A 115,343-nucleotide genomic window follows, 5' to 3' on the forward strand; every position below is an offset into this window, starting at 1 on the left:
TGTCGTCAGTTCGAGCCTGACAACCGGAGTTTTTAATGGAGAGTTGTCCGAGTGGCCGAAGGAGCATGGTTGGAAACCATGTATACGGGTATTCCCTGTATCAAGGGTTCGAATCCCTTACTCTCCGTTTAAAAGTTGAATGGCCCGTTGGTCAAGTGGTTAAGACACCGCCCTTTCACGGCGGTAACATGGGTTCAAATCCCGTACGGGTCACTTTCGGAGGATTAGCTCAGTTGGGAGAGCGTCTGCCTTACAAGCAGAGGGTCACAGGTTCGAGCCCTGTATCCTCCATCAGTATTTGGTCCTATGGTGTAGGGGTTATCACGCCTGCCTGTCACGCAGGAGATCGCCGGTTCAAATCCGGCTAGGACCGCTCTTAAAACAGTCTAACGACTGTTTTTTTTTGCACAAAAAAACAGGACCAACAGTCCTGTTTCACTAGCCCTGACTTCTGGCGACAATCATGAAAACACTCAAGAGGACAGGCAAGACATTATAGACCCAAGGGGCAAGTGATTTCTTGGGGAAGGCTAACAGGAGAAAGATAATAGCCATTCCGATGATAGCGCCAAGGTTTAAGCGTTGCAGGCCATAACCGAGCGACAAAACTGCCAGTCCTAACAATGCATAACCCCATCGCGGTAATCGCGGTTGCCACAACATGATGAGGGCAGCTAAGTAAATCAACCCGAGGTCAATCAGATTGTAGATTGGCAGGCTGTGGACCAGAGCGAAAAACCAAATTAATTGGGCTAAAAGCATCTGTCCAAAGACCAACGACAGCAGTGTGGGGGTTTGCATCTTCTGTGTGGTCAATAGCCAGGTCAACACCAGCTGGACGAGTAGAAGGGGCAACAGGCGCGGTTGCAGCCCGGCTAAAAGAATGGCAAACAGACTGCTGAGCCCTAACCACCAAAGGCTGTGCCAGTGGGTATAGGTTAATCCTAGGCTAATGGCAAGGCCAATCAGACCAAGCAGCAAGGTTTGATTGTCACGCCACACAGGCCGCAACGTCAGCCAAGGAAACAGGGCGGCTTGTAAGGCGATACCCAAACCGAAGAATAATTGCGTTATTTTTGGCACGACAAGCTCCTTTCAAAGGTTGCTGCACCAATCGTACATAAGTTTAATTGAGGGCGCAAGTGCAATCAGTGACTTGAAAAAGGTTTTTTGGGGGTCAAATCTATGGTATCCTTATTGAGTTGCAAAGAATTCCCGATAGGGTTCGCCACGGCGAAGATGCCTTGTAACCGAGATATTAAAGGGGGAAACACAAGAAAATGCAAGAGAGACATTTATTTACATCTGAATCTGTTTCAGAAGGCCATCCAGATAAAATTGCTGATCAAATTAGCGATGCCATCTTGGATGCCATTTTAACCCAAGACCCCGATGCACGGGTAGCGTGTGAAACCACCGTCACAACAGGGCTGGTTCTGGTTGTTGGCGAAATCACAACCACTGCCTATGTCGACATCCAGTCTGTGGTTCGCGAAACAATTCGGACAATTGGTTATACGAAAGATTCAGGCTTTGACCCTGATAGTGTTGGGGTGATGGTCGCGCTCGATGAACAGTCACCAGATATTGCCCTAGGGGTCGATGATTCAATTGAGGCCAGGGATGATAGTATTGATCCCCTGGACCGGATTGGGGCTGGGGACCAAGGGATGATGTTTGGCTTTGCGACCGACGAAACCCCAACCTTCATGCCTTTAGCCGAAGCATTGGCCCACGCCTTGATGCGCAAGACGGCTGAGATTCGCAAGTCAGAAGAACTGACCTATTTGCGACCAGATGCCAAGGCACAAGTCACAGTTGAATATGATGACGATGATCAACCATTACGCGTGGATACCGTCGTGATTTCAACCCAACATAATCCAGATGTTTCACTTAGCCAAATTCGGGCTGATATTGAAGCTAAGGTCATTCGGACAGTGATTCCAGCGGAATTGCTTGATGACGATACGAAGATCTATGTGAACCCAACGGGCCGTTTCGTGCTGGGTGGCCCACATGCCGATTCCGGGCTGACGGGACGTAAAATCATTGTCGATACTTATGGTGGCTATGCCCGCCATGGTGGTGGGGCTTTCTCTGGTAAGGATGCCACCAAAGTTGACCGTTCAGCCAGTTACGCGGCGCGCTACATTGCTAAGAACATTGTCGCAGCTGGGCTGGCTAAGCAGCTTGAAGTCCAATTAGCATACGCCATTGGGGTGGCCCAACCAGTTTCCATCTCTGTGAATGCCTTTGGAACCAACCAAATCGCTGAAAATGAAATTGTACAAGCTATTCGTGATAATTTCGACCTGCGCCCTGCAGGTATCATTCAAATGTTAGATCTAAAGCGGCCTATCTACAAAAAGACAGCCGCTTATGGACACTTCGGACGTACAGATGTTGACCTACCTTGGGAACACCTCGATAAAGTTGAGGCCTTAACCAAGTATCTGGGTTAAACGAGTTAAGAGGCGGCCTTTGTTGGAGTTTATCCAACAGAGGCCGTTTTATTTTGAAAGGAAGTCAGTATGGCAAAGAAAAAAACAAATGTAGCGGTGGTGACGGTCGCTATTTTCATCGCAACCTTCATGACCGCAATCGAAGGGACCATTGTGTCCACGGCTATGCCAACTATTGTCGGCACCCTACACGGCGTTCACCTGATGAATTGGATTGTCTCAATCTATTTATTGACCAATGCGATGGCTACACCGATTTACGGCAAATTAGCGGACAGAATGGGCCGAAAGCCCGTCTTCATGATGGGCCTGGCAATTTTTATTACTGGTTCATTGCTATCGGGCTTGTCTCAATCAATGGAAATGCTGATTGTCTTCCGGGCCATTCAAGGTGTGGGGGCCGGAGCCATTATGCCCGTCACTTTCACGATCATCGCGGATATTTACCCATTGGAGAAACGGGCTAAGGTTTTAGGTTTTAACGGCTCGGCATGGGGGATTGCTTCCGTGGTGGCGCCGCTACTCGGGGGGTTCATTGTTGATCAATTAAGCTGGCACTGGATTTTTATTATTAATGTTCCAATTGGCTTAATCACCATGGGCTTGGTGTTCTTCTTCTTACATGAAGATTTCCAGAAGAAGGAAGAAGCAATTGATACCAAGGGCACATTATGGCTGCTTATGACTTTGTTATTGGTTATGTATGGCTTCCAATCCTTGGCTGGGGCCAACGGCGTGGTAATTTTTGTGATTACGTTACTCGCTGCCGCAGGGTTTTTCTGGTTATTCGTGCGCCAAGAGAAACGGGCGGCTGACCCAATCATCGACTTGAAGTTGTTTGAGAACCGGACCTTTGTGGTGCATAACTTAATTGCCGCCTTGGTCGCCGGATTTGTGATTGGCTTTGAAGTCTACATGCCAATGTGGATGCAAGGTGTCTTAGGACTTGAAGCATCGATGGGGGGATTTGTGATTACCCCAAGTAGTTTAATGTGGATTGTTGGTTCCTTCGTCTCAGGGGTGTTGATTGCTCGAATGCGACCACAGCGCGTTCTATGGGTAGCACTGGGCTTCTTATTAGTCGGCAGTCTTATTCTCTCTGTCGTCCCTGAAACAACACCTTATTGGTTCTTCTTAGTGGTTGCGGCTGTCTTGGGTTTTGGCTTTGGGATTACGATTACAACGACGACGGTGGCCGCTCAAGCTGTTGTGGCCAAGGATCAAGTCGGTGTGGCCACGAGCTTTAATACATTGAGCCGAACCCTGGGGCAAACGCTAATGGTTAGCATCTATGGGATTGTACTGAACATTAGCATGGCTAATGGTGTCCAAGCACATCCTGCAACCAACTTGAACATGATGAATAAATTGATTAATCCTCAGACAGCGACAGAGTTGCCAGCCCATTTGCTGCCAACCCTGCGGGAAATTCTCTACACGGGGCTCCATCATATTTACTTCTTCTCTGTGGTTATCATTATTTTAGCGATGGTGGTGAATATGTTTGATCACCAGCAACTCAATCAAGACTAAAAAACACGTGCGGCCATTGGCCGCACGTGTTTTTTTATTGTTGCGCAATTAGGCGTTCTTGTTGCCGCTTTAAGTAGCGATCAAAGAACCACCAGCTCCACATCAAACCGGTAAAGGCCATGGTGTAGCCGCCCAGCACATCAGTTGGATAGTGCACTTGAACGTAAATGCGGGAATAACCGGTCAGTAGAATCATTAAAATGCTTAAGCCAATAATCGTTCGGCGCCATCCTTTTGATTTAAGATGCAAGCTCGCTAAAATAATCACGGTGCCGTACAGCAGCATGGTGCCGGATGAATGACCACTGGGAAAACTGAAGCCACCGGCATGAGCCAACGGAACAATGCTTGGATCGGCGATGAAAGGCCGTGGTCGTCGGACGATTTGCTTGATGATGGTGTTGACGGCGCTAAATAAGAGGACATTGACGCCCATCAACACTGCTTCAGGATAAGCACGCCGCATGAGCAAGGCAATCAATAAAATGATGGCGATGATAGTGACACTCAAGGGTTCACCCAAAGTGGTCACACCAATGAGAAAATCGGTGAGGCCTTGGGGACGGAAACTTATCACCCGGGTGATAATGGCTTGGTCAAAGTATGGTACCCAAGCAACTCGCTGTGTGATGCTAATGAAGAGGCAGATGAAGACCAGCAGGCTGCCGGCACTCCATGCCAATTTATGTTGTCGAATCATGACAATCTCCTTTTGAACGTTAGGACTAGTTTAGCATTTTGGGTTGTCGTTAGCAGGATATTTTGCTATGCTTAACGCAATATCAAACGAACAAAGAAATATTAGGGTCTACCTGGGATCAGAAACAAGACGGTGCTGCGAGTCTTGCGAAGGGAGATGCCGAACTCGTCTTTGCGTTGTGGCTGTGAACAAAAGTAGCAGCGACCGGACTGGCCGTTATCCAGTAGAGGGCTGTGTAAACAGAACTTAGGTGGTACCGCGGCAATGAGTCGTCCTAATTTATAGGAGGGCTCTTTTTGTTTGTTTGAACACACAAGGAGGCTATTATGGCATACAATCATCGCGATGTAGAACGCAAGTGGCAGAAATATTGGCACGAACACAACGAATTCAACACCACTACAGATCCAAATAAGCAGAATTATTATGCATTAGACATGTTTCCTTATCCCTCAGGGCAAGGCTTGCACGTGGGGCACCCAGAAGGTTACACCGCGACAGATATTACGTCTCGAATGAAACGGATGCAGGGCTTTAATGTGTTACATCCAATGGGTTGGGATGCTTTTGGTTTGCCGGCGGAACAGTATGCGCTTGATACTGGCCACGCACCAGACGAGTTCACCAAGAAGAACATCGAAAACTTCAAACGCCAAATTAACTCACTCGGTTTCTCCTATGATTGGAATCGAGAAATTAATACCACCGATCCGAATTATTACAAGTGGACCCAATGGATTTTTGAACAAATGTACAAGCATGGCTTAGCCTATGAAGCTGAAGTGGCCGTCAACTGGAGTCCTGATTTGGGGACCGTGGTGGCCAATGAAGAAGTGATTGACGGCAAAACCGAACGCGGCGGCTATCCTGTTATTCGCAAGCCAATGCGGCAGTGGGTTCTCCGGATTACCGCTTATGCGGAACGACTGTTGAATGACTTGGATGATGTGGACTGGCCAGAAAGCATCAAGCAAATGCAACGTAACTGGATTGGCAAATCAACGGGGGCAGAAATCACCTTCAACGTGGCTGACCACGACCAGAGTTTTGAGGTCTTCACAACGCGCCCTGATACAATTTTTGGGGCCACATACGTTGTCATGGCGCCCGAACATGAGTTGGTTGCCCAAATCACCTCCCCAGAACAAAAAGCGGCTGTGGATGCTTACATTGACGAAGCAGCACACAAGAGTGATTTGGACCGGACTGATTTGAACAAGGACAAGACTGGCGTTTGGACGGGGGCCTATGCAACCAACCCCGTGACTGGCGAACAATTGCCAATTTGGATTTCTGATTATGTTCTCGTGTCTTACGGGACCGGTGCGATTATGGCCGTCCCTGCTCACGACGATCGCGACTTTGCTTTCGCCAAGCAATTTAATCTGCCGATTAAGCAAGTGATTGCCGGGGATTCAGTGGCTGACGCTGCTTATACGGGTGATGGCTTGCACATCAATTCTGATTTCTTGGATGGCTTGGATAAGCAACGGGCTATTGATGCGATGATTGACTGGCTGACAGCCCACAATGTTGGGGAAGCTAAAGTGAATTACAAACTGCGTGACTGGGTCTTCTCGCGGCAACGCTACTGGGGCGAACCCATTCCTGTGATTCATTGGGAAGACGGCGAAACAACTTTGGTCCCTGAAGATCAGTTGCCGTTAACCTTGCCAGCAGAAGTCGATATTAAACCGAGTGGGACTGGGGAGTCACCATTAGCGAACTTAACAGATTGGGTGAACGTGGTTGATGAAAATGGTCGCCATGGCCGCCGTGAAACTAATACCATGCCGCAATGGGCAGGGAGTTCATGGTACTATCTGCGCTTCATCGATCCTCACAACAAAGAACGAATTGCTGATCCTGACAAGTTGAAAGATTGGTTGCCAGTTGATTTGTACATTGGTGGCGCGGAACACGCGGTCTTACACCTGCTGTATGCGCGTTTCTGGCACAAGTTCTTGTACGACATCGGTGTTGTCCCAACCAAGGAACCATTCCAAAAGTTGTATAACCAAGGGATGATTTTGGGCGATAACCATGAAAAGATGAGTAAGTCCAAGGGCAATGTGGTTAATCCTGATGATGTGGTTAATGAATATGGTGCCGATACTTTGCGGCTGTATGAAATGTTCATGGGCCCATTGGATGCAGGAATTGCCTGGAGTACCGACGGACTGGCCGGCGCTCGCAAGTTCTTAGACCGCGTTTATCGGACATTTGTCGATGATAATGACAAGGCTCGCGATCGGATTACGACGGTTAATGACGGCAAGCTCACCAAGGTCTACAACCAAACCGTTAAGAAGGTCACGGAAGACTACGAGGCCTTACACTTTAATACCGCGATTTCGCAAATGATGGTCTTCATCAATGACGCCCAGAAGGTTGACGACCTGCCGCTTGAATATGTCGAAGGCTTCGTTAAAATGTTAGCGCCAATCGCACCCCACATGATGGAAGAAATTTGGTCCATTCTGGGGCACAAGGACAGCTTAACGTATGAAGCTTGGCCAACTTTTGACCCGAAGGCGCTCGTTGATTCAGACATGAAGTTGATGTTGCAGGTGAACGGGAAGCTGCGCGGCGAACTCATTGTCCCAGTGGATACAGCTGAAGATGAGATTAAAGCCCAAGCCATGGCTAATGAGAACGTTGAGAAGTTCGTTGAAGGCAAGGACATCGTCAAGGTTATTGTGATTCCTAAGAAAATCGTAAACATTGTTGTAAAATAACCGAAAAGGTAGGACAAAACGTCAGTTTTGTCCTACCTTTTTTGGTGGGCTGGATTGAAAAACGGCTCTGGCCGATGCTGAAAGACGTATCATTTCGAATATTAATCAGGTATGATAGTAGGGATAAAAGGGTGACCGGGCCACCGATCACTGCGAACAGTTTTTAATGAGGTGCAAGTATGGATAAGACGACGGCCACGCCGAAGCGGTCAGCCAAAGAGCAAATGATTCGCGGATCGGTCTGGATGACAGCCGGCAGCGTTTTTTCACGGATATTAGGGGCCATTTATGTCATCCCTTGGTGGGTTTGGATGGGCGGTGCAGCGCTCAGCGCCAATGCATTATTTACGAAGGGTTATCAAATATATGCAGTCTTTTTAATCATCTCCACCGCCGGCGTACCAGGAGCTGTTTCCAAACAAGTCGCTAAGTATAATGCGATGGAAGAGTACCGGACCGGACTACGGCTTTTTTACCACGGGGCCATTATGATGAGCTTGATGGGAGTCGTGGCATTTGGCGCCATGTGGCTACTGGCACCAGTGTTGAGTGCTGGTGATGAACGCATGATCCCTGTCTTTCGCTCCCTGGCATGGCCGCTATTGGTCATTCCAGTTTTGAGCCTGATTCGAGGCTTCTTCCAAGGCTACAATGAAATGGCGCCCAGTGCTATCAGTCAGTTTATTGAACAAGTCGCACGTGTCGCTTATATGCTGGCGGCAACGTTCATGATTATGCGCCTGGGCAGTCATGACTATGTGTCAGCTGTCACTCAGTCTACTTTTGCCGCTTTCATTGGGGCTGTTTTTGGCTTAGGAATTCTAATCGTGTATTTCGTTCGGCAACGGCCACGCTTACATGAACTAGCAGCGAATGGGCGAGACGACTTACATATCTCGACTAATCAAATTTTGATTGACGTTTTGCAACAAGCCTTGCCATTTATTGTGATGGATTCGTCCATTAACTTGTACTACATTATCGACCAATATACGTTCAACCCAATGATGCTCCGTGTCTTTAAGACTTCTAGGGAGCAACTTGACCAAATTTTTGCGCTCTTTGCCGGAAATGCGAATAAGTTAATTATGATTGTGGTGAGTTTGGCCGTGGCGATGGCAGTCACCGCTGTTCCATTGCTGGCTGCGGCCAAAACGCGGGGGGATGCCAAAGAACTGGCAGCTCAGATTACGAACAACCTGCAATTGTTCTTTATTGTGATGATCCCCGCTGCCTTTGGGATGGGTGCGATTGCTCAACCGCTTTACGTCGTGTTTTATGGCTATGATGCCTTGGGGATTTCGATGTTGCATCTCTCGTCATTCTTGGCGATTCTGTTAGGGCTTTTCACGGTCCTGGCGGCCATTTTACAAGGGCTATTTAATAACCGCTTAGCTATTATTGAGATGCTAATTGGCTTTGCAGTCAAAATCGTCTTGCAATGGCCATTTATTGTTTTCTTCAACGTTTATGGCCCTGTCTTAGCGACAATTGTTGGGATGGCCGTCTCATCGGGATTGATGATTTACTCCCTGCGCAAGGATTATCATTTCAACTTGAATCAGACCGTTCGACGCGTTCTGGGGATTGTCCTGTTCTCGGGGATGATGTATGCCGCCGTCCGCGCAATTATCGGCCTCTTTAATCTCGTTGTTAGTCCAGAGAGTCGTTTCTGGGCCGTTGTGATGTTGCTCGTGTCAGTTGGTATTGGTGGGCTGATTTATGCGTACTTAGTCTTAAAAACCCGGCTGGCTGATTACATCTTAGGCTCACGGGTGGCAGGCATTCGGCGTCGGCTCCACATTCGGTAATGCCATGCGACTAGACAAATATTTGAGTCATCTCCAATATGGCTCCCGCAAAGATATTAAGGCCCTAGTTAAGCAAAAACGTGTCCGGGTGAATGGCCAGCTCTCTACCGATGCCGGTTTGGCCGTTAACGAAGCGGATGCAGTGACAGTTGATGATCAGTCGGTTTCAGCTCATTTGGAAGTCGCTTACGTGTTGAATAAACCAGCTGGTGTGGTCACGGCTACTGCAGATACTCGAGATCGCACGGTGCTTGACTTAATTGCGCCTACCGATTTACGTCCCGGGCTGGCGCCAGTAGGGCGTCTGGATAAGGATACAACTGGTTTGTTGGTGCTAACGACTGATGGAACTTTGGCTCACGCGCTCTTGGCCCCCAAGCGACATGTTGATAAAGTCTATCAAGTCACCATTGATCAGCCATTAACTGAAACGGGCATTAAGCGGTTGACTTCAGGGATTGTTTTTAAGGATTTCACCTCGGCACCGGCCGCTGTAGAAGTGATCGCCCCTCAAAAGATTCTTCTAACAATCCACGAGGGCAAATTCCATCAGGTTAAGCGCATGTTGCATGCGGTGGGGAGTGAGGTCATCGCCCTCAAACGCGTCGCGATGGGCGGGCTGTGGCTCGATTCAGCTTTAAATCCTGGCCAATACAGGGCTTTAACGTCAGAAGAAATTCAACAATTAACGCAAAAAACCAGCTAACAGCTGGTTTTTTGGTGCATGTACATTATTTTACAAGACAGGTAAACTTGAATTGGAGGGATGATGATGAAAAAAACACTCTGGATTGGCTGTGGTGTCATTGCAGCATTAGTCGTTGGCTGGATACTTTTTTGGCCGAAATCGACCGCTCCTAAAGCCCTAACGACCAGTTCTCGGCCCACACTTTGGGTGCTTTCAGATCCGCATTTCATTGCACCCAGTCTTCAAGATGAAGGCAAGGCCTATACAGAAATTAAGCAAACGGCTGCTGGTAAAGATATGGATTACCAACCGCAAACAATCCGCGCGTTTGTGCATGCCGCCCGGCAAGCCAGACCAACGGCTGTGGTTATCACAGGAGATCTGACCTTTAATGGGGCCAAGGCGAGCGCAGAAAGTTTAGCCCACCGACTAGCGCCGCTGACACAAGCTGGCATTAAGCTACTCGTCATACCAGGGAATCACGATATCTATGACGGTTGGGCCAGAAAGTACCAGGGGAGCCAGCAAATCAAAGTGGGCCAAATTAGCCCTAACGATTGGCGCCAAATCTGGGCTGAGAGTTATCAGTATGCTGCCAGCACGGATCCAGCTTCATTGAGTTATCGCGTAAATTTGAATCACGATTATCAGCTCCTCTGTTTGGACAGTAATAATTATCCAATTCAACCCAGCAGCCAAGCCCCCAATACTGGTGGGGCCTTATCAGCAGATACGCTGAAATGGCTGGAAACGCAATTGCTCGCCGGCCAAAGAGCACATCGACAGAGCTTAGTCTTTATGCATCATAATCTTTACCAACATAACGCCCAAGTCCATCAGGGCTTTGTGTTGGATAATGCGACTGCGCTAAAACGCTTATTGGATCACTACGGGGTAAAAATTGTTTTTTCGGGACACATTCATGCACAAGATATCAGTCATGATCCTGACGGCAACTCACCCATCACCGAAATCGTCAGTGGCAGTTTTGCTACCAGCCCCAATGGCTTTGGTGAAGTTTCCTTGTCGCCAACCGGGTTGACCTACCACCGACAGGCATTGGATTTATCACCTGTTTTAACTCGCCAGGAACGGCGAAATCCTGATTTAGTCCATCATCAAGCCTACTTGAAGCGATTATTTGAAGAAGATGCCCAACCGATGGCATTTGCAGCTTTGGCCGAATCAAAACTGCCAGAGAAGCGTCTGGTCGCGGCGACTAAATTATTCGGCCAATTAAACTGGCAATATTTCACTGGGACCAATAATCCCAGCGCTCAGGCGTTAGCCAGCCTTCAAGCCAGTCCTGACTATCAAGCGCTCTGGTCTTCGGCAGACCTGCGTGGCTATCTCAAAACGATTGTCGTGGATAAAAATGTTCCGGATAATGTAAACTTTAGTGAGACTTGGTAATAGATACAAAAAAAACACGAATCATCATCGATTCGTGGTAAGTAATGCCGCAAACAGGAGTCGAACCTGCACATGGATAACCATACAGCGACCTGAACACTGCGCGTCTGCCAATTCCGCCATTGCGGCAACAACATCATTGATTTTAGCAAAGAAAGCCCAATCTGACAAGCTTAATTTATCAACTTCACGTTGGCTTCTGCAATAACCACAATCAGCAGGAGAGAAAAGAGGTTATTATGGAAACAATCAACCTGACTACTGTTCAAACGGTGGTGCGGCCGCGGCCGCAACAGTCGCACAAAGGCACATTCGGCCGAGTCCTTGTGGTGGCCGGCAATCAACAATACGGCGGCGCTGCGATTCTATCTACTAGTGCAGCCGTGTACGGTGGCGCCGGCTTAGTGACGGTCGCCACTGATCCCATTAATCATCCCGCCCTGCATGCCCGCTTACCCGAAGCCATGGTGGTGGACTATCAGTCTGACCTGAGCGCACTCATTCAACAACAAGATGTGATTGTGATCGGCCCTGGGTTGGGGACTGATGACTTAGCTAAAAGTGTTTTGCAACGGGTGTTTGCGGCTGTGCTCCCCACACAAACGGTTGTCGTCGATGGGGCGGCAATTACTTTGATCGCCGCTAAGCAGGCTCAGGTACCCAAAGCGCAATTAATTTGGACCCCTCACCAGATGGAGTGGCAACGCCTCAGTGGCATCGTCATTGCTGATCAAACGCCGGAGACGAATGCCAAGGCGGCTGCGACAATCCCGGGGATTGTGGTCGTTAAGAGTCACCGCACACAGATTTTTGGTCAGACGGCCGTTGAAAATCCTGGTGGGAGTGCGGCCATGGCAACGGGCGGCTCTGGTGACACTTTGACGGGCATTATTGCTGCGTTTGTCGGTCAATTTGGTTATCACGACCAGGTGGTGCAGGCAGCGGTTTACACGCACAGTGCCATCGCCGATGAATTAGCGCAGAGTCAATATGTGGCCTTGCCCAGTCAAGTCATTGCAGCCCTGCCCAAATTTTTAAAAACGCTAAGTCAGGCCTAATCCGGTGGAATTTGAAACGCTTCCCCTGAAATTTTGCCTTGAATGACAGAAGTTATTTTTTAGCTTTTATGCTAAAATAATCAACATTGCTTCTAAAATGTAAGGGTGGGATTTATTGTGGATCAAAAAGAAGTGGCGTTAACTAGTGTCTTCAATCCGAAGTGGTATGTGGAACAGATGAAGGGCTGGACTTTCTCCAGTTACATGCTACTGATGTTTGGGATTGGCATTATTATTGGGACGACGATTGTCGCTCCCTTAACACTTTGGACCATTTTACCAATGGTTGCCGGGGTTCTGGGTTTCACGACAACCTTGTCGATTACGAATGTCCGGCCGCTGAACGGCGTGTTTGGCCTGATTAGTGCCATTATTTATATTATTGTCGCGGCCAAAGCAAAGAACTTTGCTGATGTGGTGTTACAGCTGAGCTATATCGTGCTCTTGGATATTCCGGTCCTGGTGATGCCAAGTTGGGCAAAGAATGTGGGCCAACGGGTTCGGAAGTTAAACTTGCGGAACTGGGGACTCGTCGCTATTTTCTTCGTGATTGTCTATGCAGTCTTATATCTCATGGATACTCGGCTTTTCATCAGCCCTCGACCAATGCTGGACGCCTTTGCTGGAACAATTGGGATTACTGGTTCATTACTGGCAACATTGCGGTTCTCTGATCAGTATTACTTCTGGATTTTCCAAGGGGTCATGTCCGTGATTCTCTGGGGTGTGACTGCCATGCAAGGCGATGCGAACTTAACCTTGTTCTTCACTTATATCTTGTACTTGGCTAACGATGGGATTTCTTTGTTAGACAAGGGTGTGGCCTGGTTCCACAAAGATACCTACCTTAAGAATCAACATTCATGATGAACAAGTCTGGACGGCAAACCCGTCCAGACTTTTTTTGCGTAATTTCTTGGTGGAGGTGACAGCATGTTTATTGCCAAGAATTTAGCCGGCATCAGGGTTGAGTTAAGAAGCCACCAGCAAGCCGCAACCCTTTCGGAGGAGTCATTTACCTGCCCAGCTTGTGGCGCGCCAGTCAGAATTAAAAATGGGGTCCAGATGCCTGCACATTTTGCGCATATTGTGGGGACCTGTTCAGCCAGTGAACCCGAAAGTCAGCAGCATCTTTTGGGGAAGCGCTGGTTACAGGAATGGCTGAGTGGCCGCGCAGAAGTGGCGGAACTTGAAGTCTATTATCCAGAGATTCAGCAGCGGGCTGACGTGGTGGTTACTTCGCGACAACCGCCGCTGGTGTTGGAATTCCAATGTAGCCCGATCTCAGTGGGCGATTTAGCCCGGCGGACAGCTGGCTATCATCAACTCAGGTTGAATGTTATTTGGATTATGGGCCGCCGCTACTTCGGCTCACATTTTGGTCCTAAACAATATAAATTCATGGCTGATGATTTGGCGTTGTGGTTTCTGGACAGTTCACGGGGAATTTTGAGTCACCATCAATGGCAAAAACAGGGCTGGCAAACCACTCACTTCACCAAGGCTGCAAGCCGATTCAGGACAAGGCGTTTCTTCGACCAAGCGCAACAGGAGCAACGGCAATTGGAGAGTCGTTTGTATTATCGTGATCACACATTGCTGGCGCTCCAAGCTGTGGCATACAAACAAGGCCATCATTTGGCTGGCGTGCCGTGGGAGGTGCACTGGGCTCAAACACACCTGCCTGGATTGCCGCAGCCAGAATGGTTGATGCGGGCGCATTGGTTGCTTTATTTTGACAATCAGCCAATGACTGCAGCGGCTGATTTGGCCTTTTGGAATCAGTATCTAGCCTTGAACGCGCCGCTACGCCACCAAGCGCCAGTTTTAGAGGCCGTTAGTCATCGATGGCAGCAAGTACTTGTGGCTGGTGGCTATTTATCAGGGGATGGCCAATGGCAACGATCATTGTCATGGTTCCCAGATGGAGTCCATAAACGTCAAGCTTGGGCGCAGGCCCGCTTTCAAGCCAACTAAAAAAATCCGGTGACAGCCTATAGCGGCTGGTACCGGATTTTTTATAAGACGCGCAGAATTGGAGATTTAGGCGCTTCACGATAGAAGAGCTCAGGATTGTCAGCGATTTGCTGACAAACATTTTCGAAGACTTGGTAATCCTTAACGGTATCGAGCATGACTGCTGAATCCGTATCCGGTTGCCGCGTATCAACAAACACAGCGGAAGGCGTGTTTGTGACATCCATTTGTGAGGCGATTTGCTGGTCACTTTGGAAGCCCAAGCGCAATTCATCACGCCCGCGATCCTCCCAGAAGGCAGCGGCATCAATGTGATGCTTCTTCAAGAGGTCGGCGACAATCTCAGGACTGTATTCAAAGTCAGTATTGAAACGGGTTTGCAAATCCATTAGAAGATCACGGGCTTTAATGTTGCCCTGGAATTGCGCGGCTTTGTAGTCCAAAATGATTTCGTAACCAACATTGAACAAATGGTTGCGGTTGTCGAGATTTTTGGGATCCAAGTCTTTAAATTGCATATAATCACTGATGATCGAGAAATTCAACGTCGGGATGAAATGCGTCACGACCTTACGCTCCTGGTGCTGCGCAAAACTCATGAACTTCTTTTCAACCTCAAGGCAGATCTTGCCTAATGGGTTGACGAACAAAAATATTTCTAACACTATTTTTCCCCCATTTTTTTGTTCCGAGTAGCTAACACCTTATTCACTTTAACAGATATTCCAAAAGTTTCAACAAATTAGCCTAGACCTTTGGGGTATGTGCCAATGCTCGCGCCACCTTATTTGGAACAGGCGTAAGGTCTAGACCAAAGCGTTGTTTAAGGGTATCAAAGAACTGTTCTGCATCAGTCTGGTTATGATATTCCAATTCTACATCGTAGTCTACGAAACCATCCGCGTAACTTGTCTGGTCCAATTCCAAATTACCAAGCGGAATGACTGCAATTTGGCGGACTGTTGTGGCGGTTGCAAAGGGAATCAATGCCGAGATCGGTATGTTCAGTTGTTGCAAATAAGCGTCAACGTCGCCGCCGGCCATGATGGTATGTTGGCTAATGAGGCTAGCGCCCTGAGTACTTGTCAGGCGGTCAGTAATCTCTCGCAAATCGTGCGGATGGCCGGTGGGCACCTTGAGGGTTTGCTCCGCGTAATCGCTGAATTGCCGAATACGCAAGCCCATGTCTTTGGCCTTTAGGGCGAAATCAATGGTATCGTAATACGTATTTGTTTGACTAAAAGCCTGGGCAAATGGAAAATTCTGCTGTAGTGGAGCCAGTTGCTCAGCGGTTAAATGCCCTTTTAGTTCTTTTTCGGGTTCGTTTGACATGACGCAACCCTCCTTCACGGGTAGTGTAGCACAGGCTGAAGCCGGCGTGAACAGAACTGCCTATAACTGAAGTTTTCGCTCGATCCGTGGTGGCGCTTGCTGAATATGGTAGAATGAGATGTAATTATTTTTGACGAAGGGAAGTGTTGGGCATGGATCGCGATTGGGATACTTTCCTGATGCCTTACACCCAGGCCGTCGAGGAATTGAAGATTAAGTTTCGCGGGATGCGGAAACAATTTCTCCAGGCCAACGAACACACGCCAATTGAATTTGTCACCGGCCGCGTGAAGCCGATTGACTCGATTAAAGAAAAGCAGGTTCGTCGGTTTATTTCAGACGAACTGCTTGAACAAGATATGCAAGATATTGCAGGGTTGCGCATTCAATGCCAGTTTGTTGAAGATATTTATCAGGTGGTCGACCTGTTGCATCAGCGGACTGATATGAAGGTCGTCGAAGAACGGGATTACGTGACCAACGTAAAGCCATCTGGCTATCGCAGTTATCATGTGGTCATTGATTATCCTGTTCAGTTGGTTCATGGTGAGAAGCGGCTTTTGGCGGAGATTCAGATTCGAACAATGTCCATGAACTTCTGGGCTACGATTGAGCATTCATTGAATTATAAGTATCAAGGCGAATTTCCCGATGAATTGAAGGCCCGGCTCAAACGGGCTGCGGAAGCCAGTTTCCTATTAGATACGGAAATGTCAGAGATTCGGGAAGAAATTCAAGAAGCACAACAACTATTCTCCTATGGCAAAGGGCAAAATATTCCCCAACCACCGCCAGAGGAACCAAAGGAAGATAAAGACTAATGCGGATTTCGGTATTTCATAATTCAGGTCAAAAGTCGATTGATACGGCTTCTCAGTTGGAGAACAAACTGAAGGCGGCGGGGTTTGACATCGACGATAAGTTACCTGAGGTTGTCGTCACCGTGGGTGGTGATGGCACCTTGCTCTCGGCTTTTCACCGCTATGCGAATATGCTTGATCAAGTTCGGTTCATCGGGGTTCATACGGGTCATCTGGGCTTCTATACGGATTGGCGCGATTTTGAATTAGACGAATTAGTGACCGCTTTGGAGAAAGATTCTGGTCAAAGTGTCAGTTATCCTTTGCTTGATGTAGTGGCGACCTTTGCAGATCGGACCACCAGTCATTATTTAGCGCTTAATGAATCAACCTTGAAACGGATTGACGGCACAATGCGGTCGGACGTTTTCATTAAGGAGAATTTCTTTGAAAGCTTCCGGGGGGATGGCCTCTGTATCTCCACCCCAACTGGGTCCACGGCTTATTCGAAATCGGTCGGTGGCGCTGTGATTCATCCGCGGCTAGACGCGTTGCAGATGACCGAGATTGCTTCGATTAATAATCGTGTGTTCCGGACGTTATCAGCGCCGGTCATTATTGCACCAGATGAATGGATTGTGCTGCGGCCGATGGATTCAAAGGATTTCGTCTTGACTGTCGATCAGTTCTCCTTACAAACCCAACCATTAGTGGAATTGCGTTACCGCATTGCCAGCGAACGCATTCGCTTTGCGCGTTATCGGCATATGCATTTCTGGGACCGGGTTGAGGATGCCTTTATTGGAGCTAAGAAATAATGCGGTTTGAGTGGACGTACTTGGATGCGACCCCGCTCAAGTTGCAGAACTTTCTTCGTCAGCAGGGCTTTTCGCGGGCTCAATTGACGAAGTTGAAATTTCATGGTGGTAGCGTGTTTGTCAATTCCAGGCAACGCAATACCGCTTTTGTTTTGCACAAAAACGATCGTATTTTGCTCGAATTAGCGCCTGAGGTCCCGGCAGATGCGGTTGTGCCATTTGATGCCCCGATTGAGATTGCCTTTGAAGATGAGCACTATTTGATTGTGAATAAGCCCGCTGGCGTGGCATCGATTCCAGATGCGGCCAAAGGGGATGACACGATGGCAAACCGGGTCAAGGCCTATTTGATCCAAACTAAGGCGGAAAGTACGGCGATTCATGTTGTGACCCGCTTGGATCGAGATACAAGTGGACTGATGATGTTTGCTAAACACGGCTATGCCCATAGCCTGGTTGATCGCCAACTACATTCAACGCGTTTTATCAAGCGCTATCTGGCATTGATTCCATTGGCTCGGCCAATTCCGCCGCATGGCTGGCTGATGTTACCCATCGGCCCAAGTCGAGATTTCTATATGAAACGAGCAGTTAATCTGGCCGGCAAGGCATCAGTGACTGAGTATCAGCTTGAACGCCAAACTGACGACTTTGGCCTTGTGCGCGTGACATTGCATACAGGGAGAACGCATCAAATTCGTGTCCATTTTGCCGCGATTGGCCATCCGCTCATTGGGGATGACTTGTACGGGGGTGAATTGTTGTTAAACCGCCAAGCGCTCCATTGCGCGGAATTGGCTTTCTATCATCCATTTCGCCACGAGACCATTGCGCTGACGGCGCCGTTACCACCTGACATGCGGGCCTTGGCGCAGCAGTTGTACCTATGAACAATTAAAAAGCCCTTCGACAGTTGTTGTCGGAGGGCTTTTGTATGGCTAAAACAATTGACGCGCAGGCTGTGCCAGCGCATACTCTGGCTAACAAATTGCTTTGGCGTTTTGACTTATCACAGCGGGTTTGTAAAGGACTGATGACCATGATATTTCCCATAAGTCAGATTATTTTTTTCGCCGCGTTGTTTTTAACGCTTCATGAGCGCAAAAGCACCCATCAACATCGCATGTTGTTGACTAGTGGGTACTATTTGATTACCTTGCTTGCCTTTATTGGCTTGGAGGTTTACCCGTGGGCGCTGCCAATGACGGTTAAGTTATGGCTGACATTCGCTCTACTGATTGCAGGCATGCCAATGTGGTATTTTGGCGTTTACAAAAAAATTGGACAATGAGTGACTGCAAGAAAAAGCCCTTCGACATTATGTCGAAGGGCTTTTTGTCTTAGCCTAAAATTTTGGTCCCGTGGGCTTCATTCACGCCAAGTTGGGCACCAATTTCATCCACATTCTCAGCTGTGATGCCACCACCAGGCAAAATCGTAATTTGATCGCCTGCCGCTTCAACGAGCGTTTTCAATTGACCAAGGGTCTCTTGAATGGGCGTGGTCAATGGACCGCCATGGGTGAGAATCCGGCTGACACCATGCTCGGCTAGCCAAGTAATGGCTTCGGCCTGACGGCTTTGCGGAATTGAATCAAAGGCCATATGGAAGACGATATCCATCCCAGCACTGGCACCAATCAGATTCTCCAAGGCTTCTTCGTCCAACCAGTTGTCGGCGGTCAAAGCGCCGAACGCCACGCCGTCGACGCCTTGAGCTTGGGCTTCAAATAAGTCAGCTTCCATCATTTTTAATTCCAAATCGTTATAGACAAAATCGCCGCCGCGGGGGCGAATCATCGCCACCACGCTGACTTGATGTTCATGAGCATAGCGCGTCGCCTCGGCGAGCACACCTTTAGATACCGTGGTCCCACCGACGGCTAAATTATCGTTTAATTCAATCCGCCGAGCGCCAGCATTGATGGCCTTGGGCATGTCGGTAAAATTTTCAATGGCAACTTCTTTTAACATCATAGCCTCCTAAGAAATTAGTGGAAGAACATCACAAGTAAAACGATAATCCCCAGGGCAATTCGGTACCAGCCAAATGGCTTGAAATCGTGCGTTTGAACGAATTTTAACAACCATTTAATGGTGGCCCAGGCAACGATGAAGGAAACAATCATCCCGGCCGCCAGAATCAAGACTTGTTCGCTGCCGAAACTGTTACCTTCACGGAAGAATTTCCAAATCTTTAACAAGGAAACCCCTACCATCGTTGGAATGGCCATAAAGAATGAGAATTCAGTCGCGACAAACCGCGAAGCTCCCAGAATGATAGCTCCGAGGATGGTGGCGCCAGAACGGCTGGTCCCTGGAATAATCGACAGCGCTTGGAAAATCCCAATGAAAAAGGCGAGGCGATAACTGATCTGGCCCAGACCCGTCACCTTAGCGGGCGTATTCTTGAAATGGTTCTCAATAATGATGAATAAAATCCCGTATAAGATCAACATGGATGCAACGACCACCGGGGTGTGCAGGTGTTCGTCCATCCAACTGTTTAGTGGTAAACCAATGACGATTGATGGCAGACAGGCCACCAACACCTTGAACCACAGCACCCAAGTATCGCTGCGTTCTTGTGGTGTTTTCTTGGTGGTGAGCGGGTTCAGCTTATTGAAGTAGAGCAAGATAACGGCAAGAATGGCCCCAAACTGAATGACATATTCAAACATTGCAGTAAAGGCCGCGCTTTGGTTCATCTTGATGACACTATTGACCAAATCAATATGGCCGGTGGAACTGATTGGCAGAAACTCCGTGAGCCCTTCCACAATCCCAATAATAATGGCTTTAAAAATGTCTAACATGGCAGACGTACTCCTCCTTTGTCAATGGTATCAGTATACCGGCAAAAGTAGGGATTACCAAACATGTCAGACATTTTTAAGAAAAATTAGTTAAGCGCGGGTAAGAACAAGACATTCACTGCTTCGGGCGTCGGAATATCTTTGACTAGTTCAGTCAGTAACCCCGAGTCAACATCCCGTGCATAAAGCGTCCCGTTATTGGAGTTTTGGTTGACGGCTAGGAGAGCCGTTTCGGTCAAATCAAGATTGAAGTCGCGGGGGAAGTCACCTTCAGTACTAATCTGTTGAATGTGATTCAGCTTTAAACCGGAATTATCAAGCGCAAAGACGGCCAAGCTATTGTGGCCACGATTGCTGACGTATAAGAAACGGTCATCGTGACTGAGGCGAATGGCTGCAGCACCGTTATGCGCTGTCCAATCGTCCGGAATTGTTGCTACGGGCTGCCCCACTAGCGCAAATGTGCCGTGGTCATATGTCAAGACTTGCACCTGACTGGAGAGTTCACCGAGAAGATAAGCAATATTTTGCTGATGGTTGAAGACTAAGTGCCGTGGGCCAAAGCCGGCCGGAAGTTTAAGAATCTTTGGTTCACCCAACTTACCAGCATCGCTGACTGGATAAGTGAAAATTTCATCTGTGCCTAAGTCAATGACGGCTAACTGTTGATCAGGCGTCAACGCGGCAAAATGAATATGACTGGCTTCTTGTTCAGGTCTAGGCCCAAAGCCATGATTCGTCGCGACGTCCGTTTGGGTGAGACTCTTATCAGTGTTGATCCGGTAAACGTTCACGCGGCCTTCGTGGTAATTGCTGGCAAAAACTAGTTGGCGCGTTTCATCAATACTGATGTGGGCTGGGGATGAGCCGGTTGCCAACACGGTATTGAGCACGGTCGGGGGAGTGGTACTCAAATCAACAGCTGCCACGCCGCCTTGATCGCCATCAGCGTCAACGGTGTATAGGCCGTTCGCTTTAGAGACCGCCAAGTAGGTGGGACTACCAATCGATGTGATAAAAGGGGTTGGGGTGGTCAACTGTTTGCTGTCACTATCGAAACTGGCCCGATAAATTCCCTTGCCGCTCTGGCGCGTATAACCACCGATCAAAACTGTTTCTTGCATAAACGTCGCTCCTTTCAGATATTTCTAGTATAACACGCCAGGTAAGCGGATTCTTTGTGGTAAAATATGGTTAACGACATAAAGACAGGTGGTAAGGTCATGACAGTAACAGCGACAATTTCTGCGATTGGTCCGCAGGCGTTAAGCCCAGATGATCCGATGGTCATTCTTTTTGACGATAGTGCGACTGAAGCATTACGCGCAGTCACTTTAATTCAAGATTTCCAGGCTAGAACGGCCTTGGAGACAATCAATCTCAGCATTGGCGACACGATTGATATCGATAATCAAGAATTTACATTAACGTACGTTGGTCAACTGGCTAATGAGAATCTGCATGCCATCGGCCACGTGGCGCTGGTGTTTGCACCGGTACCCGAACATGATCGCCTTGAAAATGCGCTGTATTTGACCCCAACTCAGGTCCCGGATTTTCACGTCGATACCCGCATCACGTATTAAGGCGGAAGGTGTCGCCGGCATTTGTGCCACACAAAAAACGCCTATCGGCTAACCGATAGGCGTTTTTGAGTGGCTTACCAAGAAGCCTTGCGGACACCAGGAATTTGACCCTTGTGCGCGAGGTCACGGAAATTAAGCCGTGACATCTTGAACTTCCGCATGTAAGCGTGTGGCCGGCCGTCAAGCTCGTCACGATTGTGCACCCGAACAGGGGAAGCATTACGTGGCAAGGTTTGGAGCGCAGCGTAGTTCTTTTCTTTCTTGTACTGAGCACGTAAATCCGCGTACTTATCAACAGTGGCTTGAATCTTCTTTGCTTTTTCGATCTTGGATTTTTTGGCCAAACTTTTCGCTCCTTTATGCGTAAAATATGATATTCGACGACGTGAGTCATCACCAGATTAACAATAACCTCGATTAGAATAGCACAGGCATAAAGGCGTGACAAGGAAAACTTATAAAAAGTAAGTTAAATGGAGTCGCCATTAAAAATCGAATTCTTCACGATGACATAATCAACCTTGGTCAAGGCTTCGACGTCTTTACCACCGGCATAGGAAATGGCCGATTGTAGGTCTTCTTGCATCTCATTTAAGGTGTCAGCCAGCTTGCCTTTAACGGGCATCAGCATCTTCTTGCCTTCGACATTATGATGTTCACCCTTTTGATATTCGGATGCGGAACCAAAGTATTCTTGGTAGAGCTGACCGTCAACTTCGACTTTTTTACCGGGTGTTTCTTCGTGACCGGCAAACAGGGAGCCAATCATGCACATGGTGGCGCCAAAACGAATTGATTTGGCAATGTCGCCGTGAGTGCGAATGCCACCGTCAGCGATAATCGGCTTGCGAGCCGACTTGGCACACCAGCGTAGCGCCGCTAACTGCCAGCCGCCGGTCCCAAAGCCAGTCTTAATTTTGGTAATACAAACTTTACCGGGACCAATGCCAACCTTGGTGGCATCAGCGCCAGCGTTCTCGAGTTCCCGGACGCCTTCAGGTGTGCCGACGTTACCGGCGATCACAAAGGTATCAGGCAAATATTTCTTAATATGATGGATCATGTCGATGACAATCTGCGAATGGCCGTGCGCGATATCAATCGTGATGTAGTCGGGTTGTAGATTGGCAAGTGCCAAGTCTTCAATGAAAGCAAACTCTTCTTCTTTGACCCCAACAGAGATTGAGGCAATCAAGTTACGGCGCTTCATGTCGGCGATGAAGTCCGCCCGCCGTTCGGGATTAAATCGGTGCATGACATAGAAGTAGTCATGTTCAGCTAGCCAAATGGCAAGCGGTTCATCGATAATGGTCTGCATATTAGCGGGCACCACCGGTAACTTGAAGGTGTGCGCGCCGAGACTGACGCTGGTGTCGACCTCTTTGCGGCTGCGGACGATACACTTATTGGGGATGAGTTGAATGTCTTCGTAATCAAAAACTTGCATGAACGCCAGTCCTTTCTAAAAACCGAACATTATACATAACAATCGCGTGCAATTTTCGCACCACCAGGTAATATACGTGTATCTCGTGTAAAAGTCAATCGTTTAGTTAAAAATTATGTTTAATGTTCGTGTTTTTAAAGCGAAAGCGCACATAAAAACCGCCACAACTGAGCGGCGGTTTATTTTTTAGAAGAATTTGCGGCGCCAGAAGAAAATTCCCACGATGAGGGAGATGATGCCGGAAATGGCAATAGTCGTAATCCAACTGAAGCTGTCGCCTGCCAGCGGCAGTTTGACGTTCATCCCATAGAACGAAAAAATAATGGTTGGAATGGTTAACACAATCGAGTACGAAGTCAGGAATTTCATCACACTGTTCATATTGTTGTTAATGACCGACGAATAGGTATCTGTGCTTTCATGAATGATGGAATTACTAATCTGGGCCATTTCGCCCCCTTGTTGGTTTTCAATCATGATGTCATCAAGAAAGTCCTGATCGTCTTCATCAAAGCGGAGCGGGTTGCCGCGTTGGATGTTTTCTAAGACGTTGCGATCTGTCCGCAAGCTCATCATGAAATAAACCAAACTTCGTTGAATATCCATCATGCTATACAGTTCTTCGTTGCGCAGGTTATGTTGCAGATTGCGTTCGATTTGTTGGCGGCGCTTGTTTAATTCCCGGAGATAGGTGAGGTAACTCACCGTCACTTGATACAGGAATTGCAGCAAAGCGCGCTGGCGAAATTGCGGATTGAAATGAGCAATCTTGCCTTCAGCAAACAAGGCCAACATTGACACCGGCCGATTGTGTAACGTGACAATCGCTGTTTTTGTGACCACAATCGCTAAAGGCTCTGTTTCATAGGCGAAAGTGTGATGGGGTTCCGGTGTCACTGTGGGCATATCATAGATGATTAAGTGCGCTTGGGCGTCTTCATCATATTCATAGCGGGCGCTTTCGTCAGCATCCAACCCATAAAGCAAAAATGCTTCTGGCACATGGGCCTTATTCTGCAAGAGATCCATTTCCTCAGTCGTCGGATCAACCACGTTAATCCAAACGTTAGGCTCAAAGCGCGCTTGTTTCTTCACTTGCTTATCGGTATTATCGTACTTATAAATCGCGAGCATTCTTTTTCTCCTTAACTGTTTTCTCTAGTCTACCGGAAAAAAGCATGCTTTCAACTCCGGGAGCAGATTAATGCGTAAAATCGAACAAAAAATTGAATTTGTCCAGGCTAATCCGCATTTGTTTGCGTGTCCGGTCTGTGGACAAGAATTAAGGCCAGATCAGACGAGCTTAGTTTGTGACAATCAGCATCGCTTTGATCTGAATAAAAAGGGAACCGTCAACTTCCTCAATGCGCCAGTGCCCACTGAATATACCGAAACGATGCTGGCTGCCCGCCGGCGTGTGTTAGACGCTGGCTTCTTTAGCCCATTTGTGGATCGGATTGCCGCTGAACTAAGCCCACGTAACCGAGTCTTAGATATTGGCTGTGGTGAAGGCACGCCAACTGCCGCGTTGGCCCAGAGTGGTGCCGCCACCGTGGGTTTTGATATCTCTGCGCCGGCCATTAAATTGGCGGGCGCTTTAGCGAGTGAGGCTTTCTTCTGCGTGGCGGACTTGACTAAGTTGCCATTTCTGGCTGGTAGTTTTGATACCATTGTCGACCTGTTTTCACCTGGAGCGTATGCAGAATTTGCTCGGGTAGCGCCAGGGGGACGGCTTTTTAAGGTTGTTCCTAACGCTGATTACTTGAAAGAATTACGGCAAGGCTTGTACGCCGGTACTGCTAAAGCAACTTATTCGAATGAACGCGTACTCGACCGTTTATTAGCGACTTATTCCAATGCAACCATTACGCCAATTCGATATGCTTTTAAGGCTTCACCAACGTTATTTTCAGACGTTGTCACGATGACACCACTGTCTTGGCAGGCACCCGAAGAGGCGCGGGCCGAATTACTGGCCCAGCCGCCCACGGAAGTCACGGTGGATGTGAGTTTGGTGACGGTCGCCAGCCTTTAAAATGGGCTTGCACTGCGCTAGTAATAATGTTATATTACTCTCAAGCTTTTTTATCACTCACTTTTATCAGACGGCTGCTTTTGTCGGCGGTGATAAAAGTTAGCGCTAGAAAACTTCACTAACGCATTGCTTCGCTGTGGATAACCGAAGCTATGCGTTTTTTTTGTACGTTGGCAAATCCCCGTACGCTAATCAAGTTTATATTTTTGGAGGCTCTTATGGCAAATCATATCGTATTATTTGAACCCTTAATTCCCGCAAATACAGGCAATATTGCTCGGACCGCTGCCGCAACCGATAGCTATCTTCATCTCATTAAACCCCTTGGTTTTGAAGTCGATGACAAGCATTTGAAGCGGGCAGGGCTTGATTACTGGAATTCAGTGAAGATTGTTTATCATGACAGCTTGGACGACTTCTTAGCAACCGTCCCAGACGATCAGTATCTCTATTTAATTAGTAAGTTCGCCGATAAAACCTATTCTGACCAAGATTTGTCTGATACCACTGTGGACCATTATTTCTTATTCGGGAAAGAAACGACGGGCCTGCCTGAACCATTTATGCGGGCCAATCCAGAAAAGGCGCTCCGCATTCCCATGACAGACAAAGTTCGAGCACTCAACCTTTCTAACACTGCTGCCTTAGTAATCTATGAAGCCTTGCGACAACAAGATTTTGCTGGGCTTGAACGTCACCACATGTATGAACACGATAAATTAAAGTAAGGAGACCAAGATGAAATTAGTGCTGGCTGAAAAACCTAGTGTCGGGGCCGAATTGGCCCGCGTTTTGGGCGCAAAGCAAAAACATAATGGCTATTTTGAGGGAAACGGTTATGTCGTGACCTGGTCATTAGGCCATTTGTTGACGCTGAAAATGCCGGAACAATATCACCCCGAATGGGCGGAGTGGACCTTTGATACTCTGCCATTAATCCCCCAGAAGTTGGAAACCACTCCGCTCAAACAAACCCGCAAACAGCTTGCCGTGGTGAAGGCACTCGCCAAACGCGCAGATATTAGTGAGGCCATCATCGCCACGGATGCCGGTCGCGAAGGCGAGTTGGTCGCGCGATATATTTTTAACTACCTTAATTTTAGCAAACCCCTGAAGCGACTGTGGATTTCTTCTCAGACCGATCGGGCGATTCGGGATGGCTTTGACCACCTTGCTTCAGCCAAGCAATACGACAATCTCTATCAAGCGGCATTAGCGCGGGCTGAAGCCGACTGGTTGGTTGGCTTGAATGTCAGCCGGGCCTTGACAATTAAGTACGATGATTCGTTATCAGCTGGCCGCGTGCAGACACCGACCCTGGCCTTTGTGGCTAATCAAGAGCAAAAGCGCAATCAATTTAAGCCGGAAAGCTTTGCAGTTGTTACCGTTCAGACCGCATTGGGCAAAGCAACGTTGAAACAACAATATGCGGCGGATAAAGCCAAACAAGTCGCCGCTAGCTTGAATCAACAGCCACTCAAAGTGACTGCTATAAAGGTCAAGCAACAGCGCGAGCAAGCACCACTGCCGTTTGATTTGAACGAGCTTCAACAAGTGGCGAACCAGAAATTCGGTTATTCACCGAAGCAAACGTTGAACTACTTGCAGAATCTGTATGAACGCGAAAAGGCTGTGACTTATCCGCGGACTGACTCGCGGTATCTGACGACTGATTTGAAAGCGACGATGGCTGATCGACTTCAGGCAATTCGCCGGTATCATGACGAGTCGATTAAAAATCCAACGTTACCTAAATACGTGTATAACGACGCTAAAGTGGGCGATCACTATGGGTTGATTCCCACAGAGCAGGCTGTTGATCCCGCCAAACTTGATCGGGATGAACTTAATATCTATCGCTTGATTGTGGGCCGCTTTATTGATTTATTTAAGCCAGCGTACGAAGCAGAGCAACTGACCTATACTTTGTCCGCTGGTGATTTGACCTTAACGTTGAAAACGGTCAGCGTCATCCAGCCAGGTTTTAAGGCAGTCGAGAAGAATCAGGCGGCTAAGTTATCAATTGGAGAGACAATCACTGGCAATGCCAGCGTCGAAATGAAACAGACTCAGCCACCTGCATTGCTCAATGAAGCTAGTCTGCTGGGTAAGATGGAGCAATTTGGTTTAGGGACCCCTGCAACCCGGGCCGATATCATCGATAAGCTGCAAAACTCGGGCTCAATGGCCAAGCAAGGTCGCGATTTGACTGTGACGCCAAAGGGGAAGCAGTTGCTCAAATTAGTCAATCCCCGACTAGTTTCGCCTGATCTCACCGCAAAGTGGGAAAGTAGCCTTAAAGCTATTGAGGCCGGCAAGCTATCTCGTACGACCTTCATCGACGAAATTAAAACCGAGACTAAAGCATTGGTCCTTGAAGTCAAACAAAGCCAGGCTAAATATGAAGATCATTCCGTCACCGGCAAACTCTGTCCGGACTGTGGCCAGAATTTACGCGAGAAGCAGACTAAACAAGGTGTGCTATTAGTCTGCAATAATTGTGGCTACAAGCGGTATCGGGATCCTAAGGTCACCAATCATCGCTGCAGCCAATGTCATAAGAAGATGGTCATTTTGACGGGATCCAAAGGCGATTACTTCAAATGCTTGAATTGTGGTAATACTGAAGCAATGTCTCAGGCCAAGGGCAACAAAAAAATGAACAAGCGAGAAGAACAACGGTTGCTCAAAAAGTATAGTCAAGACGAAGAACCGGCAGAAAGCCCATTGGCTGCGGCCTTGAAAGCAGCCATGAAGCAAGACTAGTCACGTGGTATAATCAAGGCAGCGCCGAATAACAGGAGGTTATTATGCAAACGAAACGGTTTTCAATCATTGTCCAATCATTTCATTATGATTTAGTCGGCCCCGATGCCGAATTGAAGCAGGATGTCCAGGTTGCCATGCGGCAAGTGGAACCAACCGATCCGGAACGCCAGGCCGAAACTAAGGCCGGGAATTTCTTTGAAATTATGGTACCCTTTGATGTTATTGCGGGAAACACTGGCTTTGAAGTCTCCGGTCAGATTACGCAAATCGTTCAAACTCTGGACTATTTTGGTGAGGCAAAAGACATTGCGCCAGATGATTTACAGAAGCTATCGCGGCCTCTGGTGGAGACCATTGAAACCTTAACCTATCAGGTAACCGCTGTTGCCTTGGATCAAGGTATTTCTTTGAATTTTCAAGCCGCAGACTAACGAATCAAGATACAAGCAAAGCAGAGGCTATGACATCACCCAAGGGATGGCGTCATAGCCTCTTGTTTATGCATTAGCCTTCAGTAAAATCGCTTTAGATTGAATTTTAAATCCAGTTGCACAATTGCCTGCAACTTGCAGAAATGTCCTTGAGATATTTGAGTCGGTTCCGATTACTCGAGCCGTCTGACAGGGCAACGCTTTTCGTGTATAATCTTTTCAGTAAAGGAGGGGTCTTTTTGGCGCAAACACGACGTACCACCAAACGCAAACCCGCAAAGAAAACCGCGTCCAAACGACGCCCACAAAAACATGTTGATAACACCCTCAATTGGATTGGCGTGTTGTTTCTCATTATCGCTGCCTTTGCTGGTTTCAGGTTGGGCATCGTCGGAATTTTCACCGCCAACGTGTTACGTTTGTTTGTCGGGGACTCCTTCCTGATTGCTAGTGGGCTGCTGGCGGGTGTGGGGGCTTGGCTTCTTTTTGCCGGGCGGCTACCATTAATTCCTCGTCGGATTCTATTTGGATTCACTGGACTTTATGTGAGCGTACTCGTCATGCTCAGTGCGCTAACAGCTAATGCACTCGACATTCATGCCCATTATTTTACTGCCACTTGGCATTTACTCCAGAATGATTTCAGTACGATGACGACCGCCTCAGTTGTTGGCGGTGGCTTGATTGGGAGCTCCTTGGACAGTTTATTAGCGCCACTGTTTTCTCAAGTTGGCGCGATTGCCTTGGCTGGCCTCGGGGGAATTGCTAGTATTCTGGCTATTTTCAATGTTAAGCCGCAACAAGTCTTTGCCGTTTGCCAAGGCATTGGTCATACGCTGAAATCGAGTTGGCTGAATCTGACTGACCGCTGGCGTAACCGGGCCCCACGACCAGCAAAACCACAACCACAGCCCAAAGTCGCAGTTGTGGCGCCCGATAATGAACCTGACTTACCACCAGCCCGTGAAACAGCTGAATCTGATGACTTTACGATCAACGCACCTGAGCCAGTGACACCGCCAGTGAACCCAACACCGAAACCGGTCGTCAAGCCGGTCTCTAGTGCACCGGTAACGCCAAGTGCGGGTGACTCTGATATAGCGAGTGATCCGGATTTTGTGGATTACGACTTGCCAAGCTTGGATTTATTGACGGTCACGCAAGCAGCTGATCAAAGCACCGAATATGATGCTATTAAGCGCAATCGCGTAAAATTAAAACAAACGTTGGACAGTTTCGGGGTGGATGTCTCAGTGAAATCCGCAACCCTGGGCCCTGCGATTACGCAGTATGAAATTCAACCTGCAGTTGGCGTTAAAGTCAGCAAAATTGTGAACCTATCTGATGACTTGGCCTTGGCACTGGCTGCAAAGGATATTCGGATTGAAGCGCCCATCCCTGGGAAACCACTGATTGGGATTGAAGTTCCAAACCAACAAGTTGCCATGGTTGGTTATCGCGAAGTGCTCGCGGCAACACCCAAACATCCTGATAAGCCGCTTGTGATTCCGTTAGGGAAAGATGTTAATGGTCAAGTGGTCACGTTTGATCTGACGAAAATGCCGCACTTGCTGATTGCGGGGTCGACCGGGTCGGGTAAGTCGGTCATGATTAACGTAATTATTACCAGTATCTTGATGACCACAAAACCAACCGAAGTCCGCTTGATGCTCATTGATCCTAAACGAGTAGAGTTGTCGATTTATAACGGCGTGCCGCATTTGTTAACGCCCGTTGTCACGGAGGCCAAAAAGGCGCCTAGTGCCCTCAACAAGGTGATTACAGAAATGGATCGCCGGTATGAGGCATTTGCTGCAGCTGGTGTCCGCAATATTGATGAGTTTAATCAGAAAGTTTTGGCCAACGATACACCAATTCAGAAAATGCCTTACATTGTCGTTATTGTCGATGAGTTATCCGACTTAATGATGGTGGCGGGTAATGAAGTTGAAACTGCGATTGTGCGCCTAGCCCAAATGGCCCGAGCAGCCGGAATTCACGTCATCATTGCGACCCAGCGGCCTAGTGTTGATGTTATTACAGGTCTGATCAAGGCCAACGTGCCATCCCGGATTGCGTTTGCGGTATCATCTGGGATCGATTCCCGGACCATTTTGGATGCCAATGGTGCTGAAAAGTTGCTGGGCCGTGGGGATATGCTTTATGAACCTGTCGATGCAAATAAACCAGTGCGGATCCAAGGTGCGTTCATCCCTTCTGCCGATGTTGAGGCAGTGGTAAACGCGATTACCAGCCAAGTCGCACCGGCGTATGATGATAATATGGCACCGAGTGAAACTGATGACACGGCCGGTGGTGCTGATTCAGAAGATGAGTACTATGATGATGCTGTCGATTTTGTTCGTCAGCAAGGCTCAGCATCGACCTCTATGCTGCAGCGACGCTTTCGGATTGGATACAACCGTGCTGCTCGGCTTATTGACGATTTAGAAGCTAATGGCATTGTGGGGCCGAGCGAAGGTAGCAAGCCACGCAAGGTTTTCCCTGCCAGCGGTGAGTAAGCGTCGGTTTCAGCACATTGGCACTTTCTGGTAAGATGACAATAGATAAATGACTGTGACCGTGAAAGGACCCAGCTAATTTGAGAATCGAATTAAAACCAGGTGTTCATTTGAACATCATTGAAACGCAACAATTTAAAACCACCCGTATTTCGATCCAATTCATTGCGCCTTTGGCCAAAGCTACGGTAACTCAGCGCACTTTGCTGACAAGTATGCTGGAGACGAACAGCGCAGATTATCCAACCCAAGCTAAAGTTTCAACGTTCTTAGAAAGTCTTTATGGAGCATCATTTGGCATCGGGGTAGCGCGGGAAGGACAGGTTCACCGAATTTCAGCGACGATGAATTTAGTGGCAGATCAATTTGCCGACAGCTCATTATTACCGGCAGCCTTTGACTTCATTCAGCGTCTGATTTTTCGCCCGAACGTTCAAAATGAGGCTTTTGATCAGGTTACTTTTGACCGCGAGCAGGAGAATCTCATGCAATACTTGGCCAGTCTGGACGATGATCGTCAAACTCAGGCGGCTTTGGCCCTTCAGCGCCTGTACTTCGCCGCTTCACCGGACCAGGCTGTGCCAAGTTTCGGCGAAATTGACGCCTTACGTGAGATCACACCGACAAGTCTGTATCAGTACTATCAAGATGTGTTGGCCCATGACCAAATCGAAATTGTCGTTCTCGGCAATGTTGATGCAGAATTGGTGACGAAATTAACCGAACAATTACCTTTTGGCCCTCGAGCAACCGTTGGCAGTTTGAGTTTTGATCAACCGGTGGGGCCAGAGATTGCAACTCAAACTGAAACCGCCAATGTCAATCAAGCCAAGTTCAACCTAGGCTATCATGTCGAGATTGACGACTTTGGCCCCAAATATTTCGCGATGCTAGTAGCTGAGTCACTATTTGGAGGCTCCCCGCTATCCATGCTATTCACGAATGTCCGTGAAAAAGCTAGCTTGGCGTATTATGCCAGTTCGCAGTTGGATGCCTTGCGCCACTTTATGTCGGTGCAAACAGGGATTGACGCTGACCAACAACCGCGGGTACTCGATTTAATTAGCCAGCAACGCCAACTCATTATTGATGGTGAGTTTGACGAAGCGCGGCTACAAGCTATTAAGGACGGCCTGATTAATGCCCGCGTGTCTGGCGCGGACAGTCCACGATTCTTGAGTAATCAGGCATTATTCCATGCGCTAACACCTGGTGCGCCAACTGACTTGGCTAGTTTCACTGCTAAAGTTCAAGCCGTAACCAAAGCCCAGGTGCAAGCAGCAGCTAAAACGATGCAATTGCAGGCAACGTACTTCTTAACGGGGGCAAATAATGGATAAACAAACTTACGCGGATGCGGATGAGACCCTCTACCGGCAAGTACTCCCGAACGGGTTAACCGTGATTGTGGTCCCTAAAGCTGACTACCATAAAACGTATGCATTGATGACGACTAACTACGGTTCAATTGATACCCGCTTCATCCCGCTTGGCGGCGATCAATTCGTTGACACGCCTGATGGCATTGCGCATTTCCTGGAACATAAGCTCTTTGAAAAAGCCGATCACGATGCTTTCGACTTGTTTGGCGAAACAGGGGCCAACGCCAATGCCTTCACTGGCGCGACTCGGACGAGCTATCTTTTCTCCACCACTGCGGCAGTCGAAACGAATCTTGAAACCTTGCTTGATTTCGTGCAGGATCCATACTTCACCGATCAAACGGTGAATAAAGAAAAAGGGATTATCGGGCAGGAAATCCAGATGTATCAAGATGATCCTGGCTGGCGGTTGTATTTTGGGATGATTGGTAATTTGTACCCAACTCATCCGGTGCACATCGACGTGGCTGGGACGATTGATTCAATCGATAAAATTACCCCTGAAATGCTCTATGACGTTCATCGCACGTTCTATCAGCCAAGCAACATGACACTGACGATTGTCGGCAATGTCGACCCTGACGCTATTGTGGCCCTGGTGGCTAACAATCAAGCCAAAAAGCAGCTGGTGAATGGGCCTTTCACTCGTGGGGTCGAAGTTGATACGGATATTTCGACGATTTTGCCATACCGGGTTCTTGAAATGCCAATCGTTCAACCGAAAAGTATCGTGGGCATCAAAGGCACTCGGGATGTGCAAGATGATTTTGAAGGGTTAAAATATCAGATTGCCGTCCGCTTACTGTTAGAAAGTATCTTTGGGGATTCGTCAGAGTTATATTTGAAGTGGTATGACGATGGCTTGATTGATGATTCTTTTGATTTTGAATACTCCGCTCAGCGCACTTACAACTTTGCCACCATTGGCAGTGACACGAATGACCCTGCTGCCTTCTCGGATGCGGTGATTGATGTCATTAACCGCGGGGTTGATCAACCAGAGCTGAATGAGGCTCGGTTTAAACAGCTCCAACGGGCGGCGCTAGGCAAGTACTATCAATCGCTGAATTCACTTGAAGGGATTGCTAATCAGCTGAGTGCCCAAAGCTTTGGGACTTCAACCCTGTTTGACTTTCCTAAGGCCCTCAACAGTCTAACCTTGGCTGATCTACAACAAGTGGCTACTGAGTTTCTTAATGTTGACGCAGTGTCTGTCTTCCACTTATTATCGGAGGGTGAATGATGCCAGCAGCATTGATTCTGGGGGCTTCTGGTGATATTGGCCAAGCGATCAGTCGGCGGTTGGCCGCTGATGGCTGGTCATTGTATTTGCACTATTTCTCCCATGAGCAAGTGATTGCCGCACTGCAATCCGAGCTGCAAGCCACTTATCCGCAGCAGGATTTCTTAACGCTGCAAGCCGACTTATCCGACCTCAGTCAACTCAATCAGATTACTGAGAACATTTTTAGCCTCGATGCCGTGGTTTTTGCGGCTGGGGTCACGGCTTATGGGCTGCTGGTTGATATACCAGTCGCTCAGATTGAAGCGCTGACTCGAATGCATCTGGTGGCACCGATGGCTCTGTTAACACAGTTGCAGTCCAAATTGGCCCGCAGCGGCAGTGGTCGCGTGGTTTTCATTGGCTCTGTCTATGGTGGCCGCGGTTCGGCGATGGAAGTCCCTTATAGCACGGTCAAAGGCGCACAGTCCGCCTTTGTCCGGGCTTATAGTCAAGAGGTGGCTAGCTTGGGCATGACAGTCAATGTCGTCGCCCCAGGGGCAGTGGCTACCAAGATGAATCAGATGTTTGACGCTGACACAATGGCGGCAGTGCAAGCTGAAATCCCGGCGGCCCGGTTAGCAACGCCACAAGATATTAGCTACTATGTGACCATGCTTTGTCAGCCAGAAGCAGCATATATGACTGGTCAAACGCTCTATGTCACTGGTGGCTGGCGGCAGTAAGAATAAAAATAATTTCTTAATTTATTGCCTTTAGGAAACATGTTATACTGAAAACGAACAAAAAACGCTAGCGGGTGAAGAAAACAAATGGATGAAATCGGTCAAAAATTACAGGCAGCACGAGTTGAAAAGGGCTATACCCTTGACGACCTACAACAAGTCACCAAAATTCAAAAGCGTTATTTAATTGCGATTGAAGAAGGGCGGTTTGATGCGTTGCCAGGGGACTTTTACGTTAGGGCCTTTATTAAGCAATACGCCCAAACTGTTGGTCTCGATGGGGATGCACTTCTCAATGAATTTCAAGAAGATGTTCCAGTGGCTCAACCAACTGTTGAGTCTGATCAAAATGTCGACAGTCGGACCCGCACTAACCGGACACCTTCGGCCTCACCCGCCAACCGGATTCGTCGTTACTTACCACAAATCTTAATTGCTGTGATTGGTTTAGCCATCATCTTGGTAATTTATATCGTGACGATGCGCCAAACGGCGAGTGAACCGAAGCCGGCGATTCCAATCGAATCCTCGGTCAAGGTTTCTGATAAGTCGAGCTCATCAGAGCGTGCCGACAGTAGCAGTAAAACGAGCGAGTCTAGTAAGAAAAAGGCGAGTGAGTCTAGCAGCAAGAAGGCTGATAAGAAGGACCTCAGTGTTGATGTGACACCGGCTGACGGCGCGACCCAAGCGGTTGCAGTCAAGAACCTACCTAAGACGGGGAATAAGATTACTGTCGGGGTTAGTTCAGGTCAGGCCTGGGTTTCTGTAATGATTAATGGGGCGACCACTTGGCAAGGTCTGCTGCAAGCTGGCACCAACCAGGCTGTTGATTTGCCTGATGGTACGACTGCCTTTTCCGTAAAGTCCGGGAATGCGCCTGTCACCACTATCCAGGTTAATGATAGCAAGGTTGACCTTGGTAATGCGGCAAGTATTGTGCGGACCATTAATTTCACAGCGACGACCGCTGAGTAGGAGAGCGACATGAATTTACCAAATCGATTAACCATGATTCGGATCATCTTGATTCCAATTTTCACTTTAATGTTGGCCTTCAATTGGCCGGCAGGCAGCGTGGATGTCTTGGGAACTGAAGTTGGGCTTTCCTGGCTGATTGCGGTGATTATTTTCATCGTGGCTTCCCTCACTGATTTCGCTGACGGCCAAATTGCTCGGCGCAATCACCTGGTGACAAACTTTGGTAAGTTTGCCGATCCACTGGCTGACAAGTTACTTGTTATGACAGCGTTCATCTTCTTAGCTGTTGACGGTCGGATTCCAGCCTGGGGTGTCGCAATCATTTTATGGCGTGAACTAGCTGTGACTGGGTTACGGCTGTTATTGTCAAATGAAGGTGAAGTCTTGGCAGCTGCCTGGCCAGGCAAAATCAAGACAACAACGCAGATGTTTGCGATTATTTTCTTAATGGTTAATAACGCCGGCTTTGCAGCGTTGCACATTCCGATGGCACTGATTCTTTTCTATATTGCTGTTTTCTTCACCATTTACTCTGGTGTTGAATACTTCTACAAGAATCGTGGCGTCTTCAGCGATTCATTCTAATGATTATTTTTCAACCGTCGGCAGCAATGGCCGACGGTTTTTTGTTGGTTTGGAAGATATTTCTTAACGGTGTATCATGAACAGTATTTAAATGCGAAATATAAGGGGTGCAGAGATGGAAGCAGAAATTATTGCGGTAGGCACGGAAATCTTACTAGGTGAAATCGTCAACACTAATGCCAGTTTTGTTGCCAAGCAGTTAGCAACACTGGGAATCACTAGTCATTTCCAACAAGTCGTCGGCGATAACGGCGAACGTTTGGATGATGCGATTAGCTTAGCCCAGAGTCGATCGGATTTGGTCATTCTCATTGGCGGCCTTGGACCAACGCCTGATGATTTAACGAAACAAGTCTTATCAGCTCATATTGGCAAACCATTAGTCGTCAACTTTAAGGCAATTGATAAATTGATTAAGTGGGGGAAACAGCAGCAGCGAGAGTTGACTGATAACAATCGCATTCAGGCGATGTTACCACTGGATGCTACCCCCCTTGATAATGAAATCGGCCTCGCTGTGGGTGCGATGACTGAGGCTTTTGACACGCAATTTGTCCTTTTGCCAGGTCCTCCAAAGGAAATGGAACCGATGGTGATTAATCAATTGGTTCCCCGATTATTGGATCTACAGGCTGACCACCAAATTCTTGTCAGTCGTGTGCTTCGGTTCTATGGCATCGGCGAATCAGCCTTGGTCACTGAGTTAGCTGATGTGATTGATGGGCAGGATAATCCAACGATTGCAAGCTATGTCAAAGACTACGAGGTCACATTGCGGCTGACTGCTCGTGCCGATAGTGACGAGGCGGCTCTGGCGTTGTTAGCGCCAATGGAAGAGACCATTATGGGTCGCGTGGGTGAATACTTCTATGGTTATGGCGATCATAATAGTCTGGCCCAGACTGTGGTCGAGGCGCTTAAAAGCAAGGCAATGACAATCACAGCCGCAGAGAGTTTAACTGCTGGTGCCTTTCAGGCCGCTTTGGGAGATGTTGCCGGTGTCTCAGCGGTCTTTAATGGTGGCTTTGTGACCTATGCAGAAGCAACCAAGGCGAAGTTTCTGGGCATAAACCAGGTTGAACTGGCAGAGCATGGCGTTGTGAGCGAATTTACCGCTAAGGCAATGGCAACTGGCGCACTCAACGCTGCAAACGCGACTCTGGCAATTAGTTTCACCGGAGTAGCTGGCCCAGAAGAATTAGAAGGACAGCCAGCTGGGACGGTGTGGATTGGTGTTGCCCATAGTACCGGTGTCTCAGCGCAAGTATTTCATTTTCCAGGCAGCCGACAAGATGTGCGCTATCGTGCGGTTAAACAGGGCTTGTTCATGGCTTTGCGGGCTATTCAAGCCCACTAAAAGCTATCGAATCGCGATAGGAACATTTGTTCGCTTTTTGCTTGCTATTCTCTGACCTGACCTGTAAAATAGAGATATTGAATGACTCGTAAGGAGGTCACTATGGCTCAAGATGAACGTAAAATGGCACTTGATAATGCCTTAAAGAAAATTGAAAAGAACTTTGGTAAGGGCTCAATTATGCGGATGGGGGACAAGGTTGATACCCGGGTTTCAACCGTCTCTACAGGTTCCTTAGCTCTCGATGATGCACTCGGTGTTGGGGGCTTTCCTCGTGGCCGGATTGTTGAAATTTATGGACCTGAGAGTTCTGGTAAGACCACCATCGCCTTACACGCCGTTGCCGAAGTCCAAAAGGCTGGTGGGACTGCCGCTTACATCGATGCTGAAAATGCGATGGATCCCAAGTATGCCACCGCTTTAGGCGTTAATATTGACGAATTGCTGCTTTCTCAACCGGATACTGGGGAACAAGGGCTTGAAATTGCCGATGCCTTAGTTTCATCAGGGGCCGTTGATATTGTCGTCGTCGATTCAGTCGCAGCCTTAGTGCCACGGGCTGAAATCGAAGGCGAAATGGGTGACGCTCATGTCGGGTTGCAAGCGCGGCTGATGTCACAAGCCCTCCGGAAGCTTTCTGGCTCCATCAATAAGACCAAGACTATTGCCTTGTTCATCAACCAGATTCGTGAAAAAGTCGGCGTGATGTTTGGTAACCCCGAAACAACTCCTGGTGGTCGGGCCTTGAAGTTCTATGCCACCGTGCGGTTAGAAGTCCGGCGGGCAGAACAAATTAAAGACGGTACCAATGTTATGGGGAACCGGACCAAGATCAAAGTGGTCAAGAATAAGGTTGCACCACCATTCCGCGTTGCCGAAGTCGATATTATGTATGGCCATGGGATTTCTCAAACTGGCGAAATCATTGATATGGCTGTTGAGAAGGACATCGTCTCCAAGTCCGGTTCATGGTATGGCTACGGTGAAGATCGCATTGGTCAGGGCCGTGAGAATGCCAAAGCCTATCTTGATGAACATCCAGAAGTGAAGGCCGAAATTCGCGCTAAGGTGCGGGAAGCTTATCACATGGATGGTGTGCCTGAAGCAGAGCCCGAAAAGGCTGAAGATCAGACAGCATCAGATAAGAAGAGCAAGTCAAGCAAGACTAAAGATGTCGAAGAACCAGTTCTTTTTGAAGAAGTGGCCGCAGACGACAAAGCTAAATAGTTTATTAAACGCTACCCTTGCTTGATTGAGGGTGGCGTTTTTGCTTGTTAACGCATTGTTGGAGCCGTTTCCAAACACCACAGCCATGGTCTTGGGCGGTTGACACACCCCGGTCTAACCAGTACAATCGAAAGAGTATGAGAATATAAAATAATGCATCAAAGAATGGTTAATCGCAAAATGATTGAATCGCTTAGATGATGCGGAGGTGAAAAAATGAGCTCAGCAACACTGGTCTCGATAATCCTCGCAGTCATTGGGTTAGCGGTTGGTATATTGATTGGAGTATCGCTTCAGAAACGAAGCCACGATAAGGCAATGCAAGCAGCAGGACAAACTGCTACGGGAATTATTGAGACAGCTAAAAAAGAAGCAGCAACACTCAAAAAAGAGACACTGCTTGAAGCAAAAGATGAAACCCACCAGTATCGTAGCCAAGTTGAAGATGAGTTGAAAGAACGACGTAGCGAGGTTCAAAAGTCTGAACATCGCGTATTGCAGCGGGAAGAGACACTCGATCATCGTGAAGAAACGCTTGACCGTAAGGAACAAAGTCTTTCTGATCGAGAAGTGAATTTAAATCAACGCCAGCAACAACTGGATGAACGTGAACAAGCTATTACCACCGAGATTGATAAGCAACAAGCTGAATTAGAACGGATTGCGGACTTAACGCAAGACGAGGCACGCGAGCAAATTCTTTCAACGACATCAGACGAACTCGCGCATGAACGAGCCGTCATGATTAAGGAAAGTGAACTTGAAGCCAAAGAAACGGCTGATCGCTCAGCCAAGGCATTGATTGCCGATGCCATCCAACGGAGCGCATCTGATATTGTGGCCGAAACAACAGTCACTGTCGTGAACCTACCGAATGATGACATGAAGGGCCGGATTATTGGCCGTGAAGGTCGGAACATCCGAACCTTGGAAACACTGACCGGGATCGATTTGATTATTGATGACACTCCTGAAGCCGTGGTTCTGAGTGGCTTTGATCCAATCCGGCGCGAAATCGCACGGTTGGCATTAGAGAAGTTAATTCAAGATGGTCGGATTCATCCGGCTCGAATTGAAGAAATGGTCGACAAATCCCGTAAAGAAATGGATGGCCGCATTCGCGAAATTGGTGAACAAGCCATCTTTGATACGGGAATCCACAGCATGCATCCTGACCTAATTAAGATTTTAGGCCGGCTCCATTTCCGGACGAGTTATGGTCAGAATGTGCTTGATCACTCAATTCAAGTCGCGAAGTTAGCCGGTGTCATGGCTGCCGAATTAGGCGAAGATGTCACCATGGCTAAACGTGCTGGCTTGATGCACGATATTGGTAAGGCACTTGACCATGAAGTTGATGGTTCCCACGTTGAAATTGGTGTGGAAATCGCCAAGAAATACAAGGAACCTGCAATTGTCGTCAATACGATTGCGTCTCACCATGGTGATGTGGAACCAACAAGTGTCATCGCTGTGCTGGTGGCAGCGGCAGATGCCATTTCTGCTGCTCGTCCTGGCGCCCGGTCTGAATCATTAGAGAACTATCTGCACCGGTTGGAGAAACTGGAAAGCATTGCCAATCGCCATGCTGGTGTTGATCATAGTTTTGCGATTCAAGCTGGTCGTGAGGTTCGCGTCATTGTGACACCGGAAGAAATCAACGATGAACAATCCGTTGTTTTAGCCCGTGACATTCGAAACGAGATTGAACATGAACTTGAATATCCTGGCCACATCAAGGTGACTGTTATCCGTGAGAAGCGGACTGTCGAGTACGCCAAATAGATGAGGTCAAGCAGCGATTCAACTAGTCATAGTTGGGTCGCTGCTTTTTTTGCGTGTTGTGCTTGTATCGCGGGGTTAGTATAATGAAAGAAGTTTACGAAAGCAGGTTATTAACATGCCGATGTTCAGTATTATTGTCAGCTTTGTGGTTACAATGCTGATTTCTGCCGCGATTACGCCGTTTGTCCGAAAGCTCGCCTTTGTTTTAGGTGCCGTGGATAAGCCAAACGCACGTCGGGTGAATACGAAAGCCATGCCGACCATGGGTGGGCTGGCCATATTTTTATCGTTCACCTTTTCGACGTTTGTGATTTTGCGGCCCCAATTTAACACGCACTTATTATTTTCCTTGTTTCTGGCGGAAACGGTCGTCATTATTACAGGGATGATCGATGATATTAAAGAATTAACCCCCCGGCAAAAGATGCTGGGGCTCACGGTTGCAGCGCTGATTGTCTACTTCCTCGCCGGCGTTAAAATGACTGAAGTAAACCTGCCATTTATGCATTTTAACCTTGGCTGGCTGAGTTTACCGGTCACCATTATCTGGATTCTGGCCATCACCAATGCCGTGAACTTAATTGACGGTTTAGATGGTTTGGCCACTGGAGTTTCAATCATTGCTTTGTTCACCATGGGTATCATTGGCTTTTTCTTCTTGTCAGTTGGCGAGGCAGGGACGCCGATTATGATTTTCACATTAGTCGCGGCCCTCGTTGGGTTTCTTCCGCATAACTTTCATCCGGCGAAGATATTTCTCGGTGACACCGGCGCACTCTTCATCGGCTTTATGCTGAGTGTCTTGTCTTTGCAAGGCTTGAAGAATGTCACCTTTGTGGCCTTAGTCATTCCAGTCGTGATTCTCGGGGTTCCAATTACAGATACCCTGTATGCGATTATCCGGCGGAAGCTGAATAACAAACCAATTACCCAAGCAGACAAGCACCATTTACATCACCGTTTAATGCAAATGGGCCTCAGTCATCGTCAAACTGTGCTTGTGATTTACGGGATTGCATTAATTTTCTCATTGATTGCTCTGCTGTATCCGCTCAGTACATTCTGGGGCAACATTCTCCTGACAGTGGCACTGATTTTCGGACTCGAATTGTTCGTTGAATCGATTGGACTTTTGGGACCGAATCGAGCACCTTTGCTTCATGGTATTCGCCGCATCGTCAAAAAGATGGCCCGGGATACCCCAAATTCAACTGAATAGTGGATCAATAACAAGGTCGCTCTCGTCAGGGAGTGGCCTTTTTACATATGGCAGCAGCATGAGAAAACTGATTTTTAAGGCTTAAATAATCTTATCGATTTTTGAAACATCCAATAAATCAGTCATTGTCGCTCACTGGCCCATTCCTTCAAAAGTTTGAACTTTCAGACATTATGCCACTAAAGCCTTTCCAACTTTTCAGGAATTGCACTTCGATTTTTGATTTTTTGAACGATAAACAATCAATAAATTTATTCCATGGTGTTCGCTTCTAATAAACCTATTACATTAATTGAAGCAGAACTAATTTATCAGTAAGATAACCCCTGTAATTAATGTGCACTGTTTGTCATCATCAGAACGATGACACGGATATCTATAGGGGGAACTATCGTGAGTGTAATGAAAATGGGTCGGCTGTGGCGCCAAATAGTGAGCCGGGTGACGATTGTGGCTGCAATGCTGGGCTTAACCGCTAGTGTCGCTGCACCAATCGCAGTGATGGCGAGCGAGGCCTTGAGTGCTCAAGCCAATTTTGTGCTGCCAGATGGCTATAAGCAAATTGATGGGGCTAATGGGTCATGGAAAATCGTGCCGACTAAGAACTATGAAAATCAGGCCAATGCGAAGAGCCTTGATTTGGTGCCAGAATCAGAACTAGCGACGGCAATACCAGAGCGCCTGCAGGGAATGTTTAACCAATATTCGGCCGTTGTCTTCGGGTCGGCTTCAATCAAAAAAGGCGGTGCTAATACGGCTGATCCGCGCCTGGCCGTTGGCGGTGACATCCAATTGAATGCTGATTCATTTCAACCGCTTGCCGCCAGTCAGCCGACCGTTATCGGTGGTGATTTATACGAACAAGGGAACATCAGCAGTGTTCGCTCAGCCTCGTTAGGGACTGGCCCAATTGTGTTTGCCCCCGGTCACGGGATTACGGGTAAGGGGAAGATTTCTTCGAGGCTTCAGGCCCTGCTAAACAATCACCAAGTCTTTATGACGAACCAAATTTCACCTCAGTATTTTGACCATTTGAAGACTGCAGCTAAGACGATGTCGGCTAGTTTTGGCGAGGCTGCCACAAAGGTAGCTGATGCCTCGAGCACCACGGACTCGCATAGTCGGCGTCTGTTTCAAGTGGATGATGCGCATTACAATGCCGGAACCAATGCGTATTATTTTAATGTGGATGCGAGTGAGTTTGAGAAAGCCAATGGGGCACTGGTCTTTTCGGGCCAGACTCATCCAAATGCGAAAGTTATTGTGAATATTCAATCAGAGAACAACGCTAATACAGAGCTTAGTTTGAATGGTTGGCAAATTCTCAAAACAGACGGGTTTAGTGCTGACGCCAAAGACGTCATCTTAAACTTCTCGCAGGCGACGACTTTGGATACTGAGAATACTGGAAACTCGTTACGAGCAGCTGTTACCATCTTTGCACCGAATGCTGCCGTGACTGAAACTGATGTTTTTCCAATCGGGACGTTTCTAGAATCAAACGCGAGTGATGTGAACCCCTTTGAACCTGTCCAGGCCAAGGCTCTGGTTCAATATTTCAATGTTGACACTGGCAAACAAGTTGGGGATTCAATTCCGGTCAGCGGCGAAGTTGGTGCGCCAATCAATCCGAATCATACTTTACAAGAGAATCCGGATGTCAATCGGTATATCGTGAAGAATCCAGGCGTGCTCGATCAAGCCACTTTTACTGGTGGCAATCAGATTATTGTCGTGAACCTTTCTGCGCGGTATGAACAGAAATTGATAGCGTCAAAAGTGATTCGCCATATTTATCAAGACATTGATGGCAAGCGCATATCCCTGACTGACCAAGAGGTCACATTTGATGGGACAGCCCGGATTGATCGAGCAACTAATACTGTCCAAGAAGATTGGAACAAAAGTGAAGACCATTGGGATGAGTATGTTCTACCAGCCAAACCGGGTTATACGCGACACATCAAAACGGCTTCGAGTCAGCTGTTGCATTCCCGCCGTCAAGCTGCGGATGACGTTGCAGTCGTGCCAGCACAAACGGTTTATCCCCATTCGCTAAACGTTAATCTTTTTGCTGAATATTCACCTGTCAAGCCAGATCCTATTACCACTGGCACTGTAAATATTCAGTATCGCGTTGACGGTCAGTTGGTTAAGAACGATGTTGAAAGTGGGAAAGTTGGCGACCGCGTCGCGTATAGTCCTGAGGCGACTATTGCTGACTTTGAACAGCAAGGTCGGCGCCTGATTACCAACACATTTCCTGACAATGCGACCTTTGCAGAGAATGCTCAGACGTTTGTTTTAGAATTTGAGACGGTCAAAGTCCCAGTCCCTCAAACAGGCGTTATCAATGTGACCTATGTAGCTGGCAATCAGATTCTCAGAACTGAGAGTCAGCACGGTCTGGTGGATGCGCTGGACGGTTATACAACGGCCGGCACGATTGCGACATTTGAACAACAGGGTTATCACCTCGAGTCTGACGGATACACCAATCACGGGCGGGTTTTGTTTACGAGCAAACCCCAAACCTTTGTGGTAAAGCTTGAAAAGGCAACGACTCCGGGTGACCCTTCAAAGCCCGTTGAACCTGGAAAACCAACTACGCCTGAGCAGCCTGGAAAACCAGAACAGCCAAGCTTTCCTGCTGTGCCACTGGAACCGAGTCTGCCTGTTGTGGAGGAACCGGGGACTGGGACTAAGCCAGAACAACCAGGTTCCGTTCAGACGCCAGCCCAACATCCAGCGTCTGCAAAGAACATTTCAGACGCGCATCGGCAATTGCCACAAACAGGGAATCAAAAATCAGGCATTCTTGTTAGTCTGGGATTATTAGTTTTGTTAACGGTCAGCGGCTTTGCATTCAGCCGTTGGGTGATCACGCACAAATCATAGAAAAAAGCGAGTCGCTATAGCGACTCGCTTTTTGTGTCTAGCGGGACTTCACGGTAACTATCTTGGCCAATTTCAATGTGAACCTGGCCATTGAGTCGATCAGTGAGCTCAGTTTCAAGAATTGCGACACGATTAGCGTCGATGAATAGCTGGACAGTGACGACATCAGTGTACGTTGTCTCGGCAATTGGCTGATTAGCTTGTTCAAGAAAATTCTGCACGGTGCCTAACTGGGCATAGGTGATATGAAGGCTGACATTTTTTTGCAAACGGCGTTCAACGAGTCCGATGTGATGAGCAGCTTCACTGACGCTATTGGCGTATGCCCGAATGAGCCCCCCCGCGCCGAGTTTAGTGCCACCAAAGTAGCGAGTCGTGACCGCCACGACGTCTTTCAGATGCATTTGTTGAATGACTTGTAACATTGGCACGCCGGCAGTGCCAGTGGGTTCGCCGTCATCAAAAGCTCGCTGAATTTCATCATGCTCGCCGAGTACATACGCGGCGACGTTATGGGTCGCTTTGTATTGCTTCTTCTTAATTTCAGTAATGAAAGTTTGTGCAGCCTCGTCGCTCTTGACGCGGGCCATTTGGCAGATGAACCGCGATTTTTTCTCACTGAACTCGTATTCCCCGTCATGGGCAATCGTAATATACGGTGTCATTGGCGTAATCTCCTTTGAGGTGATCCAAATGGATTTAAATGGGCGGCAATTAAGTGAAGGTGAAGTGGCCCGGTTAATGCTTTCAGAGTCTAGTTTAGCACATGTCCAAAGGGTGCCTGCCATCATCGGCCGGGGGCAAAAGTTACAGTGTCAGCGATGTGGTTCGCAAGTATTGGAAGCTTTACCTAATGGGCAGCATTATTGTGCGAGTTGTGTGAATTTGGGGCGCATCACTGATCAGGATAGCTTGTATCGGTGGCCGGCTCAGCCAATGACACAAAATGGTACTCTTACCTGGACAGGACACTTGACGCCAGAACAAGCGCAGGTGAGTCAAGCTCTCATTGAAAGTGCCATGCAAAGGCATGACCACTTATTGTGGGCTGTCACCGGTGCCGGGAAAACCGAGATGCTTTTTCCAGTCATTGCCCATGCTTTAGCAGCCAATCAGCGCGTGGTCATTGCTTCACCGCGAATTGATGTCATTCTGGAATTAGCGCCCCGCTTGCAGGCAGCCTTCGCGCATCTCCCTATCGCCGTGTATTACGGTGATAGCGGAGAGCAACCTGAAAGCCAGCTTGTTTTGGCAACGACCCATCAACTTCTGCGTTTCTATCAGGCGTTTGATTTGACCATCGTTGATGAGGTGGACGCTTTTCCATTTGCCGCTAATCCCATGTTAGCTTTTGCGGTTAAACAGGCCTCTAAAGGAGCGGTAATCTACCTCACAGCGACGCCCAGCCAGGAGCTAATCAAACGTGTGCAAACAAAGACATTGGCTGTCAGTTATTTGCCGCGGCGATTTCACGGGGCACCCTTACCAGTGCCAAAAATTGCGTTTGGGCGTCATTTTCAACGAGTGCCGGCCAAAGTCAGACGGGTGTTGCTTGAGACCGTTGCTTCCGGTCGCCAGGTGCTGGTGTTCGTTCCCCAGGTTGACTGGTTACCGGTGATTGAACGATTAGTCGCCAAATTAGGCCTATCTGTCGCGTCAGTTCACGCCCAAGACCCAGAACGGGCGACAAAAGTCCAAAATTTTCGCCACCACGTATGGCAATGCTTGGTTACGACCACTATCTTGGAACGCGGCGTGACTATTTACCGCTGTGGGGTGATTGTCCTCCAGGCAGACAGTGCTTTGTTCAGTGCGGCCGCCTTGATACAAATGGCCGGCCGGGCGGGTCGCAGTGCTGATAGTCCAGATGATCCAGTCTGGTTCTTTGCCAGTCACTATACGCGGTCATTAGCCACAGCAACAAGTCAAATTGCGTTAATGAATCGGAGGGGCCAACATGCGCTGTCGACTGTGTAACGCTGCCATGAGTGGCAATCTTCAATTGAGTGACTTGGCTTGGCGGCCCTACCAGCGGCTTCACCTGTGCCAGCGGTGTTTACGAACTTTTGAGATCCTTGTCGATCGACCAACTTGTCCTGGTTGTGGTCGGGCCAATGATGGCGCACTGTGCCAGGATTGTCACCGTTGGGAGCAGCAAGGGGAGACACTATTGCACCATTCCGCCTTGTTCACTTATAACACCGCCATGAAGGCTTTCATTCAACAATATAAGGGCTTAGGTGACTATCGGCTGCATGATGCCTTTGCGGGCATGTGGCCCCACTGGTTGCAACATTGGACTTTGGTGCCAATCGTCAGCGAACCGGGGCATTTGGACCGTCGGGGATTTGATCCCGTGTTGGGCTTATTCGCGGACTTGCCGTTGCGGCAGTTGCTGGCAAAAGCAGCCACAGACAAGCCGCAGGCCCAAAAGACGCGAGCCGAACGGTTACAAACGCCACAGTCATTTGCGGTGGTTCAGCCAGTGTCAGGAATTAAACAAATTCTATTGCTTGATGATTTGTATACCACGGGCCGGACACTGTACCACGCCAAAGACGCTTTAGTGGCTGCTGGTTTTCAAGGAAAAGTCCAATCCTTTTCACTGATTCGCTAAAGAATTCACAGCCTATTAATTGTTTTAGCACAGCGGGTTCGCTATACTATAGGTACAAGGTTGGAAGGGCTTCATAGCCCCGAAAACCGGCGTATGGCATAGTGTCATGCGAACGAAAGGGGAGAAGTTTTATGCTAACATACAACGTTCGTGGCGAAAACATCGAGGTCACCGAAGCAATTCGGAGTTACGTGGAGAAACGTATTAGCAAGTTGAACAAGTTCTTCAACGATTCTGCTGACGCCATTGCCCACGTGAACTTGAAGGTGTATTCCGATAAGACGGCTAAGGTTGAAGTCACAATTCCTCTACCATATCTGACCTTGCGGGCCGAAGAAACAAGTCCTGACCTCTATGCCAGCATCGATTTGGTGACTGACAAGTTGGAACGGCAGATTCGCAAGTTCAAGACCAAGATCAATCGGAAGTCTCGTGAAAAAGGCTTTGATCAATTTGACTTATCAGTGCCTGCAGTTGATGCTGGTGCGGATAGCAATGAGGACGAAAGTGATGGCGACAATTTAGCAGTCGTTCGGACCAAGCGAGTTTCATTGAAACCAATGGACTCCCAAGAAGCCATTTTACAAATGGACATGTTGGGCCATAACTTCTTCATCTTTGAAGATGCCGACACTAATGGAACAAGTATTGTCTACAAGCGTCGCGACGGCCGGTACGGTCTGATTGAAACCGACGAATAATTGTGCGGTGTGGGCGTTTGCTCACCCCTTTATAACCTGCAAATCGGTGTTTTAGATTTGCAGGTTTTTTCTGCCGAAAAGTCGCTTTTATTCCCAGAAAATCACTTGACTTCTCACTCACGAAAATGTTTCAATCTAATCCAATCAATGCTAGAATGTACTAGATACTGTATGGTATATAACTATGGCTGACTGGCCATAAGTGTTGCACGACTTAGACTTACGATGAGAGGGCTTTTTAAAACATGGCGAACATTTTACGCAACTGGGTCGAAAACGACCAGCGCGAAGTTAAGCGCATCGGCAAAATTGCCGACAAAGTTCAAAGCTACGAAGATGAATATGCTGCATTAAGCGATGAAGATTTACAAGCAAAAACTCCGGCCTTTAAAGAACGACTGGCCAATGGTGAAACCCTAGACGACATTTTACCTGAAGCTTTTGCGGTTGCCCGTGAAGGTGCCAAGCGCGTGCTGGGTTTATTCCCATTCCGCGTCCAGATTATCGGTGGGGTTACCTTACATGAAGGTAACATTGCTGAAATGAAGACCGGCGAAGGGAAAACCCTGACCGCGACCATGCCGGTTTATTTGAATGCGCTCGCTGGCAAAGGGGTTCACGTGGTCACAGTTAACGAATATCTCTCCAGTCGTGATGCGACTGAAATGGGTGAGTTGTACAACTGGCTCGGCCTGACTGTCGGCTTAAACTTAAACTCTAAGAGCAGTGACGAAAAACGCGATGCTTATAACGCTGACATTACCTATTCCACCAACAGTGAACTTGGGTTTGATTACCTGCGGGACAACATGGTGGTCTATAAGGAACAGATGGTTCAACGCGAATTGAACTTTGCGATTGTCGATGAAGTTGATTCCATCTTGATTGATGAAGCGCGGACCCCACTGATTATCTCTGGCGGTGCTGAAAAGTCGACCGGGATGTACATCCGGGCTGATCGCTTCGTGAAGCAATTATCTGAAGATGAAGATTATAAGATTGACTGGCCGACTAAGACCATTTCTCTGACTGAAACCGGGATTCGCAAGGCTGAACAAAACTTTGGCCTTGATAACCTCTATGACACCGAGAATACGGCTTTGACTCACCATTTGGATCAATCATTACGGGCGAACTACATTATGCTCAATGATATTGATTATATGGTTCAAGACGGTAAAGTCTTAATCGTTGACCAATTTACTGGTCGGGCCATGGAAGGCCGGCGTTTCTCTGATGGCTTGCACCAAGCGATTGAAGCTAAGGAAGGCGTTGAAATCGAAGACGAAAGTCAAACGATGGCCAACATCACCTACCAAAACTTCTTCCGGATGTACAACAAGCTGTCTGGGATGACTGGGACTGCAAAGACCGAAGAAGAAGAATTCCGCGAAATTTACAACATGAATGTGTTGTCCATTCCCACAAACCGGCCAGTGATTCGGGTCGACAGTCCTGATTTGCTCTACCCAAGCTTGGAATCCAAGTTTAATGCGGTGGCTGATGATATTGCAGAACGGCATGCGGCCGGTCAACCAGTCTTGGTTGGGACAGTGGCGATTGAATCGAGCGAACGTTTGAGTCAAATCCTTGACCAGCGTGGGATTCCACATACTGTCTTGAATGCGAAGAATCACTTTAAAGAAGCTGAAATTGTGATGAATGCCGGCCAAAGAGGCGCGGTCACGATTGCGACCAACATGGCTGGGCGTGGGACTGATATTAAGCTTGGCCCTGGGGTCAAAGAAATTGGTGGCTTAGCTGTCCTAGGGACTGAGCGTCACGAATCCCGGCGGATTGATAATCAGTTACGGGGTCGCTCTGGGCGGCAAGGAGATCCAGGTGCAACTCAGTTCTACCTGAGTCTTGAAGATGACTTGATGAAGCGGTTTGGTTCTGAACGGATTAAAGCGTTCTTGGATCGAATGCAAGTGGCTGACGATGATCAAGTTATCCAAAGTCGGATGGTGTCACGTCAAGTTGAAGGTGCGCAAAAACGGGTTGAAGGGAATAACTATGATACCCGGAAGAACACCTTACAATACGATGACGTGATGCGGGAACAACGTGAAGTCATTTACGATCAACGGCAACAAGTCATCCGGGAAACTGGCGATTTGAAACCAGTTTTGATGGCAATGATTAAGCGGACTATTACTCGAATCGTCCAAACTCATACTCAAGGAGATCAGAAGAACTGGGACTTACAAGCCATCTATGACTATGCCATTACGAATATGGTCAGTGAAGACAAGATTGCCTTGAGCGACCTTGAGGGCAAAACCAGTGATCAAATCATTGACTTCTTGATGGGCTTAGCTGAAACGAACTATGAAACCAAGAAGAATCAACTTGCTGACGAAAGTCAAATGCTTGAATTCGAAAAGGTTGTCATTCTGCGGGTGGTTGACTCCATGTGGACCGATCATATTGATGCCATGGATCAATTGCGGCAGTCAATTGGCTTGCGTGGTTATGGCCAAATGAATCCGTTGGTTGAGTATCAAGAAGAAGGCTTCCGGATGTTTGAAGAAATGATTGCAAACATTGATGAAGACGTGACGCGCCTGTTCATGAAGGCTGAAATTCGTCAAAATATTCGTCGCTAATGAATAAAGGGGCCACTAAAACGTCACGTTTTAGCTGGTCCTTTTCAATTAAAGGAGAATTTAACATGGAAATTGCTCAAATGCGCAACACCTTGGCCGATATGCAGGCCAAAATTAATTCATTTAGGGGGTCACTTTGACCTCGATGCCTTGAACGAGCGCATCGCCGAAAACGAGGGCCGAATGGCCGAACCGGGCTTTTGGGATGACCAAAGCACGGCTCAACAAGTGATTGATGACAACAATGCCCTTAAGGCGAAGCATGACCGATTTATTGCGATGGCAGACGCCTTGGCCGACCTGCAGGTGAGTTTTGAGCTGATTCAAGAAGAACCTGACTCGGAACTGGAATCAGAATTTGTTGGCGATTTAGAAGCCTTAAATGAGCAACTTGATCAGTATCAGATGCAGCTGCTGCTGAATCAACCCTATGACCACAACAATGCGATTCTGGAAATTCATCCGGGTGCTGGTGGGACTGAATCCCAGGACTGGGGCTCGATGTTATTGCGCATGTATGAACGCTGGGCTGATCAAAATGGTTTTTCAGTGGAAGTAGCCGATTATCAAGCCGGTGATGAAGCTGGGATTAAAAGCGTGACGCTGCTGATTACGGGTGAGAACGCGTACGGCTTCTTGCGGAGTGAACGCGGCGTGCATCGACTGGTGCGAATTTCGCCGTTTGACGCGGCTGGCCGCCGTCACACATCATTTGCTTCTGTCGATGTGATGCCAGAACTGGATAATACCATTGACATCGACATTCGCCCTGAGGATGTGAAGATGGATGTTTTCCGTTCAAGTGGGGCTGGTGGACAGCACATTAACAAGACTAGTTCGGCGGTGCGGCTGACCCATATTCCCACGGGGATTGTTGTTTCCAGTCAGGCACAACGCTCTCAATTCCAGAACCGGGATACCGCGATGGCAATGTTAAAGGCAAAGTTGTACCAGCGTGAGCAGGAAGCCAAAGCTCAAGAGGCTGCTGCCATTAAGGGCAGTCAAATGGATGTCGCTTTTGGCTCTCAAATTCGTAGTTACGTGTTCCATCCCTATACGATGGTGAAAGATCACCGCTCCAATTATGAAACTGGGAATGGCCAAGCAGTCATGGACGGCGATCTCAATCCATTCATTGATGCGTACTTGCAGTGGGAGTTGTCCCAGCAGAATCCGCAATAATCGCCGAATTAGCTATAATTTGGTAGAATGAGTGTGGGTTAAAGCTAAAGGAGGCGCAGTATGACCAAAACAAGTCGGACAAAGCGGTGGGTCATTCGAATCATCCTCATGCTCGGTGTGATGGTTGGTCTGGCCCTTGTTTTCAATGAGCAAATCAAAATCTTCGTGATTCAACAATTGTCCTCCCGGACAGTGGAAAAACTAGACGGGAGTGATATTCAACGCAATACCAAACGCAAAGCGAGTTTTGATTTTAAGGCGGTCAAAGCGCTTGATGTCGGGACGGTGGCCCATGCTGCGGTGACAAACAACCCAAATGCGATTGGCCAAATCGCGATTCCTGATGTGGGGATGCGCTTGCCGATTCTTAAGGGGCTAGCCAATGACAACTTGGCGCAAGGGGCGGGCACAATGAAGCCCACCCAAGTTATGGGCCAGGGTAATTACGCGTTGGCTGGTCATTACATGACGAATCAAGGTGTCTTATTCTCCCCGCTCAAAGGGGTTAAAACTGGCGACTTTGTTTATCTGACGGACAAGACCAAGGTTTACACCTATCAGGTCACACTCAAGAAAGTTGTGTATGAGGATCAAGTCCAGTGGATTGACGACGTGTCAGGCAAACAATTGCTGACGCTGGTGACTTGTGCATCGCCAACTGAAGGCGAGACCGATCGGATTATCGTGCGAGCAACGTTGACCAAGGTCGCAAAGGCGACAACTAAGACGTTATCAGTTTTTTAAAAGCTTCTAAAAAGCAGGCATTTCCGCTTCATTGGCGGTAGATGTCTGCTTTTTTTGTGGATATGCGCGGTGAAGATGGTCAATTACGCGTGGACGTTTTATAATTGTTGAGATGACTTTTTGTCACCGCTCATGGCAGCGGGCGGCGTGTTATACTAAATGCAACTATTCTGGGAGGTTGACCTATGTGGTGGCTAGCAAGTATCAGTGTTTCAATTCTCGCACTTGGTGGGTCATGGTTTTGGGCCAATCGTCGAGTGGCCAAGGAACGGCAACAATTTCGCACCGCCATTCATCGCCAGCAACTTGAACTCTGGCCAGGTTTATTGTGGGGGATTGTTGCTAGTGTCATCACTAGTGGTATTGCCGTTAGTCTTGGTGTGATGTTGCCACAAGCCATTGGCTTAGGCTTAATGGGCATCAGTGCGGTCACCTTTCTGCTCGGTGGCCTCACGTTTAGTCCCGCATGGCTAGGGCTTGCAGGCTTGGTTTACTTCTGGCCAGGATTACAACTGGGAATCAATTGGATCCCTGGGTTTGCTAGCTTGATCGGCTTAATTGCTTTGGCCCAAGCAGCTCTGATTCGGTTTGGCCGTGTCCCGGTAGCCTCACCATTTGTCCGAGAAAGTAATCGCGGGCGCCTTGTTGGGGGGTACCGCTTCAGACAATTCTTCTGGTTCCCGTTGGTATTGCCCATTCCTGGGAGCTGGTTTGCCGCCCTCCCATTTTGGAACACCTTACATATCACGGCCCCGCGCTTCAGTTTGATTTGCCTACCAATTATTTTAGGGGCTAGTTTCGCGAGTCGCAAACAGTTGCCCGATGCCGCATGGCGTTTTTGGCCGCGCCAGTTTCTCTTTGGCGCGCTCATGGCGTTTGCCATTAGTGGCTTGGCCTACTTTGATGTCCTTGAAGCCAGTTGGAGCCTGGGATTGTTGGCGGTGGCGGCATTGCTGTTGGGCGTCAGTCTGTGGCGCACGCATTTTAAGGGACAACCCCAGCTGACGCAAACTGAATCGGGTGTCCGCTTATTGGCAGTCGTGCCCAATACACCGGCCGCTAAAATGGGGCTTGTCGCAGGGGATTTAGTGTTAACTGTCAATGGCTTGGCCGTGTCAGATAACGCTAGTCTATATGCAGCAGTCCAGAGTAGTCCCACTTATGCACGCTTGAAAGTGGCGCAACTGGATGGCGAAATTAAATTAACCGAGGCGGCGATTTTTGAAGGTGCCCCACACGAACTCGGCATGATTACATTCCCGGAGGAGACGCATCAATGAAGAAAATTCTTATTGTCGACGATGAACCGGCAATTTTGACTTTGCTGAAATATAATCTCGAAACTGAAAACTATGACGTGACGACGGAAACTGATGGTCAGGCGGCCTTAGATTTAGCGCTGAACAATTCATTCGACTTCATTATTTTGGATTTGATGTTACCAAGCTTGAGTGGAATGGATATTACCCGCCGCTTGCGGCAAGAACGTATTGACACACCGATCATGATTTTGACTGCCAAGGACAATGAAACCGATAAAATCGTCGGTCTCGAGCTGGGTGCTGATGATTATGTGACTAAGCCGTTTTCGCCGCGGGAAATTATTGCGCGAATCAAAGCGATTGAACGGCGCGCTGCCAGCTCGGTGCCGACCAGTCCAACCGATGGCAATCGGATTGTCATTGGCGATTTAGTGGTCGATGAGCAGAATTTCAACGCCACGATTCGGGGCCAACGGCTGCATCTGACCCCAAAAGAATTTGAATTACTGGTTTATTTTGCCAAACGTTTGGGCAAAACGCTCAGTCGAGATGCCCTCCTGAATGGCGTATGGGGGTTTGAATATCCTGCTGCCACCCGCATGGTTGATATTCAAGTGAGCCATCTGCGTGACAAGATCGAAACTGATCCGAAACACCCCGAGTATATTAAGACGGTCCGTGGATTTGGCTACCAAATGGAGGTGCCTAATGCGTAAAACCACTACCAATCATGTCTTTTCTCTCAGTCTGCTTGCTGTAGCAGGCTTTTTTTGCCTGCTGTTGGCGATGAGCCACGTACTAAATGTCTCGCAGACCCAGGCGCTCAAAACGATTTATGCGTTGAGCCAGGATAATCAGTTAGCGGCCAAAGATGGCACTGTTGTGACGCAAATCGGCGCCAAAGCAGCGGGGACCACTCAGAAGGTCCTTCAAGACACGGCCAACCGCGCGCAACATCCCAAAACATTCACGACTTCAGTAACATTAGCCAATCAACGCCAACTGGCCTATTTTGTTCGGACAAACACAGGTTACACAGTTGTGACGCAACCGCAAGCAGGCTTGTGGGCCACGGACGGATTGGCGATGACCCTATGGAGTCTGGGTTATTTCGTCATTGTAGGGGCGCTAATTGTTCGCTATGCCACCCGCCGGCGCCGGTTTGGTGAAGTGCTCGGCCAATTGACCATGAACCTTCAGCGAACGCGACAACATGCTGCGCCAGAGCCCGTCATTGTTAATCCCAATGAACCGCTGGGACCACTGGCAGAAGAGGTCAATCTGCTGAACACAGAAATGGGACACCTCCGGCAAAAAGTCGCACTGCGTCAGGTGAGTTTTGACCGATTGATCAACCATCTCCCCTTGGGGGTCATGTTGATTGATACGGATCGTGAAGTCGTGCTGAGTAATGAAGCGATGGGCTCAATGCTCGGCCATCCGATTGAAGCGCATCGCCATCCGTACGTTGATGACGTCAAAACGTACGCGTTAGCCCGGATGATTGAACATACTTTCCGAAATGAGAAGACGCACCATCAAGAACTTGAGTTGATGATGAGTCAAAAAGCAGTTGATGCTTCAGTGGTCAGTCTGAACCCCGGGACCGACCAGTTTCAAGCCCTGGTGATTCTCTATGATGTCACTTATCTCAGGCGGATTGAGCAAATGCAGATGGATTTTGTTGGCAATGTTTCTCACGAACTTAAAACGCCAGTGACTTCGATTACTGGCTTCGCCGAGACCTTGTTAAACGGGGCGAAAGATAATCCGGAAACCTTGACCCAATTCTTGCAAATTATTTACGACGAAAGCCGCAGACTCACACAATTAATTACAGATATTTTGGCGCTGAGCCGTTCTGAGTCGGGCACCACTCATGTCAGGTCGTTCAATGTGCTTGAGTTGGTCAACCAAACTTTAGGCAGCTTAGATCAAACCGTTCAAGCTAAGAAACTACAAGTGACAGTGACGGTTGATCCAAATCTGACCCTTAAGAGCGATAGTGTGAAGGTGTCGCAAATTGTCCGGAATCTGTTGAATAATGCGGTCTTTTACAATCGAGATGGTGGCCAGGTGACCGTTCACGCCGAGATGCTGGCCGGTCAATTCAGGTTGTCGGTGCAAGATACCGGTATTGGGATTGAAACTGATGAGCAGCAGCGAATCTTTGAGCGGTTCTATCGTGTTGATAAGGCCCGCAGTCGCAACAACGGCGGGACTGGATTGGGACTGGCAATCGTGGCTGAATTAGTTCGTAGTCTGGACGGGTCTGTAAGCGTGTCTAGTCAGCTGGGGGTCGGGACAACCTTTACTGTGACATTGCCATTGAGCGATTAGTAATCATTAGCGCCCGGGGGCTGCCTCCGGGCGCTTTTTTGTCTGAGTGTATCAAACGGCCAAGCAGCGATTTGCGCGGTATAATTAGGTTGTGAATGAGGGAGCTTTTACGTGATATTTACATAGCAACAGCAGAAGCTTTACACAGCATTGGTACACTGGCGATAGTGTAAAAAATGGAGGGCTTTTCGTGAAAAAATGGCTGAATTTGGTACTTATTCTCGCGGCTGGGTTGATGCTCACCGCTTGTGGTGCCCAGAGTCAAGGTGAATCAATTACGGCAGTGGGCTCAAGTGCCTTACAACCGCTCGTTGAAGCGGCTGCCGAACAATATCAAACCGACCATTTAGGGGTTTTTATTAACGTGCAAGGTGGCGGAACTGGGACTGGCTTAAGTCAAGTGCAGTCTGGTGCTGTGGCGATCGGGAATTCTGATTTGTTTGCAGAAGAAAAGCCTGGCATTCAGGCTAGTCAATTAGTCGATCATCAAGTTGCCGTTGTCGGCATTACACCGATTGTGAATAAGGGTGTTGGGGTCGACAATGTGAGCATGGCCGACTTGCGCCGGATTTTTACCGGTGAGGTGACCAATTGGAAACAAATCGGTGGAAAGAATCAACCGATTGTTGTGGTGAATCGGGCTCAAGGTTCTGGCACCCGGGCCACCTTCGAACATTGGGTGCTTAATGGGCGCCAGGCTGTGCCCGCTCAAGAACAAGATTCCACCGGGATGGTGCGGTCAATCGTTGGCAGCACGCCAGGAGCAATTTCTTACGTGGCCTTTTCCTATGTTGATAAAACTGTTCGAGAATTGAAGGTTGATCAAGTCGCACCGACAGACAAGAATGTTACGACCAATACGTGGAAAATCTGGGCCTATGAACATATGTACACGAAGGGCCAACCCAAGGGCTTGACCAAGGCATTCTTAAATTACATTCTCGATGCAAAAACGCAAGATAAGCTCGTTCGGAAGATGGGCTATATTCCAGTCACTGATATGTTGGTTCGCCGCGATGCGACTGGCAAAGTCATTAAGTAAAGGAGGGTGACACATGGATCCAATTCGTGAAGCAATGTTAAAACGCTCTCGCTCAGCCAAATTGGAACGGCGCGGGCGGCTCATCAGTCTTTTTTGTATCGGACTGATCGTGGTCATTGTCGCCGGTATCTTTTACTTTGTCGCTTCCAAGGGTTTAGCGACTTTCTTTAGCGACGGTGTCAATCTCTGGGACTTCTTAACCCATTCAGTTTGGAGCCCAGGGGTTAAAGACGCCCATGGTAGCCCGCAGGTTGGGGCTTTACCGATGATTGTGGGTTCTTTTGGGGTGACGTTCTTGTCTGCCATTATTGCGACGCCGTTTGCGGTGGGCGCAGCAGTCTTCATGACCGAAATTTCCCCTAAAGTTGGCCGTAAAATTCTCCAACCGGTCATTGAATTATTGGTTGGGATTCCTTCTGTTGTTTATGGGTTTATTGGGTTATCTGTTGTGGTGCCTTTCATCCGTAGTATTTTCGGCGGGACTGGTTTCGGGATTCTGGCGGGGACATTTGTCCTCTTCGTCATGATTCTGCCAACCGTGACGTCAATGGCGGTTGACGCATTACGGGCAGTGCCAAGTCATTATCGCTCTGCATCCCTGGCCTTAGGAGCGACCCGCTGGCAAACGACCTGGCGCGTTGTTTTGAGAGCAGCGACGCCTGGTATTTTGACTGGGATTGTCTTTGGGATGGCGCGGGCTTTTGGTGAAGCTTTGGCCGTGCAAATGGTCATTGGGAACGCGGCCTTGCTGCCAAATAACTTAGTCTCACCAGCTTCAACACTGACGTCTGTGTTAACTAGTGGTATTGGGAATACGGTCATGGGCTCACTCGAAAATAATGCGCTTTGGTCACTCGCACTACTGCTGCTTTTGATGTCATTATTCTTTAACATCATGATTCGTTGGATCGGGAAGAAGGGGGAATTGAAATGAATCCGAAACAAGCTGACAAGTTGGCAACTGGCGTGCTCTACACCGTTGCCGGCATTATCATTGTAATTCTCGCCAGTCTGTTGGGCTTTATCCTCTTTCAAGGGTTACCCCATGTCTCCTGGCACTTCCTGACCAGTCCGGCTAGCACGTTTGAAGCCGGTGGTGGGATTGGAATTCAACTTTTTAATTCCTTCTACTTGCTTTTACTCGCGATGGTCATCTCAGTGCCGATTGCGATCGGCGCCGGTATTTACTTGGCTGAATACGCAAAGAAGAATTGGATTACCGATTTAATTCGCACCTCCATTGAAATTCTGAGTTCGCTACCGTCGGTGGTTGTTGGCTTGTTCGGATTCTTAGTCTTTGTGCTGCAGTTCAAAATGGGTTTCTCGATTCTGTCTGGGGCGTTAGCTTTGACCGTGTTCAATCTGCCATTGTTGACGCGCAACGTTGAAGACTCCTTGCGTCAGATTCACTTTACGCAACGAGAAGCCGGGTTAGCCCTGGGCTTGTCCCGGTGGGAGACGGTTGTGCACGTGGTTATCCCAGAAGCGTTACCTGGGATCATTACCGGGATGATTCTCGGTGCGGGGCGGGTCTTTGGTGAAGCGGCCGCCTTGATTTACACCGCCGGACAATCAGCCCCAGCCCTTGATTTTACGAACTGGAATCCACTAAACATTGCGAGTCCGCTGAATATTTTCCGGCCGGCTGAAACATTAGCGGTGCATATTTGGAAGATTAATTCAGAAGGGATTCAACCTGATGCGGCCGCCGTTTCGGCTGGTGCATCTGCTGTTTTAATTTTGGCTGTCCTCTTATTCAACCTGGTTGCGCGCTATGCTGGCAATCGATTGTATAAAAAGATGACCGCAAGCTAGGAGGCCAACATGGACAATTATTCTTTAGATGATATCTTCATCCGCGATTTTGATCGCAAAACGCAAGAAATCGCCGTGGAGACTGAGGACTTGCGGGTCTTTTATGGTGATAATGAAGCCATTCATGGCGTTTCACTGCCGTTTGAGCGCTACAAAATCACCTCTTTAATTGGTGCTTCTGGGTCAGGGAAGTCCACGTTCCTTCGCTCCATCAATCGGATGAATGATAATATTGATGGGACCCGGGTGACGGGTAAAATTATGTATCGCGATGTGGATATTAATAGTGACAACGTGGATATTTATGAAATGCGGAAGCACATTGGAATGGTCTTTCAGCGCCCTAACCCATTTGCAAAATCAATCTATGACAATATCACATTTGCCCCGAAACGCTTCGGGGAGCATGATAAACAGAAACTCGATGAGATGGTTGAGACCAGTCTCAAGCAAGCGGCTCTCTGGGATCAAGTGAAAGATGACCTGCACCAAAGTGGGTTGTCACTGTCCGGTGGGCAGGCCCAACGGCTCTGTATCGCTCGGGCGATTGCCATGCAACCAGACATCTTGTTGTTGGATGAACCGGCTAGTGCGCTGGATCCAATTTCGACCTCAACTGTTGAAGAAACGCTGATGACATTGAAAGATCAGTACACGATTATTATCGTGACGCACAATATGCAACAAGCGGCTCGGATTAGTGATTATACGGCCTTTTTCTATAGCGGTAAGGCGCTGGAATATGATGAGACCCGAAAGATTTTTACCCGGCCAAAGATTAAAGCAACTGAAGATTACGTTTCTGGGCATTTTGGCTAGGAGGAATTTGAATGAGTGAAAAGGCAACTGTGATTACGAGTTCAGACGTGCATCTGTTTTATGGCAAATTTGAAGCCCTCAAAGGCATTAATCTCGACTTCAAGGAACACGAAATCACCGCATTGATCGGACCTTCTGGCTGCGGGAAGTCGACTTACCTCCGGTGCTTGAATCGGATGAATGACTTGATCGATGATGTCACCATTACGGGAAACATTGCCTTGCGGGGTGATAATATTTACGCCCCAACTGAAGATATTGTGCAACTACGTAAGCAAGTCGGGATGGTGTTCCAACAGCCTAATCCGTTCCCATTCTCCATTTATGAGAATGTGGTTTATGGCTTGCGGCTGGCTGGCGTGAAAGATCGGACTGTACTCGATGAAGCTGTTGAGTCAAGTCTCAAGGCGGCTGCCATCTGGGATGAAGTGAAAGATAAACTCAATGAAAGTGCCCTGTCTCTTTCTGGTGGTCAACAACAGCGGGTCTGCATTGCCCGGGTGTTGGCAGTGAAGCCTGATGTGATTCTCCTGGACGAGCCAACCAGTGCACTGGATCCAATTTCTAGTACGCAAATTGAAAATATGCTGTTAGAATTAAGAGATCAATATACAATTATTCTGGTGACCCACAACATGCACCAAGCATCACGGATTTCGGATCGGACGGCTTTCTTCTTACAAGGGAATCTAATTGAGTTCGATGAAACCAAGAAGATTTTCCTGAATCCGAGTCAAAAAGAAACCGAAGACTATATTACCGGTCGCTTCGGATAGGAGGAAATTATGCGGCAATTATTTGAAGATGAACTGAATGAATTACACGTTCGGTTCTCAGAAATGGGGATGATGGTCAATGAGGCCATCTTTAAATCCGTTAAGGCGTTCATTAATCATGATAAAGAATTGGCCCGGGAAGTGATTCGGGAAGATAAGCATATTAATGAACGTGAAGTTGAACTGGAAAAACACAGTTTTGAAATGATTGCCTTACAACAGCCAGTCACCACTGATTTACGGATGATTGTGACAATCATGAAGGCAAGCTCTGACTTGGAACGGATGGGGGACCACGCGGTTTCGATTGCGAAGTCAACCATTCGGGTCAAAGGTGAAACCCGGATCCCAGGCGTTGAAAAAGAAATTGCGGACATGTCGGCGGCCGTCAAGGCAATGGTTGAGCAAGTCCTCGACGCCTACGTCAAAGAAGACGACAAGCGGGCCCGGGCAATTGCCGAAGAGGATCATGGTATCAATGATTTCTCAAACGAAATTTACGAACGCTGTGTGGCCGAAATGCAGCGCGAACCCGATACCGTCGTTGGGGCCATGGATTACATGTTCGTCTCATCATATCTTGAACGGATTGGGGACTATGTCACCAACATCTGTGAGTGGATTGTTTACTTGAAGACCGGCAAGTTATTGGAACTCAACTCGAATGCCACTGAAGATGAATTCTAGTCGATAGTGACGACGAATCCCTTCGATTTTTCAAAAGCGTTGCTGGTTGCCGCCCGCAGCGCTTTTTGTGTGACTGAGCCGCAGAATGGCTTATTCCTGCAGGCGGAAATGAAAATCAACCTTAGGACCTATGCACATTTGCGAGGCAGCGCGCATACTATAACCATAGTCAAATAAGAAAAACCGGAGGGATAAATCCATGAATGAACGTGAACGGATTCTTGATTTAGTGAAGCAGGGTGTCATTTCCAGTGAAGAAGCACTCTTGCTTTTAGAAAATCTTGCCAAAAATACTGACCCCCACGCCCAAACTGAACAATCTGACAACCAACCAACTGATAACGAAGCGCTTGATGAAAATGAGCAAGAATTAAACGCCCTTAATACAGAAATTGCGGATGTATCAGGGAATTTAGCAGCAATCGAGACCCAACTTGCTAGCCTACGCAAGCAAGTGGCTGCTAATGAAGAACAGATTATTGTTTTGGACACGATGGAAGATCTTGATACACTCACGCAAGAGAAGTATCAGGAACGCGGCCAATTGAAACAAGAGAATCTGGCTTTGAACCAAGAAATCACGGAATTGAATCAACAACGCCCAGAACTACAAGCTGAACTGGCCGATTTAGAAGATCAAAAGCGCCAACTGACCAAGAAACGTTTCAGCGATGTCTTGCCTGATGACTGGCAAGATCAAGCGCGCGAACGACTCAACGATTTTGGCTCAACAATGCGCGACGCTTCATCGCAAATTGCTCACCTGGTGAAAGATACCGTTGGTAATGTGATGGATAACGTCGATTGGAAGGATATCACCATTAAGGTTCCTGGCTTGGCGACTGAAAAGTTCAGCCAAACTTTCGACTATCCCGATAGTCAAGCGACCATCCTTGATCTGAAGGTTGCCAATGGGGACGTTGTTTTTGAACCATGGGACAAACCAGGATTCAAAATTGATGCTGACATCAAGCTCTATGGCAAATTCAAGGAAGAAACACCCCTTGAAGCCTTTAATGCCCGGGCCCGGATTGACGTCAATGACGACCATCTAATTTTCCAAGTGCCAAACAAGCGTGTTTCTGCTGACTTGCATGTCTTCTTTCCAAGCCGCGAGTACGACCATGTGACTGTCCGGCTGTTGAATGGCGACGTTCGGTTTAATGAGATCCACGGTAAAGACTTCTATGTTAAGAGTACTAACGGTGACATTCAATTCTTAAAGAGCCAAGTGGTGATGATTGAAGCTCAAGGCGTGAATGGTGATATTAAGGTGAATGAGGGCACGGTGCATGATGTGTTCTTAGAAACGGTCAATGGTGATATTAAGTTAGCCAATTCACCAGAAACAGCCCAGATTACCACGGTCAATGGGACAATTCGCGCTACTTACCAGCAAGCATTCCATACCTTGTCGGCTAGCTCAGTGAACGGCGATGTGAAGTTGGCTTTCCCAACGACCGCCGCCCTCAATGGTCAGGCTAAAGCACGCTTGGGTGAGGTGAAGTCTCGGCTTGACCAAGTCCCGGCCAAGAAGAACAGTAAGTCGGTTGACTTGCAACGCGCTGGCGAAGGTGCCGGTGCCATCACCGTTTCCACGACGAGTGGTAGTATTTTACTCAAAGATTCAGACCAAAAATAATTAAATAAAGGAGGATTGGCTGATGCCTTTTCTACTAATACCATTGGTACTTTTCGGAGTCGGACTGCTGATTGCCGTCCCCTTGATGATCGGATTCTTCCTTTTACGGGTGCTGTTTATTCCGTTGCTAGTGATTGGCATTGTTTGGTGGGCGCTTTCTGGCGGCCGCCGGCAATTTCGGGGTAACGAGTTCGTCTATCATACGCGTCGCCACCACAAGCGCCGTTATGAGTGGGATCAACCAACACAAGCCCAACCCAAATCAAAGCAATCCCGCAAACCTGCGGAGAATGTTTCTGAAAAAGATGACGATAACTGGAGCGATTTTTAATGGGATTTTTTAAACGCACGATTCTCACGACATTAATTTTTGTCGCCTATGCGCAACTGTTTCCCACCCAATTGATGGTCAGCAGTTTTGGGGTAGCCCTTGTGGGTGCCTTGGTCTTAGGAATTCTCAACGGGATTATAAAACCCATCTTGAGTTTCCTCTCGTTTCCACTCACCATCATCACTTTCGGCCTATTCGCCATTGTGATTAATGCCTTGATGCTAAGTATGATGACTTGGTTCGTCCCTGGCATCGTGCTCAGTAGCTTCGGCAGCACATTATTGTTAGCCATCGTGATTTCCCTTGTCAGTGCCATTTTTGGGGATAGCCGCGATAACTAACGGTGTCATAGCTAAAAAACAGTCGTGCCTGACTCGATTTGAGTTAGCACGACTATTTTTTTGGCCAAAAATAGGGGTAGGGCAGGATTGGTGCTAAGGCGGCGTGATTGGAATTCGGTGAATTCTCTGCGGGCGCGGCCAAATCATGGTAAAATCAAACTATCTATTGTGAAAGTCAGGTGGAACCAATGGCAGATAGTGTCACGGTCGGGAAACTTGTAACCGCAACGAATCTTGAGGTTGTGAGTGGCTCAGATTATCTGAATGAACGCCGAATTGAGGTCAGCGACATTTCGCGGCCAGGCTTGGAATTAACCGGCTATTTTAATTATTATCCTCATGAACGAATTCAACTTTTTGGGCGGACTGAAATCTCTTTTGCTCGGAACATGACCAGTGATGAACGCTTGCTGATTTTCAAGCGCATGGCATCAGAAGACACACCTGCATTTCTCGTGTCCCGTGGGTTTGAACCACCGGTTGAAATGCTTGATGCTGCCGGCGCAATGCATATTCCAGTGCTGCGGTCAAAGTTACCTACCACGCGTTTATCCAGTTTAATTACTGAATATCTGGATGGCCAACTGGCTGAACGTCGGAGCATGCATGGTGTTCTTGTGGACATTTATGGCCTTGGGGTGCTGATCACTGGCGACTCTGGCGTTGGTAAATCCGAAACCGCTTTAGAACTGGTTCAACGTGGTCATCGGCTGATTGCGGATGACCGTGTGGATGTTTATCAGCAAGATGAACAGACCGTGGTGGGGGAAGCCCCAGCTATTTTGTCACACTTGTTGGAAATTCGCGGTATTGGGATTATTGATGTCATGAATCTGTTTGGCGCCGGCGCCGTGCGGGAGAACACTTCGATTTCTCTGATTGTCCATTTGGAAAACTGGAGTCCAGATAAGACTTTTGATCGCTTGGGCACCGGTGAGCAGTCACAGCAAATCTTTGATGTGCCTGTTCCTAAGATTACCGTTCCCGTGAAGGTTGGGCGTAACTTGGCAATCATCATTGAAGTAGCAGCGATGAACTTCCGGGCCAAGTCGATGGGCTATGACGCAACCAAGACTTTTGAGAATAACTTGAATAAACTGATTCAGACTAATTCGGGGGACGAAAACGCATGATGGCTGCATTAAATCCGATTGCGTTGCAACTTGGCGGCTTATCAATTCACTGGTATGGGATCATTATCGCCAGTGGGGTCTTGTTGGCTGTTTATCTCTCTAGCCAAGAAGCAAAGCGCCGCAACGTTAATGAAGATCATATTTTGAATTTAATTCTCTGGTCACTGCCGTTTACCTTAATTGGCGCTAGACTGTATTATGTTGCGTTTAAATGGCCATATTACGCGGCCCATCCAAGCGAAATCATTGCGATTTGGCATGGCGGGATTGCGATTTATGGTGGCTTGATTGCGGCAGTTTTAGTATTCATTGTCTACACCAGGGTTCAGTGGTTATCCATTTGGCTGATTCTGGACATTGTTTCGCCCACGGTGATGATTGCGCAGGCAATTGGCCGCTGGGGCAATTTCATGAACCAAGAGGCTTTTGGCGCTGTCACGAGCAAGGCGTTTCTTGAAGGCATTCATTTACCAAGCTTTATCATTCAGCAGATGTTTATCGACGGGGCTTATCGCCAACCGACATTTCTATACGAATCGTTCTGGAACTTAGTGGGCTTCGCGTTGATTATGTCGATTCGCCATCATCAGCACTGGTTTAAACAAGGTGAAATTTTCCTAAGCTATGTCATGTGGTACAGTTTTGGCCGTTTCTTTATCGAAGGCATGCGGACGGACAGTCTGTATGTGATTCCGGGGCTGCGGGCCTCACAACTTTTGTCGGTGATTCTGTTTATCAGTGCGATTGCCATTTGGGTTTATCGGCGCCGGCACAATAATTTGTGGTATCTGGATGGTAACGAACTCAAATACGCGAATTAGTCGCAACAAACATGATGTGCTTGGCACCGGCCTGGGTGAACTGACCCAGGCTTTTCATTTAAGGAGGACAACTTGTGTCAAAAATTGCAGTCTTAGGAGCAGGCTCGTGGGGAACCGTCCTCGCGAACCTTTTAACTGATAATGGGCAGAATGTCTACTTGTGGACACACAGTGCTGATCAGGCTCAGACTTTAACGACAACCCATATGAATGAACATTACTTAGGTGATTTCAAATTAAATCCCGACTTGCAGATTACGGCTAATCTGGAAACAGCGATTGGTGATGCCAGTGTTATTCTGTTCGTGGTCCCGACTAACGCCGTTCGCAGCGTGGCTGAACAGGTCCAACCATTCTTAGCGGCTCAGCCAAGTTGGCGGCCAATCCTGGCCCACGCGGCCAAGGGCTTGGAAAAGGGCACTGAATTACGCGTGTCTCAAGTCATTGATGAAGTGATTAAACCAGAGTTGACCAGCGGCTTAGTGGTGATTTCTGGCCCGAGTCATGCCGAAGATGTGGCGACTCATGACATTACCACGTTAACCGCGGCATCAACGTCATTGGCCGCGGCTAAGTCGATTCAGAAATTATTCATGAATGACTATTTCCGCCTGTACACCAATCAAGATGTGTTAGGCGTTGAAATGGGGGCGGCGTTGAAGAACGTGATTGCCATTGGCGCTGGGGCGTTACACGGTCTGGGCTATGGCGATAACACGAAAGCGGCCTTACTCACGCGGGGCTTGGCTGAAATTACGCGCTTGGGGGTTAAAATGGGCGCGGATCCATTAACCTTTATTGGTTTGTCTGGCGTGGGGGACTTAATTGTTACCGGCACCTCGGTGCATTCACGTAATTGGCGAGCTGGGAATGCGTTAGGTCAGGGTGAAACCCTTGCTAACGTTCTGGCAAATATGGGCATGGTGGTCGAAGGGGTCTCAACAGCCAAAGTTGTCCATGGGCTGGCGGCTGAACTGGGCGTCGAAATGCCGATTAGCGACGCCATCTATCGCGTCTTGTATGAAGATGCTCCACTCAAGCAGGTAATCGCAGACCTGATGAAACGCGACGGTAAACCTGAATTCGATTTTGAAATCGAGACTTTATAGACGACTTTACATTTCATTCAAAAAACAGTATAGTGTGTCAGATAGAAGCTTACCTTTTGTAAGCATTCATGAAGGAGGGCGCTTATGGCAAAACAATATGATGTCATTGTGATTGGTGCTGGCCCTGGTGGGATGACCGCAGCATTGTATGCTTCTCGGTCGAACCTTTCCGTATTAATGCTCGATCGGGGTATTTACGGCGGGCAGATGAACAATACGGCTGAAATCGAAAACTATCCAGGCTTTAAGTCAATTCTAGGCCCAGATCTTGGTCAACAAATGTATGATGGCGCGACCCAATTCGGCGCTGAATATGCCTATGGTAATGTCAGTCAGGTCATTAATGATGGCTTGTGGAAGCGGGTTATTACCGATGAAGAGACGTTTGAAGCCAAGGCAATTGTGATTGCCACTGGTGCTGAACACCGTAAATTAGGTGTTGAGGGTGAAGAAACCTACAGTGGTCGTGGTGTTTCTTACTGTGCGGTCTGCGATGGCGCGTTCTTTAAGAACCGTGAACTCGTTGTCGTTGGTGGCGGGGATTCTGCCATTGAAGAAGGGCTCTATTTGACGCAATTAGCTTCAAAGGTGACCGTTATTCATCGTCGTGACCAATTGCGGGCACAACAAATCATCCAGAAGCGGGCATTTGCCAACGACAAGATGAACTTTGTTTGGGATGCTCAAGTCGAAGATATTCTCGGTGATGACATGAAAGTCACCGGTGTGAAGTATGTCGATAAAGACACTGGTGAGGAACACGTTGTCCCTGCTAGTGGTGCCTTCATTTATGTCGGCATTAAGCCAATGACTGATTCATTCAAGGATTTAGATATCTTGGATGACGCCGGTTGGATTCCAACTGATGATGAAATGGCAACGCGTGTCCCTGGCGTCTTTGCAATCGGCGACGTTCGCGCGAAGAATCTGCGACAAATTACTACGGCTGTTGGTGAAGGTGGTCAAGCGGGCCAGAGTGTCTTCAACTACTTGCAAAGTCTTGAAGATGAAAAAATCAACGCCTAATCTCAGGTTAATTAAAATATAAATGTTTTTTTGAGCAAAAAATGCAACTACACCGATACCCAGTTCTTTGGTTCTGCCAAGGGGCTGGGTATTTTTGTGTCTAGGGTTGTAAGCGATTGCTTAAGTGGGTCCCGACTTCTATACTAATTATGGCGACAAGGGCACCAGGAATTCTTGCAAATGGAATTTTCCACCAAGCGTGGCATTATTCGGTATAATGTCAGTAACGAGACAGGAAAGAGGAGTCGACGATGAGTTTTCAAAGCGAATACGAAAAATGGGTCCAACAACCAAATCTTGATGTGAGTGTGCAGAAGAGCCTCGCAGCAATGAAAGACGACTTAGCCAGCCAAGAAGAAGCCTTCAGCGTGCCGATGTCCTTTGGCACGGCTGGGATGCGCGGCGTGATTGGTGCGGGGATTAACCGGATGAATGTCTATACCGTCCAACAAGCGACGGAGGGGTTAGCCCGATTCATGGACAGCTTGCCAGCCACTCAAAAGCAACAAGGGGTGGCCATCAGCTATGATTCGCGGTATATGAGTCAAGAATTTGCCTATACAGCAGCTGGTGTTTTGGCTGCACACAACATTCCTAGTTTTGTCTTTGATAGTTTACGGCCAACGCCTGAACTCTCATTTGCCGTGCGCTACCTCAAAACCTATGCCGGGATCATGATTACTGCCAGCCACAATCCGAAACAATATAATGGATACAAAATTTATGGTCCGGATGGTGGGCAGATGCCACCTGAGGAATCTGATTTGATCACTAAATATGTGCGTGAAGTCACTGATATTTTCGATATCAAGACTGTCGACGTTGAAACGATGCGTAGCAATAACTTGCTGAATTTGATTGGTGAAGATATTGATGAAGCTTATTACGCCGCGGTAGCGACAGTGACAATTAATCATGACCTCGTTCAGTCGGTCGGCAAGACGATGAAATTGGTGTATACGCCGTTGCATGGGACGGGCAGAATTCCCGCGCAAATGGTGTTGCGGAATGCCGGATTTGAAAACTTCAAATTGGTGGCCAAGCAGAGTATTGCCGATCCAGAATTTGCTACCACACCATTCCCTAACCCTGAATTTCCACAAACCTTTGATATGGCCAAAGTACTGGGGGAACAAGAACAGGCTGACGTGTTGATTGCAACAGACCCTGATGCGGATCGACTCGGGACGGCTGTTCGAGTTGGCGATGGCTATCAGTTGTTGACGGGTAACCAAATTGCTTCATTGCTGCTGCACTATATCCTGGAAGCGCGCAAGCAGGCGGGAACGTTACCGAAGAATGGGGCAGTCGTCAAGTCGATCGTCTCAACTGAATTGGCAACGGCTATCGCCAATGACTATGGGGTCGATATGATCAACGTTGAAACGGGCTTTAAGTTTATTGGTGACCAGATTAAACATTACGAGGCTACTGGTGAACATGAATTCCTCTTTGGTTTTGAAGAAAGCTACGGTTATTTGATTAAGCCATTTGTCCGTGATAAAGATGCTATTCAGTCAACCGTGTTGCTCGCTGAAGTAGCTGCGTATTACCAGGCCCAGAACATGACACTTTGGGACGGGATTCAGGCGTTGTACAAGCAGTACGGCTATTTCGCTGAGAAGACCGTTTCGGTTGATTTCGAGGGGGTTAGTGGTCCTAAAGAGATGGCTGACTTGATGACGAAGTTCCGCGATCATCAGCCAGCGGCCTTTTCTGGGGTTGCTGTCAGTCGAGTTGAAGATTATAAGCTCCAACAAGCGACTGATGATAATGGCGAAATCGCTAAGATTGATATGCCTGTCAGCGATGTGTTGAAATATATTCTGAGTGATGGTTCATGGATTGCCATTCGCCCATCAGGCACCGAACCAAAGGTGAAATTCTACGTGGGCACAAGTGCACCAGACGCACAAACGGCTAATCATAAATTGAATGATTTTGAGCAAGCTTTGACGGCCTTCCGGCAAGCAGAGTAATGCAAAAGCGGCAGGGCCGTAACTCTAAAGTTACGCTCTCTGCCGCTTTTTTGACGGGATGGCTATTGAGGCAGGTGGCAAACTGTGCTAACATTGGAGAAATTTTAACCAAAAAGGAGAGACACACATGGGAATGCACCAATTTATTCAAGGCTTAAACAATTTGGAAAGCTTACGGCGGGCGCCTGGATTCTTCAAGTATGCCGAACACAGTGTGGCGGCGCATTCCTTTAAGGTCGCAGAAATTGCTCAGATGTTGGGTGATATTGAAGAAGAGGCGGGGAATCCCGTCAACTGGCAAATGTTATACGAGAAGGCCTTGAATCATGATTACACCGAACGGTTTATTGGTGATATCAAAACACCAGTTAAATACGCCACACCAACGCTTCGGGAAATGCTTGCAGATGTTGAAGCATCCATGACGGAAAACTTCATTCAAAATGAAATTCCTGCCCCATTTCAAGATCGTTATCGGCGCCGTCTCTCTGAGGGTAAAGATGAAAGCTTGGAAGGTCAGATCCTATCCATTTCAGATAAAGTTGACTTGCTTTACGAATCTTTTGGCGAAATCGAGAAGGGCAATCCTGAACAGGTTTTTCTCGATATTTATACTGAGTCTTTGAGTACGATTCTTGATTTCAAATCACGGCCAAGCGTCCAGTATTTCCTCAAAAATGTCTTGCCAGATATGCTGGAAGAACAGTTCGGCGACCGTGATTTACTTGCACAATTGACTCGTGACACCTTGGCGGCTGCGGACGCTAAAGAGTAGCGAAAGTATGTTCGGTATGCTATAATTGTCGTACGAATAAAACAGGCGCAAAGCATTACAGCAGTTGCATAATCGACGCGTCATCGCCATTGTGCACTGCAGTGGCCTGTGAACAAAACATCATGTTTTGTCACAGGCCCTTTTATTTGCCTGATAGGGAGGTTTTTGGATGATCGAACGTATGAATGACCAGAAGTTTGACCTGGTATCCCCATATCAACCGGCCGGGGACCAGCCGACTGCAATAGACAAATTGGTCAAAGGGTTTGAATCGGGCAAGAAGGAACAAGTCCTCCTTGGCGCCACCGGGACCGGCAAAACGTTCACGATGAGTAACGTGATTGCCCAGGTGAACAAGCCGACATTAATTTTGTCACATAACAAGACATTGGCAGGCCAGCTGTATGGCGAATTCAAGGAATTCTTCCCCAATAATGCGGTTGAATACTTCGTGTCTTACTATGATTATTATCAACCAGAAGCTTATGTCCCTAGTTCAGACACTTATATTGAAAAAGACTCCGCCATTAATGACGAAATCGATAAACTTCGCCATAGTGCCACTAGTGCCTTGCTAGAACGCAATGACGTCATTGTCGTGGCTTCAGTGTCCTCCATCTTCGGGTTAGGGGATCCTCACGAGTATCGTGACCACGTGTTGTCACTGCGGCAAGGGATGGAAATTGATCGCAACACATTGTTGCGTAAATTAGTGGACATTCAATTTGATCGCAATGATATTGATTTTCAACGGGGCCGTTTTCGTGTCCGTGGTGATGTGGTTGAAATTTTTCCTGCTAGTCGTGATGATCATGCGATTCGGGTGGAATTCTTTGGTGACGAAATCGATCGAATTACTGAAGTCGATGCTTTGACGGGTGAAGTGTTGGGCGAGCGCGAACACGTCGCTATTTTCCCAGCGACTCACTTCATGACCAACGATGACCAAATGGAACACGCGATTACCAGCATTTCAGCTGAATTGACGGACCGTTTGGCCGTGTTGCGCGGCCAGAATAAGTTGCTTGAAGCCCAACGGTTGGAGCAGCGGACGAATTACGATATTGAGATGTTACGCGAAATGGGCTTTACCAGCGGCATTGAAAATTATTCCCGCCATATGGATGGCCGCCTGCCTGGCGAACCGCCATACACGCTGCTCGATTTCTTCCCGAAGGACTTCATGATTATGGTCGACGAAAGTCACGTGACCATGCCCCAGATTCGGGGGATGTATAACGGTGACCGGGCGCGCAAGCAAATGCTGATTGATTATGGGTTCCGGTTACCAAGCGCTTTGGACAACCGCCCGCTAAAAATCAACGAATTTGAAGAACACGTCAATCAGATCCTCTATGTCAGTGCGACTCCCGGCCCTTATGAAGAAGACCGGGTGCCAAAGGAAGACTTTGCGGAACAGATTATTCGGCCTACTGGTTTGTTAGACCCACAAATTGAAGTTCGGCCGATTATGGGCCAAATTGACGATTTGGTGTCTGAGATTAATGATCGCGTAGAGAAGAACGAACGCGTCTTCGTCACAACATTGACCAAGAAGATGGCTGAAGATTTAACGGATTACCTTAAAGAAATGGGGATTCGGGTTAAGTACCTGCACAGTGATATTAAGACGCTGGAACGGACGCAAATTATTCGTGATTTGCGACTTGGTAAGTTTGACGTCCTGATTGGGATTAACCTTCTGCGTGAAGGGATTGACGTGCCAGAAGTGTCACTGATTGCGATTCTAGATGCCGATAAGGAAGGATTCCTGCGGGCTGAACGGTCTTTGATTCAAACCATTGGTCGGGCGTCACGGAATTCGCATGGACGCGTCATTATGTACGCCGATAAAATGACGGATTCGATGAATGCTGCCATCAATGAAACGAAGCGTCGCCGTGGTATTCAAGAAGCTTATAACGAAGCGCACAACATTACACCAACGACCATTATCAAACCAATCCGTGACGCAATCAGTAGTCTGGAAAAAGTTGATACAGATGATGACAGTAACAAGACATTTGCCGAAGTTGACTTTGAAGATATGACCAAAGCCGATAAGCAGGCCTTGGTCAAGAACTTGCAAGAACAAATGCAAACTGCCGCAAAGAAGCTGGACTTTGAACAAGCGGCCAGCCTACGGGATACGATCTTAGAACTACAAGCAGATATGTAAGGAGTCGGATGTATGGCAAATGACAAAATTGTGATTCACGGGGCGCGCGCCCACAACTTAAAGAACGTTGATGTGACCCTTCCTAAGAACAAACTGGTGGTCATGACTGGGCTGTCAGGGTCCGGCAAGTCAAGCTTGGCCTTTGATACGCTGTATGCTGAAGGCCAACGCCGCTATGTTGAGAGTCTGTCGGCATATGCGCGCCAATTCTTAGGCCAGATGGACAAGCCAGACGTCGACTCAATTGATGGGTTGTCACCGGCTATTTCGATTGACCAGAAGACGACTTCAAAGAATCCTCGGTCAACCGTGGGGACAGTCACTGAAATCAATGATTATCTGCGGTTGCTCTGGGCGCGGGTGGGGACACCCATTTGTCCCAATGATGGCACAGTGATTTCCAGTCAATCAGTTGAACAGATGGTTGACCGGGTAATGGATTTGCCTGATAAAACGCGGATTCAGATTCTTTCGCCCGTAGTGCGCCAGAAGAAGGGTGCTCACAAGAAAGTTTTTGAAAAGATTTTGCGTGAGGGCTATGTCCGGATGCGGGTCGATGGCGAAGTGATGGACGCCAACAAGGACTACGAACTCGACAAGAATAAGAAACACGACATCGACATTGTCATTGACCGGATTGTAGTCAAAGACGAAGTGCGTAGTCGGTTGTTTGATTCTTTTGAAGCAGCACTGCGTTTGTCTGAAGGCTACGCTAACGTTGATGTCATTGGTGGCGAGCCATTAATCTTCTCTGAACACTATGCCTGCCCAATCTGTGGCTTCACAGTTGGCGAGATGGAACCACGGTTGTTCTCTTTTAATGCGCCCTTTGGTGCGTGCCCAGAATGTGATGGCTTAGGTCAGAAACTGACGGTTGATGTTGACCTGGTTGTCCCTGACCAAGACATGACCTTAGAAGAAGGCGCCATTGCCCCTTGGAATCCAATTAGCTCGCAATACTACCCAGCCATGCTGGAGCAGTTTGCCAAGCAATTCAAGATTCCCATGGACAAGCCGTTCAAGAAGCTGACCGATCGGCAAAAGGACCTCGTACTTAATGGCAGCGCCGGTAAGGACTTCCATTTTTACTATGAAAATGATTTTGGCGGGGTGCGGGATGTCGATGTGCCTTTTGAAGGCGTCCTGCCAAACATTTCCCGGCGTTACGCTGAAACTAATTCTGATTTCACTCGCGGCCAGATGCGGACTTATATGACTGCGTTAACTTGTCCAGTCTGCCATGGCAAGCGGTTGAACCGGCAAGCATTGGCAGTGAAGATTGGTGGCAGTGATATTGCGGATGCCAGCGATTTGCCAATCAAAGATGCCCTGCCATTCTTTGAAGGTGTCGATCTTTCTGAAGCCCAAGCCATGATTGCTCAGCCGATTGTGAAAGAAGTTGTTGATCGGCTGACCTTCCTGATGAATGTTGGTCTGGATTATCTGACTTTGAGTCGGAGTGCTGGGACCTTGTCAGGTGGGGAAGCCCAACGGATTCGGTTGGCTACTCAAATTGGGTCAAACTTATCGGGTGTGTTGTATATTCTAGATGAACCATCGATTGGTTTACACCAGCGAGATAACGCCCGTTTGATTGATTCCTTAAAGAAAATGCGCGACCTCGGGAATACCTTGGTTGTGGTTGAACATGATGAGGATACGATGCTGGCCGCGGATTACTTAGTCGACATCGGACCTGGTGCGGGTGAATATGGCGGCGAAGTGATGGCTGCCGGGACACCCGCGCAAGTCAAACGCGTTAAGAAATCCTTGACCGGTCAATACTTAGCCGGTAAAAAGTTCATTCCAGTTCCTGAAACCCGGCGCAAGGGCAACGGTAAAGCGATTCGCGTTGAAGGGGCAACAGAACATAACTTGAAGGACGTCAACGTTGATTTCCCACTTGGTGAATTCATCGCTGTGACTGGCGTCTCAGGTTCTGGGAAGTCCACTTTGGTGAATTCTGTGCTCAAGCGCGCCTTGGCGCAGAAGTTGTACCGCAACTCCGAAAAGCCAGGGGCTTACAAGAAGATTCTTGGCTATAAGAATATTGAAAAGTTAGTCGACATTGACCAAAGTCCAATTGGTCGGACCCCGCGGAGTAATCCGGCGACCTATACGAGTGTCTTTGACAACATTCGGGACCTCTTTGCGCAAACCAATGAAGCTAAGTTGCGTGGCTATAAGAAGGGACGCTTTAGTTTCAATGTTAAAGGCGGCCGCTGTGAGAATTGTAAGGGCGACGGGATTATCAAGATTGAAATGAATTTCTTGCCTGACGTCTATGTGCCCTGTGAAGTGTGTCATGGTCGGCGCTACAATTCTGAAACGCTTGAAGTGACCTATAAAGGGAAGAATATTGCGGAAGTCCTTGATATGACGATTGATGAAGCGGTTGACTTCTTTGCCCCAATTCCAAAGATTGCGCGTAAGTTGCAGACCATCATTGATGTTGGCTTGGGCTATGTCACCATGGGTCAAAGTGCGACGACCCTTTCTGGTGGGGAAGCCCAACGGATGAAGTTGGCCAGTGAATTGCAAAAGCTTTCCACGGGTAAAAACTTCTACATTCTGGACGAACCGACGACCGGGTTGCACACCGATGACATCAAGCGGCTGCTGGGTGTCTTGCAGCGCTTGGTTGATGAAGGTAATACTGTCTTAGTGATTGAACATAACTTGGATGTGATTAAGACTGCTGACTGGCTGATTGATCTTGGACCAGAAGGCGGCGATGGCGGGGGTCAAATCCTGGCCACTGGCACACCAGAAGCGATTGCTGAAGTGAAGAATAGTTATACGGGCCAATACTTGAAGCCAATCCTGGAACGCGACACAAGGCGGACCCTTGAGGCCAAGCACTAGTCGCGGTTAAAGCGCAAATCACGTTGCTGATTTGCGCTTTTTTAATGCCGATGCTGTTAAAAGAGGACAATCATTGCTCATTGTTGGACTTATCGGTATGATTAAAGCCATAAAGGGGTGAGCATATGTTTCAACAGAGACGTTTTGGTTTTGATTGGACTGAATTCTTAACAGGGATTGCTTTCTTAGTGGCCGCGGTCGTAATGCTGCGGAATCCGGGTGCAACCTTAGTCACATTGACATTTATTTTTGCCGTTGTGGCTATTGTTCGTGGGGTGACGACATTAGCCGCTTACAGCAAGCTGCGCGACGTTATTGGTGGTCGCGCCGGAATTACGCTTGTATCTGGGGTTCTTGATATTATTTTGGGGCTTTTATTCCTCTTCAATATTCCAGCTGGCGCATTGACCATCACTTATCTGTTTGCCTTTTGGTTCATTATGGATAGTGTCGTTGGGATTATCAGTGCCAGCCATTTACGGTCCGCTGGGACTGGTTGGTTTATCTTTGACCTGATCTTCCAAGTCCTAGGTTTGATTGTCGGGATTCTTCTTCTCATGAACCCGGTTGTGTCAGCCGTTGGCCTGGTGACGTTATTGGCGATGGCCTTCATCGTCTTTGGAATTACCGCGCTAGTTGTCGCTTTCGGGCGTCGGGGCGCATAATTGCAGCAAAGCAGCCTGCGGGCTGTTTTTTTTGCTCAAATTCGCAATGACACGCCCGGAATGTTATACTGAGCACAAGATAAAAAAGGAGGCAGTTGCATGACGGAGACATTAGATCTGGTTGTGATTACGGGTATGTCGGGGGCCGGCAAAACCGTCGCGATGCAAAGCTTTGAAGATTTAGGCTATTTCTGTGTGGACAATATGCCACCCGCACTATTGCCAAAGTTTTGGGAGTTGGTCAAAGAATCAGGTAAAGTGACCAAAATCGCGCTCGTGATTGATTTGCGAAGCCACGCGTTTTATGACGAGATTATCGATATGCTTGCCAACATCGAGAATACGGTCTTCGTGACCACTAAAATTGTCTTTCTTGATGCAACTGATGCCGAACTCGTCTCACGGTATAAAGAGACCCGCCGTTCCCACCCACTGGCCATGGACGGCCGCCTCATGGATGGCATCAAGAAAGAACGCGAGCTATTGACTGAATTGCGCAATCGGGCCCAGATGATTGTCGACACGACTGATTTGTCGCCGCGGCAATTACGCGAGAAGCTTTTCGTCGCGTTTAAGTCGAGCAGCCACCCAACTTTTCATATTGAGGTGATGTCGTTTGGGTTCAAATACGGCTTGCCGATTGATGCTGATATTGTCATGGATGTGCGATTCTTACCGAATCCGTACTACATCCCTGAATTTCGAAATGAGACCGGCTTGGATCAAGCTGTGTATGAGTATGTGATGGATCAACCTGCCGCTGAGCAGTTCTATAATCAGTTTTATAAGATGCTGGCCTCTATCATGCCGGCCTACCAAAAAGAAGGCAAGACCAGTGTCACGATTGCGATTGGCTGCACCGGCGGTCAACACCGCAGTGTCGCCTTTGCAGAACGGATTGGTAAGGCCTTTGGGACAGAATATGCGGTCGACATTACACATCGGGATATTAATAAACGGAAAGCGACGGTGAATCGGTCATGAGTGCAGATAATCGAATTATTCGCGTCATCAAGGGGCGGCGACCTAAAGTCGTTGTGATTGGCGGCGGGACAGGATTACCCGTGATTGTCAAAAGTCTCCACGAACAAAACGCGGATGTGACAGCGATCGTGACTGTGGCCGACGATGGCGGTTCATCAGGGATCATTCGGGATTATATCAACGTTGTGCCGCCTGGAGATATTCGGAACGTTTTAGCTGCCTTGTCTGACTTGCCAAGTCTGTATTTGGATATTTTTCAATATCGGTTCAATTCTAAGGACGCCTTTTTTGCGGGCCATGCGATTGGGAATTTGATTATCGCGGCCTTATCTGAAATGAAGGGCGGTATCTTTGACGCGGTTCAGCAACTCAGTCAAATGTTGAAAGTGGATGGTCATGTCTATCCGGCCAGCAATACCCCACTGACACTGAACGCTGAATTCACTGATGGGACAACTTTGTCTGGGGAGGCCGAGATTACTGGCGCGGGTAAACATATTCAACGCGTCTTTGTGACAGAATCGGATTTGAACGCCAAAGAACCACCTCAGGCTGTTAACCAGGTGATTGATGCGATTATGAATGCGGATGTCGTGGTGCTTGGCCCAGGTAGCTTGTTCACGAGTATTTTGCCTAACCTGATGATTTCTAACCTTGGGGATGCCGTGAAGGCGACTAAGGCGGAAATTATTTATATCGTCAATATCATGACGCAAAAAGGCGAAACAGAACACTTTACTGACGCTGATCATGTCCGTGTTTTGAATCGACACTTAGGTGAAGACTTTGTTGATACGGTGCTGGTGAACATCGCCCCCGTGCCGAGTGATTACCTTGATCATCAGAAGTACGATGAATATCTGGTCCCTGTGGAACACGATTACCAAGGTTTGCGCGATCTCGGCTGCCGGGTCATCTCGGCCGACTTTCTACAGTTGCGCAATCATGGCGTCTTTCATGATGGCGACAAGGTCGCAACTGAAATTTTAAATCTGGCCTTTCAAGTGGGCACAATGAAGAAGAGGCGATATTAATGGCAAGTTTTGCCAGTCAAGTGAAGAAAGAACTGACACAACTCGAAGTCCATCCGGAACATGCTAAGGCAGAATTATCTGCCTTGATTCGGATGAATGGTTCATTAGCGATTCAGGCTCATCAATTCGTGTTGAATGTCCAGACAGAGAACCCGGCGATTGCCCGCCGAATTTATGCCTTGATTCGCCAGGTTTACCATTTGGAAGCCAATTTGATTGTTCGAAAGAAAATGAAACTCAAAAAGAATAATCAGTACGTGGTCCGGTTGAGCACTGGAGTGAACGATGTCCTCGAAGATTTAGCGATTATCGATCGCGAGACGTTCGCCATTCAAACGAAGGTGGCTGAATCAACATTAAACGAGCCCCAACGGATGCGTTCCTATCTCCGTGGCGCCTTCTTGGCGGGGGGATCGGTGAACAATCCCGAGACATCCCGGTATCATTTGGAGATTTATTCACTGTATGCCGATCACAACCAGAACATCTTAGACATGATGAATCATTTCAACTTGAACGCACGAACTGTTGAACGGCGGTCAGGCTATATTGTCTATTTGAAGGAAGCTGAGAAAATCGCGGACTTCTTGCAAATTGTCGGTGCAACCAATGCCATGCTCAAGTTTGAAGACGTTCGTATTGTTCGCGACATGCGGAACTCCGTGAATCGGTTGGTGAATTGCGAAACGGCCAATTTGAATAAAACGATTGACGCCGCCCAACGCCAAATTGAGAATATTAATTATTTAAAAGAACATGTGGGTTTGGACAATTTACCGGACAAACTGCGGGAAATCGCAATTCTTCGGATTGAGCATCCTGATGTCTCTCTGAAGGAACTGGGTGACATGGTCCCAAGTGGGGTGATCTCGAAGTCGGGGATTAATCACCGGTTGCGCAAGCTAAATGAATTGGCTGAGCGCTATCAAAGTCCTCAAGAAGCATAAGCAAGGGTGATTGCTTTTATGAGAAAAGGGAATCAAAACTTGTCAATGCAAATTAATCGTGTACAATTTAGATATTAAAGGAGGCGAGTTAAAATGGTTGAACCACTTAGGTTAGATGATCAACTGTGTTTTGCGCTGTATAAGGCACAAAAGCAATTTAATCATTTCTATGCTAAAGCGTTAGCGCCATATCAATTGACGTATCCACAATACATTAGTTTATTGTCGCTGTATGAACATGGCACGATGTCTGTGAAGGCCTTAGGTCAAACGTTAGACCTTGATAGCGGGACTTTGACACCATTGTTGAAGCGGCTTGAAAAGGACGACTGGATCGTGCGCTCGCGCTCGACGGAAGATGAACGGCGGGTCGACGTTAGTTTGACTGACAAGGCTTTAGGATTGCGCGACGAAATCTTTGCTCATGTTGGAAGCTGCATGGAGCTTTTGGACATGGCGCCTGAAGTCTATGCTATGATTCGTGGCAATGTGGCTGAGGTTGACTCACAGCTCAGTAAGATTGACGATGAACAATTAACCGCGATGAAATAGGACCCACTTGGACAATTTCAGGTAAAAAGGCTTGGCGAAATTGTCTCAAGCAGGTATAATATTTTGTTGTACGGAGGGCTGGCAGAGCGGTCGAATGCACTGGTCTTGAAAACCAGCAATGGTGATGAGCCATTCAAGGGTTCGAATCCCTTGCCCTCCTTAATGAACCGTTTCGGCGGTTCTTTTTATTTTCAGATGGCTTTTGCAAAAATCTGCTTGCAATTGCCGGGTGTTTCCCGTATTATAATCAAGTACTTTGCGCGGTTAGTGTAATGGATCGCACGTGAGATTCCGGTTCTCGAAATCCGGGTTCGACTCCCGGGCTGCGCACTTTTATTACAGAGCCACTTGATAGTTGGCTTTACAAAAAAGCCACACCAGAAAAATGGTGTGGCTTTTTTGTGTTTCAGTTCGCATTGAAAATTAAAAGCTCAACATCCTTTTGCGATGGACAATAAGTTTACGGGGATGCCTGGATGCGGGCCTACTAGTTTTAAGATAGCCGCTTTTTACCAAAACTTCCCACTCAAGATAAAGCCCAAATTAACAGGTGAATTTTTTAAGTTACCATGCTGATACATAGGCAGCAATCTGGGTGTTCACAGATTTGTATGCTTCTTTGAACTCTTCTTTAGTTTTTCGAGCTTGGTAGTGTGGCATACTATCGATTATTTCAACCTGATGACCAGCATGGGCAAATCTTTCCTTGATTGCCTTTTGAATGTACTTTGGCTTTAAACTGGTGTGCATTGAGACGATGACAAAATGTCGAGGAACTTCAAGAATGTCCACCAACTCATGGACCAAGCCGTCCGCGTTATGACTCACTAGTTCTCTGCGACTTGCGCCTTTGTATTCCTTAAAAAGCTCAGCGGCAGTGGAAGTAGGGAGCCCCGTTGCGACAAATTTTGTGTCATCAAGCGGGTACTTGAAGAAGTCGGTCATGTACGCTCCATGAATGTAGTCGTGCCGCATCTGTAAATTCCTATGGTTTAAAGATTTTTGACCATATTTCTTCCCGTACTGGTTAGACATGTAATTCATGGATTGCCATATCTCTAAGATTTTGGCGGAATCATGGTGAACGGCATTAATTTTTGCCTTGATGGCCGCAGGAACGCCAAAGTTTAACCCGAGTAAAATTACTGATTTGTTAAGACAGGGCTCTAAGTGCGCAGAAAAGTGCTCAGAATCGACGATCAGATCCTCTGCCGCAGATTTGTATCTTCCAAGCGGTGTGCTGTTACTTTCTGGTTTCGGCCAGTAAGCAAAACTACCAACGTGGGCCAGTTTGTTACTGACGTTGCGATATTCTTTTTCAGTCAATCGGGATTGTTCCTGAAATTCTTTCCAATTCATATCTTCCTCCAACAAAGATTTATTTAGTACACCCATAATATACATTATATCGAGGAATTTTTCTCTTCCAATTGTTATTTATTTGGACTTCTCGACCACGAATAATAATATACATTCGTTGATTTTTCGTAAGCGTTCTTTTAAACGGGGCGATTTTTCGCTGCGCGTGCGATGGAGAAAAGTGCTTCACGATGAGTTTGACATTTAGGGTCAAGTGAGACTTTGGCGAAGATAAAGGAAATTCGAACCAAGAAGACCTTTAAGAAGGAACGAGCTGGATTAAATTTTGCAGATATTGTTTCATCAAATATTTTTACTCAGCACTCCCGGGCTGCGCAGCTAATGAAAGTCGTGTTAACCTTTTTCGGTTGGCACGATTTTTTTACATTTTTTAGGGCAAAATAGTTTGACCTTTGCTGACTTTCGTTTTATACTTAGCACTGTACTTTAAAGAGTGCTAATTTAATTACGTATACAACAGGAGGCGTCAAATGTTAGTTCCTACAGTTGTTGAACAAACGAGTCGTGGCGAACGTGCCTACGATATTTACTCTCGCTTATTGAAGGACCGGATCATCATGTTATCCGGTGAAATTAACGACCAAGTCGCTAACTCAATCATTGCTCAATTGCTTTTCCTTGATGCACAGGATTCCGAGAAGGATATCTACTTGTACATCAACTCACCAGGTGGGGTTATCACCAGTGGCTTGGCAATCTTGGATACAATGAACTTTATCAAGTCTGACGTCCAAACTATTGCCATTGGGATGGCAGCGTCCATGGCTTCCGTTCTGTTAGCAGGCGGGACCAAGGGCAAGCGCTTTGCATTGCCAAACTCTGAAGTTTTGATTCACCAACCTTTAGGTGGCGCGCAAGGTCAACAGACTGAAATTGAAATTGCGGCTGAACAGATTTTGAAGGCTCGTCAAAAGCTGAATCAAATCTTATCTGACGCAACAGGTAAGAGTGTTGAAACCATTAAGAAAGATACTGATCGGGACCACTATTTGACCGCTGATGAAGCGAAGGAATATGGCTTGATCGATGAAGTGATGGTCAACAAAGCTAAGTAAGACGATCTAAACTAAAGGGCCCGGAAACGGGCTTTTTTTATACATATAATTAGAAATAGATGAGGAATGGCCCGAACTTGGATAAACTGTCATAGGCTTCGTTCAATGAAATATGAAAATTTCCGAATGATTATGACGGTATCTGACTGAAAGTCCCATTTCTTTCGTTTCACGCTTGTTTCACTTTGGTGAGGTTTGTAACTTGATGACTAAACTTGCACCAGGGTGACAAGGTTGATATAATGAGCTTGTTGGTAAGGGAGAACAGGTACAGTACTTGGGATTCCTAATTTTTTTAACTGACATGGGTCACCAAATGTCACGGCTGGCCATTCAACGACCCACATGAGGGAAAAGCTTATGCATTCTGATTTTGCCTGGATTGAAACGATTGCACCTGATTTGCTAGGTGTTATTACCAAACGGTATCAGATCCTTCAGTATGTGAGTTGGATGGCGCCAGTTGGCCGCCGAACCTTAGCTGAGCAGATGAAGATTTCTGAACGCGTCTTACGGACCGATACGGATTTCCTTCGTCATCAAGGCTTACTCGAAAGTTCCAAGTCGGGCATGGTTCTTACAGCCAAGGGGATTGACGTTTTTCACGGATTGGATCAGCTCATGAATGAATTATTGGGCGTTCAAGAAGATGAGAAACGTTTGGCCGAGATTCTTGGCATCGATCATTGCTTAATTGTTTCGGGAGATGCGGATCAAAGTAGTCGCATTCTTGATGAATTAGGCAAGTGTTTGGACCAAACCCTGCAGCTGATTTTGCCTTCTGGCAACTTCACGATTGCTGTCATGGGCGGCACAACCATGGCCCGCGTGGCCACACAACTGAGCTACAAGCTTTCTGCCGGTCGAGAACTAACTTTTGTCCCTGCTCGGGGTGGGGTTGGTGAAGCGGTTGATATTCAAGCTAATTCAGTTGCGGAAAGTATGGCCGATGCCACTGGTAGTAAGTACCGGGTCCTGTATGTTCCTGAAAACGTCAGTGCCAAAACTTACCAGCCACTTTTGAACGAACCAGCGGTCAAGGAAGTGCTTTCGCTTATTGACAATTCGCAGGTTGTGATTCATAGTGTAGGGGACGCATTGGTGATGGCACATCGCCGTCAGATGTCGTCAGATACGATTCAAATGTTGTCTGAACACCATGCAGTTGCAGAAACTTTTGGCACGTTCTTCGACAAAGATGGTCGTATCATTTATAAGATCCCAAGAATCGGTTTACAGATTCCGGATCTTGATCAAATTCCGTATGTGTTTGCGGTTGCCGGCGGCAAGAGTAAAGCCCAAGCAATCGTCGCATACATGCACAACGCACCGAAACAGACGTGGTTGATCACGGATGTCGGTGCTGCCCAAATGATTTTAACAGGGGAAACCCGTTAGAATAAAACTCTTATTTCCTAAAGGAGGAAATTTTAGCATGACTGTTAAGATTGGTATTAATGGTTTTGGCCGTATCGGTCGTTTAGCTTTCCGTCGTATCTTCGAATTGGGTGAAAAGTCCAACGATATCGAAGTTGTTGCTATCAACGATTTAACCAGCCCAACCATGTTAGCTCACCTTTTGAAGTATGATTCAACTCATGGTGTCTTCCCTGGTGAAGTTAGCGCAACCGATAACGGTATTGTCGTTAACGGTAAAGAATACCGTGTTTACGCTGAACCTCAAGCACAAAACATTCCTTGGGTTAAGAACGACGGCGTTCAATATGTTCTTGAATGTACTGGTTTCTACACCTCAGCTGAAAAAGCACAAGCTCACCTTGACGCTGGTGCAGAACGCGTATTGATCTCTGCTCCTGCTGGCCCAATGAAGACCATCGTTTACAACGTTAACGATGACACATTGAACTCAGACGACAAGATCGTTTCTGCTGGTTCTTGCACAACGAACTGCTTGGCACCTATGGCTTACTTCCTTAACCAAGAATTTGGTATCGAAGTTGGTACAATGACAACTGTTCATGCTTACACTTCTACACAAATGCTCCTTGATGGCCCTGTTCGTGGTGGTAACTTACGTGCCGCTCGTTCAGCTGCTGCTAACACAATTCCTCATACTACTGGTGCTGCTAAGGCTATCGGTTTAGTTATCCCAGAATTGCAAGGCAAGTTACAAGGTCACGCACAACGTGTTGCTGTTGTTGACGGTTCATTAACAGAATTAGTTTCAATCTTGAAGACTAAGAACGTTACTGCTGACCAAGTTAACGATGCAATCAAGAAGCACACCGTTGACAACGAAAGCTTTGGCTGGAACGAAGACGAAATCGTATCATCCGATATCATCGGTTCAACATACGGTTCAATCTACGACCCAACCCAAACCGAAGTTACTACAGCAGGTGACTACCAATTAGTTAAGACTGTTGCTTGGTACGATAACGAATACGGCTTTACTTGCCAAATGGTTCGTACTTTATTGAAGTTCGCTACTCTCTAATCTAGAGATTAACAACTTGATATAAGCGCAACACATAAGGAGCGGAGGGAGGTTAACTCCCTTCGCTTTTTTTCATGAAAAAATTTCAAATTTAGGAGGGTTTTATTCAATGGCTAAATTAATTGTTTCTGACTTAGACGTTAAGGATAAAAAAGTTTTAATCCGGGTTGACTTCAATGTGCCAATCAAGGACGGCGTTATCGGTAATGACAACCGGATCGTGGCTGCATTACCAACCATTCAATATGTGATCGATCACGGTGGTAAGGCAATCTTGCTTTCTCACTTGGGCCGGATCAAGACCAAGGAAGATGAAGAAAAGCTGAGCTTGCGTCCAGTTGCAGAACGTCTTTCTGAATTATTGAAGAAGCCTGTCACATTCATTCCAGAAACTCGTGGGACCGAATTAGAAACTGCCATTAACGATATGAAAGATGGCGATGTTTTGGTTATGGAAAACACTCGTTTCGAAGATCTTGACGGCAAGAAGGAATCAGGCAACGATCCTGAACTTGGCAAGTATTGGGCAAGCTTAGGCGACCTCTTCGTTAATGATGCATTTGGTACAGCTCACCGTGCCCATGCTTCAAACGTTGGGATTGCTTCTAACATGCCACAAACTGCTGCTGGCTTCTTAATGGAAAAGGAAATCAAGTTCTTAGGTGACGCGGTTGACGATCCTAAGCACCCATTCGTCGCTATCTTAGGTGGCGCGAAGGTTTCTGACAAGATTGGGGTTATCTCAAACTTGGTACCAAAGGCTGATCACATCTTAATCGGTGGTGGGATGACTTACACATTCTACGCTGCTAAGGGTATGAGCATTGGTAACTCATTAGTTGAAACTGACAAGATTGACCTTGCTAAGCAAATCATGGCTGAAGCCGGCGACAAGCTGGTTCTGCCTGTTGACTCTGTTGTTGCAACAGAATTCAACAACGATGCACCTCACAAGATCGTTGATGGCGATATTCCTGATGGCTACATGGCATTAGATATCGGTCCTAAGACAATTGCTGAATTCAAAGACATCTTAAAGGATGCCAAGACTGTTGTTTGGAATGGCCCTATGGGTGTGTTCGAAATGTCTAACTACGCCGAAGGTACCCTTGAAGTTGGTAAGGCACTCGGCGACTTGAAGGACGCAACAACAATCATTGGTGGTGGCGATTCAACTGCTGCTGCTGTTCAATTAGGCATTGCTGACAAGATTACCCACATCTCTACTGGTGGTGGTGCAAGTCTTGAATACCTTGAAGGTAAGACTTTACCGGGTATCGCAGCAATTTCTGATAAGTAATTTACAGCACGAAGTTTAATCGTGTACACTGAATGTGGTGGGCAACCACCACTACATACGAAAGGAAGTTATGTTCATGCGGACCCCAATTATTGCTGGGAACTGGAAGATGAATAAGAATCCAGAACAAACACAAGCTTTTCTTGAAGCAATTAAAGGCAAATTACCAGAATCTGGTGTTGAAGCCGTTATCGCTGCACCCGCAGTTGATTTGAACGCTTTAACTTGGTTCTCAAAGGATGAACCTTTAAAGACAGCTGCTCAAAACAGCTACTGGGAAGACGAAGGTGCCTTCACTGGTGAAACCAGTCCTAAGGTGCTTTCCGAAATGGGTATCGATTATGTTGTAATCGGTCACTCAGAACGGCGTGAATACTTCCACGAAACTGACGAAGACGTGAACAAGAAAGCTCATGCCATCATCAAAAACCGGATGACGCCAATTATCTGCTGTGGCGAAACACTTGAACAACGCGAAGCCGGCGATACAAATAGCTGGGTTGCAGGTCAAGTTGAAGCTGCTTTGAAGGGTTTAACCGACGAAGAAGTGGGTAACTTAGTCATTGCCTACGAACCAATCTGGGCTATCGGTACTGGTAAGACTGCTTCTGCTGATCAAGCACAAGAAGTTTGTGGCCACATCCGTGAAACTGTTAAGAAGTTGTATAATGAAGGTACAGCCGAAAAGGTTCGTATCCAATACGGCGGTTCTGTTAAGCCTGCTAATGTCAAGGAACTTATGGCTAAGAAGGATATCGACGGCGGTCTTGTCGGCGGTGCTTCATTAGATCCAGAAGACTTCTTAGCATTAGTGAACTTCCAAAACTAATTTGGTATCAAATTTTAAAAACTGCCAGCTGGCAAAAAATGAAGGAGATTACTTAAATGTCTATCATTACTGATGTTTTAGCACGCGAAGTCTTAGACTCACGTGGCAATCCTACTGTTGAAGTTGAACTTTACACCGAAGATGGCGGCTTTGGTCGCGCACTTGTTCCATCAGGTGCATCTACTGGTGAACACGAAGCTGTTGAATTACGTGACGGCGACAAGTCTCGTTTCGAAGGCAAGGGTGTTTTAAAGGCTGTTGCTAACGTCAACGATGCTATTGCTAAAGCTGTTATCGGCTTAGATGTGACTGAACAACGTCTTATCGACCAAACTATGATCGAATTAGATGGCACCCCTAACAAGGGTAAGTTAGGCGCTAACGCAATCTTAGGTGTTTCATTAGCTGCTGCCCGTGCTGCTGCTGACGAAATCGGCTTACCATTGTACGAATACCTTGGCGGCCCTAACAGCTTCGTATTGCCAACACCAATGATGAACGTTATCAATGGTGGTGCGCACTCAACGAACACTATCGACTTCCAAGAATTCATGATTATGCCTGTTGGTGCAAAGTCTGTCCGCGAAGCAATCCGGATGGGTTCAGAAACCTTCCATGCTCTCCAATCCTTATTGAAGGAAAAGGGCGACATCACCGCTGTTGGTGATGAAGGTGGTTTCGCACCTAACTTGAAGGATAACGAAGAAGCATTCGAATTCTTAGTTGAAGCAATCACTCGTGCCGGCTACAAGCCAGGGACTGACATTGCTTTGGCCTTCGACGTTGCCTCTTCAGAATTCTACGATGCTGAAAAGAAGGAATACACTTTGAAGTGGTCTGATCCAGATACTTCATACACAACTTCCGAATTCATCGACTTAATCGCTGGTTTCGTTGACAAGTATCCTATCGTTTCTATCGAAGATCCTATCGATGAAAACGACTGGGAAGGCTGGCAAGAAATCACTGCTAAGCTTGGCGACCGTGTTCAATTAGTTGGTGACGACTTGTTCGTGACAAACACAGAATACCTCCAAAAGGGTATCGATATGCACGTTGCTAACTCAATCTTGATCAAGTTGAACCAAATCGGTACCTTGACTGAAACATTCGATGCTATCGAAATGGCTAAGGAAGCTGGTTACTCAGCTGTTGTTTCTCACCGTTCTGGTGAAACTGAAGATACGACGATTGCTGACTTGGTTGTTGCAACCAACGCTGGCCAAATCAAGACTGGTTCAATGAGCCGGACTGATCGTATTGCTAAGTACAACCAATTAATGCGGATCGAAGACCAATTGGGTTCTGTTTCTCAATACAAAGGTCTCAAGTCCTTCTACAACGTTAAGAACCCATTGAGCAAGTAATTTTTTGCTCACTTAAACCGCTTGGCTTTTGGCCAGGCGGTTTTTTTGTGTCTAGCAAAGCTAATTGGGTGTAAGCTTAATGTTGATAGTTGGGGGAGAAAACGATGCGACGTCTGAAAACAACACAATTAGAAATTATTCTCCAGGGGGCCATTGTTGGCATTATAGCTGGGGGAGTCGTTAGTGGCTTCCGCTGGGCCATCGCCACTGGCTTAACCTTCGTGCGCGCTGGTTATCAGCATTTTTCCTGGCCTCGGCTAGGCCTTGTCGTGATGGTGAGTGCGCTGACTGTGTGGCTGCTCAGCCGGTTACTGACCCGAGAACCTGGAATTTCGGGCTCCGGGATTCCACAAGTTGAAGGCCAGTTGCAAGGTGAATTAGACTATTCATGGTGGTCCGTGCTTTGGCGCAAATTCGTCGGCGGGATTCTCGCCATTGCCCCAGGCTTATTTCTAGGTCGTGAAGGCCCATCAATTCAGTTAGGCGCTGCGGTGGGGCAAGGCTTTGCCGAAATTGGCCACGCGCCGGCGCGCCGGCGGCGAATTATGATTGCTTCCGGCGCTGCCGCGGGATTATCGGCAGCCTTTAATGCGCCTATTGCCGGGACTTTATTTGTCTTGGAAGAGGTGTACCATAATTTCTCACCGGTTATTTGGCTCAGTGGCTTGACGAGCGCTCTGACGGCGAACTTTGTTTCAGCGTATATTTTTGGTCAGACACCGGTCTTACATCTCATCTATGCGCATAGTCTACCGTTGAATTTGTATTGGCACTTATTGGTTTTAGGCGTAATCCTGGGGTTAATGGGTCGGCTGTACCAAAGCGTGCTGCTCGCCATGCCAAAAGCGTATCAACAGTTGCACTTACCACAGCGATTCTGGGGAATCGTCCCATTTTTATTGATGATTCCATTGGGCTTTTGGCGGCCCGCACTGCTGGGCGGGGGTAACGCCATTATTGTTAGTTTTAATGCCGCCATCCCATCAATTGCCGTTTTAGCTGGCATGTTAATAATCAGATTTGTATTCTCAATGGTGGCCTACGGGTCGGGTTTACCTGGGGGCATCTTTTTGCCCATTCTTTCACTTGGTGCGATTATCGGTGCATTGTATGGTCAGATCATGGTCGCCTGGCACTGGTTGCCACAAACTTACGTGATCAATTTAATTATTTTCTCAATGGCGGCATACTTTGCTGCAATCGGGAAAGCCCCATTCACGGCCATTTTGTTGGTCACGGAAATGGTGGGAAGTCTCAGACATCTGATGCCGATGGCGGTGCTTAGTTTAGTGGCGTACGCAATAGTGGATGTGCTGCGGGGGGCGCCAATTTATGAGTCGCTTTTAAAACGGCTGTTGCCGGCGGCACCCGATGATGGCCCCATGCAACAAGTCGATTTAACCGTGTTTGCCGGCACAAAACTGGCCGAGTCGCTTGTTGGAGCGGTTTCTTGGCCGGCGCAAACCTTGCTGATTAGGATTCAGCGTGGCGAGCAGATGCTGGTCCCCAATGGGCAAACTAAGATTCAGGCTGGTGATCTCTTGCGTTTTCAAACGCGACCGAATCAGGTGCGCCAATTACGCCAGCTGGTGAATCGTCCTGCTGAGGACGGACAAGATGGTCCCCGGGTTTAAGTGAGTTTGACTGGTCAGCAAGCTTGGTTTGTGATAATCTACTACTAGTGAGATTTTTAAGAAGGAGGGAATAACTTGCAAAGTTTATTCACCACTTTATTAGTGATCGATTCAATTCTGATCGTTATCGCTACTTTAATGCAACCAAGTAAACAACAAGATGCACTGAGCGCTTTGTCCGGTGGGGCAACCGATTTATTCGGGAAGCAGAAGTCTCGGGGCTTTGAAGCTTTCATGGAAAAAGTAACCGTGGTTCTCGCCATACTTTTCTTTGCTTTTGCACTGGTCTTAGCATATCTGTTTGCGCATTAACGAAGGTCTCCTGTGATAGCAGGGGCCTTTTTTTGGAGGAAAGCCGTGTTTCGACAACCGCAACCAATCGAGTATCCGGGTGGTAAAACAGGGGTTCTGTTATTGCATGCCTACACGGGTAGTCCCAATGATATGAATAAACTGGCGCACCGCCTGGCAGATGCCGGTTATGGCGTGTCAGTGCCACTTTTGTCTGGCCACGGGACACTGGAGCCATTGGATATTCTTGCGGCGTCGCCAACAACATGGTGGGCGCAAACACAGGCCTCACTGGCGGATTTGCAGACCAAGTACGCGCAGGTCTTTGTGTTTGGGCTCTCGCTAGGCGGTATTTTTGCTATGAAGGCACTGGAAACAGATCCGACCTTGCGAGGTGGGGGCGTGTTCTCTAGCCCGATTATTGCGGGTGTGAATCACTTACCAGCCGGTTTTCGCCAATATGCCCAATACATGTATCGTCTAGCTGATTCACCAGGGCACATGACTGCTGTGAATCAACAACTGCCAGCCCAACTTGGCGCTATTGAACAGTTCTCACAGACGGTAGCTAATCAACTGGGACAATTGAGCCGGCCAATCTTTATTGGCCAGGCAGGTGCCGATGAGTTGATCGATGCCTCACGGGCTTATCAACTTCGAGATGCCATTAAGCAACCAGTTGATTTTCACTGGTATCCAGATGCTAAGCACGTGATTACCGTGAATAGCGCGCATCACCAATTAGAAATTGACGTATTGAATTACTTACAACAGGAAGAGGTGCCAGCATGACCACAATCGGCCATATGCGCAACGAATTATTATCAACATTTCGCAAAAATCAAGGCGTTGCTTATTCCACAACAACGCTGAACAAAGCCCTCAAACTGGACTCAGCTGATGATTTTAAGCTGCTTGTCCAAGCTTTGACTGGCCTTGAAAATGACAACTTAATTCACCAGAACCAAAATAATCTTTATGTCCTCGGCGGTAAGCCGCAGCAGTTGCTCGGGGTTTTTCATGGCAACGAAAAGGGCTTTGGTTTCGTGGCGATTGAAGGTGAAGACAATGATGCCTTTATCGCGCCACCAAATACGAACTTCGCCTTAGATGGCGATACCGTTGAAATTGCCATTACCCGGCCAGCTCGACCAGGCGATTCCCGGGGCCCAGAAGGCCGCGTGGTTTCTGTCGTTGAGCGCAAATCCACCGCATTAGTCGGAGAATATCGTCCCCTGTCTGATGAAGATCGTCAAAAGACAGGTTTCATTGGCACAGTGACAAGCCACGAGAAGAAGATGAATCGGTATCCGATTTACGTGAAAGATACTGGTACGATCCCTGAACTTGGTGACATGCTGCTGGTTAACATTACCAGCTACCCAGACGCCGACCATCCCGATCGGATGGAGGGAATTATCGTTCAAAGTTTGGGGAATAAGAATGCTCCAGGTGTTGACGTTCTATCGCTGGTTTATGCGAACAAGATTCGCACTGAGTTCCCTGATGAAGTCATGGCTCAGACCAACGAAATTCCCGACCACGTGACTGACGCTGATCGTGTTGGGCGCCGCGATATTACTGATCAACCCGTTGTCACCATTGATGGGGATGACAGTAAAGACTTTGATGATGCGGTCGTGCTTTGGAAGTTACCTAATGGCAACTATCATTTGGGTGTCCACATCGCTGACGTTTCTTACTATGTCACTGAAGGCTCAGCCTTGGATCAGGAAAGTTATGAACGCGGGACCAGTACGTATTTGACAGATCGCGTGATTCCAATGCTACCATTCCGATTATCAAATGGGATTTGTTCCTTGAACCCTGACGTTGATCGACTGGCCATGTCTTGTGATATGGAAATCGACCGCTCCGGTCATGTGGTTAAGCATGAGATTTATCAAAGTGTTATCCGATCACATGCACGGTTGACCTATAATAACGTCAATAAGATTCTTGAAGGCGATGAAGTCCTGCGTGATTTATACAAGGACTTAGTACCAATGCTCGAACAAATGGGCGAATTACACGAAATTATGTACAAGATGCGCCATGGCCGCGGGGCCATTGATTTCGAAGAAACCGAAGCCCAAATCGTCGTTGATGAAGATGGTCACCCAATTGACATCGTCCTGCGTGAACGGGGCACATCTGAGAAAATGATTGAATCCTTCATGCTGGCTGCCAATGAAACAGTAGCTGAACACTACAACACGAAGCATCTGCCATTTATTTATCGGGTGCACGAAACACCTGATGAAGACCGCATCAAAGACTTCATGGACTTTATCGCAAGTTTCGGGATCAAGGTGACTGCACCTAAGGGTCAGACCGTGACGCCGAAAATGCTGCAACAGGTGGTCACTGATGTGACAGACACGCCTGAAGAAGCAATGGTCAATGTGAAGTTATTGCGGAGTTTGAAGCAGGCACATTACTCTGAAGATCCACTGGGTCACTTTGGGTTAGCCGCTAAATACTACACGCACTTCACGTCACCTATTCGACGCTATCCTGACCTGATTTCTCACCGCTTAATCCGCAGTTATGCTGCTGACACGAGCGATAAGAATCAAGCCAAGTGGTCTGAGAAACTCCCAGATATCGCCTTGCAAAGTTCAACCCAAGAGCGGCGAAGCATTGATACAGAACGGGCTGTTGATGACCTGAAGAAGGCAGAATACATGCTGGATAAGGTTGGGGAAGAATTTGACGCTGTCGTGAGTTCTGTCACTAGCTTTGGGATGTTCATTGCCTTGCCTAATACGGTTGAAGGCCTTGTCCACATTTCTCGCATGAAAGATGATTATTATAGTTTCGTTGAAAGCCAAATGGCCTTAGTTGGGCAGACAACAGCCAAAACTTACCGGATTGGCCAGCCATTACGCGTCAAGCTGGATAATGTCGATGTGGACCAACGCCAAATCGATTTCTCCTTGGTGCCCAGTGATGACACGCCTACCAGTAATCTCGGCGAATTAGTTAAGCCTCAGCCACGGCGTGCGCCCCGTGACCACAAGCCTAGCCAAGGTGGTCGTCCGAATAAGAATAACCAAAATCGAAACACTCGCTCAAAATAGGTGGTGAGATCCGATGAAGAAACAAAAGCCAAAGCCAACTAACTTGTTAGCTCAGAACAAGAAGGCCGGTCACGATTACAACATTCTCGAGACCTATGAAGCTGGAATTGCCTTGAGCGGCACTGAAATCAAATCGGTTCGGGCGGGTAAAGTGAACTTAAAGGATGGTTTTGCCCGGATTCGTAACGGGGAAGCCTGGCTCGAAAATGTGCACATTAGTCCATACAAGGAAGGCAATCAGTTTAATGCTGATCCATTGCGCAATCGTAAACTTTTGTTGCACAAGAAAGAAATTAGTAAGTTGACTGGTGTCGTTCAAGAAAAAGGGACGACATTGATCCCCTTGCGCATGTATTTGAAACATGGCTATGCCAAGGTCTTGATTGGTGTGGGTCAAGGGAAGAAGCTGTTTGATAAGCGGGAAACCTTGAAACGTAAAGACCAAGACCGGGAAATGCAGCGCGCGTTGAAAAACGCTCGCAACTAAAAAAACTACGGCAACCAGAAATTGGTTGCCGTAGTTTTTTTGTTATTCAGGATCGTCAGGGGCAAGTTTCAGCAAATGCGGTTTACCGTAGTAATAGCCTTGCCGCAAATCTAGCGCCATTTTATTGGCCCAGTAATCGTCATCTTCGTTCTCAACACCTTCAAGAATGAAGCGAAAGGCATGTTCTTGGGCGAGGTGCTGCCAGAAAGCGACGTGTTCTTCGGCTGAAGCCATTTCTAAGTGCTCGTGGCCATTCTGCAAGGCGTATTTCATTTCGCTGGTGAATGGCAAGAGAGGCTCAATTTCAGGCCAAGTGTTGTCGCCGGTCCCAACATCATCAAGCGATAGTTCAATGCCCAAATCAGTTAAGACAGAAGCAACCTCGAGTAGCTGTGCCATAGGTACTGGTGGCGTGACGGGTTCTTCGATCAGTTCAACCACTAACCGGACGGGGCGCAAGATTCCCTGCGCCGCAATCAGGGCCGCAATCAAGTTGCCGTCAATAATTTGGGTGCGGTTGACATTGACCGAGACGGAGCCGATTTTGAGGGACAATTTCTTGGCCGTTTCAACCAATGTGTCCGCAATGAGGCTTGCCGGCAGGTCGCTGAATGAGGCTGGTGGTTCCCAATGGTCTTTAACGTAGGTTTTCATCAACAATTCATAGCCGACCAGCGAATGATTGTAGACGTTGAGTTGAGGTTGGATAAAGTAGCGATATATGCTCATTTAGGTCACACGATCTTTCTTATTTGTGAATCACTGTACTTAGTTTACCGGCATTGTCCGGGAAACGCAAACCGGAGTTGTGCTGCCAGTATTGATTAATTTCAATAAACAGATAAAATATTGTTAGTTTGCAATATTGGAGGAAGCCCATGAAAGTTGTTGTAATTGGCTGTACCCATGCTGGGACCGCGGCAGTGAAAGAAATCTTGAATTCGCATCCTGAAACGGAAGTAACTGTCTACGAACGTAATGACAATATCTCGTTTCTTTCGTGTGGGATTGCCTTGTACTTAGATGGTCAGGTCAAAACCTTAGAGGAAATGTTCTACGCTTCTGCTGACGAATTACGCGCCATGGGCGCCACTGTGCGATTGCGGCACGATGTACTAAAAGTAGACGCTGCCGAAAAGACTTTAACCGCCCAAGATATGGATTCCTATGCGATTCTACACGACAGTTTTGACAAATTGATTGTCGCAACGGGCTCCGCGGTTTCAGTTCCGCCTTTACAAGGTATCGACCACCAGCGCGTTTTATTATGTAAGACTTATTTACAAGCCAAGGCAGTCTATGACACTGCTCAAGAAAATCATGACATTGCACTGATTGGTGGTGGCTATGTCAATGTTGAATTGGCGGAAAGCTATCGCAAAACTGGTCATGAAGTGACACTGTACCAAAGTCGGGACCAATTATTACCCAATTACTTAGACACAGATATGGCTGTCCGCGTGGCCCAACTGCTTGCGGACAATGGTGTGCGGATCCAATTGAATCACCGCGTTAATGGCTTCACTGAAGACGAGACTGGCTTAACCATTGAAACGAATCAAGGGGACTATCGCGCTGATTTAGCCATCGTTTCCACTGGGTTTGTCCCCCAGACTGACCTTCTGCGCGGTCAGGTGGCTTTAGATCGGTCAGGTGCCATTATTACTGACGAGTATGGGCGTGCCTCTAATCACGATATTTTTGCGGCCGGGGATTCCCGGGTGTCACGGTTTAATGCGACCGGCAACAATGCTTATCTTCCGAATGCTTCTAACGCTGTGCGGCAGGGACTGCTTGCGGGGATTAATGTGTTCGGCGAATTGCGGGCGGACATGGGGACACAAGGTACCAGCGCGATGATGCTGTTCGGCTATACCTTGGCGACCACTGGGATTACACTGGGTAATGCCAAATTGCGGGGGATTGACGCTGCGAGCACCACGTTTGTCGATATGTACCGGCCAGAATTTATGCCAACGACTGACGAAATTACGATTACACTGGTTTATGAGAAACAGACACGCCGAATCCTAGGGGCCCAGATGCTCAGTAAGCACGAAATTTCACAGTCCGCTAACACGCTTTCCTTGGCTATTCAAAACCAGAATACACTTGACGACTTAGCGTTTGTCGACATGTTGTTCCAACCCAATTATGATCGGCCATTTAATTATTTGAATCTAGCAGCCCAGCAGGCATTAAAAGCAGAGGGCTTGTTATAGAAGTTTGGAGTGGAGAACTTGATTCAGTCAACAGTGCTTGTCGTCATCACTGATATTTTCTGGGTGTTGGGCGTCATCTTAGTCTACCAATTTCTTATGCGCACGCTTTCTAATCCCACAGAGACTCATCATGGGGCCATGTCAGTCTTGGGCTTGGAATGGTTAAGTATCGCATATTTTGGTGTCATTTCGATTTATTTAGAGTTGCTCAGCCAGCAAGCGGGTAACAGTTTAATGTTTAATAATTTTAGGGTTATTTTTCTCTTGTTTACGACGGCATTTCTAAGTACGGGTGATGCACTCGTGCTTTTGGCTGTGGGGACTGGGGCTAGGTTGGCCGTTTTTGGGGTTAGCGCTGCTAGCCTCTGGTTAAACGGGATTTTTGCCGCCATTGGCTTGGTGATGATAGCTGCCAAACGGCTCTCCTGGTTAAAGACAGGCTGGTTTTTAACTTTGGGTTTCATCCTGACCAGTTGCAGTTGGTGGGCGGTCAGTCTTTGGGGAGCAAGCGTCGGCCTGTCGTTGACCGGCATTCATCCGGTATTGGCTTCAGTGGAGTTGGCCATTCTTTTGGCCGGGGTGTATTACGCCCTGACAGTACTGACGCAGACCAACGAATTCATGTGGGAAATGACTCGGATGGCAACGACCGATGCGTTGACCCAATTGCACAATTATAATGATTTCTCGCAGTCCTATGCCGAAATTGTCGCCCACGAGCGTGAGGTTGACGGCGACCTGGCTGTGGTTGCATTAGACATTGATCATTTTAAGGCTATCAATGACCATTATGGCCATCCAGCGGGAAATGCAGTTTTACGTTATTTGGGCGTCACCTTGACCAAAATTGCCTCCCCAGAGGTTCGGCCTTATCGGATTGGCGGGGAAGAATTCGAATTGATTATTACTGGCCATAGCCGGGCCAGGGTTGCTGCAATTATCAGTAGTATTCAGCACGTAATCGAGACGCAACCGGCGTTTTATAATGATCAGCCAATTCAAGTGACAATTTCCATTGGTGTTGCTTGGGCTCAGAATGAAGCTTATCAGCCGGATCAATTGTTTGAACGCGCCGATAGCATGCTCTATGAAGCTAAGCGTAGTGGCCGGAATCAAGCAAAATTCGACCAGGCTTTTGATCATGTTGCAAGAGTCACTCATTAAGCGATTAGCCTATGGCTGGTCGTTTTTGTTTTGCCTTTGTGACATTGACAGGTACACTAGAGGCAATTAAGGGGCGGCAGACATGGAGATTGTGGTTTTTTGGTTGATTGTGGTGCTAGTCGTACTGGCAATGCTAGCATTATTGGTATTCCTAACGCTGGGCATTGCGGGCTCAGAGTTTTGGCGCCGGTACTGGGCCTATTATCAGAATGAATACGCCCAAGATCGACCTGGCTGGCGGAACACAAAGGCTGTCTTAGCGATTAGTTGGCGGGCCCTGCTGGCAGGTTTAGGCGGCAATATCTAGGCAATATAAAGGGGTTGTGACAAAACTACGTTTTGTCACAAACCCCTTTTTGAATTTCCGATTTGCTGACTTGGCGTCCTCGCCAAGGGCAAAGCAAGTTGGGCACAGGTTGTTGCGAGTTTGAACACATTATGGGATTGATTCAAAGGCCTAAGTTCGGGCTTTATCATCAATCCTTGTTAATCCTCATTCTCAAAGCTTCTTTATCATTGTTCATCAATTGTGTAGAACAGATCACGCTCGGGCATGAGAACTTCGGCGCGAGTTTCATTATCTAGGGTTTCCGCCATCCGTTCTGGATGAAATGAATGCCAAGGGACGATGATTTTGGGATTCACCATTTTGGCCAAGGTAATTAAATCTTCGCGAAAGGCGTGCCCGGAAGCAGATAGGAATTGTAAGGGGATGTTATGTGCTTTCAGCCAGTCTTGCAACTGCTGGAAGCGGGGATCGTAATCTCCAAGCGGCTCGCCATTACTATGCACATAGACTGAGACAGGTAGTTCAGCTAACAATTCCAAATTGGCGAACTGGTTTTCCAAGACGAATTTAGCCGGTTCTGCTTTAATATCTCCAAGACTGACCGTATCGTTTAACACGGCAGTGGGGCGGTTGCCAGTAATGTCTTCCAGAATCTTAGCATCAGTGGGCGCAAAGACCATTTGACGGCCCTGGCTGGCTGCTGTCGCTACAAAGGCTTGCAAGCGTTCGTAGTTACGCTGGTAGGGGTTGACGACGACTAATTGGCTTGCTGCCTCAAGTGTCTGAGCAAAAGCTGTTTGCAGCGATGCTTCACTGAGAGGCACACTTGGTTGGCTTTGATCCTCAACCGGTGCGGCAGTGTCAAACGAGAACGTCGTGCCTTCGAGCATGAAGAGCGACAATTTAGCTTCATTAAAAATCTGTGCCCAATGGTCAACGTTTTGGCGGTGTGGACCATTGAGCCGGACATCTCCAGAATGACCATAACGATGGCGGCCGTCATCGACCAGTAGGGCCATGACGCCTGGTTCATCATGATCACTCGCAAACCCTGTCACTGTGAAGTCGCCAATTGTCACTGGTGTTTCAAATGGTAGGGGGTTGAGGTTATCGACTGGCGCCTCGATGCCTTGGGCAATCAACGACTGATAGAGCCGGTAAGAGGGCTCAGAAAGGTAAATGGGAATATCAGCCTGCAAATATTGGAGCGCGCCCATGTGGTCAATATGCAGGTGAGAAATGAAAATAGCTTCGTGGTCGAACTTATCTGGTTGGTTGAAGAACAACTCTGGAACGTTAGGCAGCTTACCATTGGCGATGGCCGATTCCACAGTTTCGTCGGTCAGATCACTGGCCACCCCAAAGTCCATGATGACGCGACTATTGCCATTACTGAATTCAACGATGTTGCCGCCAATTGTGTCTAACCCATTTAAAAAACGCACTTCTGTCAAAGGATTCACCTCGTTTTAGTTTCGTTTTAAGATTACCACAAACCGTGCTGGCTCGCTCGACCTACAAAAAAAGCCTCTGCCAATTGGCAGAGGCTTTTGGATATCATTATTGATTGCTCTTGATGATGGTTTCGGTTTGATTTTGTAAGGTGCCTAAGGCCTTGCGGGTTGATTCGTGCTTAGTCAACATGGCGTCAACGGCAGTTAACAAGTCATTCCGGTATTCAGAGAAGCCAACAAAGGCAGTTGATTGGAATCCAAATGGTAATGAATCAACGGCAGCTTTAGCAGTAGGATCCTTCTTCAAGTAATCTTGGAAAGATTGATCTTCTAAAGCAGACTTCCGTAATGGAACATAACCGGTTAATTCAGCCCATTTAGCCGTTACAGGCTTGCTCATTAAGTACTTCATGAATGCCCAAGCGGCTTTCTTCTGATCAGCAGTCGCACTCTTGAACATTACAATGTCGTTTCCGGCTAATTCAGTTGCCTTTTCACTCTTGTATGAAGGTAATGGCATTGTGCCCCATTCGAGATCCTTAGGTGCGCCTTGCTTCATGTGGGTAATCCCAGCGGATGAGCCAGCGTAGAAGAGGGTCTTGCCAGAAGTGAAGTTCTTGTCCCCATAAATATCTTCACCAGCAGTCTTGGCAGTACCATCATTAACCATGTCCATGATTAAGTTGGCAGCTTCAAGTGACTTCTTGGAATCAACATTAACTTTGAAACTCTTTGGTGAAACCAATGGATTGCCGGCTTGGCGAGCTAAGCCTTCAAATTCCATATCGAAACTCTTATCAAAGCCAACAGCAGCAACACCCTTAGACTTGATTTGTTGACCAATCTTTTGGATGTCTTCCCAACTCGTTGGCATCTTGACGCCCAGTTTGTCCATTAAGGTTTTGTTGTAATACATAATCCGCGTCGACTTACTCATTGGGATGCTGTAATACTTGCCTTCATACTTTGAAGAATTCAAGAAAGCAGGATAGATATCCTTCAAATCAGCACTGGTTAATTTGTTACTGCCATCGATCATATAAGCATCAAGAGGTTCGATGAAGCCTTGCTTACTGTAGTCTGGCACGGTGGTGTAAGTTGTTTGTGCAATCACAGGTAAACTCTTGGACTTGGCCGCAGCCATAATCTTTTGTTGCAAGGTGGTGTAGTTCCCTTGTGCGGTGCCGACAACTTTATATTGGCTTTGTGACTTGTTGAAGTCTGAAATGATTTCATTCAGCGCTTTTTGGTAAGGGCCGGTCATCCCATGCCAGAACGAGATGGTCGTGACTTTGCCGTCACCCGAAGACTTATCTGAGGTGCTAGAGTTGGAGTTACCAGCACCACAAGCGGTGAGCAGCGCCACCAGAGAAACGGTTAATGCACCAAGTAAAACTTTACCCAAGCAATTCTTTTTCATTTTTTGTATCATCCTTTCAATCCTGCCTTTGAAATACCAGCGATAATGTATTTTTGTAAGAAGATGTACAAGATAACCATTGGAATAATGACGAAGGTGGAGGCTGCCATCAACAGTTGATACTGCGTGCCAGCGTCCGTGGTGAAGGCCTGTAACCCAACAGGCAGCGTCCGCATACTTTCAGAGTTCGTCACAATCAGAGGCCACATGAAGGAGTTCCATGACCCGATGACTTGTAGAACGGTGACAGCTGTGATGGTTGATTTACTCATGGGAACCAGAACCGTCCACAAATACTTCCAATCAGAAGCGCCATCAATTTTGGCAGCGTAGTAAATCTGATCAGGCGTCGACTGGAACGTCTGGCGCAAGGTGAAAACGGTGAAGAAACTGGCCAACCAGGGAAGAATCAAGGCCCCATATTTGTCGATTTGCCCCAAATGTGACAAGGTCACAAAGTTTGGAATAATCAACATTTCACCGGGAATCATCATTGTTCCCAGAAAGATAACGAAGAGAATATTTTTACCCCAGAACTTTAAGCGCGCAAATGCGAAAGCGGCCAAGATACTGGTGAACAAAGTGCCAGCAGTCGATAAGGTCGTGACCACAACACTATTGATGAAGTAGCGACCAAACGGTGCAGCGTGCCAAGCAGCCACGTAATTGCCCCATTGTAATTGCTTAGGAATCCAAATGGGTGGCACTTTGATGGTTTCAGGTGCGGTCTTTAAGGATGTTGAAATCATCCACAAGAATGGAATCAACATGGTGAGCGCCCCTAAGATGACGATGACGTATAAGAGAATTTTGCTAATTGTTTTTGCCATCTGCGTCCTCCTAATAGTGCACGTGCTTGCGGGAATACCACAATTGCACGAGCGTGACTAACAGGATCAAGAAGAATAAGACCACACCACTGGCGGCCGCGACCGGATACTTGTATTCGGTATAGAACTTCTGATACAAGTAATAAACAATCGTCAAATCAGCTTTCCCAGGGCCGGGTGTGCCTTGGAACAGGGCAAAAATTTCATCGAAGACTTTGAAGCTACCAATGACCCCATTGATTGAAACTAAGAAAGTGATGGGGGACAGCAGTGGCAATGTCACGTTCCAGAAACGTTGGAAGGCATTGGCACCATCGATTTCGGCGGCTTTGTAATACCCGTCGTCGATGTTGTTAATCCCAACCAAGAACAAGATGATATTAAAGCCCAAATTCTTCCAGATACTCATGATAATGAGGGCGAGAAGCGAATAATTGGGATCAGTCAACCAGTGGATCGGGTGAATCCCAAACCACCCCAGAAAATAATTCATCAAGCCGTAATCGGAATGATAAATCCAGTTCCAGACCATCGCGATGGCGATGGTGCTGGTGACAAAGGGGAGGAAGTAGATGGTCCGGAAGAATCCGGATAAGAACTTAATCTGATTGAGCAACAACGCAATGACTAATGACAGAATGACAGTAATTGGCACGACCGCGATGACAAAAATCAGGGTATTTTTGACGGCCAAGTGGAAATCCGGGTCATTCCAGAGATACACGAAATTATCAAAACCTAATCCGCCCACCTTATCCGTATAGAAGTCGTACTTCGTATACAAGCTCATCGCGAAACTACTGATGATGGGATAAATGTGGAACGTGATTGAAATGACGAGCATTGGTAACAGATACAGCAACGCTATGGCAGATGACTTCAGGCTAGGTTTTTCATTGAGCATGAAGATCACCGCCGTAAATCATTGTGCCCGCGTCATCAAAAAGGAAGAAGCCCTTCTTGGTGAGATAGAAATCGAGCTGGGCTTGATCTTCTGGCACCCCAGACATCTCAGTACTCAGGATGGTTTGTCCATTGTACGTGACGTCGCTGGTGGCTTCTCGACCAAACTTTTGGCTGTGAGTGACCGATCCAGAGAGTTTGGTGAGGACGGCATCCCCGGCATCGTAAGGAATAATTGCTTCCGAACGAATTCCGGCGGTTTCAGCCCGCTCCAGTATCTCGCCTGGAATGATCCCAGCCAGTGCGTCTTGTAACACATCAGCAGGGATGGTATTGATAATTGGCGTCCCAATGAACTTGGCGACAAACAGATTGTTTGGCGACTCATACAGGTCCGTCGGGGAACTGAATTGTTGGATATGGCCGTCACTCAATACCATGATGTTGTCTGAAATATGTAAGGCTTCATCTTGGTCATGAGTGACAAAAATCGTGGTAACCCCAGTTTCACGCTGAATGCGGCGAATTTCTTCCCGCATTTCAATGCGTAAGCGTGCATCAAGGTTAGACAATGGCTCATCCAACAATAATAAGCTTGGGGACTTCGCTAGCGCCCGCGCAATGGCGACCCGCTGTTGTTGTCCACCAGATAACTCGCCAGGTTTCTTATCGACCTGGTCATCAACATGGACGAGAGCAGCCAGTTCAGCGGCGCGTTTGCGACGTTCTGCTTTTGGCACTTTGGCCATCTTGAGGGGAAAAGCGATATTATCCAACACTGTCAAGTGCGGATACAACGCATAGTTTTGGAAAACCATGCCCACTTTACGGGCCAACGCGTCTTTCTTGGTGACATCTTCATCGCCAAAAAAGATTTGACCGCTGGTTGCCGTCAACAACCCTGAAATCAGATTCAGGGTCGTCGTTTTACCGCCGCCACTCGGTCCGAGCAGCGAGACTAACGTACCGTCAGGGATGGTGAAATTCAGGTCCCTGAGCGTGTCAGTCTTGCCATCATAGGACATCGTGACGTCTTTGAAAGTAACCTTCAACCCAGTCCGCTCCTTCGATTTTAGTCATTGGCGTTGTTTGCCAACAGAGGCTCCCTGATAATCAGGCAGCGCACTTCTTTATGATACCGTAAAATTTCAAAAAAAGGTCACGGACTCTTCTTTTTTATGTATCGATTTTGTAAACAACCTTCCAGGTCTCATTAGACTGGGATTCGGAACATTTTTTTGGGAAAATTTGTGGTCTAGTGGTTTCTGTGTGGCTTCACAATCGGTGGAAGTGTTGATTTGACGGGCCCGGAACTTGCTCAGAGCCTTCAGGACGTTAAACTGACTTTAGGAAATGCCACATTGGGTTGCAAAGCGATAGGAATCGATTAGCACAATGTGACTAACCCCACTGACTGGTTCAGTGGGGTTTTTGTCGGTTTAACCGTCCTTTTATCAAAAGTTTGATACACTGGAGGAGTAAAGGAGGGCATAATATGATTCGTAAAAGTACACCCGCAGATGCCCACGGCGTCGTGCCACTCATTGATATCGTCTTTGAAGAGATGGAAATCCCTCAATTGATGGTACTATCTAAGTCCGTGACTTATCCCGTGTTTGAAAAGGCGTTTCTTCTGCCGGATTATCGGTATGGCTATCCCAACACGTATGTCGCTGAAGAAGATGGCAAAATTAAAGGCATTCTTGTGGGGTATCCGCATGAAAAAGAGGCTCACATTGATGATGCCTTTGCGCCTTTATTGCCTGAATTAGGAATGGACCCTAATGAACGGTTCTTCACCGATCAGGAGAGCTACCCTGGTGAATGGTATCTGGATACATTTGCTGTAGCTGAGGATTCTCAGGGCCAAGGCATCGGGACTAAGTTAATTGAGACGGTCTTGCCAGAGCTGGCCGCTTCTGGCGTTGAACGTGTCAGTTTGAATGTTGATCAAGCCAATCCTCGGGCGCAAAAATTATATGAACGGCTTGGATTTGAAAAAACAGGCGAGCTGATGATTGGTACACATCGCTACAACCACATGGTCAAACTGCTGGCCAAAAATTAAATTAGCCACACCTCATTGTCGGTAAGACAATGGGGTGTTTTCTTACGAATGACAGCGCTGGCTGGCCTATTGACAGTAGGGGGTGGCACCCAGTAAATTCAAAGTATTGATAGCGCTGTCACAATTTGCGCACTGAGGCCATCAGGGGGGTGGGAGAATGACAATTACAGGGCTTAAGGTCTTTAAATTTGTATCGATTGTTTCCACAGTGACTGCCATCGGATTCATCTGTGTCGGCTTATTGACGGAGATTTCACTAGGGGATTTCGTGAGGGAACTCAGTATCATTAGTGGCAATTTAATTCTTTATCCCATTATCTCCAGACACATGGAATTGGAGTAAGCTGCACCATGCAAAAAGGGTTGTGACAAAACTACGTTTTGTCACAACCCTTTTTTAATTTCTGAACAAACTAGACTAATCGCGTTCCAAAAGACCGAGAATTCCGGTTAACAACAAGTGTGAAAACTCGCGTTCAGCAACCGAGCCCCGACACAGTTTTGCTGCCTTGGCGTCCTCGCCAAGGGCAAAGCAAGTTGGGCACATCTGCTTTTAATGTGAATTAGTCAAAGCCCAACACGGGGTTGCCGGTTTTGAGTGGGTGGCCGACGCGGCTGAAATGATTCAAGATGACCGCGACTAAAATGCCATTGATGGTGTCGTCAGGCGTCAGGCCATCGATTGCCACGACTTGGCCACCGCGAACAGATGAAACTGACATTATGACGCCGACACCGCGGTAAACGCGATAAACATCATTGGTCAAATTCCCCATGACAATCCAATTGAGCTTGGAAACATAGGCAAATTCGTTCCAAACACCAAACATTTGCTTGATCGTGCCAGTTTCTTGGTTATCGACGAACAGGCCGTACCGCGGGAAAATTCCCAGACTTTGCTGGCGAATTTCACCTAATGGTTGCCTGGAGAGATTGGCCAAGACATAGCCGGTATTGATCAAACCCCGGCGGCCACTAATAAGAAATCGATTCTGGTGGTGTTGATCATAGATGGGAGTGATGCCGACTTGCTGCAGAACTGGTGGCTCAAAATAGAGGGTCATGCTTATTCGGCCTGGTTAATGGCGATGGCTTGATAAATTGCTTTGGCCACGCCGTCTTCAAGATTTGTGGTTGTTTCTCTCCAAGCTAGGGCTTTAATTTCTGGGACAGCGTTACCCATCGCGACGCCGTACTTAGCTTGGCGAATCATGGATTCATCATTGAGATTATCGCCCAAGGTCATGACTTCATCCATGGAGATGCCACGTTGTTTTGTAAATTCGGTGAGGGCACTCCCTTTTTGGGCATGGATATTGTTAATTTCGATGTTATTGGCCGAACTACTCGTGACGACCAGTTCCCCGGTGGCATTGAATTTAGCTTTTGGCGCGTCCAAGGCCGCTTGGTGTTCCGGACTGAAAGCGATGATTTTCATAATTTCAATCCCGGGGGTTTTGAGCAGTGCATCGTAATTATCCACGTAATTAATGTTCATTAATTCAAGGCGAGCCGCTGCCAGGACAACGGCAATCTTATAGGATGTATCAGGATTAAGGTCAACGAGCAAGTCAGCGACATTTTGAATCCGCGCAACCTTGCTGTCGGAGTAGATGCCTTGATTGGTAATCAATTCAAAATAAATGCCGCGGGCCTTCAAATCATCACTCACGTAAGTCGTCATCGCCGAACTGAGCGGAATATCGACCACTAATTTATGTTGTTCATCAAAAACCTGAGCCCCATTCAGCGTAATAAAGGCCGGGTGTAGATTCTGGGCTGCGAGTAAAGGTTGGGCCTCGCTCAAACCGCGGCCAGTAGCCACCACGAATTGAATTCCAGCTGCTTTGGCATCCAGAATCGCTTGGGCATTTCCTGCAGACACCTGCATCTTGTCGTTCAGCAAGGTGCCGTCCATATCTGAAGCAATCAATTTGATCATGGCTTATCCTCCTATATTCTTCCTGAGTTTATCATGAAATCGCTCTCTTTGGTAGGCGATTCCTGGTGTTTTGGGGCTAGTCCTGCCTCCAGGTTTCGATTACAATGAAGCTGCAGCAAGCGATGGGAGCGGATAACAATGAAAACTTTGATTCATAATGACTGGCAAAATATTCTTGCACCGGTTTTTGCTAGCGAGGACTATCAAGCCTTACACGCATTTCTTAAACAGGAATACGCGACTCAAACAGTGTATCCGGAAATGCACCATATTTTCCAGGCTTTTGAATGGACGCCTTTTGATCAGGTCAAAGTCGTTATTCTCGGCCAAGATCCTTATCATGAACCCGGCCAGGCAGTGGGCGCTAGCTTTGCCGTCGCGCCGGGCATTCCCTTGCCGCCGTCGCTCCGAAATATTTATCAAGAATTGCAAGCTGATGTCGGCGCTACCCCGGTGAATCACGGCTATCTGAAAAGTTGGGCGACCCAAGGGGTGCTGCTCCTCAATGCCGTGCTAACAGTTCGGCGCGGTGTGGCTAATTCCCATCAGCAAAAAGGCTGGGAGCAGGTTAGTGATGCGGCTATCTCGGCCCTATCAGCTCGAGGCGGGGTCGTGTTTATTCTGTGGGGGAATTCTGCCAAGCAGAAAATTCCGTTGATTAACCCACAAACCAATCGAATCATCACTTCGCCACATCCCAGTCCCTTGTCAGCTTATCGGGGCTTCTTTGGCAGTAAACCTTTTTCACGGGCTAATGCCGATTTAGTGTCGATGGGCGAAACGCCAATCGATTGGCAACTACCGCAGAACCCCGAGGAGGAGTCAGCTAATGCGTAGAATTTACTTTTTGTGCACGGGTAATTCTTGTCGGAGTCAGATGGCGGAAGGATATGCCAGACAAATGCTTGCAGCAGAAGTTCAGAGTGCTGGAGTAGAAGCTCACGGTCTGAATCCTATGGCCGTGCAAGTCATGGCTGAAGACGGCATCGACATTTCGCATCAACAATCAACTTTGATAGACCCTGAATTTTTTGCCGGCGCAGATTTAGTGGTGACACTCTGTGGGGATGCCCAAGACCGCTGCCCGACAATACCGCAAGGCACTCACCATTTACATTGGGACTTACCTGATGCGGCCCAAGCCCATGGGGACCAGGCGGCGATCCTGGAGATGTTTCGAACTGTTCGCGATCAAATTAAACAGGAGATTCAAACGTTGGCGGACTGATGCTAGTCACTGCGCCTAAAATCAGCTATGATAGTCGAGTAATCGCTTCACTAAAATTGGAGGTTTGTTGATATGGATTTATTTGAAGAGCTTAAACAAAAAATCACCGGCAAGCAGATTAAGATTGTTTTTCCAGAAGGCGAGGAACCTCGAATTCTCGGTGCTGCAGTCCGGCTGGCCGCTGAAGGCCTCGTGCAGCCGATTGTCTTGGGAGATCCTGATACGATTGCCGCTGTTGCAAGCGACAATAGTTGGAGTCTAAATAAGCTGACAATTCGTAACCCAGCAACGGATGCTGAATTTCCAAATTTGGTGACAGCTTTTGTTGAGCGCCGCAATGGGAAAGCCACCCAAGAACAGGCCGAAACTGGCTTACGCGACCCCAATTATTTTGGCACAATGCTAGTCTATGTTGGTGATGCTGACGGCATGGTCAGTGGGGTGGTCCACTCCACAGGTGATACTGTTCGCCCAGCGCTTCAAATTATCAAAACGCGGCCAGGGGTGAGTCGGACTAGTGGGGCCTATATCATGCAACGGGGCCGCGATGAACGGTATTTATTTGCCGACAATGCCATCAATATCGATCCTTCAGCACAAGAATTAGTTGAAATCGCCGTTGAATCTGCAAATACGGCTAAGTTGTTTGGCATTGATCCAAAAGTGGGGTTATTATCCTTCTCAACCAAAGGCTCGGCCAAGGCACCCCAAGTGGATAAAGTCGTCGAAGCCACTAAGATTGCGCATGAATTAGCCCCTGATTTACCACTTGATGGTGAATTGCAGTTTGACGCCGCTTTTGTCCCATCAGTCGCTCGCCAGAAAGCTCCTGATTCTGCAGTTGCTGGTGAAGTCAATGTCTTTATTTTCCCAGAATTACAATCGGGGAACATTGGTTACAAGATTGCCCAACGGTTCGGGGGCTTTGAAGCAATTGGCCCAATTCTGCAAGGCTTAGCTAAACCAGTTTCTGACTTATCTCGCGGTGCTAATGAAGAAGATGTCTACAAACTTGCCATTATCACGGCTGCGCAGACATTGATGAAGTAGGTTAGATATGGAATTTGATAACGAAACCCAACTTCAAGCGTTTGCCACCGCTTTGGCAGATAAACTTGTTCCTGGCGATGTCCTCCTGTTGGATGGTGATCTGGGTGCTGGTAAGACGAGTTTTACCAAAGGCCTGGCCGTTGGTCTTGGGATTAATGATCCGATCAAAAGTCCCACGTTTACGATTGTGCGGGAATATCAAGATGGGCGGTTACCGCTCTATCACATGGACATTTATCGTCTTGAAGATGGCGGGGCTGAAGATCTGGGTTTAGAAGAGTATTTTGAAGGCGATGGTGTGAGTGTTGTTGAGTGGCCAGAATTCTTGCGCTCAGCTTTACCGGAGACTTATGTGTTAATCCATTTCTTAAAAGATGACCATGATGACGACAAACGGACATTAACATTTGAAGCTGTCGGTGAGCGTGCCCAACAGTTGATTGCCGATTTGCATTAAAAAAAGTTGTGACCAGATGATTCTGGTCGCAACTTTTTTTAGGTGGTCAATTTCATAAATGGTCGAATGCGCCCCTCACCGAACTGTTGGGTTTCGGTGACCAGAATCTCAGCGCATGCATACGCATCGGCCAAAGCGTGATGGTGATGGGGCAGCGGGATTTCTAAAGCGACACTGACCGTATCGAGGCGATGATTAGGCAAATTCGGGAAGAATTTACGACTGGTTTTGACGGTATCAATGACCTGATAATGTGGCACTTTAACGCCATAACGTTGCAAGCTATGTTTCAGAACTGAGACGTCAAAGGGCGAGTTGTGGGCGGCCACAATTTGCTGCACCGAAAAGAAACTCTGAATGTGAGGCCACATGGTGGCAAAGTTAGGGGCATCAGCGACCATTTCGGGTGTAATGCCGTGGATGCGGATATTTTGCCGGTCAAACTCAGTTTCAGGATTGATGAGGCTATAGAAACTATCAATGACTTGATTATCGCGAACGACGACCAACGCCACTGAGCAGGCAGACGCCCGTTTTCGATTGGCGGTTTCGTAATCCATCGCAATGAAATCCATGCTAAGCCCCCAATAGATCGACGGTGTCGAGTTCGACTGGGCAATGATCACTGCCCATGATATCGGTCAAAATTTTGGCATCGACCAACTTGTCTTGGAGCGGATTGCTCGTGACGAAATAGTCAATCCGCCACCCGGAGTTGTTTTTGCGGGCCGAGAAGCGATAGCTCCACCAAGAGTAGACCCCACCTAAGTCAGGATAGAAATGGCGGAAGGTATCCGTGAAGCCAGCATTCAGTTGGCGGGTGAAGTCTTCGCGTTCTTCATCGGTGAAGCCGGCGTTTTTATGGTTAGTTTTAAAGTTCTTCAAGTCGATTTCTTCGTGGGCAACATTCAGGTCTCCACAATAAATCAACGGCTTCTTTGCCGCTAAAGTTTTGGTGTAGTCCAGGAAGGCTTGGTCCCAGGCTTGCCGGTAATCCAGGCGTTTGAGTTCTTGCCCGGAATTCGGGGTGTAAACTGTCATTAAATAGAAGTTTGGGTATTCAAGTGTAATGACGCGACCTTCTGTGTCGTGTTCCGGTAGGCCAATGCCATAAGTCACGGCCAGGGGTTCATGTTTGGTGAAAATAGCTGTGCCAGAATAACCCTTACGCTCGGCATAGTTAAAGTATTGATGGTAGCCTGGCAGATCGAGGTCGACTTGACCGGCTTGCATTTTAGTTTCCTGAAGACAGAACCAGTCTGCATCTAAGGCATTGAAAGTGTCCATGAAGTCTTTTTTTAAGACGGCCCGTAAGCCGTTAACATTCCAAGAAATAAATTTCATTGTCGATTCCTCCGCTTATTGAATAGGTCTAGTGTACCAGATTTTGCGCCCAGCGCACGGTGTTCAAACGTTGAATCTATGCTACACTACAAAAAGAGAATGAACGAAAGGAACTGGTCTTGTGGCAGACAAATTGCACGCGACTGCGATTGCTTTACTGAAAAACGAACCACTAAGCAAATATACATTTACTGAAACAGGAGGACCGGCTGACCAATTGGCTTTTCCACGCACGGTGGCGGAAGTCAAAATTCTTCTCGATTATGCGGCCGATGAACAGCTACCGGTCACAATTATTGGTAACGCCAGTAACCTCATCGTTAAAGATGGCGGGATTCGTGGCTTAACCATTATCTTGACTGCCATGCACGAAATTGAAACCGTTGGCGAGCGTATCGTCGCCCAAGCCGGCGCCCGTTTGATTGACACGACTGAGGTGGCATACGAAGCCGGATTAACTGGCTTAGAATTTGCTGCTGGCATTCCGGGCAGTATTGGCGGGGCCGTTTTTATGAACGCTGGGGCCTATGGCGGTGAAGTCGAAACTGTCATTGAAAGCGTCGATGTGATTACTGCCGATGGCAACTTGAAGACTTATCAGCATGATGAGATGCAGTTCGCCTATCGCCATAGTCTAGTTCAAGACACTGGCGAAATGGTCTTAGCCGCCACGTTCAAGTTACAGCCTGGGGACAAGCCCACCATCCGCACCGAAATGGATCGGCTCAACGCTTTGCGGGCCGCTAAGCAACCCCTGGAGTATCCATCTTGTGGATCGGTCTTCAAACGGCCAACGGGTTATTTTGTCGGGCCCTTAATTCAAAAAGCTGGCTTGCAGGGTCATATTCTTGGGGGCGCGCAGATTTCAACGAAGCACGCTGGTTTTATCGTGAATATCAATCACGCGACGGCAACCGATTATCTTGATATGATTCATCTTATCCAGCAAACGGTGAAAGCTGACTCGAATGTGAGTCTAGAGCCTGAAGTGCGGATTATTGGTGAAGATAAACGTTAACATAGAGAGGGGAGTGGACGAATGCATTTAGTCGAGGCAGTGATTCTATTAGTGACCTTGGTCATTATTTCAAACGTCCTCAGCCACTACATCGTGGCCATTCCGGTCTCATTGATTCAAACCGCTTTAGGCTTAGGTCTGGCTTTAATTTTTCATTTAGAAATCAACATGGCCACCGATTGGTTCATGCTGTTGTTCATTGCACCATTGCTGTTCAATGATGGCCGCCATTTCCCACGGCAAGAGCTGTGGAAGCTGCGCGGGCCAATTGTGGCTAATGCGATTTTCTTGGTCTTTACCACGACGCTTTTGGGCGGTCTGTTTATTCACTGGATTGTCCCCAAAATGCCGTTGTCAGCAGCTTTCGCCTTGTCAGCCATTATTTCACCAACGGATCCGATTGCTGTGCAATCACTGGCAAAGCGGGTTCATTTACCCAGTGAGGTACTACATTTAGTCAGTGGCGAAAGCTTGATTAATGATGCCAGCGGCCTAATTGGATTCAAGTATGGGATTGCGGCGACGATGTCGGGTGTATTTGTCTTTCGAGACGCTGCTGTGGATTTCTTATATATTTCCATTGTGGGGGCCATTGCCGGGGCCGTTTTGATGTTACTCATCAATTTAGTCCGCCGCTGGCTATTGCGACAGGGGATAAACGACACGACCTTGCATACGATTCTGCAGATTGTGACGCCGTTTGTGATTTTCTTACTCGTGGATGAAGGGCTACAAGCGTCAGGCGTGATTGCAGTTGTTGTGGCCGGGCTATTGAACAACGCTCGCAGTAACCGCTACATTGCCGCGCTTCCCGAGCTACGAATTGTAACTGAAAGAACCTGGTCGTTGCTAGTCTATTTGTTGAATGGGATAATTTTCCTGATTTTGGGAATTGAATTGCCCCTGGCCATGCACGATATCATTGAAAATCATGAGATCAATACCTGGCAGGCGTTTGGCTATGCCGTGCTTGTCTACCTTGCAGTCTTGGGCATCCGAGTCGTCTGGACTTACGGCTATATGTGGGCGCAGTCCCTCAATCACACGGCTGAAGTCAAGCCCAGTCTCAGAACAGCCTTGCTTTCAGGAATTTCTGGAGTTCGGGGTGCCATTACGCTGGTCGGGGTCTTGGCCGTCCCGTTGTTGTTACAAAATGGGTCCGCATTTCCAGAACGGGGCTTGATGCTTTTTATCGCCGCCAATGTGGTTGTCTTGAGTTTGGTTGTGGCGGTCATCACACTGCCGATTATCACCAAAGCTTGGACGCCTTTACAATTGCGGGGGTCAGATTTTGAAGACAACGAGTCTGATGATGATCAGGACGTGCGCCAGCTAACTGAGGACCAAGCCAAAAAATATATTTACCAAACGGCCGTCCGGCGGTTGGAATCGGAGCGACGGGAAGAGAATCAAAAACCCGTGCTTGATTTGATCAGCGAGTATCAAGCGTTGATTCGCCGAATTGAGCTTCAAGAAGATACCAGTGATGATATTCCACCGCTGGTACAAGATGAAATTGACCTGCGCCGAGTCGGCATTGAAGGTGAGTTACAGACCCTAGCTGAAATGTGGGAAACGCACGAGATTTCGGTTCGAACTCATCGGCGTTTTAAGCGCTCATTAGAACAGCGGCTGAGAGAACTCACGGCCTTAGCCCGTCACAAAGGGCGCCCGTCAATTCACATTACCTTTGATCGATTTATGGTGCTCACACAGCATTGGTTGAACCTACTGCGCGAAACCGGCCGCTTACGGTGGTTATATAAAGAACAACTCTTTGCAGAAAAAGAATTGGCCAAAGGTGGCCTCAAGCATCTTTCAAGTTATCTGAAGCAACCAGAAGTGCGTAAGCACAATTACAATCGCCAAGTGATTTACACGTTGATTATTCAATATCGGAATCGCATTGCCAGTGTCAAAGACTTGGGTCAGCACAAAACCACAGTCTACGATCACGAACTGCAACGGTTGCGGGCGATTGCCTTTGCAGCTGAACGCACAGCCATTCATGATTTAGCGGAGCAAGGCTACCTTGGGACGACCATGGCCCAACGGCTCAGCTCTAGTGTCAATTTCTCAGAAAATGCGACGAATTTGACCACCGTCGAAGATGTGTAAATTGTTTATCTGAGCCTAAGTTTCGACAACCCGTCGGGACTTAGGCTTTTTTTTGGTTTAAAAGCCAGATGGCTTGAAAATCACGGCCGGCTCAGTATAATTGTTTACGAGTATTAAACTTAAAGTTTAGTTTAACGAAACTTTTGGGGGTGGCACATGGACATTGGGCAGAAAATTCGCGATCTGAGAATTCGCAAAAATTTGACCCAAGAAGAATTGGGTGAACGGACTGACTTATCAAAGGGATATATTTCGCAACTTGAACACAATCAAAGTTCGCCATCGATGGAGACATTTTTTGATATTTTGAACGTTTTGGGCCAAACACCGGCCGACTTCTTCAATGATGCGGCGCCAAGCCAATTGGTTTATCGTCAGGCCGATCAAACGGTCTACGATGATGATGAGAAAGGCTATTCGTTGCGGTGGCTGGTCCCAGAGAGCAATGAGAACGAGATGGAGCCGGTCCTCATCACCTTTGAGCCTGATGGGACGTTCAAAACGTTTGAGCCATCGCCGGCAGAAACGTTTATCTATGTCGTTTCTGGACAGATTAGTCTGCAACTTGGTGAAGATGAATATATTGCCAAACGGGGCGAGACGATTTATTTCCATGCGACTAAGCAGCATCAAATTCATAATCATTCAACGGGCAAGAGCGTCTGCATTCTCGTCGCGACCGCCTCATATTTATAAAAAGAGGAAGTGTATGGAGTGAGTGAAGTTATTGTTGAGTTAAAGCACGTCAACAAAATGTATGGGCAGACGGTGGTCTTGAAAGATATCAATATCGAGATTGAACAGGGCAAGTTTTACACCTTGTTGGGGCCATCAGGCAGTGGTAAAACAACAATTTTGCGGGCCATTGCCGGTTTTTTGGATGTGACTGAGGGCGACGTTCTGTTCGAAGGTAAACGCATTAATGACGTGCCGGCTAACGAGCGCAAGGTTAACACAGTCTTTCAAGATTACGCGTTATTTCCGCATATGAATGTTTTTGATAACGTGGCTTATGGGCTACGCATTCGTAAAGTTAAAAAAGACGACATCAAAAATCGAGTTGAAGCAGCTCTCAAAATGGTGCGCTTAACTGGTTATGATAGCCGCGAAATTTCTGAATTATCAGGGGGCCAACAACAGCGGGTGGCGATTGCACGAGCGATTGTGTTAGAACCGCAAGTCCTGTTGCTGGATGAGCCTTTGTCGGCATTAGACGCAAAACTCCGTAAAGACATGCAATATGAACTGCGAGAACTGCAACAACGTTTGGGCATCACGTTCTTATTTGTGACTCATGATCAAGAAGAAGCCTTGGCTTTGTCAGATGAAATTTTTGTCATGAATGACGGGAAAGTTCAACAGTCAGGGACGCCAGTTGATATTTACGATGAACCGATTAATCATTTTGTGGCGGACTTCATTGGCGAAAGTAACATTATCGCCGGTCACATGATTGGTGACTATCGGGTAGAATTTAACGGTAAAGAATTCGACAGTGTGGACGCGGGGATGAAGCCAAATGAACCGGTTGAAGTTGTCCTGCGGCCAGAAGACTTGGATATTACGCCGGTGGGTGAGGGTAAGGTGACCGTTGAAGTTGATACGCAACTATTCCGCGGCGACTACTATGAAATCGTGGCTTATGACCGTTTGGGCAATGAATGGTTGGTCCACTCCACCAATCCCGCCAAGGACGGTGAAACCGTTGACCTGACTTTCGACGCTGAAGATATTCACGTTATGCGGTTGAATGAATCTGAAGAAGACTTTGATGCCCGGCTTGAGAGTTACGAAGGCGACGAATAGGAGGGGTACGATGAAAAAATCTACAAACGCGGCGTACTACATCCCCTACGGTTTCTGGTTGATTTTCTTCGTCATTGCCCCAGTGGTGCTGATCATTTATCAATCCTTCTTTGATATTAACGGCCATTTCACGCTGAGCAATTATCAGACCTACTTTTCTTCGGGGACTTACATCTTGATGACCGTGAATTCGGTTTGGTATGCCTTTGTAATCACATTCTTTACGCTTTTGGTTTCGTATCCAACGGCTTATTTTCTGCATTACACCAAGCACAAGCAATTGTGGTTACTGCTGATCATTCTGCCGACCTGGATTAACTTATTACTCAAAGCCTATGCGTTTATCGGAATTTTTAGCCAGGATGGTGGCATTAATTCGTTCTTAGGATTATTCGGTATCCCAGCCCAACAAATTCTGTTCACAGATTTTAGTTTTATCTTTGTGGCGGCCTATATTGAAATTCCGTTTATGATTCTGCCAATCTTTAACTCAGTCGAAGAACTGAATGAAGGTTTAGTCAATGCGAGCCGAGATCTAGGCGCTAGCAGCTGGCAAACCTTCCGCCAAGTGATTGTGCCAATGACGATGAGTGGCGTGAAGGCCGGTGTGCAGGCGGTCTTCATTCCCTCACTGAGTCTCTTTATGATTACCCGATTGATTGGCGGTAATCGCGTCATTACGCTGGGGACGGCGATTGAAGAACATTTCTTGACCACGATGAATTGGGGGATGGGTTCAACCATCGGCGTCGTTTTGATTGTGGCAATGTTTATCATCATGTTCCTGACTGGCGAACGAAATCACCATCGGAAGGAGGCTCGCCATGAAAAC

The 115,343-nt window shown here is 47.6% G+C and carries 108 protein-coding genes, 7 tRNA genes and 1 riboswitch (2 of these 116 only partly in view); of the genes, 92 read left to right on the plus strand and 23 right to left on the minus strand.

Features of this window, described 5'->3' with window-relative positions; genetic code table 11:
- Window positions 1-37: 37 nt before the first annotated feature.
- The 4 genes from FC34_RS00005 to FC34_RS00020 all read left to right on the plus strand — a co-directional run bounded on the left by FC34_RS00005 (window position 38) and on the right by FC34_RS00020 (window position 373).
- A tRNA-Ser gene (locus tag FC34_RS00005) sits at window positions 38-127 on the plus strand.
- 14 nt (window positions 128-141) lie between these two features.
- A tRNA-Glu gene (locus FC34_RS00010) sits at window positions 142-213 on the plus strand.
- Between the two features lie 5 nt (window positions 214-218).
- Window positions 219-291 (plus strand) — tRNA-Val (locus FC34_RS00015).
- 9 nt (window positions 292-300) lie between these two features.
- A tRNA-Asp gene (locus FC34_RS00020) sits at window positions 301-373 on the plus strand.
- Between the two features lie 65 nt (window positions 374-438).
- Here FC34_RS00020 and FC34_RS00025 read toward each other — a convergent pair.
- Complete coding sequence (locus FC34_RS00025; protein ID WP_057893336.1) at window positions 439-1,083, minus strand: hypothetical protein; 645 nt, start codon at window positions 1,081-1,083, stop codon at window positions 439-441.
- A gap of 114 nt (window positions 1,084-1,197) precedes the next feature.
- Window positions 1,198-1,283, plus strand: a riboswitch (SMK box riboswitch).
- On the opposite strand from FC34_RS00025, the gene metK reads away from it, so the two are divergent.
- Together metK and FC34_RS00035 are read left to right on the plus strand one after the other, a co-directional pair.
- A complete protein-coding gene (gene metK / locus FC34_RS00030; protein WP_057893337.1) occupies window positions 1,281-2,465 on the plus strand; it encodes a methionine adenosyltransferase in 1,185 nt (394 codons plus the stop codon). Its footprint overlaps the riboswitch before it by 3 nt.
- A 69-nt stretch (window positions 2,466-2,534) precedes the next feature.
- Window positions 2,535-3,998, plus strand: coding sequence for an MDR family MFS transporter (locus tag FC34_RS00035; RefSeq protein WP_057893338.1), 1,464 nt, complete (start codon window positions 2,535-2,537; stop codon window positions 3,996-3,998).
- A gap of 34 nt (window positions 3,999-4,032) precedes the next feature.
- Here FC34_RS00035 and FC34_RS09580 read toward each other — a convergent pair whose 3' ends face one another.
- Window positions 4,033-4,698, minus strand: a complete 666-nt coding sequence (locus FC34_RS09580) for a phosphatase PAP2 family protein (protein WP_057893339.1) — start codon at window positions 4,696-4,698, stop codon at window positions 4,033-4,035.
- Between the two features lie 326 nt (window positions 4,699-5,024).
- On the opposite strand from FC34_RS09580, the gene leuS reads away from it, so the two are divergent.
- The 4 genes from leuS (at window position 5,025) to FC34_RS00060 (ending at window position 11,348) form a co-directional block, all read left to right on the plus strand.
- Entirely contained in the window at window positions 5,025-7,436 is a 2,412-nt protein-coding gene (gene leuS / locus FC34_RS00045; RefSeq protein ID WP_057893340.1) for a leucine--tRNA ligase, read from the plus strand.
- Between the two features lie 179 nt (window positions 7,437-7,615).
- Complete coding sequence (locus tag FC34_RS00050; protein WP_057893341.1) at window positions 7,616-9,247, plus strand: putative polysaccharide biosynthesis protein; 1,632 nt, start codon at window positions 7,616-7,618, stop codon at window positions 9,245-9,247.
- A gap of 4 nt (window positions 9,248-9,251) precedes the next feature.
- A complete protein-coding gene (locus FC34_RS00055) occupies window positions 9,252-9,953 on the plus strand; it encodes a pseudouridine synthase (protein ID WP_057893342.1) in 702 nt (233 codons plus the stop codon).
- 63 nt (window positions 9,954-10,016) lie between these two features.
- The gene (locus FC34_RS00060; protein WP_420805035.1) at window positions 10,017-11,348 is read left to right on the plus strand and encodes a metallophosphoesterase; all 1,332 of its coding nucleotides are present in this window, start codon (window positions 10,017-10,019) and stop codon (window positions 11,346-11,348) included.
- Between the two features lie 45 nt (window positions 11,349-11,393).
- Here FC34_RS00060 and FC34_RS00065 read toward each other — a convergent pair.
- Window positions 11,394-11,477 (minus strand) — tRNA-Leu (locus FC34_RS00065).
- Window positions 11,478-11,587: 110 nt separating this feature from the next.
- Between FC34_RS00065 and FC34_RS00070 the strand changes: the two genes are divergently transcribed.
- The 3 genes from FC34_RS00070 (at window position 11,588) to FC34_RS00080 (ending at window position 14,383) form a co-directional block, all read left to right on the plus strand.
- On the plus strand, window positions 11,588-12,406 hold the full coding sequence (locus FC34_RS00070; protein ID WP_057893344.1) for an NAD(P)H-hydrate dehydratase: 819 nt from the start codon (window positions 11,588-11,590) through the stop codon (window positions 12,404-12,406).
- A 177-nt stretch (window positions 12,407-12,583) separates the two neighbouring features.
- A complete protein-coding gene (gene pnuC, locus FC34_RS00075) occupies window positions 12,584-13,273 on the plus strand; it encodes a nicotinamide riboside transporter PnuC (protein ID WP_057894117.1) in 690 nt (229 codons plus the stop codon).
- Window positions 13,274-13,339: 66 nt separating this feature from the next.
- Complete coding sequence (locus FC34_RS00080) at window positions 13,340-14,383, plus strand: competence protein CoiA (RefSeq protein ID WP_057893345.1); 1,044 nt, start codon at window positions 13,340-13,342, stop codon at window positions 14,381-14,383.
- Between the two features lie 41 nt (window positions 14,384-14,424).
- Here the strand turns inward: FC34_RS00080 and FC34_RS00085 are convergent, their stop codons facing one another.
- Both FC34_RS00085 and FC34_RS00090 read right to left on the minus strand, forming a co-directional pair.
- The gene (locus FC34_RS00085) at window positions 14,425-15,048 is read right to left on the minus strand and encodes a DsbA family protein (protein ID WP_057893346.1); all 624 of its coding nucleotides are present in this window, start codon (window positions 15,046-15,048) and stop codon (window positions 14,425-14,427) included.
- An 82-nt stretch (window positions 15,049-15,130) separates the two neighbouring features.
- Window positions 15,131-15,715, minus strand: a complete 585-nt coding sequence (locus FC34_RS00090; RefSeq protein ID WP_057893347.1) for a CYTH domain-containing protein — start codon at window positions 15,713-15,715, stop codon at window positions 15,131-15,133.
- 152 nt (window positions 15,716-15,867) lie between these two features.
- On the opposite strand from FC34_RS00090, the gene yjbM reads away from it, so the two are divergent.
- From yjbM to FC34_RS00110, 4 genes are read left to right on the plus strand one after another with little or no spacing between them, the layout of a single operon-like run.
- The gene (yjbM, locus tag FC34_RS00095) at window positions 15,868-16,536 is read left to right on the plus strand and encodes a GTP diphosphokinase (protein WP_057893348.1); all 669 of its coding nucleotides are present in this window, start codon (window positions 15,868-15,870) and stop codon (window positions 16,534-16,536) included.
- Complete coding sequence (locus FC34_RS00100; protein ID WP_057893349.1) at window positions 16,536-17,333, plus strand: NAD kinase; 798 nt, start codon at window positions 16,536-16,538, stop codon at window positions 17,331-17,333. Before yjbM ends, FC34_RS00100 begins: the two co-directional genes overlap by 1 nt.
- Window positions 17,333-18,223: an RluA family pseudouridine synthase gene (locus FC34_RS00105; RefSeq protein ID WP_057893350.1), complete on the plus strand. Its 891-nt coding sequence runs from the start codon at window positions 17,333-17,335 to the stop codon at window positions 18,221-18,223. The genes FC34_RS00100 and FC34_RS00105 overlap by 1 nt, the downstream gene beginning before the upstream one ends.
- A gap of 44 nt (window positions 18,224-18,267) precedes the next feature.
- Entirely contained in the window at window positions 18,268-18,624 is a 357-nt protein-coding gene (locus FC34_RS00110) for a hypothetical protein (protein ID WP_057893351.1), read from the plus strand.
- A gap of 49 nt (window positions 18,625-18,673) precedes the next feature.
- Here the strand turns inward: FC34_RS00110 and FC34_RS00115 are convergent, their stop codons facing one another.
- The 3 genes from FC34_RS00115 to FC34_RS00125 all read right to left on the minus strand — a co-directional run bounded on the left by FC34_RS00115 (window position 18,674) and on the right by FC34_RS00125 (window position 21,272).
- Window positions 18,674-19,306: a copper homeostasis protein CutC gene (locus tag FC34_RS00115; protein ID WP_057893352.1), complete on the minus strand. Its 633-nt coding sequence runs from the start codon at window positions 19,304-19,306 to the stop codon at window positions 18,674-18,676.
- A 17-nt stretch (window positions 19,307-19,323) separates the two neighbouring features.
- Window positions 19,324-20,148, minus strand: a complete 825-nt coding sequence (locus FC34_RS00120) for an undecaprenyl-diphosphate phosphatase (RefSeq protein WP_057893353.1) — start codon at window positions 20,146-20,148, stop codon at window positions 19,324-19,326.
- Between the two features lie 86 nt (window positions 20,149-20,234).
- Window positions 20,235-21,272, minus strand: a complete 1,038-nt coding sequence (locus FC34_RS00125; protein WP_057893354.1) for a lactonase family protein — start codon at window positions 21,270-21,272, stop codon at window positions 20,235-20,237.
- Between the two features lie 99 nt (window positions 21,273-21,371).
- On the opposite strand from FC34_RS00125, the gene FC34_RS00130 reads away from it, so the two are divergent.
- Window positions 21,372-21,734 carry a PTS glucitol/sorbitol transporter subunit IIA gene (locus tag FC34_RS00130; RefSeq protein ID WP_057893355.1) on the plus strand — a complete coding sequence of 121 codons (363 nt, stop codon included), beginning with the start codon at window positions 21,372-21,374 and terminating at the stop codon, window positions 21,732-21,734.
- 74 nt (window positions 21,735-21,808) lie between these two features.
- Here the strand turns inward: FC34_RS00130 and rpsN are convergent, their stop codons facing one another.
- From rpsN to FC34_RS00145, 3 genes are all read right to left on the minus strand, one after another.
- Window positions 21,809-22,078: a 30S ribosomal protein S14 gene (gene rpsN, locus FC34_RS00135; RefSeq protein WP_057893356.1), complete on the minus strand. Its 270-nt coding sequence runs from the start codon at window positions 22,076-22,078 to the stop codon at window positions 21,809-21,811.
- 125 nt (window positions 22,079-22,203) lie between these two features.
- Window positions 22,204-23,181 (minus strand): GMP reductase, encoded by a 978-nt coding sequence (locus FC34_RS00140; RefSeq protein WP_057893357.1) that lies wholly within the window; start codon window positions 23,179-23,181, stop codon window positions 22,204-22,206.
- Window positions 23,182-23,367: 186 nt separating this feature from the next.
- Window positions 23,368-24,315, minus strand: coding sequence for a magnesium transporter CorA family protein (locus FC34_RS00145; protein WP_057893358.1), 948 nt, complete (start codon window positions 24,313-24,315; stop codon window positions 23,368-23,370).
- 70 nt (window positions 24,316-24,385) lie between these two features.
- Between FC34_RS00145 and FC34_RS00150 the strand changes: the two genes are divergently transcribed.
- The 15 genes from FC34_RS00150 (at window position 24,386) to FC34_RS00220 (ending at window position 44,337) form a co-directional block, all read left to right on the plus strand.
- On the plus strand, window positions 24,386-25,216 hold the full coding sequence (locus FC34_RS00150) for a methyltransferase domain-containing protein (protein WP_057893359.1): 831 nt from the start codon (window positions 24,386-24,388) through the stop codon (window positions 25,214-25,216).
- Between the two features lie 218 nt (window positions 25,217-25,434).
- Window positions 25,435-25,944, plus strand: coding sequence for a tRNA (cytidine(34)-2'-O)-methyltransferase (locus FC34_RS00155; RefSeq protein WP_057893360.1), 510 nt, complete (start codon window positions 25,435-25,437; stop codon window positions 25,942-25,944).
- A gap of 10 nt (window positions 25,945-25,954) precedes the next feature.
- Window positions 25,955-27,982: a DNA topoisomerase 3 gene (locus FC34_RS00160; RefSeq protein WP_057893361.1), complete on the plus strand. Its 2,028-nt coding sequence runs from the start codon at window positions 25,955-25,957 to the stop codon at window positions 27,980-27,982.
- A 44-nt stretch (window positions 27,983-28,026) separates the two neighbouring features.
- Window positions 28,027-28,416, plus strand: coding sequence for a DUF1149 family protein (locus FC34_RS00165; RefSeq protein ID WP_057893362.1), 390 nt, complete (start codon window positions 28,027-28,029; stop codon window positions 28,414-28,416).
- A gap of 239 nt (window positions 28,417-28,655) precedes the next feature.
- Window positions 28,656-30,938: an FtsK/SpoIIIE family DNA translocase gene (locus FC34_RS00170; protein WP_057893363.1), complete on the plus strand. Its 2,283-nt coding sequence runs from the start codon at window positions 28,656-28,658 to the stop codon at window positions 30,936-30,938.
- Between the two features lie 80 nt (window positions 30,939-31,018).
- Window positions 31,019-32,278, plus strand: coding sequence for an EF-P 5-aminopentanol modification-associated protein YfmF (yfmF, locus tag FC34_RS00175; RefSeq protein WP_057893364.1), 1,260 nt, complete (start codon window positions 31,019-31,021; stop codon window positions 32,276-32,278).
- Entirely contained in the window at window positions 32,271-33,563 is a 1,293-nt protein-coding gene (yfmH, locus tag FC34_RS00180) for an EF-P 5-aminopentanol modification-associated protein YfmH (protein ID WP_057893365.1), read from the plus strand. The genes yfmF and yfmH overlap by 8 nt, the downstream gene beginning before the upstream one ends.
- Window positions 33,563-34,288 carry an elongation factor P 5-aminopentanone reductase gene (gene ymfI, locus FC34_RS00185; RefSeq protein WP_057893366.1) on the plus strand — a complete coding sequence of 242 codons (726 nt, stop codon included), beginning with the start codon at window positions 33,563-33,565 and terminating at the stop codon, window positions 34,286-34,288. Before yfmH ends, ymfI begins: the two co-directional genes overlap by 1 nt.
- Window positions 34,289-34,375: 87 nt before the next feature.
- Entirely contained in the window at window positions 34,376-35,263 is an 888-nt protein-coding gene (locus FC34_RS00190) for a helix-turn-helix domain-containing protein (protein ID WP_057893367.1), read from the plus strand.
- A gap of 9 nt (window positions 35,264-35,272) precedes the next feature.
- A complete protein-coding gene (gene pgsA / locus FC34_RS00195; protein WP_057893368.1) occupies window positions 35,273-35,851 on the plus strand; it encodes a CDP-diacylglycerol--glycerol-3-phosphate 3-phosphatidyltransferase in 579 nt (192 codons plus the stop codon).
- Between the two features lie 115 nt (window positions 35,852-35,966).
- Window positions 35,967-37,208 (plus strand): competence/damage-inducible protein A, encoded by a 1,242-nt coding sequence (locus FC34_RS00200; protein ID WP_057893369.1) that lies wholly within the window; start codon window positions 35,967-35,969, stop codon window positions 37,206-37,208.
- Window positions 37,209-37,310: 102 nt separating this feature from the next.
- Window positions 37,311-38,435: a recombinase RecA gene (gene recA / locus FC34_RS00205; protein WP_057893370.1), complete on the plus strand. Its 1,125-nt coding sequence runs from the start codon at window positions 37,311-37,313 to the stop codon at window positions 38,433-38,435.
- A 216-nt stretch (window positions 38,436-38,651) separates the two neighbouring features.
- Window positions 38,652-40,220 (plus strand): ribonuclease Y, encoded by a 1,569-nt coding sequence (gene rny, locus FC34_RS00210; RefSeq protein WP_057893371.1) that lies wholly within the window; start codon window positions 38,652-38,654, stop codon window positions 40,218-40,220.
- A 121-nt stretch (window positions 40,221-40,341) separates the two neighbouring features.
- On the plus strand, window positions 40,342-41,439 hold the full coding sequence (locus tag FC34_RS00215) for a glycosyltransferase family 4 protein (protein ID WP_057894118.1): 1,098 nt from the start codon (window positions 40,342-40,344) through the stop codon (window positions 41,437-41,439).
- 402 nt (window positions 41,440-41,841) lie between these two features.
- On the plus strand, window positions 41,842-44,337 hold the full coding sequence (locus tag FC34_RS00220) for a mucin-binding protein (RefSeq protein WP_235803389.1): 2,496 nt from the start codon (window positions 41,842-41,844) through the stop codon (window positions 44,335-44,337).
- 14 nt (window positions 44,338-44,351) lie between these two features.
- Here the strand turns inward: FC34_RS00220 and FC34_RS00225 are convergent, their stop codons facing one another.
- Complete coding sequence (locus tag FC34_RS00225; protein WP_057893373.1) at window positions 44,352-45,002, minus strand: YigZ family protein; 651 nt, start codon at window positions 45,000-45,002, stop codon at window positions 44,352-44,354.
- Between the two features lie 28 nt (window positions 45,003-45,030).
- Here FC34_RS00225 and FC34_RS00230 point away from each other — a divergent pair, with 28 nt between their 5' ends.
- The 33 genes from FC34_RS00230 (at window position 45,031) to FC34_RS00390 (ending at window position 79,644) form a co-directional block, all read left to right on the plus strand.
- Window positions 45,031-46,314 carry an ATP-dependent helicase ComFA gene (locus FC34_RS00230; protein ID WP_057893374.1) on the plus strand — a complete coding sequence of 428 codons (1,284 nt, stop codon included), beginning with the start codon at window positions 45,031-45,033 and terminating at the stop codon, window positions 46,312-46,314.
- A gap of 193 nt (window positions 46,315-46,507) precedes the next feature.
- The gene (locus FC34_RS00235) at window positions 46,508-46,954 is read left to right on the plus strand and encodes a ComF family protein (protein WP_235803377.1); all 447 of its coding nucleotides are present in this window, start codon (window positions 46,508-46,510) and stop codon (window positions 46,952-46,954) included.
- Window positions 46,955-47,085: 131 nt separating this feature from the next.
- Window positions 47,086-47,655, plus strand: a complete 570-nt coding sequence (hpf, locus tag FC34_RS00240; RefSeq protein ID WP_057893375.1) for a ribosome hibernation-promoting factor, HPF/YfiA family — start codon at window positions 47,086-47,088, stop codon at window positions 47,653-47,655.
- A 245-nt stretch (window positions 47,656-47,900) separates the two neighbouring features.
- Window positions 47,901-50,264: a preprotein translocase subunit SecA gene (secA, locus tag FC34_RS00245; RefSeq protein ID WP_057893376.1), complete on the plus strand. Its 2,364-nt coding sequence runs from the start codon at window positions 47,901-47,903 to the stop codon at window positions 50,262-50,264.
- A gap of 65 nt (window positions 50,265-50,329) precedes the next feature.
- Window positions 50,330-51,446 (plus strand): peptide chain release factor 2 gene (gene prfB, locus FC34_RS00250; RefSeq protein ID WP_157052192.1). Its coding sequence is split into 2 segments (ribosomal slippage): window positions 50,330-50,401 and window positions 50,403-51,446, totalling 1,116 coding nucleotides; the frame shifts between segments, so codons are not numbered across the junction.
- A gap of 60 nt (window positions 51,447-51,506) precedes the next feature.
- Window positions 51,507-52,190 carry a class A sortase gene (locus tag FC34_RS00255; protein WP_057893378.1) on the plus strand — a complete coding sequence of 228 codons (684 nt, stop codon included), beginning with the start codon at window positions 51,507-51,509 and terminating at the stop codon, window positions 52,188-52,190.
- Between the two features lie 185 nt (window positions 52,191-52,375).
- Window positions 52,376-53,470, plus strand: a complete 1,095-nt coding sequence (locus tag FC34_RS00260) for a PDZ domain-containing protein (protein ID WP_057893379.1) — start codon at window positions 52,376-52,378, stop codon at window positions 53,468-53,470.
- Window positions 53,467-54,168, plus strand: coding sequence for a response regulator transcription factor (locus FC34_RS00265; RefSeq protein WP_057893380.1), 702 nt, complete (start codon window positions 53,467-53,469; stop codon window positions 54,166-54,168). The genes FC34_RS00260 and FC34_RS00265 overlap by 4 nt, the downstream gene beginning before the upstream one ends.
- Entirely contained in the window at window positions 54,161-55,792 is a 1,632-nt protein-coding gene (gene pnpS / locus FC34_RS00270) for a two-component system histidine kinase PnpS (protein ID WP_057893381.1), read from the plus strand. The genes FC34_RS00265 and pnpS overlap by 8 nt, the downstream gene beginning before the upstream one ends.
- Before the next feature lie 190 nt (window positions 55,793-55,982).
- Entirely contained in the window at window positions 55,983-56,834 is an 852-nt protein-coding gene (locus FC34_RS00275) for a phosphate ABC transporter substrate-binding protein PstS (RefSeq protein ID WP_057893382.1), read from the plus strand.
- Between the two features lie 13 nt (window positions 56,835-56,847).
- Window positions 56,848-57,768: a phosphate ABC transporter permease subunit PstC gene (gene pstC / locus FC34_RS00280; protein WP_057893383.1), complete on the plus strand. Its 921-nt coding sequence runs from the start codon at window positions 56,848-56,850 to the stop codon at window positions 57,766-57,768.
- A complete protein-coding gene (gene pstA / locus FC34_RS00285) occupies window positions 57,765-58,649 on the plus strand; it encodes a phosphate ABC transporter permease PstA (RefSeq protein WP_057893384.1) in 885 nt (294 codons plus the stop codon). The genes pstC and pstA overlap by 4 nt, the downstream gene beginning before the upstream one ends.
- A 9-nt stretch (window positions 58,650-58,658) precedes the next feature.
- Window positions 58,659-59,468, plus strand: coding sequence for a phosphate ABC transporter ATP-binding protein PstB (pstB, locus tag FC34_RS00290; RefSeq protein ID WP_057893385.1), 810 nt, complete (start codon window positions 58,659-58,661; stop codon window positions 59,466-59,468).
- 11 nt (window positions 59,469-59,479) lie between these two features.
- On the plus strand, window positions 59,480-60,244 hold the full coding sequence (gene pstB / locus FC34_RS00295; protein WP_057893386.1) for a phosphate ABC transporter ATP-binding protein PstB: 765 nt from the start codon (window positions 59,480-59,482) through the stop codon (window positions 60,242-60,244).
- 9 nt (window positions 60,245-60,253) lie between these two features.
- Window positions 60,254-60,931, plus strand: coding sequence for a phosphate signaling complex protein PhoU (phoU, locus tag FC34_RS00300; RefSeq protein ID WP_057893387.1), 678 nt, complete (start codon window positions 60,254-60,256; stop codon window positions 60,929-60,931).
- Between the two features lie 199 nt (window positions 60,932-61,130).
- The gene (gene liaX, locus FC34_RS00305; RefSeq protein ID WP_057893388.1) at window positions 61,131-62,573 is read left to right on the plus strand and encodes a daptomycin-sensing surface protein LiaX; all 1,443 of its coding nucleotides are present in this window, start codon (window positions 61,131-61,133) and stop codon (window positions 62,571-62,573) included.
- A 22-nt stretch (window positions 62,574-62,595) separates the two neighbouring features.
- Window positions 62,596-62,904: a hypothetical protein gene (locus tag FC34_RS00310; RefSeq protein WP_057893389.1), complete on the plus strand. Its 309-nt coding sequence runs from the start codon at window positions 62,596-62,598 to the stop codon at window positions 62,902-62,904.
- Complete coding sequence (locus FC34_RS00315) at window positions 62,904-63,245, plus strand: phage holin family protein (protein ID WP_057893390.1); 342 nt, start codon at window positions 62,904-62,906, stop codon at window positions 63,243-63,245. Before FC34_RS00310 ends, FC34_RS00315 begins: the two co-directional genes overlap by 1 nt.
- Window positions 63,246-63,433: 188 nt before the next feature.
- On the plus strand, window positions 63,434-64,378 hold the full coding sequence (gene hprK, locus FC34_RS00320) for an HPr(Ser) kinase/phosphatase (RefSeq protein ID WP_057893391.1): 945 nt from the start codon (window positions 63,434-63,436) through the stop codon (window positions 64,376-64,378).
- Window positions 64,375-65,199 (plus strand): prolipoprotein diacylglyceryl transferase, encoded by an 825-nt coding sequence (gene lgt / locus FC34_RS00325; RefSeq protein WP_057893392.1) that lies wholly within the window; start codon window positions 64,375-64,377, stop codon window positions 65,197-65,199. The genes hprK and lgt overlap by 4 nt, the downstream gene beginning before the upstream one ends.
- 74 nt (window positions 65,200-65,273) lie before the next feature.
- The gene (locus FC34_RS00330; protein ID WP_057893393.1) at window positions 65,274-66,308 is read left to right on the plus strand and encodes an NAD(P)H-dependent glycerol-3-phosphate dehydrogenase; all 1,035 of its coding nucleotides are present in this window, start codon (window positions 65,274-65,276) and stop codon (window positions 66,306-66,308) included.
- 84 nt (window positions 66,309-66,392) lie between these two features.
- The gene (gene trxB, locus FC34_RS00335) at window positions 66,393-67,334 is read left to right on the plus strand and encodes a thioredoxin-disulfide reductase (RefSeq protein ID WP_057893394.1); all 942 of its coding nucleotides are present in this window, start codon (window positions 66,393-66,395) and stop codon (window positions 67,332-67,334) included.
- Window positions 67,335-67,585: 251 nt separating this feature from the next.
- On the plus strand, window positions 67,586-69,313 hold the full coding sequence (locus FC34_RS00340; RefSeq protein ID WP_057893395.1) for a phospho-sugar mutase: 1,728 nt from the start codon (window positions 67,586-67,588) through the stop codon (window positions 69,311-69,313).
- 127 nt (window positions 69,314-69,440) lie between these two features.
- Window positions 69,441-70,088: a YfbR-like 5'-deoxynucleotidase gene (locus FC34_RS00345; RefSeq protein WP_057893396.1), complete on the plus strand. Its 648-nt coding sequence runs from the start codon at window positions 69,441-69,443 to the stop codon at window positions 70,086-70,088.
- A 169-nt stretch (window positions 70,089-70,257) separates the two neighbouring features.
- A complete protein-coding gene (gene uvrB / locus FC34_RS00350; RefSeq protein ID WP_057893397.1) occupies window positions 70,258-72,267 on the plus strand; it encodes an excinuclease ABC subunit UvrB in 2,010 nt (669 codons plus the stop codon).
- Between the two features lie 12 nt (window positions 72,268-72,279).
- Window positions 72,280-75,132, plus strand: coding sequence for an excinuclease ABC subunit UvrA (uvrA, locus tag FC34_RS00355; protein WP_057893398.1), 2,853 nt, complete (start codon window positions 72,280-72,282; stop codon window positions 75,130-75,132).
- A 125-nt stretch (window positions 75,133-75,257) separates the two neighbouring features.
- On the plus strand, window positions 75,258-75,797 hold the full coding sequence (locus tag FC34_RS00360; protein WP_057893399.1) for an HdeD family acid-resistance protein: 540 nt from the start codon (window positions 75,258-75,260) through the stop codon (window positions 75,795-75,797).
- Between the two features lie 99 nt (window positions 75,798-75,896).
- A complete protein-coding gene (gene rapZ / locus FC34_RS00365; protein ID WP_057893400.1) occupies window positions 75,897-76,781 on the plus strand; it encodes an RNase adapter RapZ in 885 nt (294 codons plus the stop codon).
- Window positions 76,778-77,815 (plus strand): gluconeogenesis factor YvcK family protein, encoded by a 1,038-nt coding sequence (locus FC34_RS00370; protein WP_057893401.1) that lies wholly within the window; start codon window positions 76,778-76,780, stop codon window positions 77,813-77,815. Before rapZ ends, FC34_RS00370 begins: the two co-directional genes overlap by 4 nt.
- Window positions 77,815-78,762, plus strand: a complete 948-nt coding sequence (whiA, locus tag FC34_RS00375; RefSeq protein WP_057893402.1) for a DNA-binding protein WhiA — start codon at window positions 77,815-77,817, stop codon at window positions 78,760-78,762. Before FC34_RS00370 ends, whiA begins: the two co-directional genes overlap by 1 nt.
- Before the next feature lie 93 nt (window positions 78,763-78,855).
- Window positions 78,856-79,314: a MarR family winged helix-turn-helix transcriptional regulator gene (locus FC34_RS00380; RefSeq protein ID WP_057893403.1), complete on the plus strand. Its 459-nt coding sequence runs from the start codon at window positions 78,856-78,858 to the stop codon at window positions 79,312-79,314.
- 72 nt (window positions 79,315-79,386) lie between these two features.
- Window positions 79,387-79,474, plus strand: a tRNA-Ser gene (locus FC34_RS00385).
- 98 nt (window positions 79,475-79,572) lie between these two features.
- A tRNA-Arg gene (locus FC34_RS00390) sits at window positions 79,573-79,644 on the plus strand.
- 234 nt (window positions 79,645-79,878) lie between these two features.
- On the opposite strand, the gene FC34_RS00395 is transcribed toward FC34_RS00390, so the two are convergent.
- Window positions 79,879-80,673 carry a hypothetical protein gene (locus tag FC34_RS00395; RefSeq protein ID WP_057893404.1) on the minus strand — a complete coding sequence of 265 codons (795 nt, stop codon included), beginning with the start codon at window positions 80,671-80,673 and terminating at the stop codon, window positions 79,879-79,881.
- A 491-nt stretch (window positions 80,674-81,164) separates the two neighbouring features.
- On the opposite strand from FC34_RS00395, the gene clpP reads away from it, so the two are divergent.
- The 11 genes from clpP (at window position 81,165) to smpB (ending at window position 93,198) form a co-directional block, all read left to right on the plus strand.
- Window positions 81,165-81,749, plus strand: a complete 585-nt coding sequence (gene clpP, locus FC34_RS00400) for an ATP-dependent Clp endopeptidase proteolytic subunit ClpP (protein ID WP_057893405.1) — start codon at window positions 81,165-81,167, stop codon at window positions 81,747-81,749.
- A gap of 360 nt (window positions 81,750-82,109) precedes the next feature.
- Complete coding sequence (locus FC34_RS00405) at window positions 82,110-83,147, plus strand: sugar-binding transcriptional regulator (RefSeq protein ID WP_057893406.1); 1,038 nt, start codon at window positions 82,110-82,112, stop codon at window positions 83,145-83,147.
- 37 nt (window positions 83,148-83,184) lie between these two features.
- The gene (gene gap / locus FC34_RS00410; protein WP_057893407.1) at window positions 83,185-84,207 is read left to right on the plus strand and encodes a type I glyceraldehyde-3-phosphate dehydrogenase; all 1,023 of its coding nucleotides are present in this window, start codon (window positions 83,185-83,187) and stop codon (window positions 84,205-84,207) included.
- Window positions 84,208-84,316: 109 nt separating this feature from the next.
- A complete protein-coding gene (locus FC34_RS00415; RefSeq protein ID WP_057893408.1) occupies window positions 84,317-85,507 on the plus strand; it encodes a phosphoglycerate kinase in 1,191 nt (396 codons plus the stop codon).
- A 76-nt stretch (window positions 85,508-85,583) separates the two neighbouring features.
- A complete protein-coding gene (tpiA, locus tag FC34_RS00420) occupies window positions 85,584-86,336 on the plus strand; it encodes a triose-phosphate isomerase (protein WP_057893409.1) in 753 nt (250 codons plus the stop codon).
- 56 nt (window positions 86,337-86,392) lie between these two features.
- Window positions 86,393-87,703 (plus strand): phosphopyruvate hydratase, encoded by a 1,311-nt coding sequence (eno, locus tag FC34_RS00425; protein ID WP_057893410.1) that lies wholly within the window; start codon window positions 86,393-86,395, stop codon window positions 87,701-87,703.
- An 89-nt stretch (window positions 87,704-87,792) separates the two neighbouring features.
- Window positions 87,793-89,337: a ClC family H(+)/Cl(-) exchange transporter gene (locus FC34_RS00430; RefSeq protein ID WP_420805028.1), complete on the plus strand. Its 1,545-nt coding sequence runs from the start codon at window positions 87,793-87,795 to the stop codon at window positions 89,335-89,337.
- A 75-nt stretch (window positions 89,338-89,412) separates the two neighbouring features.
- Window positions 89,413-89,649, plus strand: a complete 237-nt coding sequence (gene secG, locus FC34_RS00435; RefSeq protein ID WP_057893412.1) for a preprotein translocase subunit SecG — start codon at window positions 89,413-89,415, stop codon at window positions 89,647-89,649.
- Between the two features lie 45 nt (window positions 89,650-89,694).
- The gene (locus FC34_RS00440) at window positions 89,695-90,420 is read left to right on the plus strand and encodes an alpha/beta hydrolase (RefSeq protein WP_057893413.1); all 726 of its coding nucleotides are present in this window, start codon (window positions 89,695-89,697) and stop codon (window positions 90,418-90,420) included.
- Window positions 90,417-92,711 carry a ribonuclease R gene (gene rnr / locus FC34_RS00445; protein ID WP_057893414.1) on the plus strand — a complete coding sequence of 765 codons (2,295 nt, stop codon included), beginning with the start codon at window positions 90,417-90,419 and terminating at the stop codon, window positions 92,709-92,711. The genes FC34_RS00440 and rnr overlap by 4 nt, the downstream gene beginning before the upstream one ends.
- A 13-nt stretch (window positions 92,712-92,724) precedes the next feature.
- Entirely contained in the window at window positions 92,725-93,198 is a 474-nt protein-coding gene (gene smpB / locus FC34_RS00450) for an SsrA-binding protein SmpB (protein WP_057893415.1), read from the plus strand.
- Between the two features lie 42 nt (window positions 93,199-93,240).
- Here the strand turns inward: smpB and FC34_RS00455 are convergent, their stop codons facing one another.
- On the minus strand, window positions 93,241-93,927 hold the full coding sequence (locus tag FC34_RS00455; RefSeq protein ID WP_235803378.1) for an EAL domain-containing protein: 687 nt from the start codon (window positions 93,925-93,927) through the stop codon (window positions 93,241-93,243).
- Window positions 93,928-94,076: 149 nt separating this feature from the next.
- On the opposite strand from FC34_RS00455, the gene FC34_RS00460 reads away from it, so the two are divergent.
- The 3 genes from FC34_RS00460 (at window position 94,077) to FC34_RS00470 (ending at window position 96,891) form a co-directional block, all read left to right on the plus strand.
- Window positions 94,077-95,420, plus strand: coding sequence for an FAD-dependent oxidoreductase (locus FC34_RS00460; RefSeq protein WP_057893416.1), 1,344 nt, complete (start codon window positions 94,077-94,079; stop codon window positions 95,418-95,420).
- Between the two features lie 18 nt (window positions 95,421-95,438).
- Window positions 95,439-96,584, plus strand: coding sequence for a GGDEF domain-containing protein (locus FC34_RS00465; protein WP_057893417.1), 1,146 nt, complete (start codon window positions 95,439-95,441; stop codon window positions 96,582-96,584).
- An 82-nt stretch (window positions 96,585-96,666) separates the two neighbouring features.
- Window positions 96,667-96,891, plus strand: a complete 225-nt coding sequence (locus tag FC34_RS00470) for a hypothetical protein (RefSeq protein WP_057893418.1) — start codon at window positions 96,667-96,669, stop codon at window positions 96,889-96,891.
- A gap of 206 nt (window positions 96,892-97,097) precedes the next feature.
- Here the strand turns inward: FC34_RS00470 and FC34_RS00475 are convergent, their stop codons facing one another.
- The 5 genes from FC34_RS00475 to FC34_RS00495 form a co-directional block, all read right to left on the minus strand.
- A complete protein-coding gene (locus FC34_RS00475) occupies window positions 97,098-98,327 on the minus strand; it encodes an MBL fold metallo-hydrolase (protein ID WP_057893419.1) in 1,230 nt (409 codons plus the stop codon).
- Between the two features lie 106 nt (window positions 98,328-98,433).
- Window positions 98,434-99,747, minus strand: a complete 1,314-nt coding sequence (locus FC34_RS00480) for an ABC transporter substrate-binding protein (RefSeq protein ID WP_057893420.1) — start codon at window positions 99,745-99,747, stop codon at window positions 98,434-98,436.
- 8 nt (window positions 99,748-99,755) lie between these two features.
- The gene (locus FC34_RS00485; RefSeq protein WP_057893421.1) at window positions 99,756-100,577 is read right to left on the minus strand and encodes a carbohydrate ABC transporter permease; all 822 of its coding nucleotides are present in this window, start codon (window positions 100,575-100,577) and stop codon (window positions 99,756-99,758) included.
- A 10-nt stretch (window positions 100,578-100,587) separates the two neighbouring features.
- Window positions 100,588-101,481 carry a carbohydrate ABC transporter permease gene (locus FC34_RS00490; RefSeq protein ID WP_057893422.1) on the minus strand — a complete coding sequence of 298 codons (894 nt, stop codon included), beginning with the start codon at window positions 101,479-101,481 and terminating at the stop codon, window positions 100,588-100,590.
- Window positions 101,471-102,532, minus strand: a complete 1,062-nt coding sequence (locus tag FC34_RS00495; RefSeq protein WP_057893423.1) for an ABC transporter ATP-binding protein — start codon at window positions 102,530-102,532, stop codon at window positions 101,471-101,473. The genes FC34_RS00490 and FC34_RS00495 overlap by 11 nt, the downstream gene beginning before the upstream one ends.
- A gap of 443 nt (window positions 102,533-102,975) precedes the next feature.
- On the opposite strand from FC34_RS00495, the gene FC34_RS00500 reads away from it, so the two are divergent.
- Window positions 102,976-103,548 carry a GNAT family N-acetyltransferase gene (locus tag FC34_RS00500; RefSeq protein WP_057893424.1) on the plus strand — a complete coding sequence of 191 codons (573 nt, stop codon included), beginning with the start codon at window positions 102,976-102,978 and terminating at the stop codon, window positions 103,546-103,548.
- A gap of 157 nt (window positions 103,549-103,705) precedes the next feature.
- Window positions 103,706-103,891 carry a hypothetical protein gene (locus tag FC34_RS00505; protein WP_057893425.1) on the plus strand — a complete coding sequence of 62 codons (186 nt, stop codon included), beginning with the start codon at window positions 103,706-103,708 and terminating at the stop codon, window positions 103,889-103,891.
- 220 nt (window positions 103,892-104,111) lie between these two features.
- On the opposite strand, the gene FC34_RS00510 is transcribed toward FC34_RS00505, so the two are convergent.
- Complete coding sequence (locus FC34_RS00510) at window positions 104,112-104,612, minus strand: LURP-one-related/scramblase family protein (protein ID WP_057893426.1); 501 nt, start codon at window positions 104,610-104,612, stop codon at window positions 104,112-104,114.
- Window positions 104,613-104,614: 2 nt separating this feature from the next.
- Complete coding sequence (locus FC34_RS00515) at window positions 104,615-105,490, minus strand: Cof-type HAD-IIB family hydrolase (RefSeq protein ID WP_057893427.1); 876 nt, start codon at window positions 105,488-105,490, stop codon at window positions 104,615-104,617.
- A gap of 138 nt (window positions 105,491-105,628) precedes the next feature.
- Here FC34_RS00515 and FC34_RS00520 point away from each other — a divergent pair, with 138 nt between their 5' ends.
- The 4 genes from FC34_RS00520 (at window position 105,629) to tsaE (ending at window position 108,225) form a co-directional block, all read left to right on the plus strand.
- Entirely contained in the window at window positions 105,629-106,327 is a 699-nt protein-coding gene (locus FC34_RS00520; protein ID WP_057893428.1) for a uracil-DNA glycosylase, read from the plus strand.
- Entirely contained in the window at window positions 106,320-106,718 is a 399-nt protein-coding gene (gene arsC / locus FC34_RS00525) for an arsenate reductase (thioredoxin) (RefSeq protein ID WP_057893429.1), read from the plus strand. Before FC34_RS00520 ends, arsC begins: the two co-directional genes overlap by 8 nt.
- Before the next feature lie 72 nt (window positions 106,719-106,790).
- Entirely contained in the window at window positions 106,791-107,768 is a 978-nt protein-coding gene (gene pta / locus FC34_RS00530; RefSeq protein WP_057893430.1) for a phosphate acetyltransferase, read from the plus strand.
- 7 nt (window positions 107,769-107,775) lie between these two features.
- Window positions 107,776-108,225 carry a tRNA (adenosine(37)-N6)-threonylcarbamoyltransferase complex ATPase subunit type 1 TsaE gene (gene tsaE / locus FC34_RS00535; RefSeq protein WP_057893431.1) on the plus strand — a complete coding sequence of 150 codons (450 nt, stop codon included), beginning with the start codon at window positions 107,776-107,778 and terminating at the stop codon, window positions 108,223-108,225.
- Between the two features lie 38 nt (window positions 108,226-108,263).
- On the opposite strand, the gene FC34_RS00540 is transcribed toward tsaE, so the two are convergent.
- Window positions 108,264-108,800, minus strand: coding sequence for a 3'-5' exonuclease (locus tag FC34_RS00540; RefSeq protein WP_057893432.1), 537 nt, complete (start codon window positions 108,798-108,800; stop codon window positions 108,264-108,266).
- Between the two features lies 1 nt (window position 108,801).
- The gene (locus tag FC34_RS00545; protein ID WP_057893433.1) at window positions 108,802-109,569 is read right to left on the minus strand and encodes an exodeoxyribonuclease III; all 768 of its coding nucleotides are present in this window, start codon (window positions 109,567-109,569) and stop codon (window positions 108,802-108,804) included.
- Between the two features lie 121 nt (window positions 109,570-109,690).
- Here FC34_RS00545 and murB point away from each other — a divergent pair, with 121 nt between their 5' ends.
- Window positions 109,691-110,587 (plus strand): UDP-N-acetylmuramate dehydrogenase, encoded by an 897-nt coding sequence (gene murB / locus FC34_RS00550; RefSeq protein ID WP_057893434.1) that lies wholly within the window; start codon window positions 109,691-109,693, stop codon window positions 110,585-110,587.
- Between the two features lie 21 nt (window positions 110,588-110,608).
- A complete protein-coding gene (locus FC34_RS00555; RefSeq protein ID WP_057893435.1) occupies window positions 110,609-112,705 on the plus strand; it encodes a cation:proton antiporter in 2,097 nt (698 codons plus the stop codon).
- A gap of 156 nt (window positions 112,706-112,861) precedes the next feature.
- Window positions 112,862-113,401: a helix-turn-helix domain-containing protein gene (locus FC34_RS00560; RefSeq protein ID WP_057893436.1), complete on the plus strand. Its 540-nt coding sequence runs from the start codon at window positions 112,862-112,864 to the stop codon at window positions 113,399-113,401.
- Window positions 113,402-113,419: 18 nt separating this feature from the next.
- Window positions 113,420-114,511 carry an ABC transporter ATP-binding protein gene (locus FC34_RS00565; RefSeq protein ID WP_057893437.1) on the plus strand — a complete coding sequence of 364 codons (1,092 nt, stop codon included), beginning with the start codon at window positions 113,420-113,422 and terminating at the stop codon, window positions 114,509-114,511.
- A gap of 10 nt (window positions 114,512-114,521) precedes the next feature.
- Window positions 114,522-115,343 carry the 5' portion of an ABC transporter permease gene (locus FC34_RS00570; RefSeq protein WP_057893438.1) on the plus strand. It continues 3 nt past the right edge of the window, so 822 of the gene's 825 nt are visible here — the first part of the coding sequence; the start codon lies at window positions 114,522-114,524; the stop codon falls past the right edge of the window.
- A protein-coding gene (locus FC34_RS00575; protein WP_057893439.1) for an ABC transporter permease crosses the window boundary here: on the plus strand, window positions 115,336-115,343 show its 5' end (the start). It continues 832 nt past the right edge of the window; 8 of the gene's 840 nt are visible here — the first part of the coding sequence; the start codon lies at window positions 115,336-115,338; its stop codon lies off the right edge, out of view. The genes FC34_RS00570 and FC34_RS00575 overlap by 11 nt, the downstream gene beginning before the upstream one ends.

The organism is Lacticaseibacillus brantae DSM 23927 (assembly GCF_001436115.1).
GTDB classification, from domain to species: Bacteria; Bacillota; Bacilli; order Lactobacillales; family Lactobacillaceae; genus Lacticaseibacillus; species Lacticaseibacillus brantae.

Coding starts and splice junctions, on each gene's coding strand:
- metK (WP_057893337.1), top strand. CDS start 1,281: ATGCAAGAGAGACATTTATTTACATCTGAATCTGTTTCAGAAGGCCAT.
- FC34_RS00035 (WP_057893338.1), top strand. CDS start 2,535: ATGGCAAAGAAAAAAACAAATGTAGCGGTGGTGACGGTCGCTATTTTC.
- FC34_RS09580 (WP_057893339.1), bottom strand. CDS start 4,698: ATGATTCGACAACATAAATTGGCATGGAGTGCCGGCAGCCTGCTGGTC.
- leuS (WP_057893340.1), top strand. CDS start 5,025: ATGGCATACAATCATCGCGATGTAGAACGCAAGTGGCAGAAATATTGG.
- FC34_RS00050 (WP_057893341.1), top strand. CDS start 7,616: ATGGATAAGACGACGGCCACGCCGAAGCGGTCAGCCAAAGAGCAAATG.
- FC34_RS00055 (WP_057893342.1), top strand. CDS start 9,252: ATGCGACTAGACAAATATTTGAGTCATCTCCAATATGGCTCCCGCAAA.
- FC34_RS00060 (WP_420805035.1), top strand. CDS start 10,017: ATGATGAAAAAAACACTCTGGATTGGCTGTGGTGTCATTGCAGCATTA.
- FC34_RS00070 (WP_057893344.1), top strand. CDS start 11,588: ATGGAAACAATCAACCTGACTACTGTTCAAACGGTGGTGCGGCCGCGG.
- pnuC (WP_057894117.1), top strand. CDS start 12,584: ATGAAGGGCTGGACTTTCTCCAGTTACATGCTACTGATGTTTGGGATT.
- FC34_RS00080 (WP_057893345.1), top strand. CDS start 13,340: ATGTTTATTGCCAAGAATTTAGCCGGCATCAGGGTTGAGTTAAGAAGC.
- FC34_RS00090 (WP_057893347.1), bottom strand. CDS start 15,715: ATGTCAAACGAACCCGAAAAAGAACTAAAAGGGCATTTAACCGCTGAG.
- yjbM (WP_057893348.1), top strand. CDS start 15,868: ATGGATCGCGATTGGGATACTTTCCTGATGCCTTACACCCAGGCCGTC.
- FC34_RS00100 (WP_057893349.1), top strand. CDS start 16,536: ATGCGGATTTCGGTATTTCATAATTCAGGTCAAAAGTCGATTGATACG.
- FC34_RS00105 (WP_057893350.1), top strand. CDS start 17,333: ATGCGGTTTGAGTGGACGTACTTGGATGCGACCCCGCTCAAGTTGCAG.
- FC34_RS00110 (WP_057893351.1), top strand. CDS start 18,268: ATGGCTAAAACAATTGACGCGCAGGCTGTGCCAGCGCATACTCTGGCT.
- FC34_RS00115 (WP_057893352.1), bottom strand. CDS start 19,306: ATGTTAAAAGAAGTTGCCATTGAAAATTTTACCGACATGCCCAAGGCC.
- FC34_RS00120 (WP_057893353.1), bottom strand. CDS start 20,148: ATGTTAGACATTTTTAAAGCCATTATTATTGGGATTGTGGAAGGGCTC.
- FC34_RS00125 (WP_057893354.1), bottom strand. CDS start 21,272: ATGCAAGAAACAGTTTTGATCGGTGGTTATACGCGCCAGAGCGGCAAG.
- FC34_RS00130 (WP_057893355.1), top strand. CDS start 21,372: ATGACAGTAACAGCGACAATTTCTGCGATTGGTCCGCAGGCGTTAAGC.
- FC34_RS00140 (WP_057893357.1), bottom strand. CDS start 23,181: ATGCAAGTTTTTGATTACGAAGACATTCAACTCATCCCCAATAAGTGT.
- FC34_RS00145 (WP_057893358.1), bottom strand. CDS start 24,315: ATGCTCGCGATTTATAAGTACGATAATACCGATAAGCAAGTGAAGAAA.
- FC34_RS00150 (WP_057893359.1), top strand. CDS start 24,386: ATGCGTAAAATCGAACAAAAAATTGAATTTGTCCAGGCTAATCCGCAT.
- FC34_RS00155 (WP_057893360.1), top strand. CDS start 25,435: ATGGCAAATCATATCGTATTATTTGAACCCTTAATTCCCGCAAATACA.
- FC34_RS00160 (WP_057893361.1), top strand. CDS start 25,955: ATGAAATTAGTGCTGGCTGAAAAACCTAGTGTCGGGGCCGAATTGGCC.
- FC34_RS00165 (WP_057893362.1), top strand. CDS start 28,027: ATGCAAACGAAACGGTTTTCAATCATTGTCCAATCATTTCATTATGAT.
- yfmH (WP_057893365.1), top strand. CDS start 32,271: ATGGATAAACAAACTTACGCGGATGCGGATGAGACCCTCTACCGGCAA.
- ymfI (WP_057893366.1), top strand. CDS start 33,563: ATGCCAGCAGCATTGATTCTGGGGGCTTCTGGTGATATTGGCCAAGCG.
- FC34_RS00190 (WP_057893367.1), top strand. CDS start 34,376: ATGGATGAAATCGGTCAAAAATTACAGGCAGCACGAGTTGAAAAGGGC.
- pgsA (WP_057893368.1), top strand. CDS start 35,273: ATGAATTTACCAAATCGATTAACCATGATTCGGATCATCTTGATTCCA.
- FC34_RS00200 (WP_057893369.1), top strand. CDS start 35,967: ATGGAAGCAGAAATTATTGCGGTAGGCACGGAAATCTTACTAGGTGAA.
- recA (WP_057893370.1), top strand. CDS start 37,311: ATGGCTCAAGATGAACGTAAAATGGCACTTGATAATGCCTTAAAGAAA.
- rny (WP_057893371.1), top strand. CDS start 38,652: ATGAGCTCAGCAACACTGGTCTCGATAATCCTCGCAGTCATTGGGTTA.
- FC34_RS00215 (WP_057894118.1), top strand. CDS start 40,342: ATGTTCAGTATTATTGTCAGCTTTGTGGTTACAATGCTGATTTCTGCC.
- FC34_RS00220 (WP_235803389.1), top strand. CDS start 41,842: ATGAAAATGGGTCGGCTGTGGCGCCAAATAGTGAGCCGGGTGACGATT.
- FC34_RS00225 (WP_057893373.1), bottom strand. CDS start 45,002: ATGACACCGTATATTACGATTGCCCATGACGGGGAATACGAGTTCAGT.
- FC34_RS00230 (WP_057893374.1), top strand. CDS start 45,031: ATGGATTTAAATGGGCGGCAATTAAGTGAAGGTGAAGTGGCCCGGTTA.
- hpf (WP_057893375.1), top strand. CDS start 47,086: ATGCTAACATACAACGTTCGTGGCGAAAACATCGAGGTCACCGAAGCA.
- secA (WP_057893376.1), top strand. CDS start 47,901: ATGGCGAACATTTTACGCAACTGGGTCGAAAACGACCAGCGCGAAGTT.
- FC34_RS00255 (WP_057893378.1), top strand. CDS start 51,507: ATGACCAAAACAAGTCGGACAAAGCGGTGGGTCATTCGAATCATCCTC.
- FC34_RS00260 (WP_057893379.1), top strand. CDS start 52,376: ATGTGGTGGCTAGCAAGTATCAGTGTTTCAATTCTCGCACTTGGTGGG.
- FC34_RS00265 (WP_057893380.1), top strand. CDS start 53,467: ATGAAGAAAATTCTTATTGTCGACGATGAACCGGCAATTTTGACTTTG.
- pnpS (WP_057893381.1), top strand. CDS start 54,161: ATGCGTAAAACCACTACCAATCATGTCTTTTCTCTCAGTCTGCTTGCT.
- pstC (WP_057893383.1), top strand. CDS start 56,848: ATGGATCCAATTCGTGAAGCAATGTTAAAACGCTCTCGCTCAGCCAAA.
- pstA (WP_057893384.1), top strand. CDS start 57,765: ATGAATCCGAAACAAGCTGACAAGTTGGCAACTGGCGTGCTCTACACC.
- pstB (WP_057893385.1), top strand. CDS start 58,659: ATGGACAATTATTCTTTAGATGATATCTTCATCCGCGATTTTGATCGC.
- pstB (WP_057893386.1), top strand. CDS start 59,480: ATGAGTGAAAAGGCAACTGTGATTACGAGTTCAGACGTGCATCTGTTT.
- phoU (WP_057893387.1), top strand. CDS start 60,254: ATGCGGCAATTATTTGAAGATGAACTGAATGAATTACACGTTCGGTTC.
- liaX (WP_057893388.1), top strand. CDS start 61,131: ATGAATGAACGTGAACGGATTCTTGATTTAGTGAAGCAGGGTGTCATT.
- FC34_RS00310 (WP_057893389.1), top strand. CDS start 62,596: ATGCCTTTTCTACTAATACCATTGGTACTTTTCGGAGTCGGACTGCTG.
- FC34_RS00315 (WP_057893390.1), top strand. CDS start 62,904: ATGGGATTTTTTAAACGCACGATTCTCACGACATTAATTTTTGTCGCC.
- hprK (WP_057893391.1), top strand. CDS start 63,434: ATGGCAGATAGTGTCACGGTCGGGAAACTTGTAACCGCAACGAATCTT.
- lgt (WP_057893392.1), top strand. CDS start 64,375: ATGATGGCTGCATTAAATCCGATTGCGTTGCAACTTGGCGGCTTATCA.
- trxB (WP_057893394.1), top strand. CDS start 66,393: ATGGCAAAACAATATGATGTCATTGTGATTGGTGCTGGCCCTGGTGGG.
- FC34_RS00340 (WP_057893395.1), top strand. CDS start 67,586: ATGAGTTTTCAAAGCGAATACGAAAAATGGGTCCAACAACCAAATCTT.
- FC34_RS00345 (WP_057893396.1), top strand. CDS start 69,441: ATGGGAATGCACCAATTTATTCAAGGCTTAAACAATTTGGAAAGCTTA.
- uvrB (WP_057893397.1), top strand. CDS start 70,258: ATGATCGAACGTATGAATGACCAGAAGTTTGACCTGGTATCCCCATAT.
- uvrA (WP_057893398.1), top strand. CDS start 72,280: ATGGCAAATGACAAAATTGTGATTCACGGGGCGCGCGCCCACAACTTA.
- FC34_RS00360 (WP_057893399.1), top strand. CDS start 75,258: ATGTTTCAACAGAGACGTTTTGGTTTTGATTGGACTGAATTCTTAACA.
- rapZ (WP_057893400.1), top strand. CDS start 75,897: ATGACGGAGACATTAGATCTGGTTGTGATTACGGGTATGTCGGGGGCC.
- FC34_RS00370 (WP_057893401.1), top strand. CDS start 76,778: ATGAGTGCAGATAATCGAATTATTCGCGTCATCAAGGGGCGGCGACCT.
- whiA (WP_057893402.1), top strand. CDS start 77,815: ATGGCAAGTTTTGCCAGTCAAGTGAAGAAAGAACTGACACAACTCGAA.
- FC34_RS00380 (WP_057893403.1), top strand. CDS start 78,856: ATGGTTGAACCACTTAGGTTAGATGATCAACTGTGTTTTGCGCTGTAT.
- FC34_RS00395 (WP_057893404.1), bottom strand. CDS start 80,673: ATGAATTGGAAAGAATTTCAGGAACAATCCCGATTGACTGAAAAAGAA.
- clpP (WP_057893405.1), top strand. CDS start 81,165: ATGTTAGTTCCTACAGTTGTTGAACAAACGAGTCGTGGCGAACGTGCC.
- FC34_RS00405 (WP_057893406.1), top strand. CDS start 82,110: ATGCATTCTGATTTTGCCTGGATTGAAACGATTGCACCTGATTTGCTA.
- gap (WP_057893407.1), top strand. CDS start 83,185: ATGACTGTTAAGATTGGTATTAATGGTTTTGGCCGTATCGGTCGTTTA.
- FC34_RS00415 (WP_057893408.1), top strand. CDS start 84,317: ATGGCTAAATTAATTGTTTCTGACTTAGACGTTAAGGATAAAAAAGTT.
- tpiA (WP_057893409.1), top strand. CDS start 85,584: ATGCGGACCCCAATTATTGCTGGGAACTGGAAGATGAATAAGAATCCA.
- eno (WP_057893410.1), top strand. CDS start 86,393: ATGTCTATCATTACTGATGTTTTAGCACGCGAAGTCTTAGACTCACGT.
- rnr (WP_057893414.1), top strand. CDS start 90,417: ATGACCACAATCGGCCATATGCGCAACGAATTATTATCAACATTTCGC.
- smpB (WP_057893415.1), top strand. CDS start 92,725: ATGAAGAAACAAAAGCCAAAGCCAACTAACTTGTTAGCTCAGAACAAG.
- FC34_RS00455 (WP_235803378.1), bottom strand. CDS start 93,927: ATGAGCATATATCGCTACTTTATCCAACCTCAACTCAACGTCTACAAT.
- FC34_RS00460 (WP_057893416.1), top strand. CDS start 94,077: ATGAAAGTTGTTGTAATTGGCTGTACCCATGCTGGGACCGCGGCAGTG.
- FC34_RS00470 (WP_057893418.1), top strand. CDS start 96,667: ATGGAGATTGTGGTTTTTTGGTTGATTGTGGTGCTAGTCGTACTGGCA.
- FC34_RS00480 (WP_057893420.1), bottom strand. CDS start 99,747: ATGAAAAAGAATTGCTTGGGTAAAGTTTTACTTGGTGCATTAACCGTT.
- FC34_RS00485 (WP_057893421.1), bottom strand. CDS start 100,577: ATGGCAAAAACAATTAGCAAAATTCTCTTATACGTCATCGTCATCTTA.
- FC34_RS00490 (WP_057893422.1), bottom strand. CDS start 101,481: ATGCTCAATGAAAAACCTAGCCTGAAGTCATCTGCCATAGCGTTGCTG.
- FC34_RS00500 (WP_057893424.1), top strand. CDS start 102,976: ATGATTCGTAAAAGTACACCCGCAGATGCCCACGGCGTCGTGCCACTC.
- FC34_RS00505 (WP_057893425.1), top strand. CDS start 103,706: ATGACAATTACAGGGCTTAAGGTCTTTAAATTTGTATCGATTGTTTCC.
- FC34_RS00510 (WP_057893426.1), bottom strand. CDS start 104,612: ATGACCCTCTATTTTGAGCCACCAGTTCTGCAGCAAGTCGGCATCACT.
- FC34_RS00515 (WP_057893427.1), bottom strand. CDS start 105,490: ATGATCAAATTGATTGCTTCAGATATGGACGGCACCTTGCTGAACGAC.
- FC34_RS00520 (WP_057893428.1), top strand. CDS start 105,629: ATGAAAACTTTGATTCATAATGACTGGCAAAATATTCTTGCACCGGTT.
- arsC (WP_057893429.1), top strand. CDS start 106,320: ATGCGTAGAATTTACTTTTTGTGCACGGGTAATTCTTGTCGGAGTCAG.
- pta (WP_057893430.1), top strand. CDS start 106,791: ATGGATTTATTTGAAGAGCTTAAACAAAAAATCACCGGCAAGCAGATT.
- tsaE (WP_057893431.1), top strand. CDS start 107,776: ATGGAATTTGATAACGAAACCCAACTTCAAGCGTTTGCCACCGCTTTG.
- FC34_RS00540 (WP_057893432.1), bottom strand. CDS start 108,800: ATGGATTTCATTGCGATGGATTACGAAACCGCCAATCGAAAACGGGCG.
- FC34_RS00545 (WP_057893433.1), bottom strand. CDS start 109,569: ATGAAATTTATTTCTTGGAATGTTAACGGCTTACGGGCCGTCTTAAAA.
- FC34_RS00555 (WP_057893435.1), top strand. CDS start 110,609: ATGCATTTAGTCGAGGCAGTGATTCTATTAGTGACCTTGGTCATTATT.
- FC34_RS00560 (WP_057893436.1), top strand. CDS start 112,862: ATGGACATTGGGCAGAAAATTCGCGATCTGAGAATTCGCAAAAATTTG.